The organism is Rhodopirellula sp. UH5 (assembly GCF_056839225.1).
In genome coordinates this window covers 4522672-4638014 of record NZ_CM166390.1, presented here as the reverse complement: position 1 = coordinate 4638014, position 115343 = coordinate 4522672, and the positions used below count along the sequence as shown (strand labels likewise).

The following is a 115343-nucleotide window of genomic DNA, read 5'->3' as shown; positions in this document are numbered from 1 at the left end:
TTTTCTGACATCGATGAGAGAATCGTTTGAGAGCGAGAGCGGATGGAATGAAAATGTCGAGCGCAATGCGGGCGGAGGCAGGCTCATGGGAATTCGCTCAATGGGACCAACAAAAAGTAGGAGTGTAAAAAGCAGTCTCGAGCACCCCGTTCATTTTCGGCGATCAACAAGGCCTTCATCTCAACCGGGATTGTACGCGTTCGCTTGCCCGTCACTTGCAAGTAAGTCTGTTGTTGTGCTTGGATCCAGTCTCGAAATTCAGCCTCCGTGGGATCCAGCTGTTCTGGGACATTCCCCTTCTTGAGATACGCCAATTCACCCATTTCATGCTTGACCGAATCAAGGAATTCTTTGGCACTGATTTCAAACGCACCATCGTCCGATTCAAGTGACTTCCAAGCATCGCGGCTTTCAATCGCCCCCGTCAAATGCAAGTGGTACCGCGTCGCTCCAACGGCTTGGAAAGAGATTGTTTCCTTGCTGCTGACGTTCAACGTGATTTTGCTTTGTGTCGGTTGGATCTGCAGGTCAGGAGTGGGCAGTGAGTCTTCGATGAGACGGCGATCGAGATAAAACAGTCGGTTGCCCGAAGCCACGTAGATCTTCGAGGACGTCAGTGCCATCGATCGCGTGACCGGCTGCCTGAGTTGGTGGACGTACACAGAGCGGGGCCCATCCAAGTCGATCCGCGTCGTGGGATTGGACGAGTCATGCGGGAAGAACTCAAGCAAACGCCCAGCCCGATAGACACCCCTGGAAGTGGCATGGAGTGGTCGGTCCGCTGGCCAGTCCTTGAGACTTTCGGGGCGAAGAAGGACGGAATGTTGGGAGCTGTTTTCGCCGACCAAGAGAGACTCGCCCGCGATCCTCGTTCTTCCCGCCAATTGATTGAGCGGCGTCCAGGTTGTCTTGGGGGTTTCCACCAAGGCGGTTTTTCGTTTGGGGTCGCCCGACCACAATGTTCCGTCCCAAATGATCCCGTCCTCGAGCGTGTTGGCAAGGCAGGCGAGTGGATCGCAAAGTGCTGGTTCGATCTCGGTCAGGTCGGAGGCTTTGAGCCGAACCAAAAATCGAAGCGCGAGGCGCTGATTGGCGTCGTCTCGAGTCATGAGGGGCTGCCCGGCTGCCAAGAACTTTCCACCGACAACCTGCAGCGAATCAATCTCGTTGGCGAACTGCACCTCGGCGGTCGCGTTGGTTTCACCGATTTCGAATCTTTGGATTCGCGTTGTCTTCTGACCTGCTTCCTCGGATGCGGTTGCGACAAACAAACTGGTCGCGTTGAACGTGGCTCGTTGGACAGGTTGCGAAAAATCCAGTTCGAACGGGGCCGCATCGTCGCCCTGCCACAGCGAGACTCGCCATCTGCTTTCACCGGGGGTGCGTCCCCACATGACAAGACGCTCACTGTCCGGTCTCGCATGCAACTGAATCGCCTCCATCTGATCGATGGTCTTCGTTGGCAGGCTGGTGTGGACGATTGTGTGAACTGTTTCCAGACCCGCAGAGGTGTTGGCTGACCACTTCATGCGTTTGAATCCGGTGTCTGCAATCGCTGGCGTGAAGGTTGTGTCGGCAGCGACGCGGTGGACTTGATCCAGGACAGAAGCACCCTCGAGTTCCACACTTTCCAATTCACCTTCGTACTGAATTGGGAGGGACATAGGCACTCCGACTTGTGCTTCGATCAGCTCGGGGGCTCGTTTGAGTTCTGGACGAGGCACCTTGTTCAAGTCAAAGATCAAAAGATCTCGTTGAGAGACAATCAGGACGCGTTGGTCGTCTGTGTCGGCAAAGACATAGCACGTTCGGCGTTGGGGAAGATCCGGGTCGGGCTGGAGGGGGTGGACGGGGCGTTCGGGGGCATCGGACGCAGGCAAGGCGGCAGGTTCGGTTGGCGTTGCGATCAGCTCGGGCGGGGGCACATATTGGTTTCGCTGGCCACCGTAGTTCGAGCGGCGATCCTCCTGGATGGATCTCATGGTGGACTCCGCCCGGAAGGGGCGTGCTGCTTCCATCTTTTCGGAGATCAACCTATGCCCTTCGATGGATTGCAAGCCCACGCTCATCTCGTCCACGAACACGGCAACGTTCTCACCGCACCACCAAACATTTTCCAGATGCGAGGGAGCCTGTTTCGCCTCCATCAACGGGGTCGGGAAGGTCTCCAACAGGGCGGGCGATTCCCAAAAGGATTTTGACAACGGGTCCCCATTGACCGCCGCGGTCAGTGAAAGCTGTCGCTGAAGATTGGAGGCTGACGCGGCATCCTCTGGGAACTTCGCGGTGGTGGCCGATTGGCGAGTCTCAGTGCCGTGGTGATACCGCCAGCGAGGAAAGTTCTGCAGGAACGCGAGCCGAGTTGTTGAAAGTCCCGCATCCGGAGCTGGAACCGTTTCAACTTCCTCGGTTTCCAGGTGGACGCGGTAATGGCTGAGGTATTTTCGAACGTGGAGCAGATTGGGATCATCCGGTACGAACGCCAGTTCTTTCCATCGTGGCGAGTTTCGTTCAGCTTGCTCGGTGAGGGTTTCCCAAGCAATCGACAGTTGCTTGGATCTACGCAGATCGGAATCGGATTCGAAGACCGCATCGTCCCGCCAAAACACAACCTTGGCCGGATCCGCGGCATTGACCGCGACGCGTCGAGCCTGCCCCCAGTCCAGTTGCGCGAAACTGGGGCCGACGTCTCCTTGGAGGATGGATTCCATCTCGAAGGCCAGGATCCCGGTGGGATGGCCTGTCACATAGAGTTGATTGGATGACTCGTGATAGCTCGCGTCGGTGACTTCGAAATCGAATTGAAAGCGTGTGGCCGCAGGATGAGACGAGAGGGCCGGCGTCAGTCGGGACTCGAAGAGCGTCGCTCGTTCCAAGTGGGTGCGGACGAATTTGGCCTCCTCGGGGAAGGACCCCATGGGTATTTCAATTGGCCGGTTCGTGATCTTGGCCTTCATTCGCAGCCATGGGATCGCATTCGAGACCCCACTCAAGACATTGAAATGGTCAGCGTTTTTTTGGGTCCGAAGGGTCACCTCGGTTCCCTGCTTCTTGAGTTGAGAGACAAATTGTTGGCTGGATGCGAGTGGAATCAAATCATCCTCGGTGCCATGAAGGATCAGGGTTGGGACATTGATCTTGGCAACGTGAGCGGATGGCAAAAACTGCCGGATTGCCTGAGGGAAACGGCTTGGCATGCCAGCCAGTTCCGTCGTCAGCGATTGCAGATCGGCCGCGCTGATCGTCGTCGCGGGAGCAAACGTGACGCAACCTTTGATTCGCGAGTCGAATGCCGTCAGCATCAGAGCGTTTCGGCCGGCGGAACTGTGCCCGACTGCAAAGAGTTGGTCGGCGTCGATTCCCGGTATCTTCTGCAGGGCGTACTCGATTGCATTCAGTCCATTGACCAAGCCAGCATGAGAGGATTCATGGAGCAAGAACGCATCGCGCAGCTCGCCAATCGTCTCGGCATTCTCCTTCAGTTCGCCGTCCGTTTCATACGCAACAACTGCGAAGCCAGCGTAGACGTAAGGAATTGCTTCCGGCAAATCGCCCGGCGACAATTTCTTTCCCGTGAAATTGGTCGCACCCGCCGCCGCAAGGAAGATGCAAGGGATCTTCTCGCTGGGCAATTCGTCCGGCAAGTAGATCATCAGCCGATCGTTGTTGCCCGGCTCCGAGTCAGGAATCCCCAAGTCGACCTCATAGGCCAGTGCACCGGGATAGGATTGGGAGTCGCCCAGCTCAGGCAATGATTGACCAAGCGATGCCACGGGGGCGAGTTCTTGGACGCCTCTTTGGTTTGCGATCGAGGTGATCCCACCGCGACCACACCCCGTCACAAGAATCGGCAAGGTGCAGCAGAGTGCCGCGCAAAGTAGCGAACGGAAACAGATGCGAATGCTTGTTGGTGGGCTCTCGCGTGAAATCTCAACGTTCTGACTCGCCATCACTGAATCCTGTCAGGAGAACACTGCGTTCGTGTGCAGCGTGAGTTGTTCGGGCGAGACTCGCCGCGACAAAACCCGGGTCCGTGAGTATAGCCGGACGGTGACCTGAGTGGCGTTCACGCCGGGTTCAGTTGGACGTTCCTGTTGGTCGCCAACCGCGACGGAATGCTTCGAACGCGTCGCGAACGGCGGCGGGAGCTTGCCGACGGTTGCCGCTGTCTTGCAGTCCACGCAAGCCATCTTGTTGGCCAGGTGTGGACTGCGAACGCATGGACTGCGGTGCGCGCATGCCCAAACTTCGCAGGGCTTCTTCCACGTCGGATCGGTCCAAGTTGGGATCCGTGCCCGGTTGATCAATCGGTTTGACGTTTTGCCAACGCTCACGGAAACGTTGCAAGTCTTCCGGCGTCCACTTCAAACGGTCGAGCAAGTTCGGGTCCGGGTCTTGCCGAGTTTCGTCGAGGTAATCGAGCGCCATGTCGGTCGCGCGTTTGGTGTACTCCAGATCGGCCGGGTCAGCGGGAGGCAACTCGGTGTTGGATTCACCGTCGCCGTGGAGGTTTCCGCTGGCCGTGGAATTCCCATTGAAGTTGGAGGAATCGCCAGCTTGCGATCCCGCCGTTTCAGACCCGGCTGTTTCGGACCCGCCGGGGGACGCTTCGGAGTTGCCAGGGTTGGATGAGTCTTGGTCACCGCCTGATTCGTTAGGGGCACCTTGTTCATTCGGGGCGCCTTGTTCATTCGAGGCACCTTGTTCCGAGCCATCGCCAGATTTCGAGTCATCGCCAGCGGAGGAGTCTTGGTTGCTAGGACTTGGGGAGCTCGATTCGGAAGAGCCCGATTCGGAGGAGCCAGCCTCGGATGGTTCACCCGAGGCGTCGCCATCGTCGGAGGAGGGTGAACCGTCTTGAGGTTGCCCGGGATCGCCTGCTTGCTCTCCGGGCTTTCCCGTTTGCGAGTCGGGCGATTCTGAACCTGGGTCTCCCGACTCGGTCCCTGGCGCTTCTTCTCCTGCCGCATCATCGCCTGACGGCGAGCCTTCTGACGAAGGGTCCTGCGACGGAGAATTTTCCCCGGCCTGGCCGTTTTCGGATTCGTTGTCACCGGAAGCATTGTCGCCGGACGGATCGCCACTGGATTGGTCGGAACCGTTCTGCTTCGACCCCGGTTCGTTGGACCCATTCGCGTTGGAGTCGTTGGATTGCGACTCGGAGTCGGGGCCCTCTTGGTTTTCGCCTGGCTGTTGTTCACCGGGGGATTGCTGACCAGCGTTTCCAGCTTGTTGCTGGTTCTCTTGTTGTTCTTTCAGGTACTCGTTGATGCGTTCGAAAGCTTCCGCGTCATCTTGCGGCGCGGATTGAGGCGAGCGTGAACCATCAGGCTCCTGCGAGCCTTCCGGATTTCCAGCGGTGTCCTTGGATCCGTCTTGGTCGCGACCTGATTCAGACGATCCCGATGAGTCTTGCTGACCAGCGTCACCGTTTGGCTGGCCGTTGCCTTCCTGGTTTGGGGGTTGCTGACCGGGGGCTTGGTTGCCTGGCGGTGAACCTTCGGCTGGTTGTTGGGTGTCGCCGGACTCACCGGCACCTGGTTCGTCTCCGCTCGATTGGTTCGGGTCTTCCGACATCGCATTGGGATCGCTCGAACCTTCGCCTGCGTTGCCAGTCGATGCGTCACCGGGTTCGGAACCGTCGCTGCTGCCCGGGTTGGCGTTGTTGTTCCCGCTGTTGGAATCGGATTCTGACGGATCGTTGGGGTCGGAGTCGCCGTCCGAAGATTCGCCATCCGCAGAGTTGCTGCCTGAGGAGTTACCGTCGGACTCGCCGCTGTTTTCGTTTTCGCCGGTTGGTTCCGAGTCGGATTCGCCGGAGCCACTTTGGCCTTCACCGCCCTGGCCACCTTGTTCGGATTGTCCACTCTCGCCGCTTCCACCGCCGCCTCCCGATTGACCTTCTTCGCCCGGTCCGGAGCCATCGGGTGAGTTGCCATCGTCAGGGGTTTGCCCGTCGTTGTCGTCTTGTTCTTCCGGGGTCTGGGGTTCGGGGGTACGTCCAGCGACAATTTGCAGACGCACCGGTTCGGTGCGTGTGACGCCAGGCTGGATGCTGGGGTTGTTTGCATCGCGTCGATTGTCGGTGGCAATCGCAACGACTTCCACTTCGTCACCGACCATCAAACGTGACGAGCGTGCTCCACGGCGGCCAGCGCTGGCCAGGATCATTCGCGAGGGGCGGAAGCGATACTCAGCGATTTGGTTGCCCTTCGCACCGGCCTCGTTCTTCCACAGCGAAGCGCGAGCGATCACATCGATGCCGCGTCGGATTTCGATTTCGATTTCAGACAATCCAAAGTCCACATCCGCTGCGTGGATCTCGAACAGTTGTTGAGCGTCCAGCGGAACGGGTTTGGGCGATTGGCGGGGCACCACGATGGTGATCTCCGGTGGCAGATCACGAATCACTTCGATCGGATAGATGATCGGGTCGGAGTTGGATTGTTCGGCTTGGTCCCAAACGCGAATGCGGTAGCTGGTCAGTTCCACGGCACGCGTGGCCACTTCGCCACTACGCAGATCAAAAGGCAACTCCAGCGACGAGCCATCATCGCTCAGTGTCATCTCGCGAACGCCTGCGGTGGCCCGGGTCTCTTGGCCCATGGGTTTGGGATTGAACTCGACCACGGCGCGAGCGACCGGGCGATTGACTCGGGCTCGCAAGATCACACGCGTTCCATCGACGCCTCGAATCGAACCGCTGCGACGAATGCGGGTGGTTTCTCCGGTGTACGCCGGTGGTTGGTATTGGACCTCGGTGACGCTGACGACGGGCGTGTCACGAATGGTCCACTCAAACGGTCCGGCCACCGCATCCCCAGCCACAATCTCATAGCGCTGGACCCCGGTGGCTTGATGCGAAACGCGGATCGATGCGGTGTGAGCGACGGTCGATCGGGTGGCCGTTGCTTCGTCGACTTGCATCTTGGTGGCGCGGCCTTCAGAGGCATCGTCGCCAGACGTGCTGTTGGATTCGTCTGGGTTCAACCAGCGGAACTCGACCGTTTCATTGTCTCGCAGGCCACGAACGTTGGCAGCAACCTCCACCGTTCGTCCGGCCAGGATCTCTGCGTCGCCTGGTTGAACGTCTGTGATTTGGACCCGGTTGGCTGGCCGGATGTCGGCTGCGGGAGCCATCAGTCGCGCGGCCGATTGCAACGCGTTCTTGGGGGAGGCGATCGCATAGATCACCAACACGGACAGCAGCGCGATTGTTGCGATCCACCAACGCAGCAGCCCGGTGGCTTCCTCGGGCAAGGCATCGATCGAGCGTAGCTTCGCGGCGGTGGTCGCGCCGATGGACTGGACGACGCGCTTGGAAAGCTGGCCTTTGGAGGCTGAGCCGCCCGCGGTATCTTGGGCCGTCAGGGTGATGTAGCTGGAAAGAGCGTGCCCCAGTTCGGGATGGTCTCGTTCGAGAGCCCGGGCGGCGTAGTCGGCTCGAACCGACGATCGCAGCACGGGCCAGACTGAACGCACGGCGTGGACGACGGCGGCGACGATCGCGATCGCAGCGATCACCAACCGGCCGATCGTTCCGGGCGACCAAATCCATTGGTCCATCACGATCCAGGCCAGCATCGCGGCCATGCCCACCAAAACACCGCGAAGGATTTGACGTGTCAGTTCGGCTCGCCAGAGCGCGGACCGAGCCGCATCGATTCGCGACTGAATCAAGGCATCGTACGCCGGTTTCGCTGCCCCCGAAGCCGCCCGAGATGGAGGGTCGGGCGAGGGCGTTCGCGAATCAGAGGTGCGGGGGGACGAAACGACGGACACGCGGTCTATCCAAAAAGGAATCAATCAAACGTCGCAAGCTGCCGATGGCGACGAGAACGCAGGCACTCGAAACACTCTCATTCTATTTGATCGGCGATCCGAGCATCTTGGAACCATCGATCTCCCTCGACAAAACATTTGCTCGGTTGAAAGGTGTATGTTATTTGCGGCGAAGAAAGTTCGGCTTCTCAGCCTTGATTGGGTGAGTCCAAACGCTCCATTCGGGGTGGCTTTGTTCGTTTGCAACGATTTCGCGGGCATCTGCCTGAATACACCGGGCTGTTTTGTTCGAGATTTGTTTTCGGTGAACGATCATTGTGAACATATTGGGGATGTATCAAAGAAGCGGATCGACCGGGCAGTGCGCTGTTCCAAGATCTTCGATTTGTTGTCGATCACTTTCAGTCGACTTTCCGATCCTGCCGCCTTGGGGCAAGATACAGACGGCGATTCGTGAGATTGACACCGTTTTCAGTCTGGCGCGGCACGGATTTCAACCTCAACCTTTTCCACCTATTCCAAATCGGCCATGAGATACGCTTTTCGGCTCGCAGAACTGCTTGGGCACACACCTGATCGGCGGAAACGCCCCGGTACGATCAAAGCGATCGTCGAGCACACCGGATTGGATCGACACCAGGTGGCTTCGCTGCTGAAGAACGAAGCCAAGTACATCCCGCTGGATGCCCTGTCGCGGTTGTGCGATTACCTGATCGATCAAGGGCACGCGACCGCGGATCAGTTGCCCGGCGCCCTGTTCGCCGTCAACGCAGAAAACTTCTGGGAGCAATTGGCTCGCCGCAGTGACATCGAAATTGTGGTCGGTGTTCGCCAAGGCGAAGGCAGCGTCTCCCCTGAGAACGCGATGGTGGTTGCCAGTGACTCGGTGCTGGTCGGCGAGCTGCTCAACGGAATCTCGACCTTGGGCGGTGTGGCCAAACACATCGGCGAAGGGACCGAGACGAACGCCACGACTTCGGTGCCCATGCCCGACCGGATCCAACAATCGTTGGTTTGGAGCCCCGGCCAAGTCACCTTGGAAGACGCTCGTTCGCGTGCGACGGAGGTTTTCGAAGGCTTCACCGAAGCTCAAGGTGACCGCGGGATGGTTTGCATTGGCAGCGTGAAGAGCAACCCGGTCGTTGAATTGCTGTTCTCCGACGCGTTCGGATGCACACCGTTCGTGACCGAAGACGACGTGGACGACGTTTCGGCACGCAGTTGCCCATTCTTCCTTCGCTATCGTGACAACGACCCGAAACCGGGTGCCGCTTCGGCTGGCATGCGGTTGAGCAAGAACATGGACGCCCCTGAACCGGGCTTCTACTACGAAAAAGACGACGGCACGTGGGAGTACGCGGGTGGACAGGGCAAAGACACCGCCCTGGTGTTCTACCTGTTCCACGAAGCTCTCGGTCGTCTGGACATGGTGCTCAGCGGTTTCTCCGGCCGAGCGACTCGCTTGCTGGCCAAGACGTTGGCGATCCGCGGCGAAGAATTCTGGCCACCCGTCTACCACGAAGCAGGCGTCCAAGTCGGTGCCTTCTTGGTTCAGTACGACGATGCGGAATCCAAACCCAGCCGCGACGATCTGCTCTACAACACCGGCGGGGCTGCCAAAATCATGCCTCTGTCCCGCGAAGCGATCGCACGCCGAATGGCTCGCCGCTAGGGCGAACAGAACCCGTACGATGGACTTCCGAGTCCGTCGTGCTGGCGTCTTCGACGGGCTAGGAAGCCCGTCTTACGGATTTTGACGCCCGTCGAGGGGTGTTCTTCGTCCAAGGAAACGATCGGCCGCGAACCTGAAAGCGGGTGCGGGTGTCTCCGGGGCGACTCGGGCCTTTTTAGCTCACCAGCTTTTTCAACGTGCCGGATGCAGTGTTTCCCGTTGCGTTTGCGTCTGGAAAGACCAAACTAAACCCCCCGTTTCCCTCCCCACTTTGTTTCTCCGTCTCCTGACCACTCATGTTTGATTGCGTTGCACTCGTCGGTGCCACCGGTGCCGTCGGCCGAATCGTTCTGGACCAGCTCCACGCTCGCAAGTTCCCCATGCGGAAACTGCGATTGCTTGCCTCGGCTCGCAGTGCCGGCACCCAGGTTCGTTTCGGCGATGAAATGCTGACGGTGGAACTGATGGAACCGTCCGCCTTCGAAGGCGTCGACCTGGTCATCGCCAGCACCCCAGACGAAGTCTCGGCCGAGTTCACCCCTTGGGCGGTCAAAGCCGGCGCCATTGTGGTCGACGAAAGCGCGTATTGGCGGATGGACCCGACCGTTCCATTGATCGTTCCCGAAGTGAACCCCGAAGCGGTCGATGGTCACCAAGGTGTCATCGCCAGCCCCAACTGCAGCACGACTCAAATGGTCGTTGCACTAGCGCCCCTGCACAAAGCCGTGGGCATCCGCCGGGTCATCGTCAGCACCTATCAGGCGACCAGCGGGGCTGGCTTGGCCGGCAACGTCGAACTGGAATCCAGCACACGCGCCAGCCTCGACGGGCAAGCCCATTCACCGGAAACGTTCCAGCATCCGATCGGGTTCAACCTGATCCCTCAGATCGGATCGGAAAAGCATCTCGGCTACACCAGTGAAGAGATGAAGATGGTGCACGAGACCCAAAAGATTCTCGGTGACGATTCCATTCAGGTCTGCCCAACCGCTGTTCGTGTTCCGGTTGCGATCGGGCACAGTGAATCGATCTTGGTCGAAACCCGTGAGCCGATCACCGCCGAAAAGGCTCGCGAGCTGTGGGAAGCCGCCGACGGAATCACCGTGGTCGATGACCTGAATGCCAAGTCCTATCCCATGCCGCGTGATTGCGACGGCAAGGACGATGTCTTCATCGGCCGAATCCGCCAAGACATCAGCTCCGAAAACGGAATCGCGTTCTGGTGCGTCAGCGACAACCTTCGCAAAGGTGCCGCGACCAACGCCGTTCAAATTGCTGAACTGCTGGCCAAGAAACACCAGCCCGCCGCTCGATGATGAACTGAGTCGCTGTGTCAAACCCTTCAGAATGCCGGATGCGATCATGAAACAAGTCGTCACCGTCGTTTCACCGCACCTGGCCGAGAACGTTCTCGCCGCCCTGCGTCGGGCTCCGCTGGAAGGGTTGAGCGTGATGGAGGTCAAAGGCTACGGCCGTCAAAAAAGCTACCTCGATCAGTACCAAGACACCGAGTACTCCGAGGCCTTTGTGCCCAAGGTCGAGATCACACTCTGGGTCGATGACCTGCGTCTGGAAGAGGTCCTCGACAAGATCGTCGCGGTCACTCGCACCGGCCGCATCGGCGACGGCAAGATCCTGGTGATGCCGGTTGCGTCGTTCATTTGATCGAAGCGACAAGCGATTAAGCAGGTCGGCTGGAATGATCGGGCACAACCCATGTGAGCCGTTTGGGCGTTCGCCCCGGTTGCGCGTGAAAACCGTGGCTAACGCCAACGGCTCACATACCCGATGACACCTGCGTACCTGCTTAGCAACTAGCGGTCTGTCACAGCTAAAAGTGAGGGTTGATCGTAGTGGACGAGGCCACGAGTCCTTGGATTCGACGCCAGTTCAGGACTCGTGGCCTCGTCCACTACCCTAATAACAAGTCCTGACAGACTACTAGCAACTAACGTTGCGCTGCGTTGCACCGGCCGAATTCTGGTGAATCCGGCTGCCATCAGCACTCTCGCAGGCTCAGGCATCGTTCTTTCGCGACCACGATGTGGTCCAACACCGTGATGCCGATCAGCTTGCCGGCCTCGGTCAATCGCTCTGTCACCGCGTGATCTTCGCGGCTGGGCGTTGGGTCACCCGACGGATGGTTGTGGACCAGCAACACGGCCGCGGCCGCGTCTCGGATCGCCGGCCGGAACACTTCGCGGGGATGCACCAGAGAACTGTCCAGCGTGCCAACGGTGATGCGATGCGTACGAATCGGTTTGTGTTTGGTATCGAGCGTCACGATGTGGAACTCTTCCTGCACCGCATCGCCAGCCAGGTAAGCGAACTTCTGCGCGCAGTACTCGGTCGCTTCGGTGGTGCTGGTGATCTTGACGATTTGCACCGGACGTTCGCGAGCCGCTTCGGTTGCCCGGCGGCCCAGTTCAATCCCGGCCATGATCTGGCAGTAGCTGGCTTTCGTCACTGCTTTGGTGATGTGCCGCAGTTCCGAAACGCTTTGTTCGCGAATCGCGTCGAGTTCCTCGTCAAAGTGATTGGCCAGCTTCGTGCCTCCTGTCGTGGCCGATTCACCCACCACACCCACGCGAATCAGAATCGCCAGCAGGTCTGCGTTGGAAAGCGATGCGGCGCCCTCTCGCAGCAAACGTTCTCGTGGTCGTTCTTCTTCCGGTCGCTCTTTGACTTGATCGCCGTGGATCTGATCTTGGATCCAGCGGTCGATCAATTGGATCGGGTCCGTGGAGGCCCAGGTGTAGTGAAGTTCATCGTCAGAATGAACGCGTTCCAGTACACCGGCTCGGACCACCGCATTGATGGTTCGGGTGACAAAGGCGGCCTGGGTTTCCTCCACCAAATCCGGCAATTCGCTCTGGCGAAACTGGGGGTGGTAGGCCAGCGGGTACAGCACGGATTGCAAACGTTGACGTCTGGTTTCGCTCATGGGGCAGCCCTTCGTCCGCGATCATCTAGAAATTCCAACACAGCGAAGATACCCTAAATTCACTCGACGCCTTTTGTTGGGCATCCATTTGACCCGCCCGCGACCTCGGTTTTTATCGCAACATGCCATCCATCTTTTCGAAAATCATCGCCAAAGAGATCCCGGCGGACATCGTCTACGAAGACGATTTGTGCCTGGCGTTTCGTGACATCGCCCCGAAAGCCCCGACGCACATCTTGGTCATCCCCAAGCGCGAGATCGTGTCGCTGGCGGATTTGACGGACGAAGACCAAGAGGTGATGGGCCGCTGCGTGGTGGTTGCATCCAAGGTCGCTGCGGACGAAGGATTGGGCGACGGATATCGCTTGGTCGTCAACACGGGAGCCGATGGCGGGCAAGAAGTCCCGCACGTCCACTTTCACCTGCTCGGCGGCCGCAAAATGACCTGGCCACCAGGCTGAGCCCCGCCCCCGTACGACCACACGCCAACGTAGCCGGATTCGCCAAGAATTCGGACCGCACCTGTCGCCGCTCCGCGGCTTGGAGGACGCGGGTTTGCAACCGAGACCTCGGGTTGCAAACCCGAGGCTGACATCTGTCACCGCTCCGCGGTTGTTGGCACCCACCGACGCGCACGACCAGTCGCGGTGCGACGACAGCCGAGAGCCTTGGGTTTTCAACCCAAGGTCATCCGCCTGCTGCACACAAGCCCTCAAGTCGCGGAGAAACTATGGAGGGGGCAGGTCAGAGTGGAAAAGATTTGGCACACTCGTTGGGACGTTTAATAGCTTTTGAAACAATCCACAACGAGGTACCAAATCCATGTCCAAGTCTATCATGATTGGCTGCGACCTTCACGACCGCAGCATGCTCCTTCGCTACGCCGTCGGCACGCAAGTGCCCCAGCAACTTGCCCACGAAAACAATCCATCGGGACGCCGAAACATGATCGCGCGGATCAAACGGCTCGCTGACAAAGAGCGGTGCCAGCGAATTGTCTTTGCATACGAAGCCTCCGGGCTCGGGTTCGGGCTCTCCGACGAACTGCACGAAGCGGGCATCGAATGCTACGTCCTTTCGCCATCACTGTTGCCCACCACCCCGAAGTCCGCCAAGCTCAAGACGGATGCCAAGGACGCTCAAATGCTATTGGAACAAGTCCGTGGTCACGTTTTAGCCGGTAATTCGCTGCCGGTCGTCTGGACGCCACCCCAGCGACTTCGTGATGACCGGGAGCTCGTCCGGGCTCGGATCGACGTCGGCGACGAGCTGACTCGCGTCAAACTGAAAATCCTCTCGGGGCTGAAGCGACGCGGCATCACCAAGCCGTCGTGGTATCAAACCCACTGGACCAAGCGATTCGTTCGCTGGCTGCGAGAAGACGTGATCGCTCAGATGGACTCGGTCGTCGCCGCGACGTTCGAGCGACTAGCGGATCGTTACGAAGCCTTCCGTCAGGAACAGACCAAGCTCGACAGCGCGTTGCGAAAACTATCGGGCGAATCGCGTTACGCCGCTGCTCACAAAAGGCTGCGTGAGATCCCTGGTGTTGGGCTGTTGACGGCGATGACGTTCCTGACCGAGATGGGTGACCTGACGCGGTTCAGCAATCGCCGGCAAGTTGGTGCGTATTTGGGGCTGGTTCCTTCGAGTCATGAAAGTGGAGAGAGTGACAATCGCAAAGGCCGAATCACGCGTCAGGGGCCTGCCAGACTTCGCAAATTGCTCTGTCAAGCGGCTTGGGTATCGATCTCGCGGAGTGAGTCAGCGGCGAAGGACTACCATCGCATCAAACAGGGCCAAAGCAAACGAACCAAGAAAGCACTCGTGGCGATGATGCGGAAGCTCGGGGTGGTGATGTGGCATCGTGCCTTGGAGTGCGGTGTGTCGAGCGAACTACTCGGGCGGAGCGGCCCAGTTGATCTTCAAGAGGCTTCGAGGATGCAAGCTGCCTAGAAGAGAGAACGACCACCGTGCGATGCCACTGAATCCGCAATTGAAGTTGAACCACATCCAACAACCGAACCGTCACCTGCTAGGAGAGGAATTTTCGTCACAGGGTTGATGCTTGAAGTCTTTTGAAGAGATTCCCGCATTGGCCAAGAGTCCTTCGAGAGTCGCGATCGAATCGTCGCTGGGTCCTACCCGTCGCGGAGAATGATCCGGCTCTCACTTGAATCACCCGCTTTGCGAAGCGAACTCGTTTACTGATCTGACGGCAATCCTGTCACGATCGAATAGCAGCTTGCGATGCAGATCGGAATCTCCCAGCGAGATCCAAAATTCACCCTTGACGAAAAAACCTACATAGCAGCGACGAAAGTTGGTCGCCGCCGCCAAATGATCCCCGGGGACACTCCCCGTGCGATGGGCTCCCCAGCCGTCCACACCCGATGGAAATCCGCCGCAACCGCAGGCCCCCACTCACCAACTTGACCCTTTTTCGTGCTGCTTTCGAATTTTACCCCCGCTCCCCATTCAATTTGGGTGGAGTTTGCCGGCTGAGGTGCCGATGACGAAGCAAGGCGATTCATTCAAGTCGAATGGATCGTTCGTTTGTCCTCCCACCTGTTCGAGACACGGATCGTCCCGATGAAATCCTCCTGTGCTGTCGTGTTGACGCTGGTCTGTTTGCTGATGTCGACCGGATGTGTCGGTCCCATGTGGAACGCTTGTGGCCCCTGTGGTCCCGGAGTCGGTTGCGACAGCGGCGCCTGCGGTGACTCGTGTGGCGGCTGTGGCTCCTGCGACGGATGCGGCGAACTGTACATCGACCCGTGGATCAACGAACCCGCCGATTGCTACGACCCATGTGATTCGTGCGGCAACTACAACGGCCAATCCTGTGGCAAGTGCCGAGCGGTCTTCTCCGGCATCAAGAGCATCTGGGGATACAAATGCGACGACGGTTGCAGCACCGAATGCGACAGCTGTGCGGGCGGTCGACCCTTTTTCCCGCCTGCTGATCTGGGTGGATGCGATGGCTGTGGCGGATGCGACTCGTGCTCGGGTGGCTGCGATTCCTGCTCGGGCGGGTGCGATTCCTGTTCCGGCGGATCGTATGGTCACTCTTCCGATGGCGTGATCCTGCACGAAGGCGAAACGATCATCAGCGACAGCGGTCACGGGCAAACCTCGACCGTGGCAGCCCGCACCGCGCAAAACCGTCGCAGCTCACCGGCTCGCCAGATCTACCGAACGCGATCCGTCAACGGGCAGCAACCCACGTTGGCTTATTGAGCAGAAGGTTGAAGCAACGGCTCGACCTGGCAAACTCTCCAACCTCGATGGTTGACCTCCGCGATGACCTGAGCATCAGCCTGGTCGGGCACAAACACGCAGACGTCGTTGGCATCCAACGAGTCCAAGTCGACATCGCCGAGTGACCGCCATTCGTTTTCCGCGGTCCAGCCCTGGTCGCGACCTTCGGCTTGATAGCGATAGCGTTCTTCGACGGGCAAGCCATCTCGAACGGCTGCCGGGCCGTAGACGACTGGTCGCACCCCCATGGCGGTCGCGGCCGATCGCCGAATCGCGATTCCAAACGGTTCGTAGTCCCACCGCGAGACGTGGGACCGAAAGGTTCGCCGCCGCAGCAATTCTGGCAGCGGCACGGCGGAGAGGCAAACCACGCGGTGTTCATTCTTGGACGTTGTCGCTCCCGCCACCAAACGCCGCATCCGCACGATGCGTCGCAGTGAATGCAGCGTTTCTCGCGAGGCAGCTTCGTCGGACCCCAGCAACATCTCGTCGCAGTACTGAGGCCACGACTGGCCTGGCCAAGGCCCGTCGCACCGCCGAGTGCAGTGAACCAACCATTCGTCTTGCTCGAGCACGGATGGCATCGGCGACACGGTGGGGGAACTTGGTTCGCGTCGCGGCAAGGGTTCATCGGAAGCAGTGGAGGACGTTCGAGGCAGGAACCTTCCCAGAGCCCCGGCTTCCAACACGCATTCGGCTGCCTTGGGATCGTCCATGCCGACTCGGACACCAAATGGATCGACTTCCAAGCGACGCAGGACCGCCTGTTCGATCTTGCCTCCGCGACGTAGGTGCAACACATCGACGCGGTCCGCCACCGCGATGATCCACTCATCCCGATGTTGGGCGATCTTATGGAAGGCGATGTTGGGTGGCAGCGAGCCGAGTTGTTCGGGCGAGGCCAGTTGGGAGGCGTCCCAGCGAACCAGCGGCAGGTCGAACGTCTTGGCCGCTTGAGTGACCCAGGGTTCCGCCGCCGACTTCTGGATCGTCACCACGTGTTCGCGGTGCTCGCGAGCGTCCATCATGGAAGCCGCCAGTTGCCGGGCCATTTCGCGGTGTCGGACTGGGCTGTGCCCCAACCGGCTGCAGATGGGGGCCAAGACCGGGTGAGGCCCCCCGTGGAGGATTCGGCAGCAGGCGTCGAAGGTAGGTGGAGTCAGTTGCTGGGCCAGGCCAGGCAGCAGATGCAGCAGCCGTTGCCACCGCCGCTGGGCCCGTTTTTCCGCACCGGGGCCGTTGTCAGGGGCGGGGGAGCGGTCTGGGTTGGGTTGCGAATCAGAACGCATGGCCGAGCCGTGGAAAGCGGAACGGAGCCCTTGGGAGGGCGAGATCGGGAGCGAACGTCTGTCCACGTTAGCAGTTTTGCGGGTCCGGTTAGGCAGGCGGCGTCAAAACGAATCCCCCCGGAATGAAAATCCAGAGAAAACCCGCCTTGAATCGCCGCCGGGCACCAGCTAACATTCGCCCCACACGAGTCGGAAACGACTCGGAATCCCCTGTAGCTCAGTTGGTAGAGCAGGCGGCTGTTAACCGCCTTGTCGCAGGTTCGAGTCCTGCCGGGGGAGCTGAGAGATCAGTCTCCAAGCATTCTGACCCCGTACAACCCAGCGTTGTACGGGGTTTTTTTGTGTCGTCGCTCTCAGGTCCCAGTGATCCCGAGAGGCGTGGGCCGGACCAAGCGGAGCGCTGTTCCGGCAATCCAAAGCGGATCGGGTAAGATGGCTGGCACCATCCGTTTCCATCCGTTTCCCAGCAAGATGAGCTGGAGGAAGCTAAACGCCTTTCGATCGAACTGATGAAGCGGGGCAGCTACCAAGTCGCGTGCAGTGACGAGGGCTTGATGAGTTATGAAATTGAAGACTGCTTGAAACCAGTCATCAAGGCGGTCAAACGTGTCGGTGGTGAATCGGCAAAGCAATGGGCTGTCAAAATGATCAGAGCTGATGAAGGAGGCTTCATTTGCGACGCGGAACTAGGAAAGTTGGCGGAGTCGAAATCGTGAAGATTGCTTATCCAGCTTGGCTGACCAAGTGTGACCCGGCTGAGATCGGAGAGGCCTACGAGGAGGCTACCGATGATTGCTACGGAGACGAGCAGGCCTCGGGCTTAGTCGACATGGCCATTCAAGAAATCGTTGTACCATTCACCGCAATCGCCCTCGGGAAACGGGTCGAAGTTGTCAATGCTGCTCCTGCTACGAACGCTGCTTGGGGCGTCGATCTGATCGTCAAATCAGGCAAGAAACAGTTTCCAATTTCCGCCTCATCAGTCGAACTCTGTGAACCGTTTCCTGAAGGCCATCTCTATCTCGCTGCGTTGCTAGTTTGGCACTCCAAAATGTGACATGCATCGTAGACAAACGTGAAGTGACTCCGGGTCTCAATAGTCGCTGGCCGGTTTGCCGTTCGCGTAGACGCGTACCAACCGACAAGGCAATTCCAAATCGCTGTTATCGTAAACCAAGACATGGGGCAAGCATGCAATGGCTCGCTGAAGGTTTGCTTTCGTTCGCTCGAATCGCGATTTTAACTTTTCATCGGGCACGTCATGCCCACCCTGGCTGGTGCGCATCGCTACGCGTCGGATCGATTCACCGACATCATGCACCTGAATAAAGATCAACGCCACGGTGTAGTCCGCTTCAGCGTACCTGGCGAGAGTGTCTACTTTGTCGCCGACGGGATCGGAGAGCACCGTTTCAAAGATAAAACTCTCGCGCTGACTCACGAGCGACGATCGTATTGCTGCTGCCACCTCAGCCGCTTCGTAAGCGCCGATCTCCAGTCCCTCAGCGATGACATCCGCGTTAATGAAACGAAGTCCACAGTCGGAAAGAAAGGATTCAAAGAAGGTTGATTTGCCCGCGCCATTCGAGCCGGCAATGGCGACAACGATGGGCCTTTGGTCAAGGAACGCAAACGGCAGACTCAATGTTCGTTCTCGACTTCCACAAACTGCCGTTCGACAAATCGACCAATCGTTTCCGTGCCGTCGGCTTCAACGCGTCGAAGTAGCTCCTGATTGCCGTGGACAGGCTTGTAATGTGGATAGGGACGCTTCTCCAGATAAGCGTCAACCTGCTTGCGACCTTTGGCGGTATCGACATCAGCAATCGCTTGGGAAAGGGAACGCTCGGAACCGGACCGCTGAAGCAACATCGAACGGTCGCCGCGCAGAAGTGGTTCGATGGATTTTCCCAATCCGGCCCAGAATTCAATCTGTCCGGCGATGCTTCGCTGCGAGAACGGCACAACCGTTCGTGCGTCGTCGACAAGTTCGTCCGATAGTTTCACTGGCTGTCCCATGAATCACCTCTACCTACATGGTAGCATTTTGCTACCGACCAGTCCAGCAAATCCGAAAACCAGAGCGAAGCGGACGCGAAACGTGTCTCTGCTTGTTCGTCAGGTGCCGTTATTTGCGGTGTTTTTGGCCGTTCGACGTGAACCACTCAGGCAACCGAGCCAACCCCGATTTGAGCTGAATTTAGAAAAGCGAAAACTCTCGCGAACCAATCAACCCCCGTCGGTCAAGCATGACCCGCGGGCGTTTCTCGTTTCCGCCCCCTCAGGTCCCAGTGATCCCGCGAGGTGTGGGCCGGAACAAGCGGAACGCTGTTCCGGCAATCCAAAGCGGATCGTCGTGTGTTGCCGGAACGGCGTCGCGTTGTTCCTTGGTCCGGTCTACTTTAATCGCTGAATGCTGCCATCGGCTGTTCGCAAAACCGGTTGACGTGAAAGCTTGGTTGGCGTCACGGTGCGAAACGCAAATGAACTGAGGTTGTCATTCGATGCGATTGCAGAACTGCGAGACCGCAGGTTTGGATTGCCGATACGAGACGATTCTTACATCGAGACCGTGCGACTTCGTTTTTAAAAACGCTCTTTCGATCGCGCTGATGATCCAGGCGTCGTCATTGCCAAACACGCCTCCGCCGAGCAGCGTGAGGTAGACGACGTTGACGCCGGTGCGTGACGCGTTGATAGCAGCGGCCAGTAGTGTGGCTTCATAGGCGGCGTCGAGGATCAGTTTGGCAAAGTCCGTCCACAACTTGGCACGCTGGCCACCGTAGGCAACCGGCAGCGCGGAGCAATACGCTTGGCTGACGCGATGTTCAGCACCCGGAAGCGTCACGTCGGCTTGCCATTGCAGGCCGATTTGCAACTCGCCGCGAAGTTCGTCCAAGTCCGATTCGCTTGCCGATTGGAGACGATCCGTGATGCGGCGAAGGCCATCGTCGGACGGGAAAAGATAGCCGTTTTGCATTTGCCAAAGCTGGCCGTCTTGGTTGCCGAGTTTGCTTCCCAGATTGGCGGAGCAGTCGATTTGATGGTCGGCGGATTGGCCGATGCGGTCGCCGAACGGTGCAAAGTAGTTGCGATAGATCGTGCCGGCTCCGCACGCGATCGCGCACGCCGGGCCTTGCGTTGGGTCGTTCTCATAGATGCCGACGCCGCGTTCAGGAGTGACCGAAGGGCCGGTCATTTCCAACAGATTGAATTGTGACGCGACTTGGAACAGATCGCCCGCGTTGGCCGAGTCCGCGTGCAACTGGCGAACGTCGCCAACGTGTTCGCGAATCGTCGACGGATGCGTCCGAACGTCAAGTTGCGAAACGGTTTGGCGAAGTTCCGATAACTTCGGTGTTTCCAAACGTCCGAACGCAAATCGTTTTCCGTTGGGGCAAACGATTTGATCGCTTTCGATCGATAATTCTCGGCGAACCTGTTCAGGCGATTCTTCCTCGATTCCGGTAAGCTCTGTCAACCAAGTCATGTTTTTCCTTTGGGTAAACATCGACAACGGATCTTGGCCGCCTTTCCTGGCGAAGCCAAGTTCAAGCCGATGCATGTGCTGGACATTCCGGACGATTACCAGTTCATGGACGACGAGTTGGTGGAGTTGATCCAGTCGGCGGCGGAGCCGATCATTGCGGTTTCACTTCATGAATCAAAGCGTTTCCCGCCGAGGTAAGCAGGTCGGCAGGAGTCTTTTGGCATTTGGGCTGTTTCGGTAAGCGTCGTTGCTTCCACGTATAACCGGGGCTAACGCCCAAACGGCTCACATGGTGATGCCCGATCATGCTTGCCGTCCTGCTTAAACCGACTTCGGATCGAAGTCGGCTAGGTTTGGCGAATCGGTTTTCACGCCTTCCGCCGGAACCTCGACCTTGGCACTCCAGACGATTCCGTTGAGGATCAGTCGTCGCAGGTCTTCGTCACGCCAGTTTTTGTAGTAGTGCGGCATCACGACGCCGAATCCGCGGCCGGTGTCTTCTCTTTCGATGCACCACGCGACGGTTTCTCGTTTGGGCGCTTCGGGTGGCAACATCGATGTCGCCAGCACGGTTGCCTTCGGGGCAAGTTGGTTTCCCTCTGCACCGAAGTAGTTGTTGAAGTAGGGCTCGTCACGAAGGGTGAACTCGTTCCAGCCTCGCGTGACCGGGTGGTCGGTCTCCACAGGAGTGACGGTCGCTTGGGCGAAGACTCGTGCGAACGATTCGTGGTGGGGGCAGGAACGGTTGGCGAAGTAACCGCCCATCCATCGCAACAGCGGGTGGTCGCCATCCGGCGTGACATCCTCCCCCAGCAAGCCCGTCGCATAATGAATGCATGCGATGCCCACGCCTCGCTGCATCATTTCATCCAGGTCGGCAAGGTTCTGCTGCGGGTTGGGAAGGCGGTTGGGCGGGAACAGATCCCCGATGAAAACAACGGTTGATGCGGCATCGCGAAGCGACTTATCGGGCCAGCCTTCGACCACGTCCGCTTGAATCCCAGGCAGATTCTCCATCTGTTCGAGGGCGTGTTTCATCAGCCGACCCCCGGCTGCGACCTCGTGCGTGCCCGGCGGATGGCCGCTGGGGCCGACGATGATCAGCACTCGCGTGGAACTATCAGCCGTGTCATCGGACCATCCATGAGCTGGCGATACCGCAGCACCAGCGGCGACGAGTCCGGAAGTCGTCTGGATGAATTTTCTGCGGGACGAACCTCTCGATTCGTTTGCGGGCTGCAAGTTGGGTTGGTTCGTCATTTCGAAGGTTGCTCCAAGTGATGCGGTTGATCAAAGCGTGATCTCACAGGCTGAACTCGCTGGCTTTGACTGATCGCCCAGCTTACCAAGTGCAGCGCACCTGCCATCGGAGTCGAGGCAGCAAATTCTTGGATGGGAAGTGATTTTCCGATCGTTCCTGAATGATCGAACAGGGGATGTTCATTTGTGTGCAGTCCCGACGGCCTCGCTCACATGGGCGAAACCATCGCGTTTGAGGAGCTCCGCCAAGCCCGTGCAAATGCGTTTCACGACACCGGGGCCTTCGTAGATCATGGAGGTGTAAACCTGAACCAGCGAAGCACCGAGACGGATTTTGTCGTACGCGTCTTGCGGGGTGTAGACACCTCCGGCACCGATGACAATGTATCGATCGCGATCCATCCGGCGGTACAGTTCCGAAATGCAATCGTTGATCAATGCAGTGACGGGGCGGCCCGCCACGGCACCAGGCTTGTCGATCAGATGTTCCGGTGCGACCGAAAGCGGTGGCTTTTTCGAGGGCAGGTTGAAACAGAAGCCACGTACCAAGTCGAAGCGTTCGCACTGAGTGAGCAAGCGATCCAGATGACCGGGATCCTTGTTGGGTGCAATCTTGAGAAAGACGGGAGATTGGATCTGCAGCGGAGCCAAACGTTCGAGCAAACGTTTGACATTGCCAGGTTCGGCAAAGAAGCTCTTGCCGCCCTGGGCGTTGGGACAACTGAGATTGAACATCAGGTAATCCGCATGTGGATGAAGTTGCCGCGCGCTGAATTCGTAGTCGCTCAGAATCTGCTCGTCGCAGCACGCGGGTGCGTTTGTTCCATCGTTGGTCTTGACGATGTTGACACCAAGCGGGACGCGACCGCGGTGCGATCTCAGTCGTTCGGCAACGATTTCGGCGCCATCGTTGGGCAGGCCATAGTTCACGATCACGGCGCTGTCCTGTGGTAGCCGAAACAGTCTTGGCTTTGGGTTGCCGTTTGACTCTCTGGCCGACACGGAACCGATCTCAACCAACCCGAATCCCAAGGCGTCCAGCATTCGCAAGGCACGCCCGTTCTTGTCCCACCCGGCCGCGAGTCCGATTGGATTGTCGAATCGGAGCCCGGCGACTTCGGTCTTCAAGATGGGATCGTGAGACTCCAGGCACCGCCGTGCGACATTGGTAACCCCGGGCAACACGCCCATCCATCGGCACCCTTCCACTGCCAAGTGATGGGCTGTTTCCGCATCGAGTGAAAAGAGCAACGGCCGGAGGAGCGTTTGGTAGAAATTCATCGCGGTCGTTTGAGAGCAAGGAGTTCAGGTGGTCGTCTTGAGCAGGTTTCTCGCACATTGTGCATCAAGGTGCACGCGTGACCCACTGCGCCGCGAAGCAATTGATTGAAGGACTTGACGATGCCTACCATTTACCCTCGGAACCGAAGTTCACGCATGCGTCGGAGGGTCTCGGTTCTCTGCCGGAGGATTCTCTGCATCTTTGTTGCGCCGGCGAGTGCGGTGAATACCGTGGACGTGGGTGGTTTCCAGGGTGTTGATCGTGAATGATGGGGGGCCAGTTTACAATCCGCAGGAAAGGGATCTCATGAGAATCGAGTTGCGTTCAGTCTTCTACCCGAAGCCAGTCGATCCGGACGGTTACATTCGCCCGCACGAACTCTCGGTGATCTGTCGGTCAAGCGAGAGCGAGAATGGCGAGGTGGTCGCAGCTCGGTTGGCGGTCGATTACCTCGATATCTCGCGAGCCGAGGACGAGGGGATGAATGTCTGGGAAGTCTGTGATGCGGATTCGCAGGGGTGGCACAATGTCTGCTCGGCAATACTTGAGCCAACCGCTCCATTCGCCGAGTATCGGAAGGAACTGGGGATCGAGCATCCGGTGTTTGGTATGGCTCTCATTCATCGTGCCGCCATCCACTCGTCGATGCGTGACTGGCAGCAAATGATCTTCGACTCTGTGTCCAAGCTGTTCTCGGGAGAAACAGCGACGGTGATGTGGAGAGGGACGACCGACATGACGGATCGAGAACTCGCGAGCCTCGGGTTTCGGATCGTTGCCGGGGAAGACCTGTTGTTTCGTCCCAATGTGCTGAGAAGCGAGTATGAAACGGTGAACGATGACCGAGATCCAAACTTTGAATTGAAGGTCCCCCAAGAAGCCGCGGAGTATGTTCAACAGGAATGGGAAAGCGTGGATCAAACAGACTTCGGTATCGATTGAGCTGGGTGGTGGCAGGCACCCGCAGCATGCGTTGCCGGAGCGGCGTCGCGTTGCTCCTTGGTCCGGCCTACTTTTCAGAGCAGGCCAGCAGGAGTCTTTCGGCATTGGAACTGTTTTGGCAAACGTCGCTGTTCCCACGTCCAACCGGGGCGACGCCCAAACGGCTCACATGGTTGTGTCCGATCATTCCTGCCCACCTGCTTAGGCTGGATCGGGGATGATCTTTCCGGTGCGGTCGTCGACTCGGTGCAGTTGGGTGATGTCTCCCATCGCTCCGTCGCTGGTTTTCAATGAGACCAACCAGTAGGGATCGTTGGGCACATTGGCGGCCACCATCGCTTGCAGGATCTCCAGGTCATGCACACCGTTCTCGCTGTAGAGCTTTGCGTAGAACTCCTTTTCCCGGCGGATTCGCTCGCGGTCAAACAGCACCGCCGAACACTTGGTGCCGGGGGGAATGTTGCCCAGGTGCTCGATCACGACCATGATCGCTGCCTTTTGATCCATCTCTCGTTTCGTCAACTCTGGCTCCTGAGTGAGTTTTGAAGGTGCGTCGGGTTGGAAACCCGACGCGTGAGTTTTGAAATTGCGTTTTTTCGTTGAATGGCCAACGGCCAAGTTCAATCCAAAACGTGTGGGTTGATGTTGGCCGTTGGCCAACAAAACCGACTGCGAAAGTGCAACTTCAAAGCTCACTCGCCTGCCAATCCAGTGGTCTGTCACAGCTAAAAGTTAGAGTTGATCGTAGTGGACGAGGCGACGAGTCCTCGGATTTGACGCCAGTTCAGGACTCGTTGCCTCGTCCACTACACTCAGAATAAGTCGTGACAGACCACTACAGTCGTGGTTTGGGCGGTTGGACCGCGGGTTGCCAGGGGGCGATGCCGTCGAGCTTGGTCTCTCTTGAAAACACTTTGCTGCCGCAGGTGACGTACAGCGTGGACATGTTCTCGCCGGCGAGCACGCAGTTGGAGAGCTTGCCGGACAAACTGGGACGCGAAAGGATCAGATGGACTCGGCCAGGCGGGTCGATGATTTGAATGCCTAATTTGGTGGCGACCAAGAGTGACCCATCCTTGGTCATGGTGACTCCGTCGGCCCCGCCGATCATGTCGTCTTGCGGCGTGTGGACGTAACTGTAGGGCTGGCCGTACAAGAGTTGTCCCGTCGCGGAGTCGATTTTGTAGGACCACACGTAGCGGCCTTCTGCATCGACGACCATCAGAAATCGTCGGTCGGGTGTGACGATCAATCCGTTTGGTTTCTTGGGTCCTTTGCCGGCTTGGATTGGTTTGCCATCACCTCGGGGATTTCCATCGGCGTCGATCGGCAAGTACCAGACCGCTTGTTCGGTGGGACCGGTGAAGTAGATGCCATGTTCCAGCACAACCAAGTCGTTGCAGGAAACGCCCGAGCACAGATCAGTGCGTCGGCCATCGGGATCGATCCGTGTCACGGTCAGGGCTTTGTTTCGTGCGCAGTAGAGACGGCCGGCCGCGTCGTACATCAACGCGCTAACGCCCGGCAGGTCGTCAACAAACTTGGTCGCCTTGTTCGTGCCGGCAGCGATCTTCCAGATTTCGCCTCGTGGCCCATCGATGAAGGACACGTCGCCGTTGGGCGCGACGGCGGGGCCTTCGGTGTATTTGTGGCCTTCACTGACCAGTTTCCACGATTCGCCTTCGATCAAGCGGTCTTTGATTTCAGGATGTTCTGAAACGTTGGTTTCGATGGGACGATCGAAGTCTTTCCACAGCCATTTCATTGCATCGGGAAAGATCGCTGCGCCGTGTTTGCCGTTGTGGCCGCCCTCACCCCAGACGTTTTTGACTTGGTAACCGGCCCACTGCAGGGATGCCAGCATCGTTTGATTCGCGTGCCACCAACTGCCGCCGTAGATGTTCAAGTCATTGCTGCCGTCTTGCAGGAAGACTCGCAGCGGTTTGGGTTCGTGTTTGCGAACCAGGGTCGGGTATTCGTTTCCGCCTCGCAGCCCGACGTAGGTGCCAACGGTGCTGAAGACTCGGCGGAACTGATCACTCCGGTGCCAGGCAACACCGAACGCCGCGATCGCGCCGCTGCTGCTGCCACCGAGGGCTCGCAGGTTGGGATCGTCGGTGATCGCATAGGATTTGCGGACTTCGGGGATCAACTCATCGATCAGGAATGAAGCGTAGCGATCGCTCACGGTGTCGTATTCAAAGCTGCGATTGAAACGATCCTGAGCCCCCTCGCCACCGGGAACGACACCGGGGTTCACGCAGACGGCAATCGTGACCGGCATTTCGCCGCGATGAATCAGGTTGTCGAAGACATGGTGCAATCGATACTCGCCCTTTTCGCGGACGTACTTGGCGCCGTCTTGCATGACTATCAACGCGGCCGGGGAGGACTCGTCGTATTGGGCGGGCACGTAAACGAAGTAGTCGCGTTCCGTGCCTGGATAAACCGTGCTGTCGGTGAATCGATGGGCCGTCACCACTCCTCGGGGAACGCCTTCCTTCGCCACGGTGTCGGGGTGAACTGGATAGCTCTCTTGGGCCAGCGCCACCATCGTAGGCAGCAGGAGCAAGATGAACGAGATTCGTGCACTGGCTCCTGAGAGGAATCTGGCCCCGGCGAGGAATGGGGTGAAGGATCTGGCTGGTCGTGATTGGACGCAGCGGTGAATTGCGAATGTCATGTCAATTCGTGGATGGGGGGAGAATGTTCTGGGGAGAGTTGGAGGGGGCCACCAAGATAGTCGAGGCGAGGCGGTTTTGCTTCGCGGTGGCAAACGGGGATGCGTCGTGCCGTGGGCGATTTCGAACATTTCAGAAGTTTTCTCGGTCATAAACTGGACCGTCTTGTTAAGTAACGGTGTGAGCACTTCTCTGGACGGAGGATGGAATGGACGAAACCGCACGACAGGCAACTCGGCAATGGACACTGGCACAGCCCGCTGTTTCGGCGTTTGTGACGTCGATGGTTCGTGATTTCCGTGATCGCGATGATGTGCTGCAGGAAGTCGCCGTCGCTGTGATCGAGTCGTATGACTCCTATGATCCTGAGCTTCCGTTCGTGCCTTGGGCGATTGGTGTCGCTCGGAATCAGCTGAGTTTGTACATGCGAAACCGGCGGAAAGACCGTTTGGTGTTCGACGACGATGCGATCGCTTGTTTGGCGATCGCGGTTCCAACCGTGGCTCAGCAAGAATCAGCGAAACTGGATTTCGTCACGGAATGCCTGGGCGGTTTGGAGAACCGTGCTCGTCACCTGTTCGAGTTGCGATATCAGAAAGACATGAAGCCCGCGGCCATTGCCGAACGAGTGGACATGTCAGCGAATTCCGTCGCCAAGGCACTCCAACGAATTCGAGATCGCGTGAGAGCATGTGTTGAACGCAAGAGCCTGGAGGCGATGTCATGAGCCTTGCCATCGAAAATTTGATTGACGGCTACCTGGACGAATCGCTGTCGCAGGAACAATTTCAGCAACTGAATCAGTGGATCAAGTCCGACCCGCTGCACGCCCAGCGATTCGCCTCGGCGATGTTGCTGCATGATCGGCTTCGCAATGAATTCACGACGAAGGAATTCACGACGAACGAGTTCATGGCTGAGCATTCCATGAGCGGGCAATCGACAGCCGGGCAATCCACGGTCAATGATCCACGGCCCGAGCAAGCAGACGAGCGGCCCAACGTGGTCACTCCAACCAGTCACTCTAGAAACGTTTGGGGGCGATCCGCGATTGCATTGGCGACGACCGCGTGCCTGGTGTTGATCAGCGTGGCTTTGCTTTGGAATGGCTTGGGGACCACTTCGGCATCCGCAGCGGTGATGGAACTCAATCGCATCATCGCGGCCAACCGCCTGTCATTGGATCGGACGTTCTTGATTTCAGTGGAAGAGAGCGCGGCTCAGGACGATCTAAGACGTGATTCGCCGGAGCATCGACGCCCGCTGAAGCCTTCTTTGGATAACGCGATTTTGGATGTTCGAGGTTCGGATCAGTTCGTGTTGAAGCGGGAAGTGGAGCCAGGTGTCTACTTCGTCACGGGCAGCAATGGCGCGACCAGTTGGGCGGTTCGTCCGGACGGACCGGTTCGCCTGAGCAACGACCTGACGCGATTCCATCGAGACCTTCCCGGACACGAACGATCGCTACCGATCAACAACATCGAAGACGGTTTGGACGCTTTGCACACAGCCTATGAGTTGAAATTGTTGTCGGTAGAAGGCCAAACAAACGAGGTCCACGAACAGGACGTCGAAGCCAACACGGCGACCAGCCGGCGGATGGTGGCGATCAAGAAGCGAGGCTTCCTAGGGCCGGAACGAGTTGAAATTCTTTACACCGCATCCAGTGGCCAAATTCGTGAGATGCGATTTGTCGACATGCCCTACGGACGGAACATCGTCACGTTGAAGATGACACTGATGGAGGAACAGACGTTTGCTGCGGACCATTTTGATCATGAATCCCATCACGACCCGAAACGCATTGTGGAGTTTGAATAGATGAACAGGAAACGAATTCTAAAACCCGCCTTGGGCTTGGCCGCACTCGTTTGCGTGACCGCCGTCACCAGTTTCGTTTGGATGCAGGCGGGCTACAGCCAGGGAGAGAGTCGCGGCAAGGTTGGCAAGCCGCGAATCAGTGACACGGTGCAGGCGAACATGTACGCCGACAACTGGTTCATCATGTACATCAATGGCGAGCTTGTCGCGGTCGACTCCATCCAGTTCATGCCGCACAACGTCATCTCCGTTGACATCCTTCCGGACTACCCGATGACGATTGCTGTGATGGCCAAGGACAATGCCGACGCCAAAACGGGAATGGAGTATGCCAACACGAGCATTGGCGACGGCGGGTTCATCTTGAAGTTTGGCGATGGCACGGTGACCAACGCCGACTGGAAAGCCAAGGCCTTTTCTCGAGGCCCCATCGATCGAGACACCAAGAACCCGCGGGTTGAAAACACTCCCATCCCGGAAGACTGGTACGCGGTCGATTTTGATGATGAATCGTGGGACCAAGCGACGGAGTACACGCAGGCGCAGATCGATCCGAAGGAACCGTTCTTCGAGCACGACTTTGAGGGCGCGCGTTTCATTTGGACGGAAGATGTCGAGATCGACAACACCGTCATTTTTCGACATGTCGTGACCACACCGCCGGACGGAAAGGCTCGCCCTGACTTTTCCAATTTGAACGACATCATTCCGAGTGGGCCTCGTCGAAGACCTCGTTGACCCCTTCCGAACCATCCTTGAAATGAATGCTATGCTCATGTACTCACGATCACTCATCTCCGCGATTGCGAGCCTGCTTTGTCTGATGGCGACCGCCCACGTCGCCGCTCACGAAGGCGGGCATCACGGGCATTCACACGCGTCGACTCCATCAAGAACTTGGTCGATCGCATCAAATGGATCGTACCTGCACGGGTCGTTTGTTTCAGCGAAGGATGGCGAGGTTCAAATCCGCCGTGAGGATGGAGCACTCACGGACATCGCGATCGAACGTCTGGTTGCTGCAGACCAAGCCTGGGTTCAGGAGCGCGTGGAAGAGATTCAAACTCTCAATCGACAGCACGCGATTCGGCTCGTGGCGGTGAACCAACCGGTGCAAGCTAGCTCAGAGAATGCTGCGACGAACGAGGCGATGCCAGCGATCGGGGCGCACTTCCAGCCCTTTGAGAAGTTGTTGCAGCTTCGCTGGGACAAGGACTTTCTCTATGTCGGTTCCAATGGGTTGCCGGAACATCCAATGATGATTGGCATTCGTTCGTGGCAGCAACAGGTGCCGATCCCGCAGAAGTACCTCGGGAACAATGCGTGGCAGATTCCGTTGCATCCGGTTCCCGCAAAGAATCCGATGTCGACCAAGAACGATTTTCTGCGTGGTGCGATTGCTCTGGCCGTCAACGGCGTGCCGATCTTCAACCCGCTGAACAATCGTGGTGATGATGCCTACTTGTTTGGCGAGCTGGATGAATACGGTGGTCATTGCGGTCGCGGGGATGATTACCACTACCATATCGCTCCGGTTCATCTGGAGGAAACAACAGGAAAAGGCCAGCCGATTGGCTATGCTTTGGACGGTTATCCGATCCTTGGTTATCAGGATGCGAAGGCGAGTGATTTTGCACCGCTCGATGATCTCGGCGGGCACAAGGATGCCTCCGGCAACTACCACTATCACGCACAAAAGACCTACCCGTATTTGAATGGTGGCTTTTACGGGGAAGTGACCCAGCGTGGCGGTCAGGTGGATCCGCAACCGCGTGCCGAACCGATTCGTCCTGATCTGCGACCGCTGCGTGGTGCCGTGATCACGGGATTCAGCAAGACGGGCAATCGTTTTGAGTTGGTGTACGACGTGGAAGGCCGACAGGGATCGGTGACCTATGTCGTCAAAGACAATAGCACGGTCGACTTCACGTTCCAGGAACCATCGGGTGAAACGCGAAGCGAAACCTATCGCAGTCGCATGGGCAAACCGTTTCTTCCGCAAGCCGACAGTTCAGGAACAGAAGGCGGTCCCGACGCCGATCAAACGTCTCGATTGAAAGTCACCAGCCCGGCGTTTGCTGCTGGCAACGAATTGCCGCTCGAGTTCACCGGCGATGGGGCGGGTGAGTCACCACCAATTGCTTGGTCGAAAGGGCCAGAAGGGACTCAGTGTTATGCGCTCAATCTTTGGCACACGCCCGGTCCTGGCGACATGAAGTCGTATTGGCTGGTCTACGACATCCCCGCGGATGTCACCAGCCTGCCGCAAAATGCGAGTGGCATTGGGAAGGTTGGGATCAACGACAAAGGCCACGCGGGATACGACCCGATGAAATCGAAGGGACCGGGTGTGAAGCAGTACCACCTGACGGTCTATGCCTTGTCCGAAAAACCGACGTTTTCAACCGACCAAGTGACACGAGCGGATTTGCTGGAAAGCATTTCGGACATCACGTTGGCACAAGGCACATTGGATTTTCAGTACACGCGATCACGAAGCGGATCATCAATGATCCTGATCGGCTCGGCGATTGTCGCCGCGGTCGTTGGAGCCTGGTTGGGTCTGAAGAAATTCACAGCCCCGAGAGTTGCCTGTTGAAATCGAACTGCAGGTCGGGATGGACTTTTTCGATCGCCTTGTCGATTTTCTTGAGCTGTGTCTCGTACATGTTTTGGCTGACGCGGCAACCACCGAAGCTGATTCGTTTTTCCTTGATTCGCTGGCAGAAGTGAATCCGGACTTGCAGTTCGGTTTCTTTGTCGCCGGAGAACCGCAGTGACTTGTCCATCCAGCGGACGACTTTGCGAAGCGTCTTTTTGTGGATCTTGCCGGAGACGCTGAGGTGCTGGTCAATCTCGTCGCACAATTCATCGGCGTAACCTGTTTCGTCGTCCGCTTTCATGAGCAGATACGTCAGCAGTTCCTTGCTCTCGACCTTGAACTTGGCCAATCGGACACAAACGTCGAGCAACTCATCCTCATCCAGCTTGGCGAGTTCTTTCTTGAGTTGGCTGATCGTGGCGGCTTTCATGGCGTCTCAAAGAGTGGCTGGAGATCCCGAGCGGAACGTTTTGGAGCGGTGTTGTCTTGGAAAACCGACGCGTGAGCGAGGAAAGTTCCTGGTGTCCCGACACGCAACGGGCTGTCGATTGAGTCAGCCGTTGGGGCGTTGGCCTCGGTTCCACCACAGAACCGGGGCCAACGCCCAAACGGCTCACATGAGGAACCGAAAGTTGAATCAATCAACAAGCCGTCATGCTTCGGGTTACCAAAAAACGCAATCGCTACTTCAAAAGCTGAAAGGGACGGTCGCGATATCTTAGCGGCCCGGCGGCGGGTGGGAATTCCCACTCATCGGTGGCGTTCTCCTGGTGCGACTGCTCCAAAAAGCGGAAGATAGAAATCGCTGCGATGGCTATTCTGTAGCCGACTGTTTTGGGCAGCAATGCTTTGCCTGGCCTCCAAGGGAAAACGATTTGTGAATCGAATCATCATTTTCGGAATGCTGCTGTTGTTCAGCATTGGATCCCCTGCGAGGGCACAGGACGACCGAGCGGTATTGCAGGCCTTGATGTTCGAGTCGCCTGAGAAGCTCGCCGCGGACGCTGTGTCAGGCGGGGACGCCGCACGTGGCGCGGTGGTGTTCTTCACCCCCACGATGTCGTGCGCCAATTGTCATTCCGTCAATGATTCGGCGGAGAAGGCACAAGCCGACGTGGGGCCAAATCTCGCCTCGCCAAATCCAGACCTGTCGAATTCCAGAATCGTCGATGCGATTCTTCATCCGTCAAGGAGCATCGCAAAGGGTTTTGAGACGGTCCAAGTTCTGACCGTCGATGGAAAAGTGCTGACCGGTGTTCTCGTGGCTCAGTCCGATCAGTCGGTCCAATTGCGCGATCCATCGACAGGCAAAACGGTCGAAGTCAGCGCGGATGACATCGAAGACGTCGCAACGAGCGAATTGTCAGTCATGCCCGAAGGTGTCGCGGGACAAATCGGCAGCCGTCAAGCGTTTTTGGATTTGGTGCGGTACCTGATCGAAATTCGCGATGGTGGTGCGGCGCGGGCCAGCGAGTTGCAGCCGGAGGTCATGCCAATGGCCGAGCCATTGCCGGAATACGAATCGCACATCGACCATGCCGGCATTCTCGCTTCGCTGGATCAACAAGCGATGAAGCGTGGCGAAGCGATCTACAACCGGACGTGCGTGAATTGTCATGGCACGGTTGATGCCCCAGGTTCATTGCCGACGTCGTTGCGATTTGCGTCGGGGAAATTCAAGAATGGATTCGACCCTCACAGCATGTACCAAACCATCACCAAAGGGTTTGGTTTGATGCTGCCGCAGCGAAACTTGGTGCCGCAGCAGAAGTACGACGTGATTCACTACATCCGTCATGCGTACCTGAAGGATCGCAACCCAACTCAGTTTGCTCGGGTGAACGAAGAGTACCTGGCGAGTCTGCCCAAGGGCGACACACGCGGTCCAGAACCATCGCTGATCGAGTCGTGGCGGGAAATGGACTACGGCCCGAACTTGATGGCGACGGTTGAGATCGGCGACGACGCGAAAAATTTTGCCTACAAAGGGCACGCCATTCGTCTCGACCAAGGTCGGGGCGGGATCACGCGAGGAGAACATCGCGTCGTTTATGAGCACGACACGATGCGAGTGGCCGCTGCTTGGTTGGGCGATGAGTTCATTGATTACAACGGGATCAACTTCAACGGTGTCCATCGGAGACACCCGCGCATCGTCGGCGAGGTGGTGTTTGAAAACGCAAACGGTCCTGGGTGGGCGAACCCTGACAACGATTCCTTCGACGAGGTCCGCGAACCGGGACGAGACGGTCGCTTCTATGGCCCGTTGCCGAGCGACTGGATCGACTACCAAGGAACCTACGTCAACGGGATGGAAACGATCTTGCACTACCGCGTTGGTGGAATCGATGTTTATGAGCGGCCGACGCTGGAGCAACTGGGTGAGAAAGCCATTTTTCAACGCTCGCTTTCCGTGGATGCCAATGAGCATCGGTTGACGATGCGGGTGGCTGATCGTGAAGAGGGCGAAATGTTGATGGATGCGGACCACACAAAGGCGGTTTGGTCGAGCTCCGAGGATGGTTCTGAGGCGTTGGTATTCGCCGTCACGGGGGATGTCAGCCAACTGGAGTGGCAATTTGCCGACGGTCAAATTCGACTGGCATTGATGCCAAACGCGAATGCAAGAGACTTCACGGTTCATGCCGTTCGGTGCGAGAACAAAACAGACGCAGAACAAATCATTGGCGAACTCATCGAAGGAATCGATCCCGCCGCTCGCTCGGCAAAGGAATGGGCGGCGTCCACGAGCGAGAATGCGAAACGCTGGCCCGAAATCGTCACCACGAAGATCACAACCGCGGACGATGGCGGACCTTTCGCGGTCGATACGATTCAGTACCCGGTGAACAATCCATGGTTCTGCCGGATGCGATTGACCGGTGTCGACTTCTTGGACGATGGTGAATCCGCCGTGCTGAGTGACTGGGACGGGAACGTCTGGAAGGTCACCGGATTGCATCAACCGGAGGTGACCTGGCAACGGATCGCATCAGGGTTGTTTCAACCGCTCGGGATCAAAATTCGTGACGGCGAGATCTTCGTGACCTGTCGCGACCAGCTTTGCCGCCTGCATGATTTCAACGGCGACGGTGAAACGGACTACTACGAGAGTTTCAACCACGATCATTACGTCACCGACCACTTCCATGAATTCGCGATGGGATTGCAATGCGATGACGATGGGAACTTTTACTATGCCAAGTCGGCTTGCCACGCGTTGCCCGCGATTGTTCCGCATCATGGGACGTTGCTGAAGGTTTCTGCGGACGGATCGTCGACCGAGATTCTCGCGAATGGTTTTCGTGCCGCCAACGGCGTTTGCCGCAACGACGATGGCACCTTTTTCGTCACGGACCAAGAGGGACATTGGAACCCGAAGAACCGAATCAACTGGGTTCGTCCGGGCCGGTTCTATGGCAACATGCTGGGGTATCACGACGTGACCGATCCAAGCGACTCCGCGATGGAGCCGCCGATGTGTTGGATCACCAATTCGTTCGACCGTTCGCCGGCGGAGTTGCTGTGGGTGACCAGTGACAAGTGGGGGCCGCTGAAAGGTTCTCTGCTGAACATGTCCTACGGCTACGGCAAACTGTATGTTGCCCCGCATGAAATCATTGGCGATCAGATGCAGGGTGGGATGTGTGAATTGCCACTACCGCAATTCCCCACCGGGATCATGCGTGGACGATTCCATCCCGGAGATGGTGACTTGTACGTGACCGGCATGTACTCGTGGGCGGGAACCCAGCAAGCCGACGGTGGTTTTTACCGGGTTCGCTACACCGGTAAACCGATCCACGTGCCGGTGAGTCTGAACTGTCGCGGGACGACAGTGCGAATCGGTTTGAGCGACGAGGTTGATCCTGAGTCGGTCTCGCCTGAAAGTTTTTCGATCAGTCGTTGGAACATCAAGCGATCGAAGAACTACGGTTCCGAGCACTTTGATACGCAAACCATCGAGGTCGCCTCGGCCCGCTGGGATCCTGAGCAACGCGAGGTCGTGCTGGAGCTTCCCGAGTTGAAGCCGACGTGGTGCATGGAGATTCAGATGGATTTGCGAGGTGTGGACGGAGAGCCGATTCATCGCGTGATCCACAACACGATCCACGAACTGAATTGAAGCGGGGGAAGGGATCACTTGGAAAGCAAGGCTGCAAAGTCACCGGTGACTCCGGCGAAATGTCCGCTTCCCATTTGGCGCGGTCGACGGTGGGGAGAGGCCGATTGACCCACTCTCGCGCTTCCACCAGCATCTCATCCCAAGCACTTTCGTTGGTTGCTTGGTTTTCCTATGCGAACAACGATTGAAAGGTCAACCAACGTGCGGTCAAGAGCGTGAGCACTAAGCAGCACCACCAGGTTGCTTTGCGGGCCAGTGGCTGCAGTCGGAGGTAAAACAGCAGAGAAATGGAGATGCTTGTGACCAAGATTTTGAACGCCACCAGAGTGTACGGGTCTTCGATCAGTCGGCCGCCGACTGGGTTCAGCTCTCGCATCGTCCCGGATTGATGGGCGATCAAAGTCCAGACGAGATCAATGCCGGACATCAGACCGATGATCACCAGCGAGATGACGAATCTCTTGCTGGCGGATGGTGTGTCGGTTGGTTCTGCGGATGAGGAGAAGAGCTGGGATGCTTCTGCCATCAGATGTCCCACGGCAAAGACGACGAGGACCAATGCCAACATGGTCATCGGGTAGTTGAGCCATGCCATCCATTGGTTGGCCGCATGGACCGCGGCGCTTTGGGCTTCCAGTTGGTTGACTTCCGCAACGACGCCTTCGGCTCGATCCAAAAAATTCCCGCTGGGTTCAAAGTGGGTGACCAGATTTTCCCATCGTTCGGTGAAACCTAAACTGACCGTTTGGTCGGGGATTTCAGCTTGTTGGGTTTCGCCGTTCGAGTTGGCAATCAAGCCTTCGAGCAATTCGTGACCGCTCTGTTCTGGCCAAAGCTCCCAAGGTTGCTGTCCTTGGTCGAGGACATGAATGGCTCCCAGTTCCAGTGTTTGCAGGCTTCGGACGAAATGACGAACGGATTGGTTTTTTCCGGTGGGAGATTCGTTTTCGGCGGGGTTTCTGTTCAGTCTTGGCCCGCCACCGTTTCCTCGGCGTCCTCCAGGTCCGCGCCCGATTCCTGCCCCACGACCCTCTCCGGGACGCTGCTGACTCAAATGTGAGAGATCAAAGTAATGGGTGCTGTACGGGGTCCCATTGATCACGACGGATTGTTCATCGGCGGAGATGTCGATCAGGTACGGCGGATCCAGATACACACCATCGATCAACAAGAAGCCTTGATCGGCTTCAAACGGAATGGGGGTAACTGGGCCTCTCCTTCCAGGTTGCGCAAACACATTGGACGAGAAGCAGGCGATGAAGACGATTGCGTAGAGGAGGCGAAAAAAGGTCATTTTGAATGGGGAGCAATCGAAAACGAGCAAAGTTCATCTTGTTCGTGGTGCCGTTGGATGAACGCGCGATCGAACAATGCATCGCCAGCAGCGATGCGAGAAAAGATGAAGGGGATGTGCTGACCGTGTCAGTGAACCCCGATGGCGGGCTGAAGTTGCGTTGTTACACAAACAAAATTCGTTTTCAATCACCGGGCATTTGACTGGGTGATGTCCGTCCGTCGTTGATATTGGGTTCCTTGGGGGGCATAATGTCGGATCTAGTTCGTCTCTGCCGAATTAGCCCCGCCTAGAAAAACCTGCCTCGCAATTCCCACCTCGACGATCGGTATTGAGCCATGCGCCTCTGGTTGGCTTCACGATGCCCGTATCGCTTTGCATTCGTCGGCTGTCTGCTCGTTCTCATGTGCGGATCGACATGCGCTGCGAAGTCTCCCTTTTTTGAGACCGAGATTCGACCGATCTTGCGCGAGTTTTGCTTCGATTGCCATGGCGCGGTCGAAGAGCTCGAAGGCGGACTGGACTTGCGGTTGGTGCACCGGATGGTTTCCGGTGGCGATTCGGGAGAAGCGGTGGTCCCGGGAGATCCTGAGGCTAGTTTGTTGTTGCAGCTCGTCCGTGAGGGCGAGATGCCGCCTGGCGAAGCACATGTCTCGGACGAAAAGATTGCTGTTCTAGAGGCTTGGATTGGGGCGGGTGCGAAGACACTGCGTGAGGAACCCAAGCATCTGGATCCCGGGATTCCAATCACCGAAGAAGAGCGGAATTACTGGGCCTATCAACCGATCGCGGACGTGCCCGTTCCGACCGACGTTCGCGACCAACGCATCCGTTCGCCGATCGATGCGTTGATCGCCGCCGAGATGCCTGCTGGTTTGACCTTCTCTGACGAAGCTGATCGATCCACGTTGGTGCAGCGTGTTTACAACGACTTGCTTGGTCTGCCACCGACGATCGAGCAAATCGAACCTTGGCTTCAGAGTGCAGACCCGCTGTGGTTTGAAAACTTGGTGGAGCAGTTGTTGCGGTCACCTCACTATGGCGAGCGTTGGGGCCGGCATTGGCTGGATGCGGCAGGGTACGCCGATAGCGACGGCTACACCGTGGCCGACAGCAACCGGCAGTGGGCATGGCGCTACCGTGATTACGTCACCAACGCCTTCAACGACGACAAACCTTTCGACGAGTTCATTCATGAACAGATTGCGGGCGACGAACTGGCTGGCCCCAAGCAGGGCGATTGGACGCCGCGTCAGGTGGAACTGCTGACCGCCACCGGGTTCTTACGAATGGCAGCCGACGGAACGGGCAGCGGCGACAACAGTCCTGAAGCTCGCAACAAAGTCATCGCGGACACGTTGCAGATCGTCTGCTCGACGTTGCTGGGGTCGAGCGTTCACTGCGCCCAGTGTCACGATCACCGCTACGATCCGATTTCACACGCGGATTACTTTGCGTTGCGAGCCGTCTTCGAGCCCGTGTTGGATTGGCAGGCGTGGAAGCCGCCCGCAGGAAGGTTGGTTTCGCTGGCCACCGAACAAGATCGCGCGGCGGCAGCCAAAATGGAAAGCGAAGTCAGTCGCGTCGCTGCTGAGCGTGCCAGCCAGCAAGCCGTGTTCATTCAAGAGGTGTTCGAGCAAAAACTGCTGAAGTTCGAGGAACCACTTCGTTCCCAGTTGAGGGCAGCTTATGAAACGTCCAAGGACAAACGCGATGCAGAGCAGAAAAAGCTGCTGGCCAATCATCCGAGCATCAACATCACGGCGGGGGTTCTGTATCAGTACCGTCCGGAAGCCGCTGCCAAATTGAAGGAGTACGATGCGAAGATCGCTGACTTGCGAGCTCAAAAGCCAGTCGAACAGTTCGTTCAGGCGTTTGTCGAACCTGCGGACCATGTCCCCGTCAGCCATTTGTTTCATCGCGGTGATTTCAATCAGCCCAAACAGGTGATTGAACCGGCTGCCTTGACCGTTGCTTCCGCCGAAGGGGCACAGGTGAAGTTTCCAGTCAATGATCCCGAGCTGCCGACGACGGGGCGGCGGTTGGCGTTCGCAAAATGGTTGACGGATGAAAGCAACCCGTTGACCGCGCGAGCCATCGTGAATCGGATGTGGATGCACCACTTCGGGCGTGGGATTGTCGCGACACCGGGCGAATTTGGGCTCTTGGGCGACAAGCCCACTCACCCTGAGTTGCTTGATTGGTTGGCCAGTGATTTCGTCGAGCACGGTTGGAGCTTGAAGCGTCTGCACCGTCAGATCTTGACCTCGATGACATGGCGTCAGAGTTCGCTGCGTCATTCGCAGGGCGAGACGATGGATGCGGAGAATCGTTTCTATTGGCGAAAGTCACTGCAGCGTGTCGACGCCGAAATCCTGCGAGATTCAATGCTGGCGGTTTCTGGCAGTCTGGATCTGACCCTTCATGGACCGCCGGTGGAGGTTGCGGAAGATGAAACCGGCCAAGTTCGCGTCGACGTGAACCAACCGCGACGCAGCATTTACGCGCGAGTCCGACGGAGCCAACCGGTTGGCATGCTGCAAACGTTTGACGCACCAGTGATGGGCGTCAACTGCGACGTGCGTCCCGTGACGACTGTTGCGCCCCAGTCGTTGATGATGCTGAACGGGGCCTTTGTGCTCGAGCAGGCGGCCCTTGTCGCGGACCGGGCGATCGAGCGAGCTGCCGAAACAGCCTTGATCGGTGATCCAGTTCTCGCATCGTGGGCGCCAGAATTGCCGCCACTCGCTTGGCGTTACGGATCCGGCCGAGTGGACGAGGAGGCCGGCATGGTCCAGGACTTTGTTGACTTGCCTCATTTCACGGGAACGTCGTGGCAGGGCGGTCCAACGGTTCCAGACGCTGTATTTGGATGGTCCATTCTGAACGCGGGTGGTGGGCACCCTGGCGACCCCGCCCATCCAGCGATCCGCCGCTGGACAGCGCCTGCCGCCGGGCAACTTCACATCGCGGGAACACTGCAGCATGGCAGTGCCAATGGAGACGGTGTGCGTTCGCGAATCTTTTCTTCGAGTGGTTGGAAGGGGGACTGGCAGAGTAAGAATCGAAAGGTCGAAACCCCGGTGGCTGCGTTTGCGGTTCAGTCGGGAGAAACGATCGATTTTGTCACCGACTGCATCGCCAATGAAACATCTGATTCGTTCACTTGGTCGCTGGAATTGACGTTCACGCCGATCGATGCGACGTCTGTCATTCATGACTCGGTGGCTGGTTTCCAGGGACCTGAATCGGACCTCCAGTTGTTGCCGGCCCAAATCAATGCCGCATGGGAGATCGTTTTGTCGCGACCTGCCAGCGAAGCGGAACTGGAAATGTCGCTGCGTTTTGCCAGCGATCAATTGGTCCTGATGTCCCATGATCTCCAAGGCACGCCGCCGGGGCGATCACGAGGCGAGCAAGTCCTGGTCAATCTCTGCCAGATGCTGCTCAATTCCAACGAATTTCTTTACATCGAATGACTCCGGAGCGTTTGCCCATGGATTCCCCTTCTGTCCCCGGTACCCGCCGCCAACTCCTGCAACAAACCGGGATGGGCGTGGGGGCGTTGGCGTTGCAATGGATGCTGCATCAAGAGTCCGCGTCGGCGAAGCCCCCGGTCCTCAAAGCGGTGCCGTCCAGCGATCTGTTGCCACGCAAGCCGCACTTTGAGCCGCGTGCCAAGGCAATGATTTCGTTGTTCCAACATGGCGGTCCCTCGCACATGGACTTGAACGATCCGAAGCCGGAACTGACGAAATACGACGGGACCGATTACACGGGCGACATTCAGTTTTCGTTCGTCAATGAAGCGAGCAAGAAACTGCTTGGCAGCCCCTTTCAATTTCAAAAGCACGGCCAGTGTGGAATGGAGTTGTCCGAGTTGTTGCCACACACGGCGGGCATCGTCGATGACCTTTGCCTGATTCGCAGCATGCATACCGGAGCGAACGGCCACGAGGTTTCGATCCGATACTTTCATGGCGGGATCCCAGCGGTGCTGGGGCGCCCAACGCTGGGTTCATGGTTGACGTACGCGTTGGGCAGCGAGTCACAGGACTTGCCCGCGTTCATGGTCTTGGCGGATCCCGGCGGGCCACCGGTCGATGGCGCAAGCAACTGGAGCAACGGGTTCATGCCCTCCATGTTTCAGGGAACCGTGCTGCGGCCCAAGGAACCGCGGATTTTCAACCTGCAACCACCACCCCATCTCGCTGGAAAGTTCCAGCGACAGAACCTGGACTTCTTGCAAGAGCTGAACCAAACGCATTTGCAGTCTCACCCAGGCGAATCGGATCTGGAAGCTCGCATCGCCAGCTATGAACTGGCGGCTCGCATGCAAACCGCGGCCACAGATGCCTTGGACATTTCGCAAGAAACCGCCGCGACGCACACCATGTACGGCCTGGACCGGCCAGAGACTCGCGAATATGGCACACGTTGTTTGTTGGCTCGACGGTTGGTCGAACGCGGTGTTCGGTTTGTGCAACTGTTCCACAACAATCAACCCTGGGACAATCACAGCAGCATCAAAACGGGTTTGACGTCCATCTGTCAAAAGACGGACCAACCCACGGCGGCCCTGGTCGCTGATCTTCGCCAGCGAGGCATGTTGGATTCAACCTTGGTTCACTGGGGCGGGGAGATCGGTCGGCTGCCGGTGACACAAGAGCATGGCTCGCCCGAGAAAGCGGGACGCGATCACAATGGTCAGGGATTCAGCATTTGGCTGGCCGGGGGCGGCGTTCGCGGCGGGATGACCTACGGCAAGACCGATGACTTTGGGCATCATGTCGTTGAAAACAAAGTCACGCCCAACGACTTCCAAGCCACCGTGATGCATCTGTTCGGTTTGAACCACGAGGAGGTCGTCTACCCCCACGGCAACCAAGAACAAATCATCACGGCACATCGCCCCACGCAAGTCGTGCATGACGTGATCGTATAGGAGTTCGCTCGACTTCGCTCGTCGCGAACGGGTCTCCAGTCCAGCCTCGGTGTCGACATGAGTTCGACGTTGGCGGGAGACGCATTTCATGTCGCGATAGACGGTCCAGGTTCAAAGCGAATGACGAATTGTCTGGTCATCCGACCCGCACAGAGGTCATTGTGATGGATCCTAGAAACGCCTTGTCATTGAAGATCTTGGCATCTTCTTGGGGCCCCTGCAAAGCCAGCGTGTAAAGCAGTGGGTAGTAGTGGTCCGGGGTCGGGATCGCTCGCGCCGCAGACTTGCTCAGCGATTGGTAGTCACACAGTTTCGCATGATCGCGATTGAGAATCAGGCCGTTGGTGATCTCGTTCATTTCCATCGCCCAATCGAATCCTTGATCGATTCTTTGAGCGTCCATCCACCTCAAGTTGTGGACGATGTTGCCGCTGCCGATGATCAGCACACCACGGCGGCGAAGACGGTTGAGTTGTTTGCCTAATTGATAGTGCCACTCGCCGGGTTTCGCGATGTCGATGCTGACTTGCACCACGGGAATGTCCGCCTTCGGAAAGACGGGTTTCAGCACAGACCAAGTGCCGTGGTCGAATCCCCAACCTTGGTCCAAACCGATGGAGGCTCCCTGGACCGTCTCACGAACCAGTCCCGCCAACTCGGGATCACCCGGGGCTGCGTACTGTGCGGCTGAGAGTTCCGGGGGGAAGCCACCGAAATCGTGAATCGTTTTGGGGCGATCCATCGCGGTGACCCAAGTGCCATGGGTGAGCCAGTGAGCGGAAACGCAGAGGATCGCAGTTGGCTTGGGCACATCGGCCATCTCCGCTTTCCAGCCGCGCGTGAACTCGTTGTCTTCCAACGCATTCATCGGGCTTCCGTGGCCGATGAAGAACGCGGGCATCACGTGGCCGTCTTCGGGCAACGTCTCTGCCATTGCTCGCAGCGACGTTCCGATCGTTTCCATTCCACTTGCCATTGCCATCCTATTCCTTCCGTCCTTGCACCATGTCTCCAAACCGATCGGGGACTCTCTAATCGAGTGGGTGGCAGTGTCTTGGGTCAGTTCTCGGTTTCGAGCGGCAGGGTTCCGCCAACAATTGGCAAGCTCAATTGGGTTTGCTGCAGATCAATCGTGAGCTTCGTGCCCGGCGTGGGATGCAGTGTGTAATCGCGATCGCTGGAAAAGATCATCAGCCCGATTTGCTGCCCTTTGGCGATCACCTGATCATCGGGTTGCAGGTCGAATTCGATGTCGTAGAACTGGCCCGGGACCAGCGGTTTGCTCTCACGCATGGAGTCGATGTTCTGTGGATCGGCCCAGCCGCGAGTGATGATGTTGTCGGTGATCTTGGAATTCTTCTTCGCGTTCCAAGGCAGCGAGACCAACCAGACGCTCAAGTTGGCGGCAGGACGATCGCAGGCAAGTCGCAGTTTGATTCGCGGGGTCCCCGAGAGGTGAACCGCTTCGCTCAGTTCGGGGGTTGCATAGATCAAACGATGTTCCGTGAATTCGGCCTGAGCCAGTGCTTCGCCGGAGAATGAAAAGTTGTCCACCAGCGTTTCAGCCATCAGTTCCGTCATTGGTTCTTTGGCAGGTGCCGTCTGCAAATGACCTCGCTGGGGAGCACCTGGAACCGGATAGACCACAACGTCTTTTGCTTCCGGGTGTGGGTATTCCGGGTACTCGGTCGGCTTGGTGCGTTCATCGTTTTCCCGAACGATCCACGACTTCGCGTCTTTCTCAACGCCATTGTCTTCGCCAAACAGATAGTGAGTGAACCAGCGATTCATCATGCTGATCGGTGGAGGTCCTCCGTGCCCGCCTTGATGCATGAACAGTTGGGTTTCGACACCGTTCTTTTTCAACGCTTCATAGATGCGAATGCTGTGTTCTGGAACCACGTTCCAGTCATTGAATGCGTGTGCCATCAGGACGGCGGCCTTCACCCCATCGACTCGGTTCAGGTAGTCGCGCGAGTACCAGAAATCGTTGTAGTCACCCGTTGCTCGGTCTTGGTGGGCCATCATCTGCTCGTCCCGCACGTGGCAATCGCAGTACGCTTGAGTCTCTTCGGTGCCACCGCTGTGAATGAAGTCGTACAGGATGTCGATGTCTTCCCCGAGGTAGCCACCGGGATGGCGTACCAATCCATTGGATCGGTAGTAGTGGTAGTACGACGTGTTGGGAGCCACCGGGATGATGACCTCCAGCCCCTCGACTCCGGTCGTTGCGGCCGCCAGTGGGATCGTTCCGTTGTAGCTGGTCCCGGTCATGCCGACTTTGCCCGAAGACCAATAGGCTTCCACAGGTTCACCTCCGAAAGGTTCCGTGAATCCTTTGCCGCGTCCACACAACCAATCGATCACGGCTTTGGGAGCCAACGCTTCGGGATCGTCACCAACCGTTGGGCAACCTTGCGAGAGGCCGGTCCCTGGGGCGCTCGAGTGAACGACGACAAACCCCCGAGGGAGCCAGTCTTTGACATGGCGTTTGGAGATGATCGGACGTGTTCCCTCGCGTTCGATCGCGGGGGCAGCGGATCGTTTTGGCGGTTCGTCGCCCAGTTCTTGCCGTGCGTCCCAGAAGTAGGTTTCGTCAGCACCGGTGGTCCCCGCAAAGTAAGGACTGGAGTTGTAGACGACTGGAAGTTTCAGCGATTGCGTGTCGGTCTGCGTCGGCCGGGTGACGCTGACGTGCATTCGGTCCAGCTTTCCGTCGCCATCCAGATCAAACTCAGTTTCGACCCACAGGTCATGTCGGATCCAGTAGTCCGAATCCTCCAGCTCTTTGATGATCTGCGCCTCGCCATCTTTGATGACGGGGATCTGGATATCGGCCCCTTTGGCGGCCGAGGTCATGAGAAGCAGGAGAGCGAAAGCAGGCAAGCAGAAGCGATTCATTGTTTCGAAAACCGAGGTGAGATCGAGGCGAGACGTCATCAGCTTACTCACCCCATTGAACGATCTTCAAGCGACGGGCAAGAAACTGAGGTAGGGGAGCCTTTCGCGAATCTATCCGCGGTTTTTGTCTGTTTCTCTTCCGATGTGGTCGATCACCTCGGGGGGGATCGAACCGAGCCGAGCCCTCGAAATCGCGCGCAATCTCGACCGCTGGCTGCCTCCCCTTCGAATCCGTGCGTCCTGCGAACGAATGCGATGCCCCTCAGAGGCCGTGCGGCTTCGGAACACCTTGCATGTGCATCTTGCGAATCCAGCCCGTTGCAAACCAGGCTGTTGATTTAGTACGTTTTGCAGATTGAGCGATCAGCCGATGGCCGCTAGCCCACGGTTACCGGAGACGAACCGGACGCGATCGCGTTCCGGCTGATATCACCAGCCTGAAACGGGAGGGGGCGGAAAGCGAGCGTTCAGCTTGTGAATGAAACCTTGATCGTTTCACCCGCGAGAGGATGCTTGGGGTCGAGGGTTTGCAATTGCAACCGCATCGCATCGTCCGTCAGCACGGCTTCGACCCAGCCATTGGGACTGGTCTTGTTGAACAAGTAGGCCACTGGCGGAAGGTTGATCATGTGAAAGTGGCCGCGTTGGCTGTGAGACCAATGGTGCGAGTGACCGTAGAGATAGGCTTTGACATGCTTTCGGCTGTCCAGGACCTTCAACAATTTTTCCGTGTCGGAAATCCCGTTCCACGGCTTGCCCTCTTTGGGCGCCGTGAACTGGGGTGTGTGATGCGTCATCACAATCGCGGGCTTGTTGCTGCGGGCATCCAGTTGCTCGGCGAGCCAATCGATCTGGGCATCGCCGAGTTCCCCAGTCACCACGTTGACGCGGAACAAAGAGTCAAGCAGAAACAAATTGGCATGAGGTGTTTCGAGAACGCTGACATGCTTCGACATCACCGCCGTCGCAGTGGGACGCTGCCCTGACAGGGCAGCGTACAGCGGTTGTCGATCATCGTGATTGCCCATCGTCAAGTGCAACGCAATCCCTGCTTGCTCTGCAGGTGCCAGGCAACGGACGAAGTTTTGGTAGTCACCGGGCAAGCCCTTCAGGTACGCACAGTCGCCATTGACGATCAAATCGGACGGTCGCGTTTTTCGCGTGAGGACTTCACTGATCACCTGTTGCAAGTTCTCGGTCATGTTCGTTCCACGTGCCGTCAGGTCGGGCGAACTGGGGATGTGGGTGTCCGAGAGCAGGGCGAGCACGGTGGCCTGGTCGCTGGCAGCGGAGACCGTTTGCGTTGCTGACATCAGCAACGCGGTGCCACCTCCGATTGCTGTGGTCTTGAGAAATCCGCGACGAGACTGAGGGATTTGATGAATGGGCACGAGACGACTCCGGCAGGAAATGGGGTGGGATTCCAAAGCAGGTCGGCAGGAATGATCGGGCACAACCATGTGAGCCGATTGGACGCTCGCCGCGGTTGGACGTGGGAGCAACAACGTTTCGCAAACTGTTCCAGTGCCGAAAGACCGCTGCCGACCTGCTGACCCATCTTACCTGATGGCCGATGAAGCATTGAGGTTTGCCAATCGCGGAACACTGTTCACTGGTAAACAGGAGTCATTTAAACAGGAGTCATTGGATATGTGTGGCGTTTGGTCTGTTTCATCTTTGGTTCTGGCAGTCCGTTTCAAGATATCTATTTGTCCCGTTTACTGCCTGCTATTGCCTCTCCCCGACGTTCGGAGGTCGTGCCGCATTTTTCAATGCCTTCCTCGTCGCATCTTGCGAACCTCGTTCGTGGCAGAGTTCGTGCAATTCAAAATGCTGTGTTGCCAAGCGTTTATTATCACCCTCCCTTGGGACGTTCGAAAAATAAATGGTGGCGGGCGTCTGGGGATCGCCCCGGATGGGGCCGTCATGCTTAGCTCGGGGCGGAAGCCCCGAGAGACCGATGCCGGAAAACAAACGGTCGCCCCGGATGGGGCCGTCGTGGGAGTTGGGGGCGTCCCTCGCTCACGCGTCGGGTTGTGATGGGTGGTTGCTGCAGAAACCCGCCAAAACCCAGCACCAGAAAACTGCACGGCCTCCAAGTTGGGATGGGTCGGAAAGTGAGCGTTCAGCGAGATTTCCGGGGGAGGGTAGTGCACGCCGCTTCCCATGCCCGGCCCCCTCCCTCGCATCGGCCTGAACGGCCTGGCTCGACCTCCCCCAAACTGCGTTTGGGAGAGGTGCGGTGCGCGAATGCAGCATAAATACCTGTATCAACAAACGGCACGACCTCGTTGGTGGAGAGGTGACAAGAAGTTGCGCTGTGTCTGCCGACTTGCAACCCCGATGATTGAACGCCCACACGTCTCACATGGTTGTACTCAATGATTCCTGCCAACCTGCTGAGGGAACGTTCGGAAACGACTTCGGTCCTTGCCAAATGATCGCGGCAGGACGTGAAGGCTCCGGCGACGCACCGGGCGGTTTGGGTCACTTCGCTAGGACGAAGTGATTGACGAACGGTTCCTTAGCAGCCTGTTGATTTCGTCAGCCGGACCGCGACAGCGTCCGGTTCGTCTTCGGTAACCATGGGCTAGGGCCCGTCGGCTGATCGTTCGATCAGCGAAACGTTTTAAACCAACAGTCTGTTAGCGATTCTTTAGGAAGTCACCGACATAAATGAGATACGCAAAGGGTAGATCGTTTGAATCGATTTCATTCAAGGCGGTCCCAATCGTGCTGTGAATGATCTTTTCGCCTTCCGTCTGGCCAGCTTGTTGGACAATTGCAATCGGCGTTTGGGGTGGGTAGTTGATCGCAAGTTGGTCGATGAAGTGTTTGAATTCTGCTCGCATCGTGAACAAGACCATCGTGTTGCGGTGAACCGAGAGTTTTTCGATCGAGTCTTCTGCCGGTATCCAATCACCGGCGGTCAGGGTCACGCTTTTTGTATGTCCACCTGAGGTGATTCCAAGTCCAAGAGCCGCGTTGGCTGCATTGAAAGAACTGAGGCCGGGGATGACCTGCGGATTCAAGTCCTGGAATTCTTTCAGCATCCACACACGTGGCCCGTAAATCATCGGGTCGCCGTAATCGAGTACCGCAACGGTCCTTCCCGCTTTCACCGCGTCTCGAACCAGACGCACGAGCTTGGAACGCTTCTCTTGATAGTCCTTCGCCCGCTTGCGTTCTTCCCCTTCGTACTGGGAAGGATCCCGACTGAAGTATGGAATCATGTGCGAGAATTCGTGATGGACTTCTTTGTCTTTGAGATAGTCGTGGAGGATTGTTGCATGTTCTTCTCGACAGAGGATCACATCAGCGTTTTGGATCGTCTTGGCAGCACGCAACGTCATGAGGTCAGCGTCGCCTGGGCCAACGCCGACCAGGTAAAAGTGCGTTGAATCCGCGGTGTCCGCAAAGCAGCGATCGGGGACGCTTGAAATCGTGGCCGCCAAAGTTGCCAGCAAGAGAAGAGAACGCGAAGCGTTCAACGTGAGGTTCATGGTTTGTTTCATTGGAATGGACTGATTGGAGATGTTTGGAGCCACGCACAAGAGCGTGTCGTCTATGGTTGGTCGAGGACTTCGTGGCCATTGCGTGTGGACATGGAACGCCATGTTTTCATGTTGACACTGTCGGTGATGAAGTGGACGCTGCCGTCGCCGTAAACGACATTGACGCCACCGGTATGCAAACTGCGGGCAGCTAAAAAACCCCAGTTGTTTTTGACGACGTCGGAGGTCTTGGCGTTGGGGCTTGGATAAGCGTTGAAAGCTGTGTCGGCATCTTTGCCGTGAATCCAGGCGTTGCATCGGTTTCCAGCCCATGAGGTGGCGCCCGCGACAGCGGTTTGCAGCACGGGGTTGTCTCCAGGCAGGCCATTGAAACCGAGTCCAGGTCCCTGCATGCTACCTGGTCCACCGGGATAGGAGGCCATGTAGCGGTAGTGCGGCATCGCTTGAGAAGGAGGCGGGTCCAGAGCGGTGGAACCGCCTCCGATAAGTGCTTCAGCGAAAACAAGCGTATGGGATGATCCATCAAGCATGTCGCGAAACCCTGTTTTGGAGCCCCGCCAAAACATACCGTCGGTTTTCAGTCGGGAATCGTAATTTTTGTCCGTGCCCGAGCCAGTGCAGACAACGTAGTTTGTTCCAGCAAAAGTATTTGTGCCGCTGAAGCTAATCGGGTCTTGAGGTTCTGATGGGCAACGAAAGCTCGCCAGTGGAGTTTTGGCGACATTCTCATGAACCGGATTGAAAACTTGATTGTTCTGGGCGCCGGTATAGAGCGGTTGCGAGTAGTCAATCATGGATTCAACGCCGGTTTGCTCGATGTAGGGCAACAAGAAGGCTTGTGTGGAGAAGCCGTAGACTTGACTTGCGTTGGCAGTTGAGAACGCGGGGCCGGGAAAGATCCGATGCGCTGACTCGTAGTTATGCAATGCCAAGCCGAGTTGCTTCAGGTTGTTGCTGCATTGCATACGTCGCGCCGCTTCGCGAGCTGCTTGGACGGCGGGTAAGAGCAGTCCGACGAGAACCCCAATGATAGCGATCACGACGAGTAGTTCGACCAAGGTAAAGCCGAGGCGAACAGGCTGTCGGTAACGGTGATGGATGTCATTCATGGGAGAGGAGTAGCCTGATGGAATTTTTTTGAGATGAAGGTCGTGGGGCACCGATGAGGGAGGTCATGCAGGTGTGAGTTATGATCCTTGGATGTGCCAACGCAGCACAGAAATCGAACTGCGAAGATCATTCGCAGCACGAATGGTGCTGGCGCAGCACTGAACCCAATGGTGCACCGAAACAAGGAGAGGGGAGCCAGCGAAATGCCGGCTGCGAATGCTAAGAAGCGACTTGCCAGGGAACGGGCGGTTCGGGCATGTCAAACCTGGATTCCGCTAGAGCGTTCGCCACGGGCATGCAATACAACAGTGGTGGATCGATTGAGGCGGGCGAATGTTCCGTCTGATCCACGATTGCGGTTGAGAGGGTGGTCCATCTCCACTGCATGCCGCGGCAACTCGCGGCATCTTCGAATCGAATGATTCGCAATTGCACGGTGTCTGCTTTTGGGTCCGTTGACTCGACATCGGGCACCTTGTTCGAGCTGGAGCAGCAGGAAGTCTTTGCCGAGGCGGAACATTTTCCAGTTCCCGCGAGGTGAGTCGAGGTTCTTGCAATGCGAGAGACCAAGGAGTCAGGTGGCGAAACCCCATTTTGGTAAGCCCAGTCGAGTTTCTCCAGGTCACTGTGACAGCAACATTTCGCCCAGCAATACTCTGCTGTGGAGCAACCACAGCGGCAATTCTCGCAAGGAAAGCGGCCTTCTTTTTGGGTTGCCGGTGGCGGAATCGGCAGTCCTGTCAGTCCAGCGGTGAACATTGCGAGCAGGACAATGCTCACGCAACGGCGAACGGCAGTGGACGTCAAGGAATGGAAAACCACGGTTGGCCAAATTTAGAAAACAGACCAGTTTCGGCTTGCTTCTGTGGAACTTCGACCTTCATTGTGTCCCAATCATTCTCCTCGTTCCAATCCAAAAAGATCGCTGCGACTTTCTGTCGCGACCGGCTCGGTGTTTCGAGGATCAAAGAATCCGTGTGCTAAGCAGAAGTCATTCGGGATTTGAACTGTGCTCGAAACCGCCACTGTTCCCACGCACAACCGGGGTGAACGCCCACACGGCTCATGTGGTTGTACTCAATGATTCCTGCCAGCCTGCTTCCAACGGGAGTCTCGATCTTCTCTCCTTCCTGAGAGGCGAAGTTTGTTTGTGCCTCGCAGAGGGAGAGTCGAGCGGTGTTCACGCAATTTTTTCGATTGCTTGAACGGTTTTGATTGGGGGGCCAACCGGATGGACCGAAAGAAGCAATCATTGTGCAACGATGGCTGCCACCCAGTTCTGTTTGCTGGGGGGCTTCAGCGTCGTGCTGTTGCCGCTGGCGAGTTGCGTTTTTGCTCCGAACTCCCCCGTCTCAATGTTGATCCATTGCAGGGACATTGACCCCTTCGCTTTTGAAAGATCCAGTTCGACTTCACCACCGCGTGGAAGGTAGACGGCGCAAGCGGAACCGTTGTTCGCGGCGGCATAGGCTTCGTTTTCGTTGCGGTTGCTTAGCAAGTGATTCATTGGCTCAATCGACCAGAGGGGCACGAGCGATTCCAGTTTGCGAGCCGCTCGGATGCAGGCAACCGCTTTGTCGTTCAGTCCCAGGCCGGCATCGGGCCGGTGGAATCGCATTGAGGCGGCCCCCGCCAAAAGGTGTCGCCAGAATCGTTCGATGGCATCCTGATCCTTGTGCCCAAATGTGTTGCCATCGGCTCCGTAGGTCTTGGTGGTGTTGATCGGTCTTGGTTGAGTGGCAAGGTATTCCCGGACATGCAAGAAATTGTCCCAGTGTTTCTGGCCTTTGTTGTGATTGTTTTGGGAGATGTCCACAAAATCATAGAGCTCCGGATGATCAAACGTTCGTTTGTGTCGTTCGGCGTCCAGGTTCCAATCGTCCCACATCTCAGTGACGTAGATTTTCTTGCCTTCCTCCGCGGCCCGCTGTTTGATGTGGGTCGCCCAGTACCGACTCCATTCTTCTTCGCCATTGGTTTCATTGTCGATGCAATAGAGGACGTGATCGAACGGCAACGAATGCTTGAGCAGTTGATTGACGAAGCGTTTTTGAATCCGCAAGACGGTTTGGTTGTTTCGCTGCTTGGGCGTTGTGAAGAAGAACGGTTGTTTGTTGGCACCGGGATGATCCGGGTAGCGTTTTGCAAACCCGGATTCATCGTAGGTGTAGTTGACGTTGTTCGCCGGGTTGTACGGATGGACTTGCCAGCGATCGCTGTCTCGATTGTCCGTGTAGTCGAAGCGGTCCCAGATCTCGATCTGCACAAAAATGTTTCGCTCTGCAGTCGCGGTCAGCATTCGGTCAAAGCGATTCCAGTATTCTTCGTTCCATTCGTTGAGGTCGTACTTTCCGTTCTCAAGTTGCTTGAATGGGAAAACCTCAAAATCTCTGTCAATGCGATCGCTCATCGTGTTGCGAATCACATTGCCGCCCGCTGCCGCCAGGCGGTCGAGCTGAGCATGGAGTTGATCTTCCGGCCACTGGAACAGGTTGTCATCGTCACTGCCACCTAACAGCAACACGGGCTCGGCGTGGTAACTCCAATACCAAGGGTTTTCGGCCCAAGGACGCAGCGGTTCGTCTGCGAGCGTGGTGCCGCCGAGGAAGGCGATGAGCAGGCCTGAAAGAGTCAACAAGTTGGTGATGGAAGCCCGAGTTGTTTGGGCGAGTGTGTGCGAGGCAGTCATGATGTTGACTCCGAATTGCTTGCCATCGATTGGCGTGAACGTTGAGATGGAAATGGGGGATGCCGATCATAACCGCTGCGATCGTGACGGTTGGGTTCAGGCGTCGCATTTCAATGCTGTAGCATGAGCTGGTGTGGTTCGTGCTTTTGGGGAGGGTGAAGTTGATAGTGGGTATTGGCTGAGGGAGCTGAGGGCCGAGCATTGGAGCAAGTACGCAATCCTCCCCGGCCACCTCAGGCCTCCCCGGACACTTCAGCCCCTCCCGGCGGAAGACTGAAGCTGTTGTTTGCTCAAGATGGTTTCACTTGGTTGCAGAGAATGTTTGACGCGTTGTTGAGAACATCGCCAGTCCCGCGATGATTGCTCCCAGGACCGCGCCGGAGAGGTGGGATTCGACCAGCGGTTGAAACCCTTCGGCGTTGACGAAGAGGATTTCGCCGGTAGTAAATTCGTAGCCAAGCTTGGCGAGGAGCAAGATTCCGGCGGCGGACCAGAAACAGGTGAACGTGCGGTCTCGGTCGGCGACTGATTGGCGGATTTGGTTGGCGAGGAACCAAACAAACAATCCCGTGTCGATTCCGCTCAGGCCTCGGTAGGTGGTGACGTTTTGGCACATGAACAGGATGGTCGCGGAGATACCAACTGACATCGCGATGAGTGCGATGGGAAAGAACCGTGGGGTTTGTCTTTCACAAGTGGCACCCAAGACCGCGAACATCAGCAAGTCCCAAAACAAATGACCGCCGCCGAAGTGGGTGAGGTGACCGGACAGAAGACGCCACGATTGCCCGGAATCGACGGAGGCAAAGTCCAATTGCAAACCAGCGGTCAGGCTGGGGAAGGCGAACGCCGCGATGGCGATGGCTGACACCAGCAGCGTCACAGGGATCTGCCGGAGCCAGACGCTTCCCTGGCGGCACATCGATGGGATCGATGTGCCGTTGGTCTTGGGAAGCGTTGCGATCAGTGATTCACCGGCACTCATCGGACCACATCCTGGTTGCTGCTTCGTGACTTGCGTCGACGCATCATTGCCGCGGCAGCACCGCCGAGCGAAACGATCCCGGTGATCGGGCCAATTGGTCCTCCTCCTCCTCCACCACCGCCGCCGCCCCCGTAGTTGCCGCCGCTCGATCGAGGAGCCGGCGAGGGTGGGGAGGCGGGCGCCGGGGTTGAGACTGTTGCCGGGGCAGAGGCGGCTGGCACAACGAGTGTGGTGTTCGTGGACGCTTGGTGTTGAGGAGCAGGTTTCGCCGCGGCGACCGATCGGCCGGCTGCTTCTTGGGTCATGCCTTCCGGTGTCATGACGGGAACCGATTCGGTGATCAGTTGCCCTTGCGGTGCATCGGAGAGTTCCTTTTCGACGGCGATGAAGGACGTGTACTGGGTCATCAGTTGATGCTTCAGTCCCAACTCGGTGATCTCAGCGCGACCCGCAGGTGTTTCGGCACCGACGTCACGGTTCCAAATTTGTCGAATTCGTTGGCGAGCCCAGACGGGACCGATTGAGTCGTGCTCGGCTTCTTGTTCAGGAAGTTCGAGCTCCATTCCCATTTGAACAGGTTGGCCTGACACGTTGCCCTTCAGCGTGATCGTGCCAGTCGCTGGTGTGTCGTAGCGGCCCAATACGATCAGCGGTTTGCCTGCGTACAGATCGGGAAGCCGCGAAGGCACTTGGTCTTTGACAACCAATCCTCCCCAATCGATTTGCAGGTCAGTCATGTAAGGTTGGCTGGTCAGTTCATGGAACCGGCGAGCGATCTCGGGCGAGTTGTCTTGGTTGGTGACTTGCATGGAGAACCCGCGTCCCATCTCGGCGGCGCGGCTGATCAAGTAATCATTGGGTGCGGATCCGAATGCGACGGGGAACACGCGAGCGTCTTGGAACTCAGGCTGTCGCAAGTAGCGAAGGATCGAGTGGTCGTTGCCAACGAGCGCGTCGGTCATCAGGACCATGTAGCGAGGGCGTGCCGATTCGTCTGCCTCGCCGCTGAGTGCTAACTTGAGTGCGGGCAGCAGGTTGGTTCCTCCGCTCGCTCGCAAGCCGCGAACGAATTGTTTGGCGGATTGAATGTTGGCGTCCGTCGCCGAGACGGCATTGGGTTGGAACGCGGTCGATCGATTGCTGAACGCAATGACTCGGAATTCATCGTTGGGGTTCAAGTGATCGAGCACATGGTCCGCGAATAAACGCAGTTGGCTGATCGCGGGCCCGTTCATCGATCCGCTGGTGTCCAGCACCAAGATCACTTCGCGGGGCATGATTTCGGTTGGCTCGATCGACCACTTGGGTTGCAACGCCAACATCACGTAGCCATCTTTCGCATCAGATTCGCGATGGGTCAACGAGGCCAGAGTGCTGTCGTCTCCGGCCAAGCGATATTCGACAATGAAGTCTTTGTCGGCGATCGTGGATTGGTTTTTCAGCGTGACAGCGGCATGGGTTTCCGAGGTTTGCTGAATGTCCAGCTCATGTGTGACCGGCACGATTTGCTGGATCGGCATCGCGGCGTCAATCTTGACGGAGACGAACACGTCGTTGCCGTTTCGCATGCCTTCGGGAAGGGAAACGGGCGTGATCCGCGACGCGTCGAGGACTTGGTCAGTGTCCGCCGCCCAGCCGCGTCCCACGTTGGGACGAGTCACCGGGGTTCCCGGGATGTAACGCGGACCGACGACCATGGGGAATCGGAAGACGTAGCGATCTTCGTCGATTTCCAGCGGGTGAACGTATTCGATGTGCACGGTCACTTCGCTGTTCGCTGGGATGTTGGCCACAGCTTGAGAGAACACGTTGGCCCGCTCTTGTTCCAGCAGGGCGGCTTTGCGGCCTTCGTCGCGAGCTTGTTCGTATTCTTGACGGGCTTCTTCTTTGCGTTTGACTTCGCCGACGATCACCCGTTCACCGATCTGAAACGAGTAGGCGTCGACGGCACAGTTTTCCGGCAGCGGGAACACGTACAACGCTTCCAGCCGATCAGGATGTGGATTCTGGAACACCTGAGAAACGCGAACGCGGGCCAACACGCCTGAAATGTCTGCTTCCACGCGAGTCTCTTTGAGCGTGAAGCTGGGGCTGGGGGCCGGCAGTTTGGCCTTGAGTTGCTCGAGATCGTCCTCGCCGACTCGCATTTGTCCCTGGGTGACGGGCATTCCGCCGAGCACGGTGTAGCCGGCCTGAGCGACGGCGGAAAGAAGGAAGGCGGATGCCAAGACGGCGATGGGCGTGATCAGAGGCACTCGCATCGTTTGCAGCCGACGGCTCGGGAGGTGAGCGTTCATGGGAAGAGGTGCTCCAGGGTTTGAGATTCAAGGCGACTCTCTAAAAAGATCCCGTGGTGGCGGTGGTGGAGCGCGGAATCGTGAAACTTCCTTTTTTCAGGGGCACAGGGTGTTGAGTGCGTTGGCGAGTGGATGTTGGCGGGTGACGGTCATCAGCCGATTGGTCGGCGGTCATTGCGAGGCTCGGTTTCTCCGATATCTTTTGGGAATCATGAATGATCCCCAGCCCAATCCGCCTGAGTCCAACCGATCGCCTGAGTCTGAAAATGCGACCGAGTCTGGCAATCCACCGATGCCAGAGAGTGCGCCCATTTCAGAGAGTGCCCAGCCCAAGAAATCCCAGCCCAACAATCCGTTGCACGGCGTCACGCTGAAGGCGATGGTCGAGTACTTGGTCGAGGAGTATGGCTGGGACCGGTTGGGGGAACGCATTCGGATCGACTGCTTCAGTTACGACCCGAGCATCAACAGCAGCTTGAAATTCCTTCGCAAAACCGAGTGGGCCCGCGCGAAAGTGGAGCGTCTGTACCTGGACTCGATCAGCTACGACGAGCGGAAAGGAAAGAAGCAAGCGGAGCCAACGGATGCCCCGCCGAAAACAGGCAGCGTTTGGGATCAAGCTCGCCGGAGCTGAATGGCGATTGGTTCCCTGCTGGGTGCTGCAAGCAGTGGGCGGACGGCGAGACGGTCCGAATCGGGTTGTTTTCAAGTGGCGATGTATCAGAATGTGGGGTATCCCCACGGTTCCTTGACCAGCCTCTCCCGACTTCCCACCCGTCGACTGTCAGGAATCACAGCCAAGGAAACGCCATGCCCACCTTCGTTTCGTTTGTTCGTCAGTCGATCACCTTCTTGTTGGCTTGCGGCTTCACCACCAATCTGTTGCCGTGTTGTTCGTCGAACACTGGCACCTTACACGCCCAAGCAGTCGATCCCGTCTCCGTCTTGGGCGACACCAGCGTGCCCGGATCCGATCATGTGTCGCAGAGATTCCCATATGGGATCACGGGGAAGACGCCACCTTCGCTGACCAAGATCAATCACAAGGGACAGCCACCCTATCACAGGCACCGTCTCAACCTCCGGGTCTTTCAAGGTTGTCCGCAGGTTGAAATTTCTGATGGCGGCAGGCTCTGGGCAACTTGGTTTGGATCCAATGTCCAAGCGGAACGGGCGCCCTTTCACCACGACCAGTTCTCGGTCATTTCAACTTCTGCAGATGGCGGGAAGACTTGGAAAGAAGTCTTTGTCTTCGACCCCAGTGAGCTTCTCGGTGGAGGAGCGTCTGACCCGATGCTGTGGAAGGATTCCCAGGGGCAGATTCGCTTCATCGGCCTTCGCAACATCGATTTCAAAGGGCACGATGAATTCGCCACGTCGGCGTGGGAGTTCACCATGTTGGATCCCGAAAACGAGCACACCGCATGGAGTGAGCCTCGGTTGCTGGGGAACAAGAATATCTCCGTCATGAAGCCATTGATCTTTCCAGATGGAACGATTCTGCGTTCGATGGACGACTTCAAGTTGGTCGGTGTCCGTGACAAGGTCCGGATTCGTTTCTTGAAAGAAGGCGTCGATGGCAAGCCGTTGTTCGTTTCCGAACTTCCCGTCGACAATGACGCCGGCTTTGCAGAGCAGATGCCCATCATCCGAAAGGACGGCAGCCTGTTTACTTTCTACCGTGCCAAGAAGGGGCAGAAGTTTGCTGAATCCTTCGATGGCGGCAAGACCTGGGAATTGGGTGGCTACTACCCGATGCAGTTCTCAATCAATACGAAGTGCATTCTCAAAACACTTCCATCAGGAAGGGTGTTGCTGGTCGCAAACGATGTCCAAATGAAGGACGTAGGCGGTCGGCGGATTTATCACTTCACTGATGAAAATGGTGAGGAGCATGAGCTGCAGAAACACAAAACTGCGCGCACCCGGATGACTGCCTACCTCAGTGAGGACGACGGTGAAACCTTCCCGCACAAAATGCTTTTGTGCGACGATGGGCAAATCAGCTATCCGTCGGCGACGCTGGGAAAAGACGGCTCCATCTACATCGTCTACGACCAGGGACGCGGCACGATCGGCCAGCACACGATCTTCTTGTCAAAGATCACGGAAGAGGATGTCCTGGCTGGCAAGCTCATCCATGACGGGAGCTTCTTGAACAACATTGTGAGCCGGCCGAGCGATCACGGTGGCGGCCGCCGTGAAGGCGACAAACTCTAGGCTTGTCGCCTTGTTGTGTTGCGGACGAGTCTTGCGATCGCCAGTTCTTCGTTGGTGTCGACCACCAGCGTGCGAACACGAGCGTCCGGTGCGGAGATGTCGGCTGTTTCTTCGCAGCAGGCTTGGTTTTTGTCTTCAGACAACGAGATTCCAAAGTGCTGGAGTGATTCGCAAACCAGCCAGCGAATCTCGGGCGAATGCTGGCCGACTCCGGCCGTGAAGATCAGCGCGTCCAAGCCACCGAGGATGGCGATGTAGCTGCCGATTGTTTTGATGATTCGGCGAACGTAAATGTCAATCGCCAATGTCGCGGCGGGGTCGCCAGTTTTTCGACGGTCGAGCACCGTCCGCATGTCTGGGTCGCCGCACAGCCCGAGCAGTCCGCTCTGGCGATTCAACGCGTCTCGGACATCGCTCGGTTCCATCCCAACGTGTTCGGTCATGTGCAGCACAATCGCTGGATCCAAGTCGCCCGATCGCGTCGCCATCACCAGCCCTTCCAACGGCGTCATTCCCATCGAGGTGTCCACGGCCAGACCGCCGATCGATGCAGTCGCACTTGCACCGCCACCAAGGTGCAGAGAGATGATCCGTGACTCATCGTTGCCGCCGATGAACTGGATCGCTTTTTCGGTCACATATTGGTGTGACGTTCCATGGAAGCCATACCGGCGGACGGCATGGTTTTGATACCAGTCTTCTGGGACGGCATAGCGATAGGCAGCGGGAGAAAGACTGGCGAAGTAGGACGTGTCAAAAACCAGGACTTGGGGTGTCTCGATTTCAACCAATCCCTCCACGACCGAGCGGGCGGCTGGGTTGTGCAGCGGGGCCAATGTGTCCAGCGTGCGAAGCCGACTCAAAACGTCAGTTGTGACGAGGGTCGGCCCCAGGAACAGGTCGCCACCTTGGACGATGCGATGCCCGATCACGCCAACGTTGTTCAGCCCGACTTCGTCGATGGCGATCTTTGCGGCCATGACGTGGTTGATTGCATCGCCGCCGGGTTGTCCGATTCGATCGACCAGCCCCGACGCGGTGACTTCTTCAGTTTCGGCGTCAAGGCACGCGTACTTCAGCGTCGTGCTGCCAACATTGAAAACCAGGATGTTCATGACGCCACCGTTTGGGCTTGGATGGCTGTGATCGCGACAGTGTTGACGATGTCCGTCACGGTGCATCCACGCGACAGATCGTTGACTGGTTTGTTCAGTCCCTGCAGGACGGGGCCAATCGCGATTGCACCGGCAGATCGCTGGACGGCTTTGTAAAGGTTGTTTCCGGTGTTCAGGTCAGGGAAGACCAGCACCGTGGCTTGTCCCGCGACGGGGTTGCCGGGCATCTTGGTGGCAGCCACGTCAGGGTCAACGGCGGCGTCGTATTGCAGGGGGCCTTCGACCAACAAATCAGGTCGTCGTTTGCGAACCATGGCTGTCGCTTCGCGGACTTTTTCGACGTCTTCACCGTGCCCGCTTTCGCCGGTGGAATAGGACAGCATGGCGATCTTCGGATCGATGCCGAACTGGATCGCGGTCTCGGCACTGCTGATGGCGATTTCAGTCAGTTGTTCGGCGGTGGGGTTGGGGATCACGGCGCAGTCACCGTACACGAGCACCCCCTTCTTCAAGCACATGAGAAACACACTGCTGACCACCTTCACATCGGGCCGTGTTCGAATGAATTCAAACGCGGGACGAATGGTGTTGGCGGTGGTGTGAATCGCACCGGAAACCAAACCGCCGGCCAAGCCTCGGTGGACCAGCATTGTGCCGAAGTAGGTGACGTCGATCATGCGGTCATGAGCGATGTCGGTGGTGACGCCTTTGTGTTTTCGAAGTTGATAGTACTCGCTGGCGAACGAATCTCTGAGCGGACTGGTTGCGGGATCGATGATCTCGAGTCCGTCGTTGGGAAGCATGACGCCTGCGCGAGTCGCGGCCGCGGAGATCAAGTTTGGATCGCCGAGCAGAATCACGTCGGTCACATCGCGTCGTCGCAACACATCGACGGCCTGCAGGATTCGCGGTTCCGTCGCTTCGGGCAACACGATTTTGACACGTTGCTGTCGCGCCCGTTGGATCAGTGAGTGTTCAAACAGCATTGGCGTGATTCGTGGGACCACGGGAGCTTGCAGTTGATCAGCGAGTGAGTCCGTGTCGACATGTCGCTCGAACACACCGATTGCCGACTCGATTTTTCGCGGCGAATGGTCGCCTATTTCAGCGCGAACCTCGGCGGCTTTGGAGGCGACGGTGTAAGTGTCTTCGCTGGCGACCAGAATCGGCAATGCGTTGGCGTTTTCAACCAAGCGGCGGATGGAGGGGGGCGGCAGGATTCCGCCGGTCAGCACGACGGCCGCCGGCGATGGTCCGTCGGGTTGCGAGCACGCCAGCACGCAGCCGACCAGGATGTCGCTGCGGTCACCCGGCGTCATCACCAGTGCGGCGTTGGACAAACGTTCCAAGAAGCCCGGCAGTTGCATGGCCGCGACCTTGCGAACCGCGACTTCACGGTCGAGCGATGACTCATCGCCGGAAACCAGTTTGGCCCCGATGCCAGCCTGGATTTCGCGAACCGTTGGTTGGCGAAGCAGCGGTTCCTCGGGAAGAAAGTACAGCGGTGCTTTGGAGTCGAGTTTGGATGTCTTGATTGCCGCGTTCAACGCCGTCGATTGATCGTCGGGGACTTGGTTGATGACCGTCGCGATCAACTGAGCACCTCGGTCGACGAAACTTTCGTTTCCGATCAACACGGATTGAACGCATTCATCGACCGAGCGATTCCCCATTGCGTAAACGGAAAGAACACGTGAACCGATGTTGGCAGCGATGTCCGCGTTCAACTCGAATTCAAGCTCGGGCGCCAGGCCTTGGTAGCTGGTGCCTTCTGCGACGACAAAGTCGGCTTTCGCTTCCAGTGTTTTGAATCGTTGTTGAATCAGCTGAATCAGATCGCTGTAGCGGTCGTCAGCCAGCATTTGACGTGCTTGGGCACGCGTCACCCCAAACATCTCGTCGGCCGGAGTGACAATCCCGTAGCGGGATCGCATCATCCGGATGCTTTGGTCATCGTCGGGGCCCACATGAACGACGGGACGAAAGAAAGCCACTCGCCCGAATCGTCGGGCGGCCAGTTCCATCATGCCCAGAGCGACCATCCTTTTTCCGGTCGCGTTGCCGTTGGTTCCGATGTAAACGCTGCGTTGGATCAATGGTTTGCCGTGTCACGGATGGGGAAGCAACCACGTCTGAGGCGGACGGTTGCAGGGGTGCTGGTCGCTCAGTCTACCAATTCCGGCGGTGATCGCTCACCGTGCGAGGAACGCTGTTGTCGAGAAGGGGGCTTCGGTGGGGGCTGGTTTCATATCCACCCGAGCCTCTTTTTCAAGTTCTTTGGCCCTCTGCAATCGGTCGTGTCGCATTGATTGCTACAAGCCGTTCATCTTGCCGTCAAGAATATTGAGATCGAAGTGATAAATCAGTGGTTTTCCTCGAAAAAGCGACGTGAAGCGAATCGTGTCAGCAAGTCTCGTCGCCGTCTGCGGGTGGAGTTGTTTGAGCAGCGGATGATGCTGCACGGTGAGGCGGTGGATGGGGTCGACACGATGTCGGACACGGATGCTCTGGCGGCAGCAGCCGAGATGACAACGGGGACAACCCGTGACGTTTCGTCCGATCGAGGTGCTGAAGGGGAGACGATTTCAGATTCCGCTTGGGATCACGTCGAGGTCGCCGATGACGCGGCGGCGTTCTTCGATGACAGTTTTGTTCACGAGGTTTCGATCACGTTCGAGAACGAAGACTGGTACGACGTGCTGTTTGATTCCCACGCCAACGATGCGGAGGATCCCTACTTTGCCGCCGATGTGACGATCGATGGTATCACGATGGAAAACGTGGGGGTGCGTTTCAAAGGCAACTCGTCATTCACTGGCACCGGTATCAAGAAGTCATTGAAAATTGACTTTGACGAGTACGATGAAGACAACGACAGCCTGACCTACCTGGGCCTGAAAAAGCTGAATCTGAACAACAACTACAACGACCCGACGATGCTGCGGGAGAAGTTGCTGTATGACTTTGCGTCCAACTTCGTCGAGGGTGCCAGCCGAGCGGTCCATACCAATGTCACGATCAATGGCGAGTTGTACGGCGTTTACACGGCGGTCGAACAAGTTGACAAAACATACGTGCAGACACGCTTTGGCAGTGATGAAGACGGCAACCTATTCAAAGGCGCCGCCGCAGATGAGGTGGTCGATGATCCCAATGCGGACTTCGGATCGGACTTGACCTACCTCGGCGACGACCCCGTCGCCTACGAAGAGAACTACCAACTCAAAACCAACGAGACCGCGAACGACTATTCTGATCTGGTGGAATTCATCGACGTTCTCAACAACACGTCGGCCGAAGATCTGTCAGAGGCGATAGAACCGTTGTTGGATGTGGATGATGCGTTGGCGTCGATTGCGATCAACAATCTGTTTGCGAACCTCGATTCGTACAACGGCGCGGCGCACAATTACTACCTGTACGACCGCGACGACACCGGGCAGTTCACGCACATTCTGTGGGACGCGAACGAGTCCTTTGGACGGTTCAGTCTATTCACCTCACCAGGTGAAGACCTGCAGGAGCTCGATCCGTTTTGGCTGCCTGTCGCGACCACGACGGGTGGACCGATCGGTGGCCCGGGAGGCGGTGGGCCTCCCGTGGGTGGACCCGGCGACATCGTCGAAGACGAAGACGCAGAGGAGTCACGCCCCTTGATGGAAAACCTGTGGGCAGTGGATGAGTACAGCGCTGACTACCTGCGTGATTTGGCGGAGATGCTGCGGGAAGGATTCGATGTCACGACGGCGACCGAGCGAATCGATGAATTGGCGGATCTGATTCGTGACGATGTGACGGCGGACCCGAACAAGCAATACACGGCGGCCCAGTTTGAACAAAACCTGACCAGCGACATCGTGTCCGGGATGGGGACGATCTACGGATTGACTTCGTTCATCGAGACTCGAGCGGAGTACCTCGATGCGGAGTTGGACACGTATGCGTCATCCTCCGATCTGCGTCTCAACGAATTGATGACGACCAACGTCACAACCATCCAAGATGAGGCCGGGGACTATGACCCTTGGATCGAAATCTACAACTTTGGTCCAGGTCTGGTCGACGTCTCGGGCTTGTACCTGACCGATGATGCGGGTGATCTGACCAAGTGGTCAATCCCAGCGGGAAGTCTCGATGATGGAGAGTTTTTGACGCTTTGGATGGATGGCGAAACCAGCGAAGGAAGCAACCACGCAAGTTTTGCTCTCAGTGCAACCGGTGGCACCCTGCAGTTGACCGACGGGATCACCGTGATCGACACCGTGACCTACGAAGCGATGTCGGATGACACCTCGCTGGCTCGCGTGCCCGATGGGGAAGGCGACTTGGAGACGACGGACCAACCCACCTTTGGTGTTGAGAACCTTGCCAGCGTGGTCGTTATCGATCCCGTCGATCCAGTGGTGCTGTACATCAACGAGTTCATGGCGGACAACGACTCGGTGATCGAAGATCCCGATGAAGCCGGTGCGTTTGAGGACTGGGTTGAAATCTACAACCCTGGCACGGAATCGATTGATCTCAGTGGGTTGTCGATGACGGACGATTTGTCGGATCCGACTCAGTGGCAATTCGCCAGCGGGACGACGATCGCGGCAGGTGGCTACTTGATCGTGTGGGCTGATGGCGACACTGACCAAGGCGATGACCATGCGACGTTCAAGTTGTCGTCCGGCGGTGAAGAGATCGGTCTGTACCATACCGACGGCAAGACCTTGATCGATTCGGTTGTGTTTGGTGAGCAGGTCACGGACATTTCGTACGGACGCTTCCCAGACGGCGATGAAGTTTTCGTGTCGATGACAACGGCAACTCCCGGTGCAGCGAACGTCAATGACACGACAAGCACCAATGTGTCTCCCACCGCAGATGCAGGCGGGACCTACAGCGGGTTGGTCGGCGACACGATCACGTTGACCGCGGCTGGTTCGACTGACAGTGATGGAACGATTGTCAGCTACGCCTGGGATCTCGACGGCGACGGCGAGTATGACGATGCCACGGGTGTGACCGCAGAGTTTGTTGCGACCGCCGCAGGAACATTCACCGTCGGCGTGCAAGTCACGGACGATGAAGGAGCGACGGGAAGCGACACCACGACCGTGAGTGTTTCATCCGTTGCAGTTGACCCAGTGGTGCTGTACATCAACGAGTTCATGGCGGACAACGATTCGGTGATCGAAGATCCCGATGAAGCCGGGGCGTTTGAGGACTGGGTTGAAATCTACAATCCTGGTACCGAGTCGATTGACCTCAGTGGGATGTCGATGACGGACGATTTGTCGGATCCGACTCAGTGGCAATTTGCCAGCGGGACGACGATCGCGGCAGGTGGTTACTTGATCGTGTGGGCTGATGGCGACACTGATCAAGGCGATGACCATGCGACGTTCAAGTTGTCGTCCGGTGGTGAAGAAATTGGGCTGTTTGACACCGATGGCACGACCTTGATCGATTCGGTTGTGTTTGGCGAGCAGGTCACGGACGTTTCGTACGGACGCTTCCCAGACGGCGATGAAGTTTTCGTGTCGATGACAACGGCAACTCCCGGTGCAGAAAACGTCAATGACACGACAAGCACCAATGAGTCTCCCACCGCAGATGCAGGCGGGGCCTACAGCGGGTTGGTCGGCGACACGATCACGTTGACCGCGGCTGGTTCGACTGACAGTGACGGAACGATTGCCAGCTACGCCTGGGATCTCGACGGCGACGGCGAGTATGACGATGCCACGGGGGTGACCGCAGCGTTTGCAGCGACCGCCGCAGGAACATTCACCGTCGGCGTGCAAGTCACGGACGATGAAGGGGCGACGGGAGTTGATACCACGACCGTGACCGTTTCAGTGGTCCCGGCCACCCCCGGTTTGGTCGTCAACCAATCCGCCGGATCGACGGTGGTCAATGAAAATGGAACCAGTGACAGTGTGACCGTTTCTTTGGCCAGCCAGCCAACGGACGATGTCACCGTGACCATTTCCAGTGGTGACACGGGCGAAATTTCAGTGGGCACCGCTGCACTGACTTTCACCCCTGACAATTGGAATGTTGATCAGACGTTCGTCGTCACGGGAGTGGCCGACGGGATCGTTGATGGTGATCAAACGGTCGACGTGACGCTCACGGTGTCCAGTCAAGATGCAGATTACGCTGCGATTTCAGATTCTGAAATTGTTGCAACCAATCAGGACACGGACACCACACCGGACATCCCAGCTCAGATCATCACGCCGGACTTTGTTGTTCGTCCGCATCTGATCTCCGCGGGCAGTGTGCAGACCGCGATTCTGTTTGTCGCCCATGCCACGGGAACGATGACAGTTGTGCCCATCGGCACCGCGTCGGTGGGAGAAAGCATCCGCATTCTCGATGGCGACGTTCAGCAGGTCAGTCAGTTTGTGAACGGTGCAGCTCAAGCCACGGTGAACGCGGGTGGGCTGTATGCGATCATCTTTGAAGCCCATTCCAGCGACCGGATGTACTCCGTTGGTTCGACTGCCGGAACAGACGCTTTCTCGTTGACCGCAACAAACAACTTCTTGCAACCCACCGACACCAACGGTGATAGCCAGACCACGGCCTTGGATGCATTGGTGGTCGTCAATCGACTGAATGAAATGTCGGATGCAGCGGGAGAGCCTGTGTCGGATCCATCTTGGGTGGACGTCAACGCAGACGGTGCGGTCACGGCTTTGGATGCGTTGATCGTGATCAACCAGTTGAATCGAAGTCAGGATCCTGGATCGGACTCCACACCCGCCGGCGAGTCGCTCGAGGCATGGGATTTGGCTGCTCCGGTGCAAGTCTTCTCATTGCCAAGTGCTAATGAGGACAGGACTGAATCAGAAGAGTTGGGGATCGATGCTTCAGTGTCGGAAGTCGCCTCCTCCAACACTTCATTGAATGGTGGTCTCTTGCATCAAGATTTGGTGGATCAAGCGTTTTGCGATGCGTTCATCGATGGAGTGGATGACGATTCCGACGATTCGCACACCGATCTGCAACTCTTGACCGACGACGGGTTCGATCTGAGTTGGCTATGATTGGTGGCGGCACCTGGGAACCATCGGCGGTCTGTTGATTAGTCCGCCTGGTTGAGTTGGTCGATCCATGCAGCGTGCTGCTTTTTGATCGCTTCCATGGCTGGATCGCCCGCGAGGTTGTGCCATTCATTGGGATCGTTGTCGTGATCGTAAAGCTCTTCCGATCCATCGATGTAGCGAATGTAACGCCAACGTTGTGAGCGAACCGTGTGGTTGCCGGCTTTGGTGGAGGTGAGTGCGGGGCGGTCCCAGGCGGCTTTTGGATTATCTAGCAGGTGCTGGAAACTCAAGCCTTGCAGATCGCTTGGCGGGGACAGGTTGCAGAGGTCAGCCAGGGTCGGGTAAATGTCGATCAGTCCCACGGTTCGTTCACTGACGCTGCCGTTGCCGGCCGCGTTGGGAGTTCGCACGATCAACAAACTGCGGGTGGATTCTTCCCAGGGCATCCATTTGCGCCAGTGATGTTTTTCTCCCAGATGCCAACCGTGATCGGAGCACAGGACCACGATTGTGTTGTCGGCGTGAGGGCTGTTGTCCAGATGCGTCAGCACTTGTCCGATGCAGTCGTCCACCAAGGCAACGCAGGCATGGTAGGCGTGAACCAACTCTCGTCGGTAGGTTGGGCTGTACTGGCGGACGGCTTCTTCCGCGATCAGTTTGCTGCGATCGAGCACCCACCGACGACCGATTTCTGGGACATCATCCAGGTCGTTTTCAAGTATCTCCGGCAAGGTCAGGCTGTCTCGATCGAACTGATCGAAGTATCGCTTCGGGGCCGTCATCGGTGTGTGAGGTTTGTAGAAACCCAGCGATAGAAAAAACGGTTGGTCGTGTTGTTCGTTGAGTTTCTCAATTCCCCAAGCCGCGATTTGCTCGTCCGGCATGCCGCCTTCTTCAATGTCCAGCGCGGCCCAGGCCAAGGAGTCTTGGGCGTCTTTGCCGAATCGTTCGGCAAATTGTCGACCGTTTGGTGGTTCCGGTCCCCAGCGAAGAGTCTTGGGGCCGATCTCATCCCAGTAGGCCTTCTTGCCGTGATCGTTGTGATAGATCTTGCCCATGCACATCGTTCGATACCCATGCTCGCCAAACCAAACGGGCATGTGTTTCGCTTGGCGATACGCTTCATTGGCTGACTTGGATGAGTTGTTGTAGATCCCTGTTTTGGAAGCGTACATGCCGGTCATGAACGAGGCTCGTGACGCATAGCACAGAGCCACCTGGCAATGGGCGTTGTTGAACAAGACGCTTTGTTGTGCCAGTCGATCCAGGTTCGGTGTCTGGGCATCCGGGTTGCCACCCAAGCAGCCGACCCAGTCGTTCAAATCATCGACGGTGATGAACAACACGTTGGGTTTGGTCAGGTTGCTTTGCTCCGAGATCGCGGGCATCTCGCCCGGTTCTGGAATGGGAAGCTCACGCATCGCGGCCGAGTAACGTTCTCCCAGTAGCAATTGACTGGGGGCATCGAAGTGAGTGCCAGGATCCCACGTCTGGGTGCCTTCGGACGAAACCAGCCCGACGGTGGAGTCGCCGGCGGCGACCGCTTGAATCGCGGCGCGGACGCTGTCACGTTTGCCGTTGTCAAAGACCTCACCGACGACGACCGGCAGTTCGGGAACGCCTACGTCTTCTCGGATGCGAACGATCAGTTCTTCCAGTCGGCGTTGATAGACCTCGGTGCTGGACTTGGAGTCCGATTCGCCTTGGTGCCAAAGCATTCCACGAATGGCGAACGAATCGCCTCGTTGGACCAGTTCTTTGGTCGCCATGCGGATGGTTTCGATGAAATCGCGATACCGTTGTCCCTGGCTGCTGGGATCCCCCTGCACACCGGGTTTCCAATCAACTCGCAAACTGCTGCCGCCCTTGGAACCTTTGATCAACGCCAGTTTGCGATCCGGGTTGGCCTGCAGCATGGATCGTGCGAACCCGATTTCAGGTCCAAACTTTGGTGAAGGAAGCTCGCCTTTGTACCCCGGTGGCATGCTGAAACCGGGAGCGAGCGGTTGCCAACCTTCGCTGGAGTGAGGCACATTGCGGTAGAAAAGGATGGCGTCTTCGAATGGCTGTTGCTGTTCCTCAGTCAGCTTGCTCGCAAGTCCCCGCCCATCCATGTTGGACTGGCCGGCGAGAAGATAGACGTCGTATTCCTCCGCTGCACTGACGGCGTGAAATGCGATCAGGGTGCAAGCCAACATGACGCCACGGATCGCGGGTGCAAGAGTTTGGGTCATCTCGGATTCTTTCAGTTTGGATTTCACGCGAACCTCCGTCCGCAGACAGAGGTCGGGTCGAGAGAGCAAAGTTGGGTGGTGGTTGGGAGCAGGAGTCAATCCACAGGCCAGGTGCCGGATGGCCGCGATTCAGTATCGATAGTCCGCCCCATCGCGACTCCGCTGGCAGCTCGCATCCAGGAGCTCAAGCTCTTTGCGAAGTCGTTCGGCTTGTTCTGGCTGTTCGGCGGACAAATCCTTTTTCTCAAACGGGTCTTTGGCGAGATCGTACAAACGCACGCGACCGTTTTTCTTCGCTTCTCGAAGCAGTTTCCAGTCGTCTGAGATGATCGCTTGGCCATCGATGCCTTGGTGCAATCTGCGATAGCCAAAGAACAGGCTCCGGTCTCGAGCCTTGGTTTCGCCGCGAATCACCGGCATCAAGTCGATGCCATCGATGGGGCGGTTGGCTTTGGTTGCCATCGAATCACCGACGATCGAAGCCACCGTCGGTAGGAAATCCACCGTGCTGCATCGGACGTCGGTGGAAGTGCCCGCCGGAATCGTCCCGGGCCACTCGACACAGGCGGGAACCAGCAGGCCGCCTTCGTACATGGTGTGCTTGTGACCTTTGAAGGGTCCCGCTGAGGCGACCTTCCTCTTCGTTAAACCATCGGAGGGGCCATTGTCGCTGCAGAAGAAGACCACCGTGTTCTTCTCGATGCCAAGCTCGCGCAGTTTGGTTCGCAAGCGTCCGATTTGCTGGTCCATCGCTGTGATGCAGCCGTAGTAGTTCTTTCGTTTGCTGCCGGCTTGGGGGTACAGCTTTTGAAACTCGTCGCCAGCGACCACCGGTTCGTGAGGTGCGTGGAACCAGACCGTTGCTAGAAAGGGTTGGGATTGGTTGGCTTCAATGAATGGGATCACACGATCCATGATGACGCGACTGTCGTCACCCGACAAATTCTCCTTGGCTTCGACGCCGTTGTGAACGTAGGGAAAGCCACCTTTCCACGGTTCACCCGGCTTGTTGCCCCAACTGTCCCAGTCGTCGGGTGTGACGGTTGGGTTCCACGTCGGCACCGCACTCGTGGTGGCGAAGTACTCATCGAAACCATGATGGGAGGGAGGGGAGTAGAAACCTCGTGTGCCGACTTCATCGGGCTTCACCCAGCCGATGTGCCACTTGCCGAACATGCCAGTTGCGTACTCTCTTTTCTTGAGCATCTCAGCAATCGTGATTTCGCCCACTCGCATGCCGCCGGTGTGAGCCGCCAGGATGCCAAAGCGAAATGGGTAGCGACCGGTGAGGCAGCTGCCGCGTGTCGGTGAACAAAGGGGGGCGGCAGCGTAAAAACGGTCGAATCGAACTCCCGCCGCGGCCATCGCATCGAGGTGGGGCGTCTGCACAACCTCGTTGCCGTTGAAGCCGACATCGCCCCAGCCTTGATCGTCGCTCATCAACAAAATGATGTTGGGCGGCGTGCTGTCCTCCGAGAAAGCAAGCGAGGTCGACAGCGGAACTACGAGAAGAAACGCAACGAGGGCGCGGATGAGCGATGGGGATTTCATTGCCGACTTCGGGGGATGCAGAGGAGGAAATGAAAAAAGGTAGGCCGTATGTTAGTCCCCCGCCCGTGTCCACGCAGGGGTGGCGAAGGACGTTGCGGCGGAATAGCGGTGGGGAATCACTCGCCATCGGGTCGGGACTTCAGTGAACGCATCCAGGAACTCATCGCCCTGGTCGCCGCCGTGCTTTGCTTTCAATGTCGGTTGAAGGATAATCCTCGGGTCTTGCGTTTCGTTGACCATCGAATGATTGCTTGCTGAGTCGCTATGTTTCGTGTGCTGTCCGCTGTTTTGCCGTGCTGGCTGATCCTCGCTTCCACAGCGGTGGTCGCCGAAGTGGAAACCTCCCAGCGGACGGCATTGCGGCTGTCCGGCATGTTTGGCGATGGGATGGTGTTTCAGCAAGAAACCAACGCACCGGTTTGGGGAACAGTCGATCCGAACGCGATTGTTGCGGTGACCCCATCGTGGTCCGATCAAACCGTTCAATGCCAAGCAGACTCCGATGGAAAATGGCAGGTCAGGATCAAGACTCCCAAGGCGGGAGGGCCATTCCAGGTTCACGTGAGCAGTGGCGAGACGACGATCCAGTTGACCGATGTTTTGGTGGGCGAAGTTTGGATCTGTTCCGGTCAGTCGAACATGCAGTGGAAGATGCGTGGCTTCGGTGTGGATCATTTCAAAGAGGACGTGGTCCAAGCCAAGTACCCGCAAATTCGCTTTTGCGATGTGCCTCAGATCTTGGCACTGGAAGGACAAGACGACGTCCAAGCGAAGTGGACCACCTGCAGCCCACAAACCGTTCTCAACTTCAGTGCGGTAGGTTACTTCTTTGGCTCGCGACTGCACCAGGAATTGGACGTGCCGATCGGGTTGATCTCGAGCAACTGGGGTGGTTCCTCCGCTGAGGCTTGGGTGAGCCCCGAAGTTTTGAAAGAAGACTTCCCTGAGTTCAACCAACCGTTCGCGATCCATGCGAAATTAGCGGATGAGGTTGGCATCACATTCCCACGCGGTCAAAAGGCTCCGCGAGGGTTGAATCAACTGAACCCAAGCGTGCTGTACAACAGCATGGTCCAGCCGCTGATCCCATTCTCTTTTCGCGGTGTGATCTGGTACCAGGGCGAATCCAACGTCAAGCAACCCGAGCAATACCGAACTCTGTTCCCAGCCATGATTCGCGACTGGCGAAGTCGTTGGGGGACTGGCGATTTTCCGTTTTACTTTGTGCAAATCGCTCCCTTTGCGTACAAGCAGGAACCGATCAGTGCGGCCTTTCTACGGGAGGCACAAACGATGGCGTTGTCGGAACCCAACACGGGGATGGTGGTCACGATGGACATTGGTGATCCAACCAATATCCACCCAAAGAACAAGAAACCTGTGGGCGAACGATTGGCTGGGCTGGCTCTTTCCCGTGACTACGGTCGTCAAGACATCGTGGATTCAGGACCGCTCTTTCAAAGTCACGAGGTCGAAGGGGCATCCATTCGTCTGCACTTCCAGCATGTTGGCGGTGGGCTGACCACATCCGATGGCAAGTCACCGAGTCATTTTGTCATTGCTGGAGCCGATCAAACGTTCGTCGCCGCCGACGCTAAGATCGACGGGGACACGATCGTCGTGCACAGCGACGCGGTCACTGAACCAGTTGCCGTGCGATACGCCTGGGGCAGTGGCGACACGCCCAATTTGTCTAACCAAGATGGCCTGCCTGCATCCTCGTTTCGAACCGATGATTGGCCAATCGTTCCAGAAAAACCGTGATCATGAGAACTACGAACATGAATGAGACTCGAACGATGCGTTTGTGGGTGGGGTTGCTGTTGGCGTCTTGCTTGAACGCCTGCTTGATTCCAACCACGACAGCGGATCAACCGCACATCCTGTTCATCATGGCGGATGACATGGGATGGAAGGATTTGCACTGCCAGGGCAACGAGGTGTTGCGGACGCCCAATATCGATGCATTGGCAGAATCAGGGGTGCGTTTCGACAACGCGTACGCGGCTTCCACGGTCTGTTCTCCAACACGTGCCGCTCTGATGACCGGGCTTGCTCCCGCGAGACTGCACATCACCCAGCATGGGGCGGATAGCAAGTCTTTTTGGCCCGAAGATCGATTGATTCAACCACCCGCAACCAAACATGAATTGCCTCACGAAACCACGACGATGGCGGAGCGATTGAAAGCAGCCGGATACACGACCGGCTTCTTCGGCAAGTGGCATCTGGGCGGCGACAAAAAGTACTGGCCAACTGAGCACGGTTTTGATGTCAACGTGGGTGGTTGCGGGCTCGGGGGACCTCCGACGTACTTTGATCCCTATCGAATTCCCGCGTTGCCGCCTCGCAAAGAAGGCGAGTACCTGAGCGATCGTTTGGCCGACGAAACGATTGAATTCTTGCGGCGTGAGAAGGACCAGCCGATGTTCGTGTGCTTGTGGACTTACAATCCACATTATCCATTTGAGGCACCGGAGGACTTGATCGAACATTACAAAGGCAAAGAAGGTCCTGGTCTGAAGAATCCCATCTACGGTGGCCAGATTGAAGCCACCGACCGCGCTGTCGGACGCGTGCTGCGTGAGTTGGATTCGCTCGGCATCTCGGACGAGACCTTGGTGGTGTTCACCAGTGACAACGGCGGTTGGTCGGGCGCGACTGACAACCGACCGCTGCGGAAAGGGAAGGGGTATCTGTTCGAGGGTGGTTTGCGAGTGCCATTGATCGTTCGCTGGCCCGGCGTGACGGAAGCGGCGACGGTGAATGAAACCCCTGTGATCAGCATGGATCTGACAGCAACCGTTTTGGATGCTGCAGGGGTCGGGCTTGCGGGCGATGAATCACTTGATGGCGAAACATTGCAACCGTTGTTCAGCGGTGGCAAACTCCAGCGTGATGCGTTGTACTTTCACTACCCACACTTCGCGTTTCACAAAGACAATCGTCCTGGTTCGGTGATTCGCAGTGGCCAATACAAGCTCATTCTTCGTCATGACGACGATTCCGTTGAACTGTACGACTTGGAAGCTGACCTGAGCGAGACGAAGGATCTGGCCGCTGTTCACCCGGAGATCGCTCAGAAGTTGACGGGGCGTTTGACCGAATGGCTCCAGGAAACCGGTGCTGGAATCCCAACCAAGCGATAGGCAAGCTCCGTCTTGTTTCGCATCCTGGCGAAAGCGGTGGGCAATCAGGGCGCGCGATCGATCGCCTGACCTTCCGTGAAAGACGGTGGGCGACGATGTTGAGTGTGTCTCCCTCTGTTTTTCAACTGCAACGATTTTTCAGGAATGCTCCCGCGTGACGATCGCCATCGCTTTTTGTTGGGGTGTCTTCGTCATCGTGGCGATTCAGGCTGCGTTTTCGCTGATCTTTGTCGTGTGGATGTCGCGACGGGCGCGTTTGCCCGAACAGGCTTTCACACCCAAGGCAGCGGTCATCCTGTGTCTTCGCGGGGCGGACCCGTTTTTGAAGGAGTGCCTGCGAAGCTTGCTCGACCAGGATTACCCTGAGTTTCAGTTGCAGGTGGTCGTGGACAGTCAAGAAGATCCTTCACGAGCCGTTCTTCGCGAATTCGAATCCGATGAACGAGTGCGGGTCAGTGTCTTGCAGGATCCACCGGAAACATGCAGCCTGAAGTGCGCCGCGATTGTTCAGGTGATCCGAGGGCTCGATCCATCGTTTGAGGTCATCGCGTTGTGTGACGCGGACACGGTTCCCCACCGGACGTGGTTGGCTGAACTGGCTGCACCGCTGCAAGACCCAACGGTGGCGGTCACAACGGGCAATCGTTGGTACCAACCTCAGGATCCAACGGGTGCATCCTTGGTTCGATACCTTTGGAACATTCCCGCCGCCATCAACATGATCGTCTTTCGGATCGCTTGGGGTGGGAGCCTGCTGATTCGACGGCAGCTGATTGATGAAGCCGGTTTGCTGAAGAAATGGTCGCATGCATTTTGCGAGGACACGATGCTCGATCGAGTTGCGCGTCGTCAGGGGTATCGACAGATCTTCGTGCCCAACGTGATGGTCGTGAATCAGGAAACGTGCACCTTTGCTGACTTGATGAACTGGGTGCCTCGACAGTTGTTGACCGCGAAGCTTTATCATTCGAGTTGGCCAGCGACGGTCGGCTACGGGATCATCTCGTCGGCCATTCCGTTCCTCGCTGCAGTCGTTGCCGTGGTGGGATGGATGCAATCCGACTGGGAATCGATGCGGGCCGCTTTGTTCGCGTTCATCGCCTTCGAGATTTCGAATGTGGTGTTGGTTTTGATGTGTGAAACCAGCTTTCATCGAAGTGGATCCCACTGCGGTGCACCAACAAGTGGTTTGTCCACAGCATCGCTCGTGAAACTGCCGTTTTGGATCGTTGTCAGCCAGATCGTCTCGCCGTTCTGGTTTTGCAAGTGCTTCTTCACGACCAAGGTGACTTGGCGCGGAATCGTCTATCACGTGCGTGGCGACAAGATTCAACGCGGGCCGCACACCTCGTATTCCGAGCCGGCACCGCAGTCCCGATCTCTTTGATCGACCAGGAAAATTGGGTGCGTTGGCGATCGCCTTTTGCCTGCTCCATTCTGGGCAAAGTGTGTCAGCCAGGTGACTTTGCGGGTTAGGTGGTTGGTTTGGGACGTGCCGGTATTGCTGTCAGGGTTGGCCTACAACTCCGATAAACGTTCAGGTCCGACAATCTCCAAGCATGCATCCGAGGACTCAGCGAACCACGAATGCGTACTTCGCGATCATTCGAATTGACTCACCAAGCGATCGCATCGCTGCTGATCGCGTTGGTGACCACCAGTTTCCCGGGGTGCCGGACGGCGGACATGCGTGCGCCACAGCAACCGGGGATGACGCCTTCGGATTGGTCCGCGATTTCGCTAGAGAAGCCCGTTGGGCAACCCGCCACTGGGCAGTCCAACCAACCGCCTGAGATCGCGACGGTTTCGCATCTCGAATCAGTCGTGCAGCGATCGCCACCAACCGCCGACGAGTTTGATCAACTGACGCCTTGGCATTTGTCGTTGGACGAAGCGATTCAGTTGGCGCTCGGAAACAGCCAGGTCATTCGCGACCAAGGCGGTCGAGTTTTGTCGTACCCGGACATGGTGCGAACCACGTTGGATCCGGCGGTGCTTCGCAACGATCCGAATCTGGGGCTCGACGCAAGCTTGTCTGCTTTTGACACCCAGTTCCAATCCAGTTTTGTTTGGAACGGCGACGGCAACTCAGTCAATTCCGCGTTCTCAAACGGCCAATTTGGCGTCTTTTCCCAGCCCGAGACGCTGGCGAGATTGGGTGTCGGCCGCATTCTGCATTCGGGAACGCAGGTGTCGATCGGCAGCATCGGTGGCTATGACGAGGATCTGGCCGGTGGGCTGTATGCGGCTTACGGAGCAGAAGTTCGGCACCCGCTGATGCGAGGGTCGGGAACCGAGATCAACGAGATCGCGGGCCCTTTGGCCAAACCCGGTGTGTACCGAGGCATTCGCATCGCCCAGATTGATCACCAGCAGGTCAGCCTCGGAGTCGAACAGGCCGTCTCTGAATTGGTGCGAGATGTCTCGATCGTGTATTGGGAGTTGTTCTTCGCCTATCAAGATCTCGAGGCCAAGCGGGTTGCCATGGAGAACACGCGGCAAGCGTGGCAATTGGAGCAGCAACGCGTCGAACAACGAGTCAGCCCGCCCGATGTCGAAGCGTTGGCGAGGCAGCAGTTCTATTCTGCTGAGGCCGCGGTTCGAAATGCAATCTGTGGCACGGTTCCGGGGCAAACAGGGGTCTACAACGTTGAGCTCAAACTGCGAACGTTGCTGGCGCTTCCAGCTTGCGACGACCGGCTGATCCAACCCATCGGACCTCCGCTGCAGGCACCGATCCGGTTTGATTGGCATGAAAGTGATGCGTTGGCGCAAGGCAGCCGAATCGAGCTTCGAAAACAACAGGCGATCATCGATAAGCGTGTGCTCGAAATCAAAGCGGCGAAGAACTTGCAACGGCCCCAGTTGGATTTCATCGGGCAGTATCGACGACTGGCTGACGACCCGACCAATGACACCGAACTGTTTGGCAGTGCGTTGCAAGGTTGGCAGGTGGGAGTCGATTACAGTCGGCCGGTGGCGAACCGACGAGAGAACGCGGCGGTTCGGCATGCCCAACTTCAATTGCAGCGAGAGCGAGCGATTGCAGAGGAACAACGCCGACAAATCTCGGCGCAGCTTCGCACCACATTCATTGACTTGGATCGTGCGTATGGCACGATGAACTCGATGGCAAAGAGTCGCGAAGCGTCACAGATCCGGTTGGTTGCTCAGTCGCAACGGCATGCCGAAGGCGAGATTCAAGTGGAAGACGTGTTGGAAGCCCAGATCCGCGCCACCGAAGCGGAGACCGAGTTTCAACGCAGTGTGGTCGACTACAACCTCGCATTCATCAAGGTCCACCACGCTCGGGGCACCTTGATGCAAGCGATGGGAGTGGGTTTTGGTCAGCCAACCTACGACGAATGTCGATTCGCGTTGAACTCAGCGTCTGTGTTCGCCCGGCCTGAGAAACTCGACAACAACATGACTGGCACTCGGATCGCCAGTCCATCCGCGACGCAGCGAAGAGCAATGCCGCAACCGGGAACGTTTCGTTGACACTTGTTGCGGACGTTTGTGATCAAGCGATCCGTCTAAACAGGTGCGAGGAGGGTAGGGAACAACCACGTGAGCCGTTTGGGCGTTCGCCCCGGTTGCGTGAGGGAACCGTGGCTAACGCCAAGCGGCTCACATACTCAATGACGCTTACCGAAGTGTTTTCACTTTCGGAATGATTCTGGCCAGCGTGGTGCGTTTGACTTCGCCAACCACCACGGGTGAATGGTTGTCCAATCCGGTTCCAATCACTTCGGTCTGCACGCCGTCGTCGATACCGACGAGAACCGAGATCGCTCGAACTTTGCCGTCTTGCGCGGGGACCCATATGTAGGCGGTGTCGCCTTTGTTGGGGCCGTTGGATTCGTCACTCGGAGCGATCAAATCGGAGGCAATGGTTCGTTCCATCTGTTCCGATTCTGGCCACCACTGAAGAGCGCCCGTGGGCACCAGCCAAGCTTGTTCACGCTTGGTGATTTCAAATTCGACGTCCGTGGTCATGTGTGGCAAAAGATTCAAATCGGTTTGATCAATCGCCACGATCACGTCGTAGGTCACGAAGTTGCCGTGCATCCTGGCGTTGAGCAAGATCTCTTTCACGTGGCCCGTCATCACTTGGTCGCGATGGGCGTCAACGGTGAAGGTAACAGGTTGGCCTCGTTGGACTTTGCCGATGTCGCTTTCGCTCACGGATGCCCGGATTTGCATTTGGTCCAGGTCCTTCGCCAATAGAAAGAGTCCCGGATGACCAACGCTGACGTATTGGCCCAGGTTGGCGCGTCGGTCGATCACGATGCCGTCGATGGGGGATCGGACGTTGGTGTTCTCCAGGCTCACCTTGGCGTGATGAACTTCGGCTTCGGCTTCCTCCACTTTGGCTTTGCCAACCGCAAGCATTGCCGTCGCCATTTCATTGGCGGTCACGATCTCGTCGTAGACGCTTTGCGCGTTGGTCGATCGAAGGCGGTTGGCTCGATCAAGGTTTCGTTGCGATTGTTGAAACTGTGCCTCCAGCCGAACCAAGTCGGCCGTGGCCAATCGGTAAGCGGCATTGGCCTTTTCCAAAGCAATCTCGTATTGCTGCGTGTCCAGTTGGAAGAGCACGGTGCCTTCGGCAACACGTGAGCCAACACCGATGGGTTTGTTGGGATCGCGCGAGTCCATGCCAAAGCGAACAATCTTCCCGGCCACATCGGGGCCCACTTGGACGACTTCGTCGGGTTCGATGGTCCCGGTGGTGCCGACCGTGATGACCAGGTCTCGTCGCTCGACATTGACGGTGCGTAGTTCCGGCAATTCGTTGCGTTGACTGAACAGACGCCATCCGATCGCTGCCACAAGTAGGCAGCCAGTGGCAAGCGTGCCGATCAACAGACGGGACGACAGCGAGTGTTTTCTAGCGGGGTGACTCAAGCGGTCGTTCCTTGCCTCGACAGGACTTTTGTTTCGTCCGTCAATGATGTTTGTCGCACCGTTGACGCCAGTGCCATTGGAGTCTTGGATCGATCACCAATGCATGGACCTATTCCATTGGCATCCCTCCGTTTAGCAAAGTCGGTCCAGCGAACCAATAGCATTCGGGGGCCTGAATGGCTCTCGGCATGCAAAAAACGAACGAATGAGCGTGAAAAAGGCTTGGTCGAGTCGCGGTTGCGTTCGCCGCCAAAGTTGACCTCGCCACGGTGTTTGCGTAGCTTGCTGCCGGTCGTTCTTAAAATGATTCGCCGATTGTGGCCTCACTTCCAAATGTTCGCATGACTCTCCTTCACCTAGCGACATTTGCGTATTGGGCACTCATCGGATTCGCTGTGATCAATGCACTGTGCACAACGTTCACGCTGGTGGCATTGTTTCGGCACCGCCGTGAGAGGTCCGATGACAGGGAACTGCCACGGGTTGCCATTTTGTTGTGCTTGCGGGGTGCCGATCCTCAATTGGCGGGTGGCCTGCAGCGGTTGATGAATCAGCAGTACCCTGACTACGAAATTTTTATCGTCATTGATTCTGAGGCCGATCCCGCTTGGGGAGTGGTGAAACAGGGCGTTGATGACACGGGAGGCAAGTCCGCCGCGTGCCGGGTTCACATTTCGACGCTTCGCCAGCGACTGGAGACGTGCAGTTTGAAATGCAGTTCGTTGGTCCAGCTTCTGGATCAGATCGATGATTCGTTTGAGGTGGTTGTGCTTGCCGATTCTGATCTGGAAAGCCATCCCACTTGGCTGCGTGAGTTGGTGGCTCCGCTGGATGACCCTCGCGTGGGTGCGGCTTTTGGAAATCGATGGTTTCTTCCAACCGTTGGCTGGATGGGATCGCTCGTGCGTCAGGTTTGCAACGCGATCGGCGTCGTCACGATGCATCTCGGGCAAATTCCGTGGGGCGGATCTTTGGCGATCCGGGCGTCGGTGGTGAAAGAGAGCGGCTTGCGAGAGACACTGACCCGATCCATCGTCGACGATGGACCTGTCCGAGTGGCGTTGAGAGAACAGGGACTCAAGCTTCAATTTGTCCCCTCGTTGTTGATGGCCAATCGAGAAGACTGCGATTTGCGATTTGCTCACAACTTTCTCACTCGCCAATTGAAGTGGACGCAGACTTACATGAGCAGCCAATGGCCGATCATGTTGGTTTACACGTTGGGTGTGCTTGGCATTTATATGGTCACCTTGGTGTTGGCCATTGTTTGTACGCTCGTGGGATACCACGAGGAGGCGTTTGGGTTTGCGGTCGGCTCCGCCATCTACAGCGGGACGGTCATGACGCTCTGGTTTTTGTTGGACGTCGCTGCCCGCCGAATCATCCGAGCACAGGGCGAGCCGGTTCCAGGATTCATTGGCGTCCAATTGTTGAAGCTTCCCATTGCGATGCTACTGGCGGTTGTCATTCATGTTTCCGCCATGGTTCGTGCGACGGTCCTTCGACGGGTGATCTGGCGGGGTGTGACCTACGAGGTGCTCGGGCCCAAAGAAGTCTCTTTGTTGAATGAAGAGGCGATGGAGGCATCTCTGGAATCAGCCAACGTGTCACTTTGAAACTCGTGTCACTTTGAGTTTTTGAGCTCCATCCAGAGCGACTTGATCGTGCGGACGATGCGCGTCCAAGCCTTGGGATGCCAACCGAAACGCATCGTTCGCAACAACGCTCGCAAAGCAATTCGCCAGTCGCCGGAATACAACGCACGACCGTACAGTGTCACGTAAAGTTCAGCGGTTCGATGCTGTTCGGTTGATTGGAAGTGCCCGGTCGACATCGCGTCGTTCCAAAATCGATCGACCGTTTGGACTGGTGTGGGCACCATGCCGGTTCGCAGGTAGAAGCTGACTTGCTCGAGGAGTTGATCGGGATCGAGGCGCGGAGAGTGTTTGAGTTGTGACGCGGCGTTTGGACTTTTTTCAGAAAGGTAGTGCCGCCAAACGGAAAGCCACCAGTGCAGCGAAGTGGTCAGGTGGTTTGAGGCAGACAGATCTCCGTCACCAAGCGTCTCAAAGGCACCGATCATTGTTCGGACGTCTTCCGGATCTGAACCTGCCGCTTCCGTCCAGCTTGCAAAGTGATACAAGCAATCGTGAGCGGTGCGTCGAAGATCGTCCTTCGAATAGGAACGCGTCTGTTGAAGTTGCTGCGCGGCAGCCTCTGCGTTGCCGATGTGGAACAGGTGCCAGGCCAGCCACATGCTGGAGTAGTATCGCACTGAACGTTCGTTGCGTTTGATCGCGGAAGGGACCAAGGGATTCGCATAGAACTTGTTCAGCACCATCGTGGCGTATTTGACCTGGCCCAAACCGTTGCGGCGAATGGTGCTGAAAGGGTGCCGGCGGTAGCAGAGGGTGGCGGCCTTTTGCCATTGAAAGGTGCAGCCAGCCAGAGACAGTCGTAGCATCAAATCGACATCTTGAGACTGCAGCAGTTCGGGATCAAAGCCGCCCACCTTTTGTAGCCACTCGCGGCGAAACAGCATCGCCCCGAGCTTGGCAGGTTTGAAAACCAACCAAGTGTTCAGATCGAGGTCGGGAGCATCGACCCAAGGCTCAATCACCTTGGTCACGGCGCCCTCTGCGTCCGTGATCTTCCACCCGCTGTGCACGGCGCCCAGTTCCGGATTTGCATCGAGGATCTCGGTTTGTCGGGCAAACTTTCCCGGCAGGAACCAATCGTCTGCGTCCAAGAAGGCCACGTACTCACCGGTGGTCTCACGCAAGCCGACATTTCGAGCGATGGCCGATCCGGCATTGGATTGCCAAACGATTTCAATGCGATCCGAAAATTTCGCGAGCACTTCGCCGGTTGCATCGGTCGACCCATCATCGACCACGATGATCTCGGTGTTGGGGGCGTCCTGGTCAAACACGCTTTGCAATGCCTGCTCAATGAAGGCGGCATTGTTGAAGACCGGGATCACAACGCTGATTCGCGGCCGTGATGTGCGGGGTGAATTCAAACCGCCTTCGCTTTCGTTCGCCATGTTGCAGAAGGCCGCGAAGTGGTTGTCAAAGGTGGCGTGAAAGGGGAGGCTGCGGACGGCTCACGATACCAATTCCAAATGGGAAGGCACAGTTGAGGTTCATCCGGGGTGAACATGGATGTGCTAGTGGTCTGTCACAGCTAAGAGTTAGGGTTGATCGTAGTGGACGAGGCCACGAGTCCTAGGTTTTGACGCCAGTTCAGGACTCGTGGCCTCGTCCATTACCCTAAAAACAAGTCCTGACAGACCACTAGGAGGAGAACTGCGCTGGGCACCGGTTGCGATCTCGTGGCGTCGGCAGTTGGCACCTTTGCCGATACATTGACGGCGAACGCAACCACCAGCGACCGAGTTTTCGAAAGCACCGAGATGAACAAAGGCCGCCTCGCGGTTTACGAATGGCATGCGTGGGAGCTGTTCTCGATCTGCGAATGGCGTCCTGATGCGTACCGAATCAAAGCTCATCCGGATGACGAAGTGGAGGACGTGCTCGATCGGTTGCCACCCGATACCTCCGATTTCTTGCCGCACCTCAACCTCAGTCGCCAAGCTCTGTTTCCAAGGCAACGCAGCGAACTTTTCGAAGCTCTTCAAGCCAAGGGCATTCGCATTTGGAATGCGACCATCAGCGACATCACGAAACGGTTTGTCCAAAGTGAGTGCCAGCGACTGGGGCTTCCGACAACCGTGGCGACTCGGGACGGCGACCCGGACGAGAAGTTGATTCTGAAGTCCGACTGCAACCACGGCGGCCGAAATGAACGCCGGTTCGACCCCGAAACCCGTCGTCGTTTGGGACTGCCTCCCGAATCGACGTTGATTGATGGCAGCTTGGATTACCCGGTCATGAAGCGTTTGGAATTGACCGACCAATGGGACGATCCGGGTCTCGTTGTGGAACGGTTGATCGAAAACCCACAGGGCATCTACTATCGAGCCTACGCGATTGACAGGCGATTGGTGATTTCTCGCTTTGTGCCACCGAATTCCGACAATCGGATTCAGCGAATTGAAGATGCGAAAGCGAGACGCAATTTCTTGTACAGGGATTTCACCCAACTTGTCGGTGCATCTGATTCAGGCGATGCCCTGCCTGCTCGTTTGAAATCCGTGGTGGCTTCGTTCTTGGTTGGGATCCAAATCGACTTTGGTGCGCTCGATGTGGTCGAGGACAATGCAGGGAACTTCTACATCATCGATCTCAACATCACGCCGTATTGGGGCAAGCCAGGGCAACGCAAAATGACGAGGTTTCTCCGTGGGGAATTGTCGCTGCGAGAGAAACTATCAAAGCGAATGGCGCGATGGATTCCCGGGTGTTGTTCCGAAGACAAACGGTAGACCTAAACCACGACTTGGTCGTCTCTCTATTTCATTCACCGACGCTTCGCTGATGCCGCTCACCTATCCGCTGACCCACTTCGAAGAGTTGATGCTGCATCAGGACAGCACTGCTTTTCCGACGAACTGCTTTGTTCGCATGCGGTTCCGCGGACGCCTGGATGAAAGTGGGTTCCGTGCGGCGGCACTCGCTGCGGTGGCGCGGCATCCGTTGCTGCACGCCAGAGTTCAGCAACAGCGTGGACGATATCACTGGCAAGTCGACGAGCCGGCACCCGACATCTCTTGGTGCGATGGAGCAGCCGAAGAGCGCCCGTCCTTTCGCCGGTTGAACCTCGAACGAGAGCATGGACTGAAATTTGTGGTTTGTTTGCACGAGCACGAATCTGAGTTGATGGTCCAGTTTCATCATGCTTGCTGTGACGGACTGGCGATCTTTCAGGTGATTCATGAATTGCTGTTGGCCTACACGATGGAGACCGACCGGAACGCAAACGTTTCGCTTCCGGAGATCGACCTGAGTTTGCTAGAACGCCGCGGATCGCTTGGATTGACGACGGGGAGCTTTCTTCGACACCTCTCTCGCCAAGCAGTTGGCCTTCGAGGGGTTTGGCAGTTTTTGACGCGAAAGCCATCGCATCTGTTGCCGCATCGTGTGCCTCAACGCGATGAACCCGCACCGTTGAGCTTTCCGTCTGTGATCGCTCATCACTTTGAACCGGATGTTTCGGCGGGTGTGCGACGAGCCGCGAAACGAGCGAAAGTGACCCAGAATGACTTGTTGATCCGGGACCTGTTTCTGGCGTTGGAGGAGTTTCGACGATCGCAGGGCGTTCATGATCCAACGAGCTGGATGCGATTGATGATCCCGGTCAGTTTGAGGCAAAAGCATCAGTACCAAGCACCGGCTGCCAACATTGTCAGCTCCGTGTTCTTGGACCGACGAGCGACCGACATGGAGGACCCAGCGCACCTGCTTCAAGACCTCAGTGAGGAAATGAGTCTGATCAAGCGTCGCCATCTGAACCATTTGTTCCTGTATTCGTTGTGGGCACAGCGATTGGTGCCGCGTGGGTTGCAGCGGACCGCGAGACCGAAACGCTGCCAAACGACCGTCGTCTTCACCAACCTCAGTCGCGTTTTCGCGAGATCACCCTTGCCGCGTCAAGAAGGTCGGCTGCAGTGCGGGAACGTGGTGTTGCTTCGGGTTGAGGCGATTCCGCCGATCGCGAGACACTTGAATGCGGCGTTGGGAGTCAGTTGGTACGCCAATCAAATGACGATCACGCTGCACCACGATCCACGCGCGGTTTCCAACGAAGCTGCTGGCGAGTTGCTCAATGGGTTGGTTCGGCGAATGCGGGAATCCACGAAGGAGAAGTGACGTTTCCGCAACGAGGATGACGTCCTGCTCCGCTGATCGAGCGAGAGGCCATCCGCTGCAAGCCTACCTTGACGATTTCATCACTCTGTCTTGTCTCGTCGGATGGCCCTACAATTCCCATCCTGTTGAATGGATTCACGTTGGGTCCTCCCCGCTGCTGGTCAATTCGTTCACGCGGAGCGAACGTCTTGAAGCATCTCCCCATTGGGCTTGTCAGATGACCCACGCCGATCAATCGGTCGCACCTGCGGCATCGCAGGAAGCCGAGGCTCTGATGGAGGACGCGGTTGGTGTGGCGGACCCGGTCGGTGTGGTGGAGCCTTACGAGTTCACCGAAATCGCGATTCCGATCATCGCCATGCACGTGCTGGCTTTGTTTGCATTCATTCCGGCATTCATCACGGGAACCAACGTGTTGTTGTTGGCGATTGCCTTGGTCGTCTTCAGCAACGGAATCACGCTTGGTTACCATCGCTTGCTGACCCACAAAAGTCTACGAGTCCCCAAGTGGTTGGAATACGGTTACGTCGGCCTTGCGTTGTGCTGTCTGCAGGAGTCGCCTGCCAAATGGGTTTCAACGCATCGACGCCATCACAGCCATTCGGATGGGCCAGACGACCCACATTCACCGACCGCAAGCTTTTGGTGGTCGCACGTCGGTTGGCTGCTTTGGAAGCGAAAAGGGCAGCACGAATTTCGGACGGATGATCGCTACTGCGCCGATATCATCGCCGATCCATTTTATGCTTTGATGGAAAAGCACCCTGATCTGCCGGCGGGAATCTACATCCTTCACGCAGGTGCGATTTGGTTCGTCGCGTCGGCCCTGTTTTTGATGGAAAACAGTTTCGGATCGGCGATTTGGCAGGGTGTGGGCGTTGTGCTTTGGTGTGTCGTTTTACGAACCGTCATGATTTGGCACTTCTCGTGGTCGGTCAATTCGCTGACTCATTGCTTTGGTTATCAGAACTACAAAACATCGGACCAAAGTCGAAACAATTGGTTGGTTGCGATCGTGAGCAACGGGGAAGGTTGGCACAACAACCACCACCATGATCCCGCGAGTGCATCGGTGCAGCACAAATGGTGGGAGTTTGATCCAACCTACCTTCAGATCCGAGTTCTCAAGCGATTGGGACTGGCAACGCATGTGATCGAGCCGCGGCAAGTCAGAAAAACGGTTGTCGAACGTGAAGACTCCAGCAGCCTCAACAAACAGGCTGGTTAGAAAATTCGCGGCCCAGTGCTAACGAAGTGGCTCATCGCGTTCGTTCGAGGCGGACAACATGAAATTCACGTAGGCATCAGCGCATTGGTTCACATCGTGCCATTTGGCGATGTGCTCCGCCGCCGCCGACCCTTTTTGCTGCCGCTCGTTCGCATCGCAGGCCAACTCACGGAGGGCGTTCGCCAAACCGGTGTGGGAGGAGATCTCCAGGGGGATCTTCACCAGAGCGTCATCGGGGTAGTCCAGGGCGGTTCCAGAATCAAAGACAACACAGGGCTTGCCGGCGCCCATTGCTCTGATCAACGTTGCCGACGATTCTCCAGCGGAAGGGAAACGCAGGTTCACCACAACGTCGCCGTGGTCGATGAATGCCTGGAAGGTGTCCATGTCAACTCGGCCGGTCACTTGCAAGTGGTTTGTCATTCCAGAGTTGTTCGCAAGTTCCTGCAGACGCAGTGAATCGGGCATCTCGCCCACCACCCACAATTCAAACGCTGGGATTTGGTCTTTGATCGAACCCAGAGCGGTGATGAGCTGATCGACTCGCTTTGGGATTGTTGCGAACCCGAGAGCCACGAAGATCAGTCGATCGGGATGCATTCCAAGTCGCTTCCGGATTTCGCCCGCATTCGTTGCCGTGAAAAGTGTTGCACGCGAATATTGAAGTGGGATTCTTTGAACGGGAATGTGGGGCAGCAGGTCTCGGACTCGGTACATCGATTCGAAGGAATGCACGATCACAGCCTTCGCGTTCTGCAGAGCGGGGGCAGTCAACGGCAAGCCAAACCGAAAGGCAGCGCCTGACAAGTCGCGTTCGGCTAGATCAGCGATCATCTCTCCCAATCGTCCGTGTTGTTCGGCCGCAAGCGTTTTGAACGTTTGAGAATCGCCTCGCCGGAGGAAGGTTTGTTCGAAGAGATGGTGCAGCACTCTGTCGTGCAGCACGACGACGCCTGGCCGCCGCATGGCCTCCTCCAGGACGTAATCATGGATGCGACTGTTTCCGAGATGGTAGAGCCGGGGAGTCGCGAGGTCGCGTTCCTGGTTCGACTTCCATTCGTGGAGTCGTTGGACGGCGAAGCCAAAGTGGTCAGGATCAGGATCGGGTGCGTCATCGGCAATGACGTAGGTGGCGTTCAGCCGGGGGGCCAATGATGGAGCAAGCTCGGCGGCGTAATCTGCGATGCCAGAGGCAGTTGGTGGAAGCGGGGTGAAGATTGCCCAGTCACCACCGAATGCATCGCTCTTGGCGGGGGGATTGGAGGAGGAGTTGATTCTCAGAGACGCGTTTTGGAGGATTCTTGCCCGGAGCCGTTGATTCCGGAGTTCATCCAGTGGGATGCCGTACAGTTCCAGCAACGCAGCGTGATGTTGATCGAGCACCTGTTGAACTTCGTGCAGGCTGAATTTGCGATCGTGAGATTGGTGATCTCTTCCAATCAAAGAGCCGATCTTTTCGAGAATCTTGCTGAACACCGGCCCTGCCAATCTTGCTTGCGGAGCGTTCGTGCCCGCTGCTGAAACTCTGCGGACTCGCTCAAACGCTTTGCGATCCGTTCTAACGGTTGAACGCCGTCGCGAATAGCAACTGCCCGCATGAGATGCTTCTCAGACAAACGTCGCTCCGGTAGACTCGGCAAACGCATTGGGCGATGACAAAATTTCGCAAATCTTTTTGACTGACAATGGACGGAGTCATGTACTACGCGATCAATTCGCCAGCGCTCTCGCACAATGCGTTTGACGATGAGACCATCGTCATCCATTTCGCGACTGGAAACTACTTCAGTTTACGAGAGATGGCAGAAAGGATTTGGCAACGTCTGGAGAACCAACCCTTGACGGTCTCCGCAATTGTCGACGCGTCGGAGGACGCCCCTCCGGAAGCTGCTTCTGAAGTCGAGGAGTTTTTGAAGCAACTGGTGAAGAATGAACTTGTCTGTGAACTGCAGGATCATGCCAGCCCTGAATCGGTGGCAAGCCTCGGGGCTTGGCGAACGCCAGCGATGGAAGTGTTTGACGACATGAAAAACATGTTGCTCGGCGATGTGATTCACGACACCGACAAGGAAGGTTGGCCTCAAATGGCCCAAGACGACCAAGCTGCGCCCGGCCCTCGCTAGTCAATGAGCGGGAAAGATGGCATGACGACAATCACCACCTGCGACGATTCACAGGCTGCTTTGAGGCAGCAGTTTGATCGTGCCACCGAAAACGATGGCTTGGTCGAGAAGCGATTGTCGATTGGTGGACGTCAGGTTTGTTTGAAGTTTGCTGGCCAGTCGCTGCTGTGTCGATTGATGCCAGCTTTGGCCCATCACCCAGAGGGCACTGGACAGGCTGAACTCAACATCCATTTTTGGGAGAGCGTCAGGCCACCGGTGGAACACTCGTTGGCGGAATGGACCGGTTTGCAATCCGTCATTCGCGCCGACAGCGATTCGTGCTGGACCCTGATTGAACCGGGGATCGGTTTGTTCAGTCGGCTGACCCAGGATGGGAATGCGTTTGTTTGTTGTCGAAACGGCGATGAACTGCCGGTTTGGGAATCCGCCGTTCCGCTGCGTTCTTTATTGAATGCCTGGTCCGCACCGCACGGCAGCGTGGTCCATGGCGCCGCGGTGGGAGATGATCAGGTGGCGGTTCTTTTGGCCGGAGTGGGTGGATCTGGGAAATCCAGCACCGCGTTGACGTGTCTTGCCGAGCCGGATCTTTGTCACTTGGGGGATGACTTGGTCATGCTCACCAATGATTCGCAGCCCTTGGTGAACAGCCTGTACAACTCCGCGAAATTGCTGCCGGACAACCTTCGCCGTTTCAGCGATCTGTCGCTCTCGGTGAACCCGACTCTGCCACGCAACCCAGAAAAGGAAACCTACTTTTTGTTCCCGCAATTCGCGGAAAAGTTGGCGATGCAGCGACCGTTGAAAGCGATTCTGTTGCCGCGAGTCAGTGGCGAAACGCAGACAAGCCTGGTCCCAGCTTCCCAAGCCGAAGCGTGGCACGCGATCGTGCCCGTCACGTTGACGCTGTTGGGGGGCACTCGGCCCGAGAACATTCAGTCGATTGCGGAAATCATCAAACGTGTCCCGGTTTATCGTTTGAATCTGGGATCGGATCGCACCGGGATTGCTCCCGTCATTCGTCGGGTGCTGAAAGGAATTGAGCTTGAAGGTGGAGTCTCGCCGTGACGCAAACGATCAGTGTGGTGATCCCGGCGTACAACGCGGAGTTGTTTCTGGCGGAGGCGATTGAGAGCTGTCTTGCACAAACGCGGCAACCCGATCAGGTCATCGTGATCGATGACGGGTCAACCGATCGCACGGCAGAGGTTGCACTCTCATTTGCAGACTTCGTCACGCTGATTCCTCTGGAGCGAAGCGGGCCCGGTGTTGCTCGCAACGCGGGGATCGCTGCTGCGACAGGTGACTACATCGCCCTGTTGGATGCCGATGATCGGATGACGCCGAACCGACTTCAGTTGCAAATGGATTTGTTCGATGCCCGTCCTGAGGTTGGCATGGCCTTTGGTCATCAACTGATCTTCCAAGATGGGGAAGACCCGGCAGAGCATCACGAAAAGGGCACGGGACGTGTGCTGGCGCCGTGTGTCACTGGTGCGGTGACGTGCCGACGAAGTGTCTTCGACGACGTCGGACCTTTTTCGAATGATCGGGAGACGATCGAAGTGCTTGATTGGTTTGCTCGCGCCGAAGACCAAGGCATTCTCAAGGTCAGCGTCGAGGAGGTCGTTCTTTATCGACGCCACCATGCAAACAACTGGTCCACTCAGGAACAAAACCGCTTGAAGTACGTTCATATGTTGAAAGCGGTTTTGGACCGGAGACGCGCTCAGTGACGTTTCTGATGCGGTGGATGGACCAGGACCAGGCCTGGCCTCGCGGTTGTTGGCCGAATCAGGCACAGCGATTGTTGCTGCAAGCCTGTTTGCTGGAGGACGATGCCGCCGCGATTCGTGCTTGGCAGAAATGGGAAGACTTGGTCCCCTGGGATTTCATTGACTTTGGCTCCCATCGATTGTTGTTGTTGCTGCACGATCGTTTGCGACGCCTCGGACTGGCATCTCGGAACCAGGGCCGATTGGCTGGCGTGGCCCGATATTACTGGGTGCAGACGGAACTGCGTCAGCGACAAGCGGTTGCGATTCTTCAGCTGTTTGAGAAGGCCCAGATTCCAACGCTGCTGCTCAAAGGAGCCGCGCTGAACGCGACGGTGTACCGGACTGGGTTTCGGGCCATGAACGACCTGGATGTGGCGGTTCGCCGGGAAGATGCTCCGCAGGCCGTTCAACTTTTGAATCAAGCGGAGGCCGCACCACCGCTGAATGTGACGGAGGATTCGTTTCGTGTGGGGCATGGCACCAACTTCAGCCTGGCTGAAGGCACCGAGGTGGATCTTCACTGGGACTTTTTTCACAGTCGTTCGCTATCGCCCACTCAGCAGCAATCGCTGTGGGATGCCAGTTTGCCAGTGAAAATCGGACCTGCGAACAGTCGTGTTTTGTGTCCCGCCGATCAACTGTTGCACACGTGTGAGCATGGTGTTCGATACAACGAAACCCCGCCGTTTCGTTGGCTTGCGGACTCCTTTCAGATCATTCGAACAGCGGGTGCCGAGATGGATTGGCAACGGCTCGCCGAGCAGGCAAGGGAATGGAATGCCGTGTTGCAAGTTCGTCGAAGTCTGCAGTGGTTGAACGATCACTTGGATGTGCCGATTCCAGACGAGGCATTGGCAAACTTGGATGACACAAAAGTGTCGCTTGCCAACCGCTTGGAGTACCGAGTGACGGGGCAAAGAGGACTCGCCGGGCAACATACTTTTTGGCAGACGTTCCCCGAGCACGTTTTCGCTTGGCAGCGTCAAGGACGCCCTGGTTCGCTTGCCAAATACCACTGCTTGCAACACAACATCAGCCAGAATCACCGGACTCGATTCACGGAGTTCACCAAGCTTGGGTTGTTGCAAACGGTGTCGAGGGTGAAAGCGGTGGTTCCGTCGATTCGAAAGAGACAGCGTTTCGTCGTCAGCACATTGGCGGACGATGAGATCGTTGGTTGTCATGAAGTCGAACGATCGGGGCATCGAACGTTTCGTTGGACCAGTGGTGAATCCACATTGGTCGTGACGCTCCCACGTGGTGATTACGACGTGGATGTTCGCGTGTTTCCGTGGCGTGATTGGGAGACCGATTTGGCGTCTGAGTTGCGAGTCGATTTCGATCGAAATGTTGTCTTGGTCACTGCGGAAGGAAATCGCAATCGTGTTTTGCGGTTTTCAATCCAGCGTGATATGTTTGGCCCCGCGTCGCAGCAACGCCTGACATTTCGATGTGGCCGTTTTCGAGGTGTTCCGGAAGGCGAAACGCGACATCTTGGGCTTCCGCTGCAAACGGTTTGCTTTCGGCCACGCTCATGCGGGGGCACTGAGTCGTGAGAAAACCACAGCAGTGTCAACGCTCGACTCGCCGCATCTTCCCTTGGTCGATCCGGCCGACCCTTTCATGGAAAGAAAATTGATGTCCAACCAGCGTTCTGTTGGCGTCGTGCCGGGATCGACGGATTCAACAGGGATTCAGACCGATCACTACGAAATCCCTTCCAATCCGCTGGGGCGAATTCGACTTGCGCCGCAAACAACGTTCGCCCTGCATCGCAGCGGATGGGCCGGCGCGATGGATGCTTTGATTCCAGAGCACAACGAAAACGGGGTGATCTTTGAAGGCTTTTTGGATCGCCTTTTCGATCCTCATTGGCCGCACGAGATGGGACCGATGTTGCCGTTGACGGAACCTTGGACAGGTGTCTTTCACAATCCACCTGGTGCGGAAGGTTGGCACAGTTCCTCCGGGGCTCCCCAACGTCTGATTGTCTCCGATGCGTTTCGCGACAGCATGCCGGCATGTCGAGGACTCTTCACCCTGTCGGACTACTTGTCCGATTTTTTTGCGAAGGAAACCGGTCTGCTCACATCGACACTGAGGTTGCCGACGGAAATTCCTGACCGACTGTTTCGCATGGATGACTTTGCAAACGAAGCGGAAAAGAAGGTTGTGATGGTCGGGTGGTGGTTGCGAAGGCTGGCGGCAATCTATTTTCTTCCCTTGGATCATGCCAGCGGATTTCGAAAGCACCGACTGATCAGCAACCCTTGCACGGAGTTGGAGCAGACGAACCTGCTCAAGCAAGAGTTCGTGCGACAGTCGATGGCACTTCGGCAACCACTCTTGCCCGCCTATCGCGACAACACGTCTGCTTTGCCGCGGCAGAATGATTCTGAATACGACGAGTTGCTTTCGACGAGCATCGTGTTTCTCGACCTTTACGATGCATCCGCCAACAATGCCGTGGTGGAATGCATCGCGCGAGCGACACCTCTGCTGATCAATCGCATTGCACCGGTCGAAGAATACTTGGGCGTGGACTACCCGTTCTACTTTGAGTCGCTGGACGAGGCCGCTCGAAAGGCTCAGGACTTGGACCTGGTCGCAACGACTCACGAGTATCTGATGCAGTGCCCGATGCGGAAGAAGCTTTCACCGTCGACTTTTCTGGACGATCTTCGCGGCAGCGATGTTTACCAAAATTTACAAGCTTGATCGATCATTGCCGACGATGGATGAACAGACTGTTTGAGAAAGCATCTCGTCAAGTTTTTAACGGATCCCAGCCACCTTCCAATCATTTACATCGTGACTGCACAAGTAAACGACCGCACCCAACGACGAATCTTGATCGACGGCACGAAGTTGGCCGATTCTGCGTCCGATGGAATTCGTCGGTTTGTCTCTGGCCTCCTGGGGGCGATGCGATCCGTCGCAGTTCAGCATCCTGAGTGGGCGGTGGATGTTCATGTCGGTTCACGAATCATCCCACTCGCTGAGATCGATTCGTGGCTGACGCTGCCGGAACCGCAACCGACTGGTGCAGCGCAGTTTCTTCGAGGGGCACTGAACCTGATTCGATTGCGGCACCAGATGCGGACGACGCATTACGACGTCGTTCACCAGACGATGCCGAACACCTTTGACACGTTTCGTCGTTTTCGAGGCGCTCGCTTGGTCACGGTTCATGATCTTTCCCATTTGGCATGCCCTCAGTGGCAGGCTGCGGTCAACAGCGAAAGCCTGGAACGGGGCCTGCGTGACGCCATTGAGCGAAACGCTTGGTTCAGCACGGACACGGATTTTATCCGTCAAGAAATGATCTCCCGTTGCGGTCTTTCGAACAGCGCTGTCACCGGTGCCGGTTGCGATCGATCGCTTTTCCATTCGCAGTATTCGCAAGAGGCGAAAGATGCCGTGCGACTGAAGTATTCGTTGCCGGACGCCCCGTTTTTGCTTTCGGTTGGGACGTTGGAACCGCGAAAGAATTTGTTGGGGACGGTGCGAGCCTACCGCCGGTTGTTGGAAACGAACCCACAAACTCCGCTCGAACTGGTGATCGTTGGGAAATACGGTTGGGGCGATCTCGATGAGGTGTACGCCGCCGCGAAAGATTGCGATCGAATCCACTGGCTGGGCAGTGTTCCGGATGAGGATTTGCCTTTGATTTATTCTCAAGCGGAGGCCCTGTCGTATGTCTCGCACTACGAAGGATTTGGCTTGCCACCACTGGAGTCGATGAACTGTGGCGTGCCAGTGATTTACGGGGCAGGGACCGCGGTCGCCGAGGTTGTGGCGGACGCTGGTTGGGCGGCTGATCCCAATGACGTCGAACAGATCTGTGACTGTTTCGTTGAACTGGTCACTCAACCTGATCTTCGCGAAGAACGGTCTCGCAAGGCGATTGCACGGGCGGAGTTGTTTGATTGGCAACGCGTGGCCGAAGCGATGTGGGAGCAATACATGCTCGTCGCGGAAAGCCCTGCCTCTCGGTTGGCAGGTTGATGCGAGTCACGATCGCAAGCCGATGAGCGTTCCGAAAATCCTGCACCAAACGTGGAAAGATGAACGCGTTCCGGATGACTTTTCGGAATGTGTCCAGTCCTGGAGGACTCACCATCCGGATTGGCAGTTTCGATTGTGGACTGACCAAGACAACCGCGAATTGATCGCGGAAGAATACGCGTGGTTCTTGGAGACGTACGATGGCTATCCAACGGCCATCCAACGCGCCGATGCCATTCGGTACTTCATTCTTCATCGGTTTGGAGGCATGTATGTGGATCTGGATTTCATTTGTCTGAAGCCTCTCGATCCGTTGTTGGCCGATCAAGGCTGCGTCGTCGGGATGGAACCACCTCAGCACTGTCGGCATCACCGAGTTCCCAATCTGTTGTGCAACGCACTGATGGCGTCGGCACCCGGACATCCTTTCTTTGAACGCGTGATCCAGCGATTGCCGGATTTCGTTGATCATGTCGAGAACAACGAACCGATTCTCAGCAGCACCGGCCCGATCATGATGTCGCGTGTCTTGAACGATTTTGAGACACCCGAATCTGTCACGGTGCTTCCCTCTCGATTCTTGTATCCGTTGACGATGCACCAAGCGGCCCAGTACCGGTTGGCCGGGCACGTGGGCGTCGACCTTTCGGATGCGTTCGCGATTCACCTTTTCTATGGCACTTGGTGGAAGACCGATCGATGGGATCGAAATTGGCGAGGCTACTACAAGCTGAAGTCTTTGATTCAGCGGCGTGTCAGCGGACTTTGGGCTCGCGTTTCTGCAGTGCGGGGCGGTCCACGCTCCTAACTTTTGGGAACGGATTGGGCAGAGAGACGATGCCTGCGGAGTGAGATTGGTCGACTTTTGTGGGGGGAGAGCCAATCGGATCTCAATTGCGACTGAGGCTGGTTCCCTGCTATATCGAGCCGCAGCGTCTCTGCCCACGCGGCCGGAAACTTGTGTTTCCCGCATCCAGCCTGAGTTACCCAACATGCTACGTCGATGAAACTGCTTCTGATCCTGCTTCGATCGTCCTGGATTTCTGGTCTGGTTTCCGGACTTTTGGGAGCGTTCAGCGGTGTGGCGAATCTCGGCTTGATCATGCTGATCCACCACGCTTTGACGGGTGACCCGTCCGAAGCGGGCTCGTTGCCGTACTTATTCGCTGGTGCGTGTGTCTTGGTCCTGGTCACTCAAGTGGCGGCCAAGTGCTTGCTTGTTCAGTTGTCCCAGGCAACAGCGGCTCGATTGCGATACGAGCTGTGCACCAAAATTATTTCGGCTCCTTTGCCGACGTTGGAATCCGTCGGATCGCATCGGTTGTTGGCCGCTCTGATCAACGATGTCAACGCGATCACGTCAGCCTTGTCCGCGTTCCCCGCTGCCTGCGCCAACGCGATGGTGTTGGTTTGTGGACTGGTTTACTTGGCGACACTGTCCGTGCCATTGGCGGGTGGGACGATTGTGATGGCGGGAATTGGCGTGTTCACGTTCATGACCGGTCTGCGGTTTGCCAACCGGCATCTGCGCCAGGCTCGGGAAGACCAAGATGAAGTCGTCAAGCAACTGCGAGCCATGATCGATGGCATCAAAGAACTCAAAGGCAACAACATGCGGTGCCTGGACTTTGTCTACGACGTGTTGTTACCAGCCGACACAAAGATGCGTCACAGTCTGATCATCGGGTCGAACATTCAGGGCTTTGCCCACAGTTGGGGACGACTGTTTCTGTTCATCGGCATTGGATTGTTGCTGTTTGCTTGGCCGCAGATCGCGACCGTGTCGACCGCGACTTTGACCGGATACGTTCTGACGATTTTGTATCTGACCTATCCGCTGGATGGGATTTTGGGTTGGTTGCCAGCAATGAATGGTGCCTCGATCGCAGTTGCCAAGATTGAGAAGTTGGGTTTGATGATCGATCAGCCTGAACAACAAACCTCGCATGTCGCACCGACTCAGTTCGAATCGCTTGAGATGCGAAGCGTGACCTACCAGTACGATTCCTCCGGCGACGAATGCTTTGCACTGGGACCCGTCGATTTGACGCTTTCGCCCGGTGAGATTTTGTTCATCGCGGGTGGCAACGGCAGCGGAAAAACAACGCTCGCGAAATTGTTGACCGGGCTTTATGTTCCCGACGCAGGTGAAGTGTGCTGGAACGGGCGGGACGTGACGGACAAAGTTCGAGCCGATTATCGCCAGCTCTTTTCGACTGTCTTTGTAGAAGGCCACCTGTTCGATCGGTTGTTGGGGATCGATGTCACACCCGGCAAGTTGGAGCATTGGATCTCTCTGTTGGGAATGGAAGAGAAGGTCGACGTGCAGACCGGTCGACTGTTGACCCAAGAACTTTCACGCGGCCAGCACAAACGTTTGGCGTTGTTGGTGGCGGCGCTCGACGATCGTCCCATCTTTGTCTTCGACGAATGGGCCGCCGAACAAGATCCGGGATTCAAGGACGTCTTCTACCAACAGATCCTGCCGGAGCTTCGCCGGATCGGGAAAACCGTTGTCGCGATCACGCATGACGACCGCTATTTCTCTGTTGCGACGCGAGTGTTGAGGGTTGTGGATGGTCGCTTGACTCATGCGACCGAGAAAGCGGCTGATTCGTTGCACGTCATCCACAGGGACGCGGCGTGATTCAACTGCATGGCCTTCGCAAAGACTATCGGGTGGGTGACCACGATCTGCCGGTGCTCAAGGGCATCACGCTGAACATCGAAGCGGGGGAATATGTTGCGTTGATGGGATCGTCGGGTTCGGGAAAGACAACCCTGATGAACCTGTTGGGGAGTTTGGATCATCCGACTGATGGCGACTACCATCTGGCCGGGATCGATGTGTCGAGTCTGACACCGTTGGAACTGGCTGCGTTTCGAAGCCAGCACATCGGGTTTGTCTTTCAGAACTTCAACCTGCTGCCGCGTGCGACCGCGTTGGACAACGTGATGCTGCCGACGATCTATGCGTCGGACGGAAGGTCAAGACGCGAGTGCATCGAAGACGCGACGAAGTTGTTGGAGTCCGTCGGTTTGGGAGGTCGACTGGACCACATGCCCAATCAATTGTCCGGTGGCGAACGACAACGAATCGCGATCGCTCGAGCGTTGATGAACCGCCCCAAGCTGTTGTTGGCCGATGAGCCAACCGGGAACCTGGACACGGTCACGGAACAAGAAATTCTGGCGTTGTTTCGTCAGCTCAATCAAGAACACGGCATCACGTTGGTGGTGGTCACGCACGATGCGGAGGTCGCTCATGAAGCGGATCGAGTCGTGCGAATGAAAGACGGGCTGGTGGCGGAGGATGTTCGGCAACGAGCGTCCACCGTCGACCGTTCGAGACTCGCGAATTCCAGATCGGAGCCGCTGAGAGAACCGGCGACCGCTTGGCCAATGGCAGCGACTTGGAATGCGGTGATCGTGGCTGTCTTGGCGCTTCGTCGCAATGCATTGCGGACCGTGTTGACGATGTTGGGGGTGATCATCGGTGTCGCCTCGGTGATTTCGACCATGGAACTGAGTGCCGGTGCTTCCACTGCGATTGAAGAAACGGTCGCAAGCATGGGAGCCAGCATGCTGACGATCAGTCCCGGCAAAGCGTCGAGTACTGGCGGGCGTCAGCGCCCGATCCAGATTGTTCCCGACGATGTGCTTGCGGTCGCTGAGCAATGTTCCGCAGTCAAAGTTGCGGCCCCGCTTGTGTATTCCCAAGTCCAATTGGTTCGTCAGAATCGCCGTTGGAGCCCCAATCTGGCTCTTGGCACAACGCCGCAATACTTGGCGGCGCGGAACTGGGATCAGTTGGAGATGGGAACGCCATTCACGCAGGAACAAGTTCTCGATGCGGCGAAGGTTTGCATCTTGGGAAAAACCGTCGCTCACGAATTGTTTGATTCGGAGTACCCGATCGGCGAAGAGATTCGCGTCAACGGGGTTCCGCTCCGCGTGGTTGGCGTCCTCACCGAAAAGGGCGGGGATGTGATCGGGAACGATCAAGACGACATCATCATCGGACCGTGGACGACGTTCAAACTCCGAGTGAACAGCAGCACGGGCGCGACTGCTCAGTTCAGCACCTTCGCGGATCAGATGCCACCGATGCAACTGGCATCAACCCGGCGATCGACGCAGCGAGAAGAGATTCACCAAATCTATGTGGAGGCTGAATCGCCGGATCACGTGGAACTGGCTCGTCAGCAGATCACGCAGTTGCTTTCCCGCCGACACAATGTTGAACCCGCGGGTGCCTATCGCATCAACGACATCACCGAAGTTTCCAAAGTGGTCGGGCAAGTCGTGGGTGGTGTGTCCGCTTTGGGGCTGGTGATCGCCGGCGTCTCACTGATGGTGGGCGGTGTGGGAATCATGAACATCATGCTGGTCTCGGTCACCGAGCGGACGCGTGAGATTGGTTTGCGGATGGCGGTCGGAGCCAATCGCAGTGCGATCCTTCGTCAGTTTCTGATCGAGGCGACCGTGTTGTGCGTGGTCGGCGGATTCCTCGGTATTTTCGCGGGCCACATGTGGTCCATGTTGGTCGGCCGGGTGATCGGGTGGCCGACTGCGATGTCGATCTGGGCGCCGATTGTTGCCGTGACCGTTGCCGCGTCAGTGGGCATCGTGTTTGGTTACTACCCAGCCCGGACGGCGTCCCGGTTGAATCCGATCGATGCGTTGCGGTACGAGTGATCGCGAACGATGACCGGGGTTTGCAAACGGTCGGTCACGCCTCTGCCAATGCGCTGGCTAGGCACACGCGACCTTGGAAAACAGCAGTCGACAGGTGTCGATTGCTTCTCGAGGGATCTTCGTGGCAGCCCAATTGCCGTCGAGGTAGTGCCCTAATTCGGTTGGGCAAAGATCTTGGTTGGTCATCAGTTTCGATAACGCACGCGAGCTCGCGCGAATGGTGAGGGTTTTGGGGCAGGGGAGTCCATGGGCAACTTCCAATCTTGCCGACCCTTGCCGACTGACCACACGCCATTGCCCACCACCAGGACCCAGGATGTTCAGGCCAAGCAATGTCTGAGGCTGCGTCTCTGTTTGCTCCGCTTCTTCCTGTTGCATGGAGGCGACGGTTGCATCCCGCAAGTAATCGACCAAGTGGTTGATGGACGCGACCCCGGGATCGCGACGCTTGCCCCATCGATCTGCCAGTCCAAACGCGAGGTAGCGATGGACCACCGTTTCGTCGATCTCTGGGCACGGAAGATCTGCGGTGAACGCAAGCAGGTTCGAGTTGTCGAACGCTGGGTCGGTGGAGTTGTAAGACTCGTACAGAGAAACACCAGAGAAGTAGTTCCGTTCGAAGCCATTCAGCTCGTTGCTCGGGACGTCGATGTCACCGCAGTACTGGACCCCGGTGGAGTTGAAGTACGAGCAGCAGCAGTCAATGATTTTTCGCGGCGTCAGATGAACCCGCGGAGTCAAATGGTACGTTTGTCCGTGAGCTTCCGGCGTGTCGAGAAGCCGCGACACCACGTTGGCAACCCAATCAATCGGCACGACATTGCGGCGTTCGTCTCCGGTCATGGGAAGCCGAATGGGCGTGTGCCGGACACCGTCTTGATCCGGCTCCACCATTGGTACCAGCAACGCCATCAATCGCAGGTAAGTGTGCAGCCCGTGGTAGCTGGTCGTGTGCCCGGTTTGCGAATCGCCGGAGATCACAGCGGGGCGGTAGACGGTCAGTTGATCGAGAAACGACGCTGCCCGAACAGCTTGTTCCGCTTCAAACTTGCTCTGCTCGTAGTCGTTCCGAAAGTTCTGTCCGACATCCAAGTCTGATTCATGAACCAAGTCGGTTCGGTTGCCGCAGACGTATGCGGTGGAGAGATAATGGAAGTCTCGGATGTTCGTTTCGCGGCAGAACGCCAAGACATTCTGGGTGCCGCCCAGATTCGTTTTCCACGGGTCTCCGGAGCGATCGGATCCTTGAAATTTCAGCACCGCGGCCCCGTGGATCATCCGGTCGCAGTTTTGGCGGACCCATTCGGTCGCACCCGCATTCAGACCAAGGTTGGGTTGGACAATGTCGCCTTCCAAGCAAACCGGGCGAGGCAGCTCACGCCCCAGTTCGGTCTCGAATCGTTGCAGGATCGCTTCAACACGTTCGTAAGCCGTCTTCTTTTTGCTGCTTCTCGCGATCACCGCGACGCGTTTTCCGCTCATCATCGCGTTGCGAAGCAGGTACTGTCCAACCAGACCAGTCGCGCTGGTCATCAAGGTGTATTGATGGTTGCCAATAACCATAGAGAACAGACGACACGAGGTGCCAAGAGGGCCACGGATGAAATGAGAGGGGGCGGGGATGGTCGCGGGTGATTGTAGTAGCCGCAGCGAACAAGCTGCAAGGCACTGTCTCGCAAATGCTCGATCGGCCAATGGTTGTCGTTCGCGTCGGTGCTGCGGATGCAGCCTGTTCATTCATCGTCCGAAACGTATTCCATGCTTTGTTTGCCCGATTTGTCGATCCGTGTGGCTGCACCGCTCGCACCACCGACGATGAACTGGCTTCCGTCGCGATTGGAATCCAATGCGTACAGGTAGTCTCCAGCGACCTTGGCATTGGTTTCTCGAGAGCCGTTGTCGGTACGATAGACGCGGAAGTGACTGTCGCCGCTGGCCACCCCAATGCGGTTTTCGCGGCCGACATAAACCAGTTTTGTCACTTCGGTTTTGAATCCCGTGATCGTGCGTGTGGCCTGACCCGTTTCAATGTTCCAGATTTTGACCGAGGCATCAGCAGAAGCCGTTGCGAGTTGACGACCATTGAGGTTCCACGCGATCGAGGTGACATGGTGCGTGTGTCCTTCGAGTGTTTTGATCAGCGAGCCCGATTCAATGTCCCACAGCTTGATCATTTGATCGGCACCGCCGGTCGCCAAGATCTTGCCGTCCGGCGAAAAGCGGACACACAGAACGGTGTCGCCATGCGGGTTGGGGATCTCGCGAATCAGGGAACCGTCGGAGACTTTCCAAAGCATCAATTCACCCGCTCGCGAAGGATCTCCTCCACCGGTGGCCAGCAATTTGCCGGAAGGATGAACGTCGATGCTCAACACGCGATTCGCAAACGGGCTCGGACCGGTCGACGCACCAATGGTCTGACGAAGACTCCATGAACGGGGCGGAGCAACAAACGCCTGGGTCTCGCCGTTGGTTCCTCGAATCAGGACGCAGCGATCACCGTTGGCGATCAGTTGTCCGTCGGTCGGCAGTTCGGGCAATTCGGCCAACCAGTCGCCGGTTGCGGACCACAGGCTCCAAGTGCTGGACGTTGGATCGTTTGCGTTGGTGGAACGCGTGAGGACACGAGAGCCTGTCGCCATCACAGCGAGTGTGGAATCAGTTGCTTGAGATTGATCGTGCAATGATTGAGCGGCTGTCACCTTTGCTTTTCGATCTTCGTGATCCTGTTGGAGTTCCGCGAGCCGTTGCTGTTGATGCTGCCACTTGGCATCCAAGCCTTTCAACCGAGATTCACCGCTGAGCTTGATTTTTTTGGCTTGGTTCAAGGCGGCCGCAGCAGCGGAGAGCTCGCCGTTTTTGCTCGCGACGGCTTGGTCCGCTTTGATGACCGCATCTGTCGCTGTCTTGACCGCATCGGCCAGCTTCTTGGGATCGGGAAGAGCGGTCAACTGTTTTTCGGTGTCCGCCTGTTGCTGTTTCAGCTTGGCCAGTTCCGTTTCCAGTTCCGATGTTTTTGCCGCGAGTTGAGCAGCGGATTCCTGCAGTTCAGTTCGCTTTTGGTTGTTGACTTGCTCTGCGGTTTTCGCATCGGCCAGTTTGGTTGCCGCTGTCTCGGCTGCCTTTTCGGATTCGGCAACGATGGCTTGTTTTTCGTCGCGCCGTTTGGTCTTGGTTTCGATGTCTTTGTCGATCGATTCCAAGCTTTTCTTTTCCGCCGTGACGTCTTCCTCGGCTTGCTTGACGTCCTTGTCTTGAGCCGCGACCAATGTCTCGGTGACGAGTGTTTGCCAATGGTCGTTCGCCAGTTGAGCCTTCGCGACGGGATCCGCCTTCGCGACTTCGACGAAGCTTTGATCGGCGATGTTGTATTGTCCCAAGCTTCCCGATTCGGAGACGACCCACAACGTGGTGCCGTTGGGCGAGAGTGAGGTGGATACCGCGGGGTCGGGTAACTGACCGGTCGCTTGGAACGTTTGATTGTCGGCGTCCCATTGGGGAACGTTGCCTGACACATCGACAGCAACCAACCGGTCTGGAGCCTGCGGCGTTGAGTGGATTGCTAGGACGGCTTGTTCAAACACGCTGTGTTCTGCCGGTGTCCATTTTTCTCCTTCGCGTTTCCAGAGCAAGATCTTTCCGCTGTCAGTTGCGGTGGCCAGTTGATCGTGAGCGATCCAGTGAATCGAAGTGAGCGTGTTGGGGGCATCCATTGATTTGACGTCTTTGCCATCAACACGAACGATGCGAATCGTGTTGTCCCACTGAATGGCAGCTTGATGACCCGCGTTGTTCAAAGCGATTCGAACCTGGAGGGGAGCGTTGGCCTTCAGTTCTTCGGCTTTCAGATCATCGGGCAGGTCAAAGCTTTTCATCCACTGCCACCGATCTTCGCCGACTTTTGCCACACTCAACTCTCCGCGATGTGAAAGCACGGCGAAGTGACTGCCGCTGGCGTTCATTGTGATTGCCAGGGTCTCGTCCTGATGGATCGTTGGAATTGTGGCTGGTTCGAACGGTGTTCTCTCCCAAATCTTGACGTTGCGATAACCCGCCGAGATGAGTTGGTGGCCGGTTGGATCGAAGAACAAATCTTGGACGAAGTCATCATGAGCTGGCTTTACTTCTTCGCCCTCGACGATTGCAAGCGTTTCAATCGGTTGAGAGGACTTGGTGCCGAACACACGAATCTGGTTGCCAAAACTGACCGCGGACAATCGTCCGTCGGCGGTCATGGCTGATCCGTAAACCGTCTGCAATTCGGTCGGAAGAGGCTGCCAGTTTTGTTCTTCCGGAACATCGGTGGTTTGGTCGACGACGGCGCCGGATTGGATCCAACGCTTCAGCAAAGCGAGCTCCATCGGGTTCAAAATCGAAGCCGCAACATCGTTGTTCTCCGGTGGCATCACGGGATCATCCGCGTGGGACGCGAGCAGGAACAGTCGACTGTCCGCGGCGTTTCCGGGAACGACAAGGTCGTCCAATTCGGAGGTTCGAATCTGTTCTCCGGATTCCAGGTTCACTCCGCCTTCGTCGTCGCTGGTGTTGTGGCAGGCAACGCAGTTCTTTTTCAGGACCGGTGCCACGTCGCGGCTGAAGAGGACTTCATGTCCGTCGGGCAACTCGTCGATCGGGAGCGTGTCTGCGATCACTTGGTTGAGCGTGCCGACGATCGAATCAAGTCCGACGCTCCACTCAAAACTCAGTGCCAGCACGACGAGCAATGTCTTTGTGGCTGGACGGATCATGGCGAGGCTTCTTTGGCGGGGGCAGGAGGAACGGTGAGCCAGAACTCCGTCAGTGGGATGGATGGCCGCAGGTGGTAGGTGGCTGCAATGGTTTCTTCCGTCGGCTCGTCATTCGCGTCCAAAATGGTTCCCACGATTCGGAAGCGACCGTGACCGATCGCATTCTCCGCGGCGGTCAGTTTCAGTTTGACCGTTTTGGCGGTGTCGCCTTTGGTTTCGGAAACCACGGCGTCCGATTGGATCCCTTCGGGCAAATCCGTCGCGGCGATTTTGACTTTTGAGTTGAAGCCCGACTTCCGATTGACGGACACGCTGAGTTCCAGCGGTTTCGCTTGAGTGACCACAAAGTGATCTTCAGTCATCGAAAGTTGGCACGCCGGTTTCAATTCGCGAATCGACAATTGATAGAAGTGTCGAGGGCCAAATTCACCCAGCATCTCGGAGATCGCGACGTCGATGGTTCCATCCTCGGCCGCGGTGAAGTCGACTCCTGCGTCGTAGCCACCGGACGACATGTCGTCGTTGCTGGCCAGTGTTTTGCCTGACTTCGAGTCCGTGATCGTGAGCTTGGAATCGAGCAAAAATCCGTCGGCCTTGGAACGGACTTCGGCGTGGTACTTGGTTCCTTTGTTGGCCTTGAATTGATAGTGATGCGTTTTATCTGCTTTCAGGAAGTGACCGAACAGCAAAGCGGGCAGCGTTCCATCGAACTCGCCACCGGGTAAGACTTGATGAACCGATTCATCAACGGGTGACACCCAAGACCACCCCAAGGCATCGGGGATCGTCGCGACGGGAGGCGAGAGGCTTTCGGCGATGTTTGAGACCGTCGCGATGGAATCGTCGAGGTTGTAGCCAAACGCAACGGCATTCTCTTCGTTGGCAGCAACATGATCGAAAAACGGGCCGGTGGTCACGTCCAACGTGTAAATGAATGAGGCTGATCCCGCGTAGCCGATCGTGCTGTTGGGCGTTTCGGGGAACGCGAAAATTCGGATCAGGAGTTCTTGATCTGAGTCAGCGGTGAAAACGATTTGCGGGTCCAATCCACGGGCATCGTCGGAATGCAACAGCACGTTGCCGCGAAGATCGGTCAACTGAAGCACCGCGTCCATGGGTGACTTCAAGACTTGGTTCGCGGTCGCCGAAACGACCAATGTCTGGCCCGCTTTCAGCGACACGCGGTAAGCATCACTGTCGCCGCCCTTGGACAAACGGCCGGCGACGACGATGGGAAGTTCAATTGGGTTGGCTTCCGATCGTTTGTCATTGGGTTCCGTCTCAGAGAACACGTCGACGGAGGAGAGGATCAGCGGAACCAACGCGGTCATGGACTGATCGTCGTGGAATCGGATCCACGCGACTCCCGGTGCTGCATCGCCAGCGATTTTGATGGTCAACTTGCCGGAGTCCTTGCCAGCCGAGATGGAAAGCTGGTCGACATCGCAATCGATGTTGGGCGGCCAGTTAGGAAAAGTGCCTTCTGCGGTGACCGCTGTTTCAGCACCAACGGCAACCGCCGGCGGGAACACTCGATCCAGCTTGATTTGTGCGTGAGCCAAGTGCGGGGTGAAGCAGCACAGAACCGATGCCCACATCAGGCGACGATGAAGTGCGGCAACGATCACGGAGCAACACGCACTGCGTGAACGAAGGGTGGTTTGGCGGACGCAGTCGCGGTTGGTTGAATTCAATGAGTGACGCACTAGCTCATCAACTCGGTGATTGGAGTCGCGTCGCTGACCAAGTGTGTGGGGCGTCCTTCGCCGGTGTACATCATTTGGCCCGGATCGATGCCGAGTTTCTCGTAGATGGTCGACACGAAATTTTCTGGCGAGAGGACTCGTTCGACCGCCGCGTAACCTTGTCGGTCGGTCGCTCCGATGACTTGTCCGCCCGGCGTCTGCCCGCCTGCGAACACGACGCTCATCGCATTGGACCAATGGTCGCGTCCGCCGCGTTCGTTGATCTTGGGTGTCCGTCCGAACTCCCCCAAGACAACGACCAGGGTGCGCTCCAGCATGCCTTGTTCTTTGAGGTCAGAGATCAAGGCCGAGACGGTTGCTTCAAATGGCGGCAGTTTTTTATCCAGTGCATTGAAGATGTCGACGTGGTGGTCCCAGCCACCACTGTAAAGCGTCACGAAGGGAACGCCGGCACCGACCAATCGCCGAGCGAGCAAGGCTTGCTGGCCAAACGGGTTTCGTCCGTAGGCATCGCGGACTTCGTCGGATTCTTGGTGAATGTCGAACGCGGCTTGGGCTTCTTTGCTGCTGATGATTTGCAGGCTCTGCTGATAGAACTCATCGACTGCCAAGGTTGGATCGGCGACGCTGGCGTCGTTGAAACGCATCATCGTGTCGATGCGTTGGCGGATCTGTTGTCGGGAACTGAAGCGGCCATCGGTGAGTCCTGTGGGGATCGTGACATCGCGAACACGGAAGCCGGAACTGTTCGGATTGTCAGGAACGACGAACGGTGCGTACTTGCTGCCTAAGAAGTTTGGTCCGCCCGAACGCGACATGCGGGGCAGAGAAAAGTAGGCGGGGATCCCGTGGGGGGCGCCGATCTCTTTGGAGACCACGCTGCCGAGGCTGGGGTGAAAACTGACGAACGCACCACAACCAACCGGAATGCGAGGCGGGGCCCCGGTCATCATGTAGTGATTGCCGGCACCGTGGTTGCCCTGGTCGTGCCGAATCGAACGGACGATTGCCAGGTCATCGCTGATCGCCGCCATCTTTTGCATCGGTTGGGCGAACTGGATCCCAGGCGTCTGGGTCGCAATGGGCTGGTAGGCACCACGGATCTCGACGGGCGCATCTGGTTTGGGGTCAAACGTTTCGTAGTGACTGGGCCCACCGTCCATCCAAACCAAGATGCAGGCATCCGCCTGAGCGTTGCGACGGCGGGAACCGGAGTTCTCCGACGCGCGAGCTTGCGCACTCAAGGCTCCTGATAGGCCTCCGCCGATCAGTCCGCTAAGACCCAATTTCAGACCGTCGCGGCGCGTCAGTCCTTCACAGTTTGTCCAAGTGTTCGACATGGTTCATCAGTTTTGAATAATAAACTCAGGCGAATTCATCATCGCCCACATCAAGTCCTCAATCACACGCCGACGACCTTCATCGGTGGTTTCCTTTTGTTCTTTGTCGCCGCTTTGATTCGCCGTGTCTTCCTTGCTGGCAGTGTTCTTGCTGGAGTCGCGAATCAGTGTCTCGGCATAGCTTCGTTCTTCGTCGTTTGGCATTCGCGAGAAGATGGGCAAGTACAAATCCGTCACGATGTCCGCGGGTGATGAGTCACTATTGGCCAGTCTCGCGGCACGACCGGAATCACTTCGGACACGTCCGTCGAGTTCTCTTGCGTTCATCAGGTGCAACGTCTGAGTGACGGATGAATCAGGGATGCGTTCGCAGGGTGGATCCTTGTTCTCATCCGGTCTGCCAAACGTATCCAGGAACGTCGAATCGATCCGGTGCGTCCAAACTTGGTTGGCTCGCGATTCGGGGGCCAACGCGGAAAACGATTCGGATGTTTCGGTCACGTCCGCGACCGCTTGGGCCAGCACTTCGGCTCGCAACCGATGGCGGTAGTGACGGGAGTAGTTCAGTCGGTCGGCCGCGTTGGTTTCGTTGGGAACGGAACTGAGCGAGTAAACGTTGGACAGGACGATGGTTTTGATCAGGTCCTTTTGATCAAAACCGGATTGTTGAAAGTGTTCGGCCAAGGCATCGAGCAGCGCTGGGTTGCTGGGCGGATTGGTGCTGCGAAGATCGTCGACCGGATCGACGATGCCTCGACCCATCAACTGTGCCCACACGCGATTGACGTGAACCTGAGCGAAGTAGTCGTTGTCGGGGGACGTCATCCATTCCGCGAGAGCCTCTCGTGGATCCGAGCCCTCGGCCACGTCGGCGGTTCCGAACAGAGGTGAGGGAGGCAGCACTTCGTCGGTCACGGGATGCTTGACGCTTCCCTTGGTGGAAACGTAAACGATCTCTTCGCCACCTGAGATCGGTGGCGACAACCCTTTGCCTTTGCGGCCGACTCTGCCGAAGTAGGCGGCGAAGGAATAGAAGTCGTGTTGGCTCCATTTTTCGAATGGATGATGGTGGCACTTGGCACATTCCAAACGAACGCCGAGAAACAGTTGGCTGACCAGCGTGGCGACTTCATCGGGACTGCGTCGATCTCGGAACAGTGTCACGGCGCCGTTGTGCCACGTGCTGCCTTTGGCCGTGATCAGCCGCCGTGCAAATTCGTCGTAGGGAACGTTTTTGCGAAACTGCTGACGGATCCAGTTGTCATAGTTCAGGACCGCTTTGATCCCAACGCGATAGGGATTGGGACGCAGCAGGTCCGCCCATTGGTTGGCCCAGTGATCGATGTATTCGGGTTGATCGAGAAGTTGGTCGACAAGCTTCTTGCGTTTGTCGGGATCTTGAGACTCAATGAATTCGCGAGCCTCGTCCGCCGTCGGTGCTCGTCCGATCACGTCGGTGTACACACGTCGCAAGAACGTTGATTCGCTGGCCGGATCGGAAACCTGGATCTGAAGTTGATTCAGTTTGTCGTGGACCAAATCATCGATGAAGTTGGCACGCGGTTGTTGGTCGTAGAATCCTTCGGGCAACGCCGTCGTTCGTGGGATGCTGACGTTGGCCACACAAATGTGATTCATGTAGCGGGCCATCACAGCCGTCTCGCCTGGAATCGGTCCGGCAACGAGTTTTCCCGTGGCATCGACCGATGTGATTGCGGTGTCGTTGGAAAGGTAGCCGGTCATCGAGGTGACATCTCGCTGGCTGCCGTCGCTGTAGCGAGCCACGACAGCAAGCTGAGCTGTTTCGGATGGCTTGAGTAGAAACTCGGTCTCAGCAATTTCGACGGAAGTCAACGTGGGTTCGTCTGCCAGTCGACGCGGTGCTCCTTGGCGAATCCAAGCGGTCAGTGTCTGGTAGGCCGGCGAGCCGACTTCGATTTTTCGCCCGCCACCATGAGGCAATTCTGCCGTCGCTTTTTGAACCAACAAACTGGATTCAGGAGCCCGGATGGTGAGTCGTCGTCCGCGAGCCTGTCGGGCAATCGCGTCATAATCGAAGTTGGAATCAAATCCCAGCAGCGAAAGTTGGAACCCATTCTGGCCGCGTTGTTTGCCGTGGCAGGCACCTGCGTTGCAGCCTTGAGCGGCTAGGATCGGTTGCACGTCCAGTTCAAAACTGACCGGCGTTTCCACGCTGGCGGGCAATTCTGAGCGGTTCGGCAGCGTCGTATTGGACGCAGTCGTTGGCTGGGTCGGATCCGCGAACACTTTGCCGGGGCCGACAGTGCTTTGATAGGCAATCCCCAACAACGTCGCGGCGATGGCAACGTGAATGGGCGACAACCTTCGAAAAAGGCGATCTGACATGGCGGGCGGGAGGTGGGTGGGGTCTGGGGAGGGACCCTCAGCATAGCCGATTGCGGAACTCCGTTGGGGACTAATTTTCGCCCGTGCCAGATCGCCTCTCTATTGCTCGCCGCAACCGTTCAACCGAATTCGAACCAGCAGATCGTTCAGAGCTGGGCGGGCGGACGGAATTTCCGGTAGTTCTGACTGCTCGTGGGCCTCCTCGAGTTGCCTGACCAATCGCTCAAATTCATGGGTGTGGAATTCGAGATCAGCGGCATCGAGCGTCCCTTTTTCGGGCCCGGTTTGCTTGCGATCGATCAATTGGTCGTGATGAATGGCCGCTTCAAATCCGTCGCTGAACTTGACGCGATAGGCGTGCGTGCGATCCACCGGTGACCGCACGACCACGCCGACCGCTCCCGCAGGATGAGCGATTCGATCGTTCGACGTCATGACGTCTTTTTGTGCGACGACCTGGGTACCAGGCGAATGGATCAAAGAAGTGTTTTGTGAATGGGCCATTGGATTTGACTGGCACGATGAAAGGGGGAGGGCTTGATTGTAGAGAGTGGATTGTTTGGAAGGGCCCAAGGTTCGGTGGATGTTCCCTTGGAGATGGGAGGTGCTTCCTATGCCTGCCCCCTCCCTCGCGTACGCCTGAACGGCGTCGCTTGACCTCCCCCAAAACTTCGTTTCGGGAGAGGTTCTCAAATGCAGAAACCCGCCAAAACGCAGCACCAGAAAACGGCACGGCCCCATACGAGAGAAAAGTCTTGCCGAAGGAGGGAGGATTTCGTGGGCTTGGGGCGTGGCTGACGGACGGTTTGAAAGAAAGGGGATTGTCTGAGAGGCACTTGGTTGTATAGTGCAAGTAAGTAACTGTGGAATGCAGGTAAATGGCCGAGGCGGATCGACCGATTCGCAGATCGGAACGAAACGATTGATCGAGTTTGCGGGAGGACGAACATGGACCATGAGGAACGACCTGGGTTTCTGCTCAGTCGATTGGCGTACCTGTTTCGAATTCGAATCACCGACGTTTTGAAAGAGGCGGGGTTGGATTTGTCGGTCGAAGAATCCTCGATCTTGATGGTGCTTCATGAAGCCGGCGAGCCGCTTCGCACGGGAGACTTTGCGAAACTGGTGATGCGTGACATCACCACCGTGACCCGGCAGGTGGATGGCTTGGTCAAAAAACGATTGGTCTCGCGAGAACGTGATCCCAGTGATGGTCGAGCGGTTCTGATTTGCCCGACCGCCAAAGGGACGAAGCAAATGGAAAAGTTGATGCCGCTGGCGGAAGCTCTCCGGCAGCGATTGAAATCTGGAATCAGTGCCCAGCAATGGAGCACCACCATCCGGACGATGCAGCGGATGCAAGAGAACTTGATCGAATGAAGTTGCGAGTCGATGAACCCATCACCCCCTTTGGAGAAAAGCCCAATGAATCGAACACGAAACGCACTGTTTGCTGCGAAGTTGCTAACGGTGGTCTTGCTTGGGGCCGCACCCGTGGTCGCGCAGGAGAACGCAGCGACGGCAAAGCTGATGCAGCAATCCAAACAGTTTGAAGAAGAGATCGTTCATGTTTCCGACAACGTCTACATCGCGGTGGGATACAGTGTTTCGAACGTCACGATGATCGAGGGCGACGATGGAGTCGTGATCATCGACACAGGCATTTCGCTGGACGATGCCAACCGGATCGTGGCAGAGTTTCGCAAACTCAGCGACAAGCCAATCAAGGGGATTGTTTTCACGCACTCCCACGGCGATCACACGGGTGGTGCGGCAGCGTTCTTCGGAAGCGAGCGGCCACAGATCTGGGCTCACAAAAACTTCGGCAGTGAAGCCCAACCGTTGGTTGCCGGTGGCGTGACATTCCAAAGCGTTCGAGGTGCACGTCAGGCTGGTTTCAAGCTGCCACCCGAGCAGCGTATCAACAACGGCGTCGCACCCGTTCGGTATCCCAAACGAGGTGGTCAAGCTTTCGCATCGCGAGCGGAAACCAAGCCGACTCACTTTCTGGAAGAGGACCGTCAAACGATCGAGATTGCAGGTGTCGAACTTGAACTGGTTTCGTCTCCTGGCGAGACCAACGATCAGTTGTTCGTCTGGTATCCCGCTGGAAAGGCGTTGTTTGCCGGCGATAATTTCTACCGATCGTTTCCGAACTTGTATGCCATCCGTGGGACTCCCAATCGCAGCGTGCGTTTGTGGGCGGAGAGTCTTGGCAAGTTAGCGGCCAACGATGCGGATGTGTTGGTTGGTGGTCACACCAAACCGATCCTCGGAGCCAGCAAAGTCAAGCAAGTCTTGGAAGACTACCGCGATGCCGTTCAGTTCATTCACGACAAAACCGTCGAAGGAATGAACCAAGGAATGACGCCAGACGAACTGGTCGGCTACGTCCAGTTGCCGGAAAACCTAGCCAGCAAAGATTACTTGCAGCCCTTCTACGGGCATCCTGAATGGGGCGTCCGCAGTGTCTTCAACGGATACTTTGGCTGGTACGACGGTAACCCATCGAACCTGTTTCGTTTGTCACCGCGAGCGGAAGCCGAGCGAGTCGCCCAACTGGCCGGCGGGCCCGACAAACTGTTCGCTGTCGCGAAGGCTGCGTTGGCTGACGATGACAACCAATGGGCAGCACAGCTTGCCGATCATCTGTTGGCGATCGACGGTGATTCGGCCGATGCGAAGGTGTTGAAAGCCGATGCGTTAAGCAAACTCGCTGGCGGAATGGTCAACGCCACTGCGAGAAACTACTACCTCACCGTTGCTCGCGAACTTCGTGAAGAAGCCGCGGCGAAATAGAGGGTCCAGGTTTTCACGACGCGACGCGGTTTCGGCAACTTCGCAATTGCCGAAGCTGCGTTTCGCTTTGATCCCGCGGTTGATTTGCTATGCTTTCGGCCCTCCAAGACACAAGACAATTCTCGGTCTGGAGGAATTGAGATTTGGGGCAATCAATCGGTCTTCGTGAGGATCGTTCCTCGGCGTCGAGGTTTGATCCGTTTGATTGTCCGACCTGCTTCTACGCTGACCTGTTTTTTACACTGAGAGCCCGCATCTTGTGAGTCCGCCGCCACCGCTTCCCATGTTGATCACCGGCATTGCTGGTGTGCCAGGGTACAACGCGTTGCACTACTTTCGGTCGTTGTACGGTGATCAGGTCATCGGCATTCGTCAGCCATCGATGTGGCCGTTGGTCGGTGAGGGGATTGTCGCTTGCGATGTCGAGGACGCGGATCAAGTCAATGCATTGTGGGCGAAGTACAGGTTTGCGAGCTTGTTGAACTGTGGCGGAAGTTGTCGGTTGAAGTCGTGCGAACTGGATCCGGAAATGGCTCATCGCGTCAACGTTACCAGCACGGAAAACATGATCCGAGCGGCGGTTTGCTACCACGCGCAGGTCATTCATTTGTCCATCGACTTGGTCTACGCTGGTCGTGAGGACCGGGGGTACCACGAACATGATCCGCCCGACCCAGTCACGGTGTACGGGGCGAAGATGGTGGAGGCGGAACAGGTCGTGCGTCGCTCGAGGCCGGATGCGTGCCTGCTGCGAATTTCGCTGCCGATGGGGATCAGCTTCAGCGGTCACGCTGGAGCCATTGATTGGATCTCATCGCGATTCAAGCAAGGCAAGCCGGCCACGTTGTACATCGACGAAGCCCGCACCCCCACCTACACCGACTGCATGAACCGGTTGTTTGCTCGGCTGTTGGCACGCCCCATCGAGGGGACGTTTCACGCTGGTGGGACGCGGCGGTTGAGCCTGTATCAGATCGCACAAATTGTTAGCGTCGTGGGTGGTTACGATCCCGATTGCCTGCAAGGATGCCCGCGGATGGAAGCTGGGCCGATGCCACCGCGTGCCGGTGACGTGACGATGGATTCGTCCAAGCTAGCGGACGCGATCGGGTGTGAGCCATTCGATCCCTGGCCAGCCGACGATGCGCTGGTGCCGACCGATCCAGAATGGCACTACCGGATGGCCAAGCAGTTTGGCGGCAGCGAATCGGCGGTGCATCGACTGCTGTACTGCAACCCAATTCGCCCCGGGATTGTGCCACCTAGCCGAGACGAGCTTTGGGGCGAGCGATTTGGCAAGTGATCTGGTCCGACGGCTGATTGGGCATGGCGTCGCATTGCAGCGTGGAAGCATCCGTTCCTTGGCGAAGCGTTCCCGTTTTTAAGCAGGTCGGCAGGAATGATCGGGCATCACCATGTGAGCCGTTTGGGCGATAGTCCCGGTTGGACGTGGAAGCAACCACGCTTGCCAAGACATTTCAAATGCCGAAAGACTTCTGCCAACCTGCTTAGTTGAGTTGCTTGGCGAGTGTCTCTTCGATGGCCTGGATGATTTGGGCGTTCTTTTCGGCGTCCAGTGCATCGGCGTGGGGTGGTCCAAACTCTCCGGTGTCGTTGTTGAAGTATTGGCCCGATGCGGTGGCGAATTCGTCGTCCAATGTGGCACGGGTGAGAATCTTCGCTCCGATGTTGATGTCTTGGCCTGGAACACCGAAAGCTTGCTGGACCATTTTGCTGGCGAGCAAGGATCCCGGGTTCACTGCGATGATCGCCGGGCCGTCGGTGCCGAGGGAATCTGCCAGACCGCGGGACCACATGGTGAGCGCAAGTTTGCTTTGCGAATAGGCATCCAGGTCACTCAGCAGGCGCTCACCACGAAACGCGTCCATTGCCACGGGAGATTGAGCGGACGAGGAGAGGTTGATGACTCGGCTGGTTGAATCCATTCGCGGCAACAATCGCTGCGTCAACAGGTACGGTGCGATCGCGTTGACCACGAACCGAACATCGAGGCCCTCCGGCGAGAGCGGATCGGAGGTCGAGAAGACGCCCGCGTTGTTGATCAGCACGTCCAGATGATCGTGCTTGGCGGACACGGCCTCGGCCAGCGATTTCACTTCGTTCATGCGGGACAGGTCGGCCACGTAGCATTCGACCACGGCGTCATTGGAAAGTTCCCGCAAGGATTGTTCCAATTGCTCGAGTTTCTGGGCATCGCGGCCATGCAGCAAAAGATGGTGGCCGAGGGGAGCCAGCATTTTGGCGGTCGCCAGTCCAATGCCGTCGGTGGCTCCGGTGATCAGAATGCGTTTCATCAGTGACTCATTTCGTGTCGAATTTTGGAAGGGCTTTTTAAGCGATTGGCGGCACCGTTGTTCAACTTCGGTTGGGAGCAATCCTAGGTCCTCGGTGACTTGATTGACACCCATCGCGGTGTTGCGGTTCACGCGAAAAGCCGTTCCAGGTCCGCTGGCGAGTCTTTTCGCGTTGATCTAATTCTCGATGACGACTTTGCCCATGGCTTTGCCGCTCTCGAGCCTCGCGTAGGCTTGGCCAGCTTCTTTCAGCGAAAAGTTGGTTTCATCGAGAACGGGTTTCAGGTCACCGGACTCGGCGATCTCCGTCAGTTTGCGGAGGATTTCGCCATGCTGTTCCCTGTTGTGGTGGTGCAGCATCGGGATCAACATGAAGACGACGTGAAGAGACAAGCCTTTGAAGTGAGCTGGCGTGAGATCCAGTTCGCACATCGAAACGGTCGTCGCAATTTGCCCGTTGAGTGCAGCGGCTTCGAACGAGTTGGTCAGGTTGGCTCCTCCAACGGAATCAAACACCACATCGAATCCGGCTCCATCGGTGTGTTTGGCAACGTATTGCTCGACCGACTCGGTTTTGTAGTTGATGCCCGTCGCACCCAGCTTTTCAATGAGGGCGAGTTGTGGCTCGCCGCCACCGGTGGAGTAAACGTCGGCTCCAAAGTGCTTGGCCAATTGCAACGCGATGTGTCCAACGCCGCCTGAGCCACCGTGCACGAGGACTTTCTGGCCCGCTTGGATGCCGGCCCGCACCAAGCCTTCGTAGGCGGTGATCGCAACGAGTGGCAACGCGGCGGCTTCCTTCATGGACAAGTTCTTGGCCTTGTGCGCGATCAAGTCCGCATCGGCCACGATGTAATCAGCCAAGGTGCCCGGTAAATCTGCCAGCCCGCCGGCGCAGCCATAGACTTCGTCGCCAACGGAATAGTTCTGCACACCTTCGCCAACGGCTTCGACGGTGCCGGCGAAGTCCATGCCGAGAAGGGCAGGGGCGGATGGCGAGAGAGGCAGTTCCTCACCCATTTTGCGAATCATCGTGTCGACCGTGTTCACGCTCGAGGCGGCAATCTTGACCAACACGTGGCCCGGTTTGACGGCAGGTTGATCGACTTCGGATGCTTCGAAGGAGGCGTTTTCACCGTAATTCTTGATCAGCATGGCTTTCATGATTGGTTTCCTTTGAATCGAGAGTGGCTCGGACGCAATCGCACGATTTCGTTGTTTTCGCGGCCCCGTGCCTGTTTGTTTGTCAGTACGGTGTGATAATAGGAGTAGATGCCAAACCGGCAAGAACGCACTTTTGAGACACATAGGCACAAAATGGATACCAATGGAAAAGCTCGGCATTTGAACTACGAGCTGCCGGCGTGTCCCGTCGAAGCGACCTTGGAGCTGATCGGCGGCAAGTGGAAAGGGATCGTGCTTTACTATTTGTTGGTCGATGGACGAGTTCGCTTCAGCGAGCTGAAACGCAAGGTTGGCTGCGTCACACAGAGAATGCTGACCAAGCAACTTCGCGAATTGGAGAGCGCCGGTTTGGTCAATCGAATCGTCTACGCGGAAGTACCACCGCGAGTGGAGTACGAATTGACGGAAGAAGGCGAGTCGCTCAAACCCGTTTTGCTGTTGCTGAAGAAATGGGGCGAAAGTCACGCGTTGCAACTGCTGCAGGAACGCGAAAATCGCAAACCTGTGGAAGCGTCGTGACCGACGTTTTCCTTGAATGCATCTCCATGAGTTTTATCACGGCATGAACTCAGGTTGAATGCGGGCGATGTTCGTAGCTCGGCTACTTTCGGTGGCAACCGTAGTGGATGAGGCAACGAATCCTTCCGCTTTCCTGAACACCGCACTCTTCTACCGACCATTCCCAGGACAACAGAGATGGATTTAAAATTGAGCGGCAACACCGCTTTGGTCACGGGTGGGGCGAGCGGGATTGGGTTGGCGACCGCGAGGCTGTTTGCGGAAGAAGGTTGTTCGATTCAACTTTGGGATGTCTCGCCCAATGTCGAAGAAGCAGCCGGCGAATTGCGAGAGCATGGCGTGAACGTCGGCACGCAAGTTGTCGATATCGCCGATGAACAACAAGTTGAACAGGCGGTCGGATGCTGCCTCGACCAGCACGGGCGTCTGGATCATGTGGTGCACTGCGCTGCGATCGGGTCGGGGAAGTTTGGCTTCCCGTTCACCCGTGTCGCCCCGAGTGAATGGAAACGAACTCTGGAGGTCAACGTCATCGGAATGGCCAATGTTGCTGCGGCTTTGGCTCCTCCTATGGTTGCTCAACGATCGGGCACGTTTGTGTTTCTGGCATCCATCGCGGGACAGATGGGATCGCAGACCGATCCGCCCTACAGTGCCAGCAAAGCAGCCAACATCAACTTTGCCCAGTGCATGGCCAAAGACTTGGCACCGCACAATGTTCGGGTGAACACAGTTTGTCCCGGGATGGTGAAGACGGCCCTGAACCGTTCGGTTTGGCAGGCTTGGTATGACAACACCCAACCACAAGATCGACTTTCCTACGAAGACTGGACGGACCAAAAGATCAAGAACGTGATCCCGCTCGCCCGTTGGCAAACCAGCGAAGACATCGCCGCGATGATCGTGTTCCTCTCGTCAGAACGAGCTAAAGAAGTGACGGGACAAACCATCAACGTGGATGGCGGTTGCGTGATGCATTGTTAGTCAGGCGGGCAGGAATGATTGGTTGCAACCATGTGAACCGTCGCGAACGTCAAACGGCTCACCTACCCGAAGACTCCTGCATGCTTGCTTCAGCCAAGCAAACCGTGGATGGAGCGTCGTTTTGCACAAAATGGCGGGACCAATCACAATCTTGCCCACGATTCATGTCCAATTCTGTTGCGTTCCGCCATTCCATGGCGTTCAGTCAACTTGAAACCATTCTCCCACCGAATTCTTTGAGCTGGAAAATGAAAACCCTGCGGCGTCTGATGCCATGCTTCTTGCTTCTGTTGATGGTGTCGGATGCAAAGTTTGTAGGCGGCCAGCAACCACCGATTCGGACGGATCTGTTCATCAGTGGGGTCTATCCGCACCTGACGACGTATGGCATTTACAGCCAGAACGGGGCTCATTTGAAAACGGGCCACAACGAATGTGGGATCGGCGCGATCGTGCCGTGGGCTGGCAAGCTTTGGATGGTCAACTATGCACCGCATATGCCGGGCGGCAGCGAACACAAGTTGTTCTCTGTCGATCCCGATTTGACGAAGCCTTTGAATGTGCATCCTGAAAGCGTTGGCGGGACACCTGCGGGACGGATGATCCATGAAGAGTCACGGCAGTTGCTGATTGGTCATCACTTGATCGATGCCAAAGGCAACG

The 115343-nt window shown here is 57.0% G+C and carries 81 protein-coding genes, 1 tRNA gene and 1 pseudogene (2 of these 83 only partly in view); 46 read left to right on the top strand and 37 right to left on the bottom strand.

The genetic code is table 11. The annotated features are described in order from the left end of the window. From UH5x_RS16380 to UH5x_RS16370, 3 genes are all read right to left on the bottom strand, one after another. Positions 1-11: the 5' portion of a hypothetical protein gene (locus UH5x_RS16380; protein WP_236696234.1), read on the bottom strand. Its footprint begins 400 nt before the window's first position; only the first 11 of its 411 coding nucleotides appear in the window; the start codon lies at positions 9-11; its stop codon lies off the left edge, out of view. A 72-nt stretch (positions 12-83) separates the two neighbouring features. Then, complete coding sequence (locus UH5x_RS16375; RefSeq protein WP_482633047.1) at positions 84-3950, bottom strand: alpha/beta hydrolase family protein; 3867 nt, start codon at positions 3948-3950, stop codon at positions 84-86. Between the two features lie 127 nt (positions 3951-4077). Next, positions 4078-7680, bottom strand: a complete 3603-nt coding sequence (locus tag UH5x_RS16370; protein WP_482636007.1) for an MSCRAMM family adhesin — start codon at positions 7678-7680, stop codon at positions 4078-4080. 259 nt (positions 7681-7939) lie between these two features. On the opposite strand from UH5x_RS16370, the gene UH5x_RS16365 reads away from it, so the two are divergent. From UH5x_RS16365 to UH5x_RS16350, 4 genes are all read left to right on the top strand, one after another. Beyond that, entirely contained in the window at positions 7940-8239 is a 300-nt protein-coding gene (locus UH5x_RS16365) for a hypothetical protein (protein ID WP_047814552.1), read from the top strand. Positions 8240-8311: 72 nt separating this feature from the next. Further along, positions 8312-9454 carry a helix-turn-helix domain-containing protein gene (locus tag UH5x_RS16360; protein WP_047814553.1) on the top strand — a complete coding sequence of 381 codons (1143 nt, stop codon included), beginning with the start codon at positions 8312-8314 and terminating at the stop codon, positions 9452-9454. A 296-nt stretch (positions 9455-9750) separates the two neighbouring features. Further along, the gene (locus UH5x_RS16355) at positions 9751-10770 is read left to right on the top strand and encodes an aspartate-semialdehyde dehydrogenase (RefSeq protein ID WP_482633046.1); all 1020 of its coding nucleotides are present in this window, start codon (positions 9751-9753) and stop codon (positions 10768-10770) included. Between the two features lie 31 nt (positions 10771-10801). After that, positions 10802-11119, top strand: coding sequence for a P-II family nitrogen regulator (locus UH5x_RS16350; RefSeq protein ID WP_007327966.1), 318 nt, complete (start codon positions 10802-10804; stop codon positions 11117-11119). A 334-nt stretch (positions 11120-11453) separates the two neighbouring features. Here the strand turns inward: UH5x_RS16350 and radC are convergent, their stop codons facing one another. Then, positions 11454-12398 carry a RadC family protein gene (gene radC, locus UH5x_RS16345; protein WP_047814555.1) on the bottom strand — a complete coding sequence of 315 codons (945 nt, stop codon included), beginning with the start codon at positions 12396-12398 and terminating at the stop codon, positions 11454-11456. A gap of 122 nt (positions 12399-12520) precedes the next feature. On the opposite strand from radC, the gene UH5x_RS16340 reads away from it, so the two are divergent. The 3 genes from UH5x_RS16340 (at position 12521) to UH5x_RS16330 (ending at position 15638) form a co-directional block, all read left to right on the top strand. Then, complete coding sequence (locus tag UH5x_RS16340; protein ID WP_047814556.1) at positions 12521-12859, top strand: histidine triad nucleotide-binding protein; 339 nt, start codon at positions 12521-12523, stop codon at positions 12857-12859. A gap of 361 nt (positions 12860-13220) precedes the next feature. Next, positions 13221-14354 carry an IS110 family RNA-guided transposase gene (locus tag UH5x_RS16335; protein ID WP_482633045.1) on the top strand — a complete coding sequence of 378 codons (1134 nt, stop codon included), beginning with the start codon at positions 13221-13223 and terminating at the stop codon, positions 14352-14354. A 636-nt stretch (positions 14355-14990) separates the two neighbouring features. After that, complete coding sequence (locus UH5x_RS16330) at positions 14991-15638, top strand: hypothetical protein (RefSeq protein ID WP_482633044.1); 648 nt, start codon at positions 14991-14993, stop codon at positions 15636-15638. On the opposite strand, the gene UH5x_RS16325 is transcribed toward UH5x_RS16330, so the two are convergent. After that, positions 15632-17014 carry a hypothetical protein gene (locus UH5x_RS16325; protein ID WP_482633043.1) on the bottom strand — a complete coding sequence of 461 codons (1383 nt, stop codon included), beginning with the start codon at positions 17012-17014 and terminating at the stop codon, positions 15632-15634. The genes UH5x_RS16330 and UH5x_RS16325 overlap by 7 nt on opposite strands. Before the next feature lie 140 nt (positions 17015-17154). Between UH5x_RS16325 and UH5x_RS16320 the strand changes: the two genes are divergently transcribed. From UH5x_RS16320 to UH5x_RS16310, 3 genes are all read left to right on the top strand, one after another. Continuing rightward, positions 17155-17227, top strand: a tRNA-Asn gene (locus UH5x_RS16320). Positions 17228-17457: 230 nt separating this feature from the next. Further along, on the top strand, positions 17458-17664 hold the full coding sequence (locus UH5x_RS16315; protein WP_482633042.1) for a hypothetical protein: 207 nt from the start codon (positions 17458-17460) through the stop codon (positions 17662-17664). Further along, positions 17661-18005, top strand: coding sequence for a hypothetical protein (locus UH5x_RS16310; RefSeq protein WP_482633041.1), 345 nt, complete (start codon positions 17661-17663; stop codon positions 18003-18005). The genes UH5x_RS16315 and UH5x_RS16310 overlap by 4 nt, the downstream gene beginning before the upstream one ends. 36 nt (positions 18006-18041) lie before the next feature. Here the strand turns inward: UH5x_RS16310 and UH5x_RS16305 are convergent, their stop codons facing one another. The 3 genes from UH5x_RS16305 to UH5x_RS16295 all read right to left on the bottom strand — a co-directional run bounded on the left by UH5x_RS16305 (position 18042) and on the right by UH5x_RS16295 (position 20438). Then, positions 18042-18593 carry an ATPase gene (locus UH5x_RS16305; protein WP_482633040.1) on the bottom strand — a complete coding sequence of 184 codons (552 nt, stop codon included), beginning with the start codon at positions 18591-18593 and terminating at the stop codon, positions 18042-18044. After that, on the bottom strand, positions 18590-18967 hold the full coding sequence (locus tag UH5x_RS16300) for a TA system antitoxin ParD family protein (protein ID WP_047814560.1): 378 nt from the start codon (positions 18965-18967) through the stop codon (positions 18590-18592). The genes UH5x_RS16305 and UH5x_RS16300 overlap by 4 nt, the downstream gene beginning before the upstream one ends. Positions 18968-19445: 478 nt before the next feature. Further along, positions 19446-20438 (bottom strand): hypothetical protein, encoded by a 993-nt coding sequence (locus tag UH5x_RS16295; RefSeq protein ID WP_482633039.1) that lies wholly within the window; start codon positions 20436-20438, stop codon positions 19446-19448. Between the two features lie 33 nt (positions 20439-20471). Here UH5x_RS16295 and UH5x_RS16290 point away from each other — a divergent pair, with 33 nt between their 5' ends. Further along, positions 20472-20636, top strand: coding sequence for a hypothetical protein (locus tag UH5x_RS16290; protein WP_482633038.1), 165 nt, complete (start codon positions 20472-20474; stop codon positions 20634-20636). A gap of 123 nt (positions 20637-20759) precedes the next feature. On the opposite strand, the gene UH5x_RS16285 is transcribed toward UH5x_RS16290, so the two are convergent. Together UH5x_RS16285 and UH5x_RS16280 are read right to left on the bottom strand one after the other, a co-directional pair. After that, a complete protein-coding gene (locus tag UH5x_RS16285; protein ID WP_047814564.1) occupies positions 20760-21698 on the bottom strand; it encodes a ThuA domain-containing protein in 939 nt (312 codons plus the stop codon). A 180-nt stretch (positions 21699-21878) separates the two neighbouring features. Beyond that, positions 21879-22979: a quinone-dependent dihydroorotate dehydrogenase gene (locus UH5x_RS16280; RefSeq protein ID WP_482633037.1), complete on the bottom strand. Its 1101-nt coding sequence runs from the start codon at positions 22977-22979 to the stop codon at positions 21879-21881. A 307-nt stretch (positions 22980-23286) separates the two neighbouring features. Between UH5x_RS16280 and UH5x_RS16275 the strand changes: the two genes are divergently transcribed. Next, positions 23287-23922 carry a hypothetical protein gene (locus tag UH5x_RS16275; RefSeq protein WP_482633036.1) on the top strand — a complete coding sequence of 212 codons (636 nt, stop codon included), beginning with the start codon at positions 23287-23289 and terminating at the stop codon, positions 23920-23922. A gap of 201 nt (positions 23923-24123) precedes the next feature. Here UH5x_RS16275 and UH5x_RS16270 read toward each other — a convergent pair whose 3' ends face one another. Beyond that, positions 24124-24429, bottom strand: coding sequence for a hypothetical protein (locus UH5x_RS16270; protein ID WP_047814590.1), 306 nt, complete (start codon positions 24427-24429; stop codon positions 24124-24126). Between the two features lie 328 nt (positions 24430-24757). Then, positions 24758-26494, bottom strand: coding sequence for an SMP-30/gluconolactonase/LRE family protein (locus UH5x_RS16265; RefSeq protein ID WP_482633035.1), 1737 nt, complete (start codon positions 26492-26494; stop codon positions 24758-24760). Between the two features lie 317 nt (positions 26495-26811). On the opposite strand from UH5x_RS16265, the gene UH5x_RS16260 reads away from it, so the two are divergent. From UH5x_RS16260 to UH5x_RS16245, 4 genes are read left to right on the top strand one after another with little or no spacing between them, the layout of a single operon-like run. Then, positions 26812-27330, top strand: coding sequence for a sigma-70 family RNA polymerase sigma factor (locus UH5x_RS16260; RefSeq protein WP_047814569.1), 519 nt, complete (start codon positions 26812-26814; stop codon positions 27328-27330). Continuing rightward, the gene (locus UH5x_RS16255; protein ID WP_482633034.1) at positions 27327-28424 is read left to right on the top strand and encodes a hypothetical protein; all 1098 of its coding nucleotides are present in this window, start codon (positions 27327-27329) and stop codon (positions 28422-28424) included. The genes UH5x_RS16260 and UH5x_RS16255 overlap by 4 nt, the downstream gene beginning before the upstream one ends. Continuing rightward, on the top strand, positions 28425-29162 hold the full coding sequence (locus UH5x_RS16250; RefSeq protein WP_482633033.1) for a hypothetical protein: 738 nt from the start codon (positions 28425-28427) through the stop codon (positions 29160-29162). It abuts the gene before it with no gap. Between the two features lie 22 nt (positions 29163-29184). Next, complete coding sequence (locus tag UH5x_RS16245; protein ID WP_482633032.1) at positions 29185-31023, top strand: YHYH protein; 1839 nt, start codon at positions 29185-29187, stop codon at positions 31021-31023. Here UH5x_RS16245 and UH5x_RS16240 read toward each other — a convergent pair. After that, a complete protein-coding gene (locus tag UH5x_RS16240) occupies positions 30998-31456 on the bottom strand; it encodes a hypothetical protein (RefSeq protein ID WP_482633031.1) in 459 nt (152 codons plus the stop codon). The genes UH5x_RS16245 and UH5x_RS16240 overlap by 26 nt on opposite strands. A 447-nt stretch (positions 31457-31903) precedes the next feature. Between UH5x_RS16240 and UH5x_RS16235 the strand changes: the two genes are divergently transcribed. Beyond that, entirely contained in the window at positions 31904-35152 is a 3249-nt protein-coding gene (locus tag UH5x_RS16235; protein WP_482633030.1) for a DUF6797 domain-containing protein, read from the top strand. A 169-nt stretch (positions 35153-35321) separates the two neighbouring features. Here the strand turns inward: UH5x_RS16235 and UH5x_RS16230 are convergent, their stop codons facing one another. After that, positions 35322-36446, bottom strand: coding sequence for a DUF5658 family protein (locus UH5x_RS16230; RefSeq protein WP_053061168.1), 1125 nt, complete (start codon positions 36444-36446; stop codon positions 35322-35324). A 5-nt stretch (positions 36447-36451) separates the two neighbouring features. Here UH5x_RS16230 and UH5x_RS16225 point away from each other — a divergent pair, with 5 nt between their 5' ends. The 3 genes from UH5x_RS16225 (at position 36452) to UH5x_RS16215 (ending at position 41391) form a co-directional block, all read left to right on the top strand. Next, positions 36452-36649, top strand: a complete 198-nt coding sequence (locus tag UH5x_RS16225; RefSeq protein WP_482633029.1) for a hypothetical protein — start codon at positions 36452-36454, stop codon at positions 36647-36649. Positions 36650-36910: 261 nt separating this feature from the next. Next, positions 36911-39925: a DUF1553 domain-containing protein gene (locus UH5x_RS16220; RefSeq protein ID WP_482633028.1), complete on the top strand. Its 3015-nt coding sequence runs from the start codon at positions 36911-36913 to the stop codon at positions 39923-39925. Between the two features lie 17 nt (positions 39926-39942). Further along, on the top strand, positions 39943-41391 hold the full coding sequence (locus UH5x_RS16215) for a DUF1501 domain-containing protein (protein WP_482633027.1): 1449 nt from the start codon (positions 39943-39945) through the stop codon (positions 41389-41391). A gap of 136 nt (positions 41392-41527) precedes the next feature. Here the strand turns inward: UH5x_RS16215 and ygiD are convergent, their stop codons facing one another. From ygiD to UH5x_RS16175, 8 genes are all read right to left on the bottom strand, one after another. Then, positions 41528-42373 (bottom strand): 4,5-DOPA-extradiol-dioxygenase, encoded by an 846-nt coding sequence (gene ygiD, locus UH5x_RS16210; RefSeq protein WP_047814577.1) that lies wholly within the window; start codon positions 42371-42373, stop codon positions 41528-41530. Between the two features lie 77 nt (positions 42374-42450). Further along, positions 42451-44292 carry a Xaa-Pro dipeptidyl-peptidase gene (locus tag UH5x_RS16205; RefSeq protein ID WP_482633026.1) on the bottom strand — a complete coding sequence of 614 codons (1842 nt, stop codon included), beginning with the start codon at positions 44290-44292 and terminating at the stop codon, positions 42451-42453. A gap of 467 nt (positions 44293-44759) precedes the next feature. Next, positions 44760-45683: a metallophosphoesterase family protein gene (locus UH5x_RS16200; protein WP_160311441.1), complete on the bottom strand. Its 924-nt coding sequence runs from the start codon at positions 45681-45683 to the stop codon at positions 44760-44762. Positions 45684-46937: 1254 nt separating this feature from the next. Continuing rightward, positions 46938-47795 (bottom strand): SAM-dependent methyltransferase, encoded by an 858-nt coding sequence (locus UH5x_RS16195; protein WP_482633025.1) that lies wholly within the window; start codon positions 47793-47795, stop codon positions 46938-46940. Positions 47796-47857: 62 nt separating this feature from the next. Next, on the bottom strand, positions 47858-48916 hold the full coding sequence (locus tag UH5x_RS16190) for a DUF1559 family PulG-like putative transporter (RefSeq protein WP_482633024.1): 1059 nt from the start codon (positions 48914-48916) through the stop codon (positions 47858-47860). 1250 nt (positions 48917-50166) lie between these two features. Beyond that, a complete protein-coding gene (locus tag UH5x_RS16185; protein WP_482633023.1) occupies positions 50167-51606 on the bottom strand; it encodes a putative collagen-binding domain-containing protein in 1440 nt (479 codons plus the stop codon). A gap of 301 nt (positions 51607-51907) precedes the next feature. Further along, entirely contained in the window at positions 51908-52591 is a 684-nt protein-coding gene (rrtA, locus tag UH5x_RS16180; RefSeq protein WP_047814579.1) for a rhombosortase, read from the bottom strand. Then, complete coding sequence (locus UH5x_RS16175; RefSeq protein WP_482633022.1) at positions 52588-54888, bottom strand: VIT domain-containing protein; 2301 nt, start codon at positions 54886-54888, stop codon at positions 52588-52590. Before UH5x_RS16175 ends, rrtA begins: the two co-directional genes overlap by 4 nt. Before the next feature lie 211 nt (positions 54889-55099). On the opposite strand from UH5x_RS16175, the gene UH5x_RS16170 reads away from it, so the two are divergent. Both UH5x_RS16170 and UH5x_RS16165 read left to right on the top strand, forming a co-directional pair. After that, positions 55100-55522: a VF530 family protein gene (locus UH5x_RS16170; protein ID WP_482633021.1), complete on the top strand. Its 423-nt coding sequence runs from the start codon at positions 55100-55102 to the stop codon at positions 55520-55522. 176 nt (positions 55523-55698) lie between these two features. Further along, a complete protein-coding gene (locus tag UH5x_RS16165; protein ID WP_482633020.1) occupies positions 55699-57108 on the top strand; it encodes an exo-alpha-sialidase in 1410 nt (469 codons plus the stop codon). Here the strand turns inward: UH5x_RS16165 and UH5x_RS16160 are convergent. Both UH5x_RS16160 and pta read right to left on the bottom strand, forming a co-directional pair. Next, positions 57105-58223 carry an acetate/propionate family kinase gene (locus UH5x_RS16160; RefSeq protein WP_482633019.1) on the bottom strand — a complete coding sequence of 373 codons (1119 nt, stop codon included), beginning with the start codon at positions 58221-58223 and terminating at the stop codon, positions 57105-57107. The genes UH5x_RS16165 and UH5x_RS16160 overlap by 4 nt on opposite strands. After that, positions 58220-60319, bottom strand: a complete 2100-nt coding sequence (pta, locus tag UH5x_RS16155; RefSeq protein WP_047814583.1) for a phosphate acetyltransferase — start codon at positions 60317-60319, stop codon at positions 58220-58222. Before pta ends, UH5x_RS16160 begins: the two co-directional genes overlap by 4 nt. A 258-nt stretch (positions 60320-60577) precedes the next feature. On the opposite strand from pta, the gene UH5x_RS16150 reads away from it, so the two are divergent. Next, positions 60578-65266: a CotH kinase family protein gene (locus tag UH5x_RS16150; protein WP_482633018.1), complete on the top strand. Its 4689-nt coding sequence runs from the start codon at positions 60578-60580 to the stop codon at positions 65264-65266. Between the two features lie 38 nt (positions 65267-65304). Here the strand turns inward: UH5x_RS16150 and UH5x_RS16145 are convergent, their stop codons facing one another. Together UH5x_RS16145 and UH5x_RS16140 are read right to left on the bottom strand one after the other, a co-directional pair. After that, positions 65305-67527 carry a sulfatase-like hydrolase/transferase gene (locus UH5x_RS16145; RefSeq protein WP_236696629.1) on the bottom strand — a complete coding sequence of 741 codons (2223 nt, stop codon included), beginning with the start codon at positions 67525-67527 and terminating at the stop codon, positions 65305-65307. Positions 67528-67629: 102 nt separating this feature from the next. Continuing rightward, positions 67630-69051, bottom strand: a complete 1422-nt coding sequence (locus tag UH5x_RS16140) for a sulfatase-like hydrolase/transferase (RefSeq protein ID WP_482633017.1) — start codon at positions 69049-69051, stop codon at positions 67630-67632. A 264-nt stretch (positions 69052-69315) separates the two neighbouring features. On the opposite strand from UH5x_RS16140, the gene UH5x_RS16135 reads away from it, so the two are divergent. The 4 genes from UH5x_RS16135 (at position 69316) to UH5x_RS16120 (ending at position 75701) form a co-directional block, all read left to right on the top strand. Then, positions 69316-70815, top strand: a complete 1500-nt coding sequence (locus tag UH5x_RS16135) for a sialate O-acetylesterase (protein WP_482633016.1) — start codon at positions 69316-69318, stop codon at positions 70813-70815. A 17-nt stretch (positions 70816-70832) separates the two neighbouring features. Continuing rightward, on the top strand, positions 70833-72200 hold the full coding sequence (locus UH5x_RS16130) for a sulfatase (protein WP_047816814.1): 1368 nt from the start codon (positions 70833-70835) through the stop codon (positions 72198-72200). 154 nt (positions 72201-72354) lie between these two features. Then, positions 72355-73587 (top strand): glycosyltransferase family 2 protein, encoded by a 1233-nt coding sequence (locus UH5x_RS16125; protein ID WP_482633015.1) that lies wholly within the window; start codon positions 72355-72357, stop codon positions 73585-73587. A 200-nt stretch (positions 73588-73787) separates the two neighbouring features. Further along, positions 73788-75701, top strand: a complete 1914-nt coding sequence (locus UH5x_RS16120) for a TolC family protein (protein ID WP_482633014.1) — start codon at positions 73788-73790, stop codon at positions 75699-75701. A gap of 147 nt (positions 75702-75848) precedes the next feature. Here UH5x_RS16120 and UH5x_RS16115 read toward each other — a convergent pair whose 3' ends face one another. After that, positions 75849-77111: an efflux RND transporter periplasmic adaptor subunit gene (locus UH5x_RS16115; protein WP_482633013.1), complete on the bottom strand. Its 1263-nt coding sequence runs from the start codon at positions 77109-77111 to the stop codon at positions 75849-75851. Positions 77112-77452: 341 nt separating this feature from the next. On the opposite strand from UH5x_RS16115, the gene UH5x_RS16110 reads away from it, so the two are divergent. Then, positions 77453-78727, top strand: coding sequence for a glycosyltransferase family 2 protein (locus tag UH5x_RS16110; RefSeq protein ID WP_482633012.1), 1275 nt, complete (start codon positions 77453-77455; stop codon positions 78725-78727). A gap of 8 nt (positions 78728-78735) precedes the next feature. On the opposite strand, the gene UH5x_RS16105 is transcribed toward UH5x_RS16110, so the two are convergent. Further along, positions 78736-80133, bottom strand: coding sequence for a glycosyltransferase family 2 protein (locus UH5x_RS16105; RefSeq protein WP_482633011.1), 1398 nt, complete (start codon positions 80131-80133; stop codon positions 78736-78738). Positions 80134-80526: 393 nt separating this feature from the next. Between UH5x_RS16105 and UH5x_RS16100 the strand changes: the two genes are divergently transcribed. The 3 genes from UH5x_RS16100 (at position 80527) to UH5x_RS16090 (ending at position 84110) form a co-directional block, all read left to right on the top strand. Further along, positions 80527-81498, top strand: coding sequence for an ATP-grasp domain-containing protein (locus tag UH5x_RS16100; RefSeq protein WP_482633010.1), 972 nt, complete (start codon positions 80527-80529; stop codon positions 81496-81498). Between the two features lie 52 nt (positions 81499-81550). Continuing rightward, positions 81551-82882 (top strand): chromosome condensation protein, encoded by a 1332-nt coding sequence (locus tag UH5x_RS16095; RefSeq protein ID WP_482633009.1) that lies wholly within the window; start codon positions 81551-81553, stop codon positions 82880-82882. A 217-nt stretch (positions 82883-83099) separates the two neighbouring features. Continuing rightward, on the top strand, positions 83100-84110 hold the full coding sequence (locus tag UH5x_RS16090; RefSeq protein WP_482633008.1) for an acyl-CoA desaturase: 1011 nt from the start codon (positions 83100-83102) through the stop codon (positions 84108-84110). An 18-nt stretch (positions 84111-84128) separates the two neighbouring features. Here UH5x_RS16090 and UH5x_RS16085 read toward each other — a convergent pair whose 3' ends face one another. Next, positions 84129-85586 carry a glycosyltransferase family 4 protein gene (locus tag UH5x_RS16085; protein ID WP_482633007.1) on the bottom strand — a complete coding sequence of 486 codons (1458 nt, stop codon included), beginning with the start codon at positions 85584-85586 and terminating at the stop codon, positions 84129-84131. 221 nt (positions 85587-85807) lie between these two features. Here UH5x_RS16085 and UH5x_RS16080 point away from each other — a divergent pair, with 221 nt between their 5' ends. From UH5x_RS16080 to UH5x_RS16040, 9 genes are all read left to right on the top strand, one after another. Next, complete coding sequence (locus tag UH5x_RS16080; RefSeq protein ID WP_482633006.1) at positions 85808-86233, top strand: PqqD family protein; 426 nt, start codon at positions 85808-85810, stop codon at positions 86231-86233. Between the two features lie 21 nt (positions 86234-86254). After that, positions 86255-87301: a serine kinase gene (locus tag UH5x_RS16075; RefSeq protein ID WP_482633005.1), complete on the top strand. Its 1047-nt coding sequence runs from the start codon at positions 86255-86257 to the stop codon at positions 87299-87301. Next, positions 87298-87969 (top strand): glycosyltransferase family 2 protein, encoded by a 672-nt coding sequence (locus UH5x_RS16070; RefSeq protein ID WP_482633004.1) that lies wholly within the window; start codon positions 87298-87300, stop codon positions 87967-87969. Before UH5x_RS16075 ends, UH5x_RS16070 begins: the two co-directional genes overlap by 4 nt. Before the next feature lie 17 nt (positions 87970-87986). After that, entirely contained in the window at positions 87987-89567 is a 1581-nt protein-coding gene (locus tag UH5x_RS16065; RefSeq protein WP_236696634.1) for a nucleotidyltransferase family protein, read from the top strand. A gap of 82 nt (positions 89568-89649) precedes the next feature. Continuing rightward, positions 89650-90729, top strand: a complete 1080-nt coding sequence (locus UH5x_RS16060; protein ID WP_236696635.1) for a hypothetical protein — start codon at positions 89650-89652, stop codon at positions 90727-90729. Positions 90730-90822: 93 nt separating this feature from the next. Further along, positions 90823-92019: a glycosyltransferase family 4 protein gene (locus tag UH5x_RS16055; protein ID WP_482633003.1), complete on the top strand. Its 1197-nt coding sequence runs from the start codon at positions 90823-90825 to the stop codon at positions 92017-92019. A 22-nt stretch (positions 92020-92041) separates the two neighbouring features. Then, on the top strand, positions 92042-92827 hold the full coding sequence (locus UH5x_RS16050) for a glycosyltransferase family 32 protein (protein ID WP_482633002.1): 786 nt from the start codon (positions 92042-92044) through the stop codon (positions 92825-92827). A 195-nt stretch (positions 92828-93022) separates the two neighbouring features. Then, positions 93023-94666: a cyclic peptide export ABC transporter gene (locus tag UH5x_RS16045; RefSeq protein ID WP_047816826.1), complete on the top strand. Its 1644-nt coding sequence runs from the start codon at positions 93023-93025 to the stop codon at positions 94664-94666. Further along, complete coding sequence (locus UH5x_RS16040) at positions 94663-96717, top strand: ABC transporter permease (RefSeq protein ID WP_047816827.1); 2055 nt, start codon at positions 94663-94665, stop codon at positions 96715-96717. Before UH5x_RS16045 ends, UH5x_RS16040 begins: the two co-directional genes overlap by 4 nt. A gap of 57 nt (positions 96718-96774) precedes the next feature. Here UH5x_RS16040 and UH5x_RS16035 read toward each other — a convergent pair whose 3' ends face one another. The 6 genes and pseudogenes from UH5x_RS16035 to UH5x_RS16010 form a co-directional block, all read right to left on the bottom strand. Next, the gene (locus UH5x_RS16035; RefSeq protein ID WP_482633001.1) at positions 96775-98250 is read right to left on the bottom strand and encodes an SDR family oxidoreductase; all 1476 of its coding nucleotides are present in this window, start codon (positions 98248-98250) and stop codon (positions 96775-96777) included. A 200-nt stretch (positions 98251-98450) separates the two neighbouring features. Then, positions 98451-101465, bottom strand: a complete 3015-nt coding sequence (locus UH5x_RS16030) for a WD40 domain-containing protein (protein ID WP_482633000.1) — start codon at positions 101463-101465, stop codon at positions 98451-98453. Then, positions 101462-103171: a PPC domain-containing protein gene (locus tag UH5x_RS16025; RefSeq protein ID WP_482632999.1), complete on the bottom strand. Its 1710-nt coding sequence runs from the start codon at positions 103169-103171 to the stop codon at positions 101462-101464. Before UH5x_RS16025 ends, UH5x_RS16030 begins: the two co-directional genes overlap by 4 nt. After that, entirely contained in the window at positions 103171-104511 is a 1341-nt protein-coding gene (locus tag UH5x_RS16020; protein ID WP_482632998.1) for a DUF1501 domain-containing protein, read from the bottom strand. The genes UH5x_RS16025 and UH5x_RS16020 overlap by 1 nt, the downstream gene beginning before the upstream one ends. Positions 104512-104517: 6 nt before the next feature. Then, entirely contained in the window at positions 104518-106878 is a 2361-nt protein-coding gene (locus UH5x_RS16015) for a DUF1549 domain-containing protein (RefSeq protein ID WP_482632997.1), read from the bottom strand. A gap of 99 nt (positions 106879-106977) precedes the next feature. Beyond that, positions 106978-107187: pseudogene (locus tag UH5x_RS16010) on the bottom strand (nucleotidyltransferase domain-containing protein); the annotation flags it as partial. Between the two features lie 639 nt (positions 107188-107826). On the opposite strand from UH5x_RS16010, the gene UH5x_RS16005 reads away from it, so the two are divergent. The 3 genes from UH5x_RS16005 to UH5x_RS15995 all read left to right on the top strand — a co-directional run bounded on the left by UH5x_RS16005 (position 107827) and on the right by UH5x_RS15995 (position 110980). Beyond that, the gene (locus UH5x_RS16005) at positions 107827-108258 is read left to right on the top strand and encodes a MarR family winged helix-turn-helix transcriptional regulator (RefSeq protein ID WP_482632996.1); all 432 of its coding nucleotides are present in this window, start codon (positions 107827-107829) and stop codon (positions 108256-108258) included. Between the two features lie 45 nt (positions 108259-108303). Further along, positions 108304-109677 (top strand): alkyl sulfatase dimerization domain-containing protein, encoded by a 1374-nt coding sequence (locus tag UH5x_RS16000; protein WP_482632995.1) that lies wholly within the window; start codon positions 108304-108306, stop codon positions 109675-109677. 283 nt (positions 109678-109960) lie between these two features. Then, on the top strand, positions 109961-110980 hold the full coding sequence (locus UH5x_RS15995; RefSeq protein WP_047816836.1) for an SDR family oxidoreductase: 1020 nt from the start codon (positions 109961-109963) through the stop codon (positions 110978-110980). Positions 110981-111185: 205 nt separating this feature from the next. Here the strand turns inward: UH5x_RS15995 and UH5x_RS15990 are convergent, their stop codons facing one another. Then, complete coding sequence (locus UH5x_RS15990; protein WP_482632994.1) at positions 111186-111992, bottom strand: SDR family NAD(P)-dependent oxidoreductase; 807 nt, start codon at positions 111990-111992, stop codon at positions 111186-111188. A 177-nt stretch (positions 111993-112169) separates the two neighbouring features. After that, complete coding sequence (locus tag UH5x_RS15985) at positions 112170-113156, bottom strand: zinc-dependent alcohol dehydrogenase family protein (RefSeq protein WP_482632993.1); 987 nt, start codon at positions 113154-113156, stop codon at positions 112170-112172. Between the two features lie 153 nt (positions 113157-113309). Here UH5x_RS15985 and UH5x_RS15980 point away from each other — a divergent pair, with 153 nt between their 5' ends. From UH5x_RS15980 to UH5x_RS15970, 3 genes are all read left to right on the top strand, one after another. Then, complete coding sequence (locus UH5x_RS15980) at positions 113310-113696, top strand: winged helix-turn-helix transcriptional regulator (protein ID WP_047816838.1); 387 nt, start codon at positions 113310-113312, stop codon at positions 113694-113696. 177 nt (positions 113697-113873) lie between these two features. Continuing rightward, positions 113874-114680, top strand: a complete 807-nt coding sequence (locus UH5x_RS15975; RefSeq protein ID WP_482632992.1) for an SDR family NAD(P)-dependent oxidoreductase — start codon at positions 113874-113876, stop codon at positions 114678-114680. A gap of 248 nt (positions 114681-114928) precedes the next feature. After that, positions 114929-115343, top strand: the beginning of a protein-coding gene (locus UH5x_RS15970; protein WP_482632991.1) for a hypothetical protein. Its footprint extends 2465 nt past the window's final position; the window shows 415 of its 2880 coding nt (coding positions 1-415); the start codon lies at positions 114929-114931; its stop codon lies beyond the right edge, outside the window.

Coding starts and splice junctions, on each gene's coding strand:
- UH5x_RS16080 (WP_482633006.1), top strand. CDS start 85,808: ATGTACTACGCGATCAATTCGCCAGCGCTCTCGCACAATGCGTTTGAC.
- UH5x_RS16175 (WP_482633022.1), bottom strand. CDS start 54,888: ATGAACGCTCACCTCCCGAGCCGTCGGCTGCAAACGATGCGAGTGCCT.
- UH5x_RS16100 (WP_482633010.1), top strand. CDS start 80,527: ATGAACAAAGGCCGCCTCGCGGTTTACGAATGGCATGCGTGGGAGCTG.
- UH5x_RS16255 (WP_482633034.1), top strand. CDS start 27,327: ATGAGCCTTGCCATCGAAAATTTGATTGACGGCTACCTGGACGAATCG.
- UH5x_RS16225 (WP_482633029.1), top strand. CDS start 36,452: ATGGGGAGCAATCGAAAACGAGCAAAGTTCATCTTGTTCGTGGTGCCG.
- UH5x_RS16285 (WP_047814564.1), bottom strand. CDS start 21,698: ATGACGAACCAACCCAACTTGCAGCCCGCAAACGAATCGAGAGGTTCG.
- UH5x_RS16240 (WP_482633031.1), bottom strand. CDS start 31,456: ATGAAAGCCGCCACGATCAGCCAACTCAAGAAAGAACTCGCCAAGCTG.
- rrtA (WP_047814579.1), bottom strand. CDS start 52,591: ATGAGTGCCGGTGAATCACTGATCGCAACGCTTCCCAAGACCAACGGC.
- UH5x_RS16120 (WP_482633014.1), top strand. CDS start 73,788: ATGCGTACTTCGCGATCATTCGAATTGACTCACCAAGCGATCGCATCG.
- UH5x_RS16000 (WP_482632995.1), top strand. CDS start 108,304: ATGAATCGAACACGAAACGCACTGTTTGCTGCGAAGTTGCTAACGGTG.
- UH5x_RS16350 (WP_007327966.1), top strand. CDS start 10,802: ATGCCGGATGCGATCATGAAACAAGTCGTCACCGTCGTTTCACCGCAC.
- UH5x_RS15995 (WP_047816836.1), top strand. CDS start 109,961: ATGTTGATCACCGGCATTGCTGGTGTGCCAGGGTACAACGCGTTGCAC.
- UH5x_RS16315 (WP_482633042.1), top strand. CDS start 17,458: ATGAAGCGGGGCAGCTACCAAGTCGCGTGCAGTGACGAGGGCTTGATG.
- UH5x_RS16130 (WP_047816814.1), top strand. CDS start 70,833: ATGAATGAGACTCGAACGATGCGTTTGTGGGTGGGGTTGCTGTTGGCG.
- UH5x_RS16205 (WP_482633026.1), bottom strand. CDS start 44,292: ATGAATCGCTTCTGCTTGCCTGCTTTCGCTCTCCTGCTTCTCATGACC.
- UH5x_RS16170 (WP_482633021.1), top strand. CDS start 55,100: ATGAATGATCCCCAGCCCAATCCGCCTGAGTCCAACCGATCGCCTGAG.
- UH5x_RS15975 (WP_482632992.1), top strand. CDS start 113,874: ATGGATTTAAAATTGAGCGGCAACACCGCTTTGGTCACGGGTGGGGCG.
- ygiD (WP_047814577.1), bottom strand. CDS start 42,373: ATGGCAATGGCAAGTGGAATGGAAACGATCGGAACGTCGCTGCGAGCA.
- UH5x_RS16250 (WP_482633033.1), top strand. CDS start 28,425: ATGAACAGGAAACGAATTCTAAAACCCGCCTTGGGCTTGGCCGCACTC.
- UH5x_RS16295 (WP_482633039.1), bottom strand. CDS start 20,438: ATGACTTGGTTGACAGAGCTTACCGGAATCGAGGAAGAATCGCCTGAA.
- UH5x_RS16075 (WP_482633005.1), top strand. CDS start 86,255: ATGACGACAATCACCACCTGCGACGATTCACAGGCTGCTTTGAGGCAG.
- UH5x_RS16005 (WP_482632996.1), top strand. CDS start 107,827: ATGGACCATGAGGAACGACCTGGGTTTCTGCTCAGTCGATTGGCGTAC.
- UH5x_RS16090 (WP_482633008.1), top strand. CDS start 83,100: ATGACCCACGCCGATCAATCGGTCGCACCTGCGGCATCGCAGGAAGCC.
- UH5x_RS16340 (WP_047814556.1), top strand. CDS start 12,521: ATGCCATCCATCTTTTCGAAAATCATCGCCAAAGAGATCCCGGCGGAC.
- UH5x_RS16140 (WP_482633017.1), bottom strand. CDS start 69,051: ATGAAATCCCCATCGCTCATCCGCGCCCTCGTTGCGTTTCTTCTCGTA.
- UH5x_RS16300 (WP_047814560.1), bottom strand. CDS start 18,967: ATGGGACAGCCAGTGAAACTATCGGACGAACTTGTCGACGACGCACGA.
- UH5x_RS15985 (WP_482632993.1), bottom strand. CDS start 113,156: ATGAAAGCCATGCTGATCAAGAATTACGGTGAAAACGCCTCCTTCGAA.
- UH5x_RS16110 (WP_482633012.1), top strand. CDS start 77,453: ATGACTCTCCTTCACCTAGCGACATTTGCGTATTGGGCACTCATCGGA.
- UH5x_RS16260 (WP_047814569.1), top strand. CDS start 26,812: ATGGACGAAACCGCACGACAGGCAACTCGGCAATGGACACTGGCACAG.
- UH5x_RS16375 (WP_482633047.1), bottom strand. CDS start 3,950: ATGGCGAGTCAGAACGTTGAGATTTCACGCGAGAGCCCACCAACAAGC.
- UH5x_RS16015 (WP_482632997.1), bottom strand. CDS start 106,878: ATGTCAGATCGCCTTTTTCGAAGGTTGTCGCCCATTCACGTTGCCATC.
- UH5x_RS16335 (WP_482633045.1), top strand. CDS start 13,221: ATGTCCAAGTCTATCATGATTGGCTGCGACCTTCACGACCGCAGCATG.
- UH5x_RS16160 (WP_482633019.1), bottom strand. CDS start 58,223: ATGAACATCCTGGTTTTCAATGTTGGCAGCACGACGCTGAAGTACGCG.
- UH5x_RS16360 (WP_047814553.1), top strand. CDS start 8,312: ATGAGATACGCTTTTCGGCTCGCAGAACTGCTTGGGCACACACCTGAT.
- UH5x_RS16230 (WP_053061168.1), bottom strand. CDS start 36,446: ATGACCTTTTTTCGCCTCCTCTACGCAATCGTCTTCATCGCCTGCTTC.
- UH5x_RS16270 (WP_047814590.1), bottom strand. CDS start 24,429: ATGGATCAAAAGGCAGCGATCATGGTCGTGATCGAGCACCTGGGCAAC.
- UH5x_RS16065 (WP_236696634.1), top strand. CDS start 87,987: ATGGACCAGGACCAGGCCTGGCCTCGCGGTTGTTGGCCGAATCAGGCA.
- UH5x_RS16095 (WP_482633009.1), top strand. CDS start 81,551: ATGCCGCTCACCTATCCGCTGACCCACTTCGAAGAGTTGATGCTGCAT.
- UH5x_RS16185 (WP_482633023.1), bottom strand. CDS start 51,606: ATGACTGCCTCGCACACACTCGCCCAAACAACTCGGGCTTCCATCACC.
- UH5x_RS15980 (WP_047816838.1), top strand. CDS start 113,310: ATGGATACCAATGGAAAAGCTCGGCATTTGAACTACGAGCTGCCGGCG.
- UH5x_RS16050 (WP_482633002.1), top strand. CDS start 92,042: ATGAGCGTTCCGAAAATCCTGCACCAAACGTGGAAAGATGAACGCGTT.
- UH5x_RS16035 (WP_482633001.1), bottom strand. CDS start 98,250: ATGACCAGCGCGACTGGTCTGGTTGGACAGTACCTGCTTCGCAACGCG.
- UH5x_RS16135 (WP_482633016.1), top strand. CDS start 69,316: ATGTTTCGTGTGCTGTCCGCTGTTTTGCCGTGCTGGCTGATCCTCGCT.
- UH5x_RS16330 (WP_482633044.1), top strand. CDS start 14,991: ATGAAATCCTCCTGTGCTGTCGTGTTGACGCTGGTCTGTTTGCTGATG.
- UH5x_RS15990 (WP_482632994.1), bottom strand. CDS start 111,992: ATGAAACGCATTCTGATCACCGGAGCCACCGACGGCATTGGACTGGCG.
- UH5x_RS16060 (WP_236696635.1), top strand. CDS start 89,650: ATGTCCAACCAGCGTTCTGTTGGCGTCGTGCCGGGATCGACGGATTCA.
- UH5x_RS16190 (WP_482633024.1), bottom strand. CDS start 48,916: ATGAATGACATCCATCACCGTTACCGACAGCCTGTTCGCCTCGGCTTT.
- radC (WP_047814555.1), bottom strand. CDS start 12,398: ATGAGCGAAACCAGACGTCAACGTTTGCAATCCGTGCTGTACCCGCTG.
- UH5x_RS16165 (WP_482633020.1), top strand. CDS start 55,699: ATGCCCACCTTCGTTTCGTTTGTTCGTCAGTCGATCACCTTCTTGTTG.
- UH5x_RS16365 (WP_047814552.1), top strand. CDS start 7,940: ATGTTATTTGCGGCGAAGAAAGTTCGGCTTCTCAGCCTTGATTGGGTG.
- UH5x_RS16275 (WP_482633036.1), top strand. CDS start 23,287: ATGAGAATCGAGTTGCGTTCAGTCTTCTACCCGAAGCCAGTCGATCCG.
- UH5x_RS16020 (WP_482632998.1), bottom strand. CDS start 104,511: ATGTCGAACACTTGGACAAACTGTGAAGGACTGACGCGCCGCGACGGT.
- UH5x_RS16280 (WP_482633037.1), bottom strand. CDS start 22,979: ATGAATTTCTACCAAACGCTCCTCCGGCCGTTGCTCTTTTCACTCGAT.
- UH5x_RS16195 (WP_482633025.1), bottom strand. CDS start 47,795: ATGAACCTCACGTTGAACGCTTCGCGTTCTCTTCTCTTGCTGGCAACT.
- UH5x_RS16245 (WP_482633032.1), top strand. CDS start 29,185: ATGAATGCTATGCTCATGTACTCACGATCACTCATCTCCGCGATTGCG.
- UH5x_RS16030 (WP_482633000.1), bottom strand. CDS start 101,465: ATGATCCGTCCAGCCACAAAGACATTGCTCGTCGTGCTGGCACTGAGT.
- UH5x_RS16355 (WP_482633046.1), top strand. CDS start 9,751: ATGTTTGATTGCGTTGCACTCGTCGGTGCCACCGGTGCCGTCGGCCGA.
- UH5x_RS16215 (WP_482633027.1), top strand. CDS start 39,943: ATGGATTCCCCTTCTGTCCCCGGTACCCGCCGCCAACTCCTGCAACAA.
- UH5x_RS16045 (WP_047816826.1), top strand. CDS start 93,023: ATGAAACTGCTTCTGATCCTGCTTCGATCGTCCTGGATTTCTGGTCTG.